Origin of the sequence: Microbacterium hominis, assembly GCF_013282805.1 — a bacterium.
GTDB classification, from domain to species: Bacteria; Actinomycetota; Actinomycetes; order Actinomycetales; family Microbacteriaceae; genus Microbacterium; species Microbacterium hominis_B.
On the sequence record NZ_CP054038.1, the window covers coordinates 1,835,227 to 1,949,172 of the forward strand.

100 protein-coding genes, 5 tRNA genes, 1 other RNA gene and 1 pseudogene (2 of these 107 cut by a window edge) are annotated in these 113,946 nt (G+C 70.7%); 68 read left to right on the forward strand and 39 right to left on the reverse strand.

The window, feature by feature from the left end; genetic code table 11:
- Positions 1–92, forward strand: partial view of an MFS transporter gene (locus HQM25_RS08195; protein WP_172989789.1) — the end only. 1,189 nt of this gene lie to the left of the window's left edge; 92 of the gene's 1,281 nt are visible here — the last part of the coding sequence; its start codon lies beyond the left edge, outside the window; its stop codon occupies positions 90–92.
- A gap of 2 nt (positions 93–94) precedes the next feature.
- On the opposite strand, the gene HQM25_RS08200 is transcribed toward HQM25_RS08195, so the two are convergent.
- From HQM25_RS08200 to HQM25_RS08225, 6 genes are all read right to left on the reverse strand, one after another.
- Complete coding sequence (locus tag HQM25_RS08200; RefSeq protein WP_172989790.1) at positions 95–343, reverse strand: hypothetical protein; 249 nt, start codon at positions 341–343, stop codon at positions 95–97.
- A complete protein-coding gene (gene valS / locus HQM25_RS08205) occupies positions 343–2,916 on the reverse strand; it encodes a valine--tRNA ligase (RefSeq protein ID WP_172989791.1) in 2,574 nt (857 codons plus the stop codon). The genes HQM25_RS08200 and valS overlap by 1 nt, the downstream gene beginning before the upstream one ends.
- A 97-nt stretch (positions 2,917–3,013) precedes the next feature.
- On the reverse strand, positions 3,014–3,631 hold the full coding sequence (locus HQM25_RS08210) for a response regulator transcription factor (protein WP_172989792.1): 618 nt from the start codon (positions 3,629–3,631) through the stop codon (positions 3,014–3,016).
- Complete coding sequence (locus HQM25_RS08215; RefSeq protein WP_172989793.1) at positions 3,628–4,872, reverse strand: sensor histidine kinase; 1,245 nt, start codon at positions 4,870–4,872, stop codon at positions 3,628–3,630. Before HQM25_RS08215 ends, HQM25_RS08210 begins: the two co-directional genes overlap by 4 nt.
- A 173-nt stretch (positions 4,873–5,045) precedes the next feature.
- Positions 5,046–5,636, reverse strand: a complete 591-nt coding sequence (locus HQM25_RS08220) for a hypothetical protein (RefSeq protein WP_172989794.1) — start codon at positions 5,634–5,636, stop codon at positions 5,046–5,048.
- A 142-nt stretch (positions 5,637–5,778) separates the two neighbouring features.
- Positions 5,779–7,113, reverse strand: a complete 1,335-nt coding sequence (locus HQM25_RS08225; protein WP_254359622.1) for an MFS transporter — start codon at positions 7,111–7,113, stop codon at positions 5,779–5,781.
- 300 nt (positions 7,114–7,413) lie between these two features.
- Here HQM25_RS08225 and ileS point away from each other — a divergent pair, with 300 nt between their 5' ends.
- The 4 genes from ileS to ndk are packed head-to-tail and all read left to right on the forward strand — an operon-like array spanning position 7,414 to position 12,992.
- Complete coding sequence (ileS, locus tag HQM25_RS08230; RefSeq protein ID WP_172989795.1) at positions 7,414–10,794, forward strand: isoleucine--tRNA ligase; 3,381 nt, start codon at positions 7,414–7,416, stop codon at positions 10,792–10,794.
- Positions 10,791–12,149 (forward strand): bifunctional folylpolyglutamate synthase/dihydrofolate synthase, encoded by a 1,359-nt coding sequence (locus HQM25_RS08235; protein WP_172989796.1) that lies wholly within the window; start codon positions 10,791–10,793, stop codon positions 12,147–12,149. Before ileS ends, HQM25_RS08235 begins: the two co-directional genes overlap by 4 nt.
- Entirely contained in the window at positions 12,146–12,553 is a 408-nt protein-coding gene (locus HQM25_RS08240; RefSeq protein WP_172989797.1) for a DUF4233 domain-containing protein, read from the forward strand. The genes HQM25_RS08235 and HQM25_RS08240 overlap by 4 nt, the downstream gene beginning before the upstream one ends.
- A gap of 22 nt (positions 12,554–12,575) precedes the next feature.
- Complete coding sequence (ndk, locus tag HQM25_RS08245) at positions 12,576–12,992, forward strand: nucleoside-diphosphate kinase (RefSeq protein WP_172989798.1); 417 nt, start codon at positions 12,576–12,578, stop codon at positions 12,990–12,992.
- Positions 12,993–13,051: 59 nt separating this feature from the next.
- On the opposite strand, the gene HQM25_RS08250 is transcribed toward ndk, so the two are convergent.
- A complete protein-coding gene (locus HQM25_RS08250; RefSeq protein ID WP_172989799.1) occupies positions 13,052–13,654 on the reverse strand; it encodes a vitamin K epoxide reductase family protein in 603 nt (200 codons plus the stop codon).
- A 278-nt stretch (positions 13,655–13,932) separates the two neighbouring features.
- Here HQM25_RS08250 and HQM25_RS08255 point away from each other — a divergent pair, with 278 nt between their 5' ends.
- Positions 13,933–16,473, forward strand: coding sequence for an Rne/Rng family ribonuclease (locus HQM25_RS08255; protein ID WP_172989800.1), 2,541 nt, complete (start codon positions 13,933–13,935; stop codon positions 16,471–16,473).
- Positions 16,474–16,491: 18 nt separating this feature from the next.
- On the opposite strand, the gene HQM25_RS08260 is transcribed toward HQM25_RS08255, so the two are convergent.
- Entirely contained in the window at positions 16,492–16,764 is a 273-nt protein-coding gene (locus HQM25_RS08260) for a DUF4031 domain-containing protein (RefSeq protein WP_172989801.1), read from the reverse strand.
- Positions 16,765–17,007: 243 nt separating this feature from the next.
- Here HQM25_RS08260 and rplU point away from each other — a divergent pair, with 243 nt between their 5' ends.
- From rplU to HQM25_RS08310, 10 genes are all read left to right on the forward strand, one after another.
- Positions 17,008–17,316, forward strand: coding sequence for a 50S ribosomal protein L21 (gene rplU / locus HQM25_RS08265; protein WP_168914039.1), 309 nt, complete (start codon positions 17,008–17,010; stop codon positions 17,314–17,316).
- Between the two features lie 19 nt (positions 17,317–17,335).
- Positions 17,336–17,593: a 50S ribosomal protein L27 gene (gene rpmA, locus HQM25_RS08270; RefSeq protein WP_172989802.1), complete on the forward strand. Its 258-nt coding sequence runs from the start codon at positions 17,336–17,338 to the stop codon at positions 17,591–17,593.
- Positions 17,594–17,686: 93 nt separating this feature from the next.
- Positions 17,687–19,192, forward strand: coding sequence for a GTPase ObgE (gene obgE, locus HQM25_RS08275; RefSeq protein ID WP_172989803.1), 1,506 nt, complete (start codon positions 17,687–17,689; stop codon positions 19,190–19,192).
- Positions 19,189–20,031: a glutamate 5-kinase gene (gene proB / locus HQM25_RS08280; protein ID WP_172989804.1), complete on the forward strand. Its 843-nt coding sequence runs from the start codon at positions 19,189–19,191 to the stop codon at positions 20,029–20,031. The genes obgE and proB overlap by 4 nt, the downstream gene beginning before the upstream one ends.
- Positions 20,028–21,287, forward strand: a complete 1,260-nt coding sequence (locus HQM25_RS08285) for a glutamate-5-semialdehyde dehydrogenase (protein WP_172989805.1) — start codon at positions 20,028–20,030, stop codon at positions 21,285–21,287. Before proB ends, HQM25_RS08285 begins: the two co-directional genes overlap by 4 nt.
- 91 nt (positions 21,288–21,378) lie before the next feature.
- The gene (locus tag HQM25_RS08290) at positions 21,379–21,603 is read left to right on the forward strand and encodes a hypothetical protein (protein ID WP_172989806.1); all 225 of its coding nucleotides are present in this window, start codon (positions 21,379–21,381) and stop codon (positions 21,601–21,603) included.
- A gap of 13 nt (positions 21,604–21,616) precedes the next feature.
- Positions 21,617–22,213, forward strand: coding sequence for a nicotinate-nucleotide adenylyltransferase (gene nadD, locus HQM25_RS08295; protein WP_172989807.1), 597 nt, complete (start codon positions 21,617–21,619; stop codon positions 22,211–22,213).
- Positions 22,210–23,394, forward strand: coding sequence for a hypothetical protein (locus tag HQM25_RS08300; protein ID WP_172989808.1), 1,185 nt, complete (start codon positions 22,210–22,212; stop codon positions 23,392–23,394). Before nadD ends, HQM25_RS08300 begins: the two co-directional genes overlap by 4 nt.
- A gap of 23 nt (positions 23,395–23,417) precedes the next feature.
- Complete coding sequence (rsfS, locus tag HQM25_RS08305) at positions 23,418–23,780, forward strand: ribosome silencing factor (protein WP_172991581.1); 363 nt, start codon at positions 23,418–23,420, stop codon at positions 23,778–23,780.
- 93 nt (positions 23,781–23,873) lie between these two features.
- Positions 23,874–23,949, forward strand: a tRNA-Ala gene (locus HQM25_RS08310).
- Positions 23,950–24,052: 103 nt separating this feature from the next.
- On the opposite strand, the gene HQM25_RS08315 is transcribed toward HQM25_RS08310, so the two are convergent.
- Complete coding sequence (locus HQM25_RS08315) at positions 24,053–24,382, reverse strand: AsnC family transcriptional regulator (RefSeq protein WP_172989809.1); 330 nt, start codon at positions 24,380–24,382, stop codon at positions 24,053–24,055.
- A 232-nt stretch (positions 24,383–24,614) separates the two neighbouring features.
- Here HQM25_RS08315 and HQM25_RS08320 point away from each other — a divergent pair, with 232 nt between their 5' ends.
- Together HQM25_RS08320 and HQM25_RS08325 are read left to right on the forward strand one after the other, a co-directional pair.
- Entirely contained in the window at positions 24,615–29,324 is a 4,710-nt protein-coding gene (locus HQM25_RS08320; RefSeq protein ID WP_172989810.1) for a multicopper oxidase domain-containing protein, read from the forward strand.
- 179 nt (positions 29,325–29,503) lie between these two features.
- Positions 29,504–29,579 (forward strand) — tRNA-Ala (locus HQM25_RS08325).
- A gap of 10 nt (positions 29,580–29,589) precedes the next feature.
- Here HQM25_RS08325 and HQM25_RS08330 read toward each other — a convergent pair.
- The 3 genes from HQM25_RS08330 to HQM25_RS08340 form a co-directional block, all read right to left on the reverse strand.
- Complete coding sequence (locus HQM25_RS08330) at positions 29,590–30,465, reverse strand: SDR family NAD(P)-dependent oxidoreductase (protein ID WP_172989811.1); 876 nt, start codon at positions 30,463–30,465, stop codon at positions 29,590–29,592.
- Entirely contained in the window at positions 30,462–31,856 is a 1,395-nt protein-coding gene (locus HQM25_RS08335) for a flavin-containing monooxygenase (RefSeq protein WP_172989812.1), read from the reverse strand. Before HQM25_RS08335 ends, HQM25_RS08330 begins: the two co-directional genes overlap by 4 nt.
- Before the next feature lie 137 nt (positions 31,857–31,993).
- Complete coding sequence (locus HQM25_RS08340; RefSeq protein WP_438803630.1) at positions 31,994–33,037, reverse strand: AraC family transcriptional regulator ligand-binding domain-containing protein; 1,044 nt, start codon at positions 33,035–33,037, stop codon at positions 31,994–31,996.
- Between the two features lie 155 nt (positions 33,038–33,192).
- Here HQM25_RS08340 and HQM25_RS08345 point away from each other — a divergent pair, with 155 nt between their 5' ends.
- From HQM25_RS08345 to HQM25_RS08365, 5 genes are all read left to right on the forward strand, one after another.
- Positions 33,193–34,248, forward strand: a complete 1,056-nt coding sequence (locus HQM25_RS08345) for an alpha/beta hydrolase (RefSeq protein ID WP_172989814.1) — start codon at positions 33,193–33,195, stop codon at positions 34,246–34,248.
- A 93-nt stretch (positions 34,249–34,341) separates the two neighbouring features.
- The gene (locus HQM25_RS08350) at positions 34,342–34,818 is read left to right on the forward strand and encodes a VOC family protein (protein WP_172989815.1); all 477 of its coding nucleotides are present in this window, start codon (positions 34,342–34,344) and stop codon (positions 34,816–34,818) included.
- Positions 34,815–35,966, forward strand: coding sequence for a PQQ-dependent sugar dehydrogenase (locus HQM25_RS08355; protein WP_172989816.1), 1,152 nt, complete (start codon positions 34,815–34,817; stop codon positions 35,964–35,966). Before HQM25_RS08350 ends, HQM25_RS08355 begins: the two co-directional genes overlap by 4 nt.
- A 34-nt stretch (positions 35,967–36,000) precedes the next feature.
- Positions 36,001–37,092, forward strand: coding sequence for a zinc-binding metallopeptidase family protein (locus HQM25_RS08360; RefSeq protein WP_172989817.1), 1,092 nt, complete (start codon positions 36,001–36,003; stop codon positions 37,090–37,092).
- Between the two features lie 9 nt (positions 37,093–37,101).
- A complete protein-coding gene (locus tag HQM25_RS08365; protein WP_254359624.1) occupies positions 37,102–38,319 on the forward strand; it encodes a glycoside hydrolase family 3 N-terminal domain-containing protein in 1,218 nt (405 codons plus the stop codon).
- On the opposite strand, the gene HQM25_RS08370 is transcribed toward HQM25_RS08365, so the two are convergent.
- The 4 genes from HQM25_RS08370 to HQM25_RS08385 are packed head-to-tail and all read right to left on the reverse strand — an operon-like array spanning position 38,278 to position 41,721.
- Positions 38,278–39,201 (reverse strand): 3-methyladenine DNA glycosylase, encoded by a 924-nt coding sequence (locus tag HQM25_RS08370; protein ID WP_172989818.1) that lies wholly within the window; start codon positions 39,199–39,201, stop codon positions 38,278–38,280. The two genes, HQM25_RS08365 and HQM25_RS08370, sit on opposite strands and share 42 nt — an antisense overlap.
- A 37-nt stretch (positions 39,202–39,238) precedes the next feature.
- Complete coding sequence (locus HQM25_RS08375; RefSeq protein WP_172989819.1) at positions 39,239–39,949, reverse strand: SOS response-associated peptidase; 711 nt, start codon at positions 39,947–39,949, stop codon at positions 39,239–39,241.
- A gap of 34 nt (positions 39,950–39,983) precedes the next feature.
- Positions 39,984–41,024: an App1 family protein gene (locus tag HQM25_RS08380; protein WP_172989820.1), complete on the reverse strand. Its 1,041-nt coding sequence runs from the start codon at positions 41,022–41,024 to the stop codon at positions 39,984–39,986.
- A 4-nt stretch (positions 41,025–41,028) separates the two neighbouring features.
- Positions 41,029–41,721, reverse strand: a complete 693-nt coding sequence (locus HQM25_RS08385; RefSeq protein ID WP_172989821.1) for a DedA family protein — start codon at positions 41,719–41,721, stop codon at positions 41,029–41,031.
- Between the two features lie 42 nt (positions 41,722–41,763).
- Between HQM25_RS08385 and HQM25_RS08390 the strand changes: the two genes are divergently transcribed.
- The 5 genes from HQM25_RS08390 (at position 41,764) to holA (ending at position 49,841) form a co-directional block, all read left to right on the forward strand.
- On the forward strand, positions 41,764–43,062 hold the full coding sequence (locus HQM25_RS08390) for an anthranilate synthase component I family protein (protein WP_172989822.1): 1,299 nt from the start codon (positions 41,764–41,766) through the stop codon (positions 43,060–43,062).
- 70 nt (positions 43,063–43,132) lie between these two features.
- The gene (leuS, locus tag HQM25_RS08395; protein WP_172989823.1) at positions 43,133–45,721 is read left to right on the forward strand and encodes a leucine--tRNA ligase; all 2,589 of its coding nucleotides are present in this window, start codon (positions 43,133–43,135) and stop codon (positions 45,719–45,721) included.
- 90 nt (positions 45,722–45,811) lie between these two features.
- Complete coding sequence (locus HQM25_RS08400; protein ID WP_254359626.1) at positions 45,812–46,423, forward strand: ComEA family DNA-binding protein; 612 nt, start codon at positions 45,812–45,814, stop codon at positions 46,421–46,423.
- A gap of 25 nt (positions 46,424–46,448) precedes the next feature.
- Positions 46,449–48,794, forward strand: a complete 2,346-nt coding sequence (locus HQM25_RS08405) for a ComEC/Rec2 family competence protein (RefSeq protein WP_254359628.1) — start codon at positions 46,449–46,451, stop codon at positions 48,792–48,794.
- A gap of 9 nt (positions 48,795–48,803) precedes the next feature.
- Complete coding sequence (gene holA / locus HQM25_RS08410) at positions 48,804–49,841, forward strand: DNA polymerase III subunit delta (protein ID WP_172989825.1); 1,038 nt, start codon at positions 48,804–48,806, stop codon at positions 49,839–49,841.
- A 90-nt stretch (positions 49,842–49,931) separates the two neighbouring features.
- Here holA and rpsT read toward each other — a convergent pair whose 3' ends face one another.
- Both rpsT and HQM25_RS08420 read right to left on the reverse strand, forming a co-directional pair.
- Positions 49,932–50,192 carry a 30S ribosomal protein S20 gene (gene rpsT / locus HQM25_RS08415; protein WP_172989826.1) on the reverse strand — a complete coding sequence of 87 codons (261 nt, stop codon included), beginning with the start codon at positions 50,190–50,192 and terminating at the stop codon, positions 49,932–49,934.
- Between the two features lie 114 nt (positions 50,193–50,306).
- Complete coding sequence (locus HQM25_RS08420) at positions 50,307–51,026, reverse strand: alpha/beta fold hydrolase (protein WP_172989827.1); 720 nt, start codon at positions 51,024–51,026, stop codon at positions 50,307–50,309.
- A gap of 43 nt (positions 51,027–51,069) precedes the next feature.
- On the opposite strand from HQM25_RS08420, the gene HQM25_RS08425 reads away from it, so the two are divergent.
- The 12 genes from HQM25_RS08425 to era all read left to right on the forward strand — a co-directional run bounded on the left by HQM25_RS08425 (position 51,070) and on the right by era (position 63,288).
- A complete protein-coding gene (locus HQM25_RS08425; protein WP_172989828.1) occupies positions 51,070–52,254 on the forward strand; it encodes a pyridoxal phosphate-dependent aminotransferase in 1,185 nt (394 codons plus the stop codon).
- Positions 52,255–52,266: 12 nt separating this feature from the next.
- Positions 52,267–54,117, forward strand: a complete 1,851-nt coding sequence (gene lepA, locus HQM25_RS08430) for a translation elongation factor 4 (RefSeq protein WP_172989829.1) — start codon at positions 52,267–52,269, stop codon at positions 54,115–54,117.
- Between the two features lie 47 nt (positions 54,118–54,164).
- Positions 54,165–54,815 carry a DUF1990 family protein gene (locus HQM25_RS08435; RefSeq protein ID WP_172989830.1) on the forward strand — a complete coding sequence of 217 codons (651 nt, stop codon included), beginning with the start codon at positions 54,165–54,167 and terminating at the stop codon, positions 54,813–54,815.
- 7 nt (positions 54,816–54,822) lie between these two features.
- Positions 54,823–56,040, forward strand: a complete 1,218-nt coding sequence (gene hemW / locus HQM25_RS08440) for a radical SAM family heme chaperone HemW (RefSeq protein ID WP_172989831.1) — start codon at positions 54,823–54,825, stop codon at positions 56,038–56,040.
- Between the two features lie 102 nt (positions 56,041–56,142).
- A complete protein-coding gene (hrcA, locus tag HQM25_RS08445) occupies positions 56,143–57,183 on the forward strand; it encodes a heat-inducible transcriptional repressor HrcA (protein WP_172989832.1) in 1,041 nt (346 codons plus the stop codon).
- Positions 57,184–57,231: 48 nt separating this feature from the next.
- On the forward strand, positions 57,232–58,347 hold the full coding sequence (gene dnaJ, locus HQM25_RS08450; protein WP_172989833.1) for a molecular chaperone DnaJ: 1,116 nt from the start codon (positions 57,232–57,234) through the stop codon (positions 58,345–58,347).
- A gap of 1 nt (position 58,348) precedes the next feature.
- Positions 58,349–59,086: a 16S rRNA (uracil(1498)-N(3))-methyltransferase gene (locus HQM25_RS08455; RefSeq protein ID WP_172989834.1), complete on the forward strand. Its 738-nt coding sequence runs from the start codon at positions 58,349–58,351 to the stop codon at positions 59,084–59,086.
- 40 nt (positions 59,087–59,126) lie between these two features.
- Positions 59,127–59,474, forward strand: a complete 348-nt coding sequence (locus tag HQM25_RS08460) for an HIT domain-containing protein (RefSeq protein WP_172989835.1) — start codon at positions 59,127–59,129, stop codon at positions 59,472–59,474.
- A 40-nt stretch (positions 59,475–59,514) separates the two neighbouring features.
- Positions 59,515–60,543, forward strand: coding sequence for a PhoH family protein (locus HQM25_RS08465; protein ID WP_254359658.1), 1,029 nt, complete (start codon positions 59,515–59,517; stop codon positions 60,541–60,543).
- A complete protein-coding gene (gene ybeY / locus HQM25_RS08470; RefSeq protein WP_172989837.1) occupies positions 60,540–61,007 on the forward strand; it encodes an rRNA maturation RNase YbeY in 468 nt (155 codons plus the stop codon). Before HQM25_RS08465 ends, ybeY begins: the two co-directional genes overlap by 4 nt.
- Positions 61,004–62,392: a hemolysin family protein gene (locus tag HQM25_RS08475; RefSeq protein WP_172989838.1), complete on the forward strand. Its 1,389-nt coding sequence runs from the start codon at positions 61,004–61,006 to the stop codon at positions 62,390–62,392. The genes ybeY and HQM25_RS08475 overlap by 4 nt, the downstream gene beginning before the upstream one ends.
- Positions 62,389–63,288 (forward strand): GTPase Era, encoded by a 900-nt coding sequence (gene era, locus HQM25_RS08480; protein WP_172989839.1) that lies wholly within the window; start codon positions 62,389–62,391, stop codon positions 63,286–63,288. Before HQM25_RS08475 ends, era begins: the two co-directional genes overlap by 4 nt.
- A 3-nt stretch (positions 63,289–63,291) precedes the next feature.
- Here the strand turns inward: era and HQM25_RS08485 are convergent, their stop codons facing one another.
- Positions 63,292–63,933, reverse strand: a complete 642-nt coding sequence (locus HQM25_RS08485; protein ID WP_172989840.1) for a hypothetical protein — start codon at positions 63,931–63,933, stop codon at positions 63,292–63,294.
- 195 nt (positions 63,934–64,128) lie between these two features.
- Here HQM25_RS08485 and leuA point away from each other — a divergent pair, with 195 nt between their 5' ends.
- The gene (leuA, locus tag HQM25_RS08490; RefSeq protein WP_172989841.1) at positions 64,129–65,889 is read left to right on the forward strand and encodes a 2-isopropylmalate synthase; all 1,761 of its coding nucleotides are present in this window, start codon (positions 64,129–64,131) and stop codon (positions 65,887–65,889) included.
- Positions 65,890–65,918: 29 nt separating this feature from the next.
- On the opposite strand, the gene HQM25_RS08495 is transcribed toward leuA, so the two are convergent.
- Positions 65,919–66,605 carry a trimeric intracellular cation channel family protein gene (locus tag HQM25_RS08495; RefSeq protein ID WP_172989842.1) on the reverse strand — a complete coding sequence of 229 codons (687 nt, stop codon included), beginning with the start codon at positions 66,603–66,605 and terminating at the stop codon, positions 65,919–65,921.
- A gap of 117 nt (positions 66,606–66,722) precedes the next feature.
- Here HQM25_RS08495 and HQM25_RS08500 point away from each other — a divergent pair, with 117 nt between their 5' ends.
- Together HQM25_RS08500 and HQM25_RS08505 are read left to right on the forward strand one after the other, a co-directional pair.
- Positions 66,723–67,571 carry an MTAP family purine nucleoside phosphorylase gene (locus HQM25_RS08500; protein WP_172989843.1) on the forward strand — a complete coding sequence of 283 codons (849 nt, stop codon included), beginning with the start codon at positions 66,723–66,725 and terminating at the stop codon, positions 67,569–67,571.
- A complete protein-coding gene (locus HQM25_RS08505) occupies positions 67,568–68,620 on the forward strand; it encodes an SDR family NAD(P)-dependent oxidoreductase (RefSeq protein ID WP_172989844.1) in 1,053 nt (350 codons plus the stop codon). The genes HQM25_RS08500 and HQM25_RS08505 overlap by 4 nt, the downstream gene beginning before the upstream one ends.
- 28 nt (positions 68,621–68,648) lie before the next feature.
- On the opposite strand, the gene HQM25_RS08510 is transcribed toward HQM25_RS08505, so the two are convergent.
- Positions 68,649–69,794 (reverse strand): sensor histidine kinase, encoded by a 1,146-nt coding sequence (locus tag HQM25_RS08510; protein WP_172989845.1) that lies wholly within the window; start codon positions 69,792–69,794, stop codon positions 68,649–68,651.
- Complete coding sequence (locus HQM25_RS08515; protein ID WP_254359629.1) at positions 69,791–70,537, reverse strand: response regulator transcription factor; 747 nt, start codon at positions 70,535–70,537, stop codon at positions 69,791–69,793. The genes HQM25_RS08510 and HQM25_RS08515 overlap by 4 nt, the downstream gene beginning before the upstream one ends.
- Before the next feature lie 111 nt (positions 70,538–70,648).
- Here HQM25_RS08515 and HQM25_RS08520 point away from each other — a divergent pair, with 111 nt between their 5' ends.
- From HQM25_RS08520 to HQM25_RS08530, 3 genes are read left to right on the forward strand one after another with little or no spacing between them, the layout of a single operon-like run.
- On the forward strand, positions 70,649–71,308 hold the full coding sequence (locus tag HQM25_RS08520; RefSeq protein ID WP_172989847.1) for a glycosyltransferase family 2 protein: 660 nt from the start codon (positions 70,649–70,651) through the stop codon (positions 71,306–71,308).
- The gene (locus HQM25_RS08525; RefSeq protein ID WP_172989848.1) at positions 71,305–71,940 is read left to right on the forward strand and encodes a TIGR04282 family arsenosugar biosynthesis glycosyltransferase; all 636 of its coding nucleotides are present in this window, start codon (positions 71,305–71,307) and stop codon (positions 71,938–71,940) included. The genes HQM25_RS08520 and HQM25_RS08525 overlap by 4 nt, the downstream gene beginning before the upstream one ends.
- Positions 71,940–72,620: a class I SAM-dependent methyltransferase gene (locus HQM25_RS08530; protein WP_172989849.1), complete on the forward strand. Its 681-nt coding sequence runs from the start codon at positions 71,940–71,942 to the stop codon at positions 72,618–72,620. The genes HQM25_RS08525 and HQM25_RS08530 overlap by 1 nt, the downstream gene beginning before the upstream one ends.
- On the opposite strand, the gene HQM25_RS08535 is transcribed toward HQM25_RS08530, so the two are convergent.
- A complete protein-coding gene (locus HQM25_RS08535) occupies positions 72,587–73,057 on the reverse strand; it encodes a hypothetical protein (RefSeq protein ID WP_172989850.1) in 471 nt (156 codons plus the stop codon). The two genes, HQM25_RS08530 and HQM25_RS08535, sit on opposite strands and share 34 nt — an antisense overlap.
- Before the next feature lie 13 nt (positions 73,058–73,070).
- Entirely contained in the window at positions 73,071–74,324 is a 1,254-nt protein-coding gene (locus tag HQM25_RS08540) for a molybdopterin-dependent oxidoreductase (RefSeq protein ID WP_172989851.1), read from the reverse strand.
- A gap of 101 nt (positions 74,325–74,425) precedes the next feature.
- Here HQM25_RS08540 and HQM25_RS08545 point away from each other — a divergent pair, with 101 nt between their 5' ends.
- From HQM25_RS08545 to HQM25_RS08560, 4 genes are read left to right on the forward strand one after another with little or no spacing between them, the layout of a single operon-like run.
- The gene (locus tag HQM25_RS08545; RefSeq protein ID WP_172989852.1) at positions 74,426–75,805 is read left to right on the forward strand and encodes a hypothetical protein; all 1,380 of its coding nucleotides are present in this window, start codon (positions 74,426–74,428) and stop codon (positions 75,803–75,805) included.
- 52 nt (positions 75,806–75,857) lie between these two features.
- Entirely contained in the window at positions 75,858–76,592 is a 735-nt protein-coding gene (gene recO, locus HQM25_RS08550) for a DNA repair protein RecO (RefSeq protein WP_172989853.1), read from the forward strand.
- Positions 76,589–77,392, forward strand: coding sequence for an isoprenyl transferase (locus tag HQM25_RS08555; protein ID WP_172989854.1), 804 nt, complete (start codon positions 76,589–76,591; stop codon positions 77,390–77,392). The genes recO and HQM25_RS08555 overlap by 4 nt, the downstream gene beginning before the upstream one ends.
- Before the next feature lie 49 nt (positions 77,393–77,441).
- Positions 77,442–78,122: a DsbA family oxidoreductase gene (locus tag HQM25_RS08560; RefSeq protein ID WP_172989855.1), complete on the forward strand. Its 681-nt coding sequence runs from the start codon at positions 77,442–77,444 to the stop codon at positions 78,120–78,122.
- On the opposite strand, the gene HQM25_RS08565 is transcribed toward HQM25_RS08560, so the two are convergent.
- Positions 78,123–78,626, reverse strand: coding sequence for a glutathione peroxidase (locus HQM25_RS08565; RefSeq protein WP_172989856.1), 504 nt, complete (start codon positions 78,624–78,626; stop codon positions 78,123–78,125).
- A gap of 61 nt (positions 78,627–78,687) precedes the next feature.
- Here HQM25_RS08565 and dusB point away from each other — a divergent pair, with 61 nt between their 5' ends.
- From dusB to HQM25_RS08590, 5 genes are all read left to right on the forward strand, one after another.
- A complete protein-coding gene (gene dusB / locus HQM25_RS08570) occupies positions 78,688–79,860 on the forward strand; it encodes a tRNA dihydrouridine synthase DusB (protein WP_254359631.1) in 1,173 nt (390 codons plus the stop codon).
- Positions 79,850–81,187 carry a deoxyguanosinetriphosphate triphosphohydrolase gene (locus HQM25_RS08575; RefSeq protein ID WP_172989858.1) on the forward strand — a complete coding sequence of 446 codons (1,338 nt, stop codon included), beginning with the start codon at positions 79,850–79,852 and terminating at the stop codon, positions 81,185–81,187. Before dusB ends, HQM25_RS08575 begins: the two co-directional genes overlap by 11 nt.
- Complete coding sequence (gene dnaG / locus HQM25_RS08580; protein WP_172989859.1) at positions 81,187–83,046, forward strand: DNA primase; 1,860 nt, start codon at positions 81,187–81,189, stop codon at positions 83,044–83,046. Before HQM25_RS08575 ends, dnaG begins: the two co-directional genes overlap by 1 nt.
- A 48-nt stretch (positions 83,047–83,094) precedes the next feature.
- Positions 83,095–83,883, forward strand: coding sequence for an ATP-binding cassette domain-containing protein (locus HQM25_RS08585; RefSeq protein WP_172989860.1), 789 nt, complete (start codon positions 83,095–83,097; stop codon positions 83,881–83,883).
- Between the two features lie 77 nt (positions 83,884–83,960).
- Positions 83,961–84,033, forward strand: a tRNA-Asn gene (locus HQM25_RS08590).
- Positions 84,034–84,112: 79 nt separating this feature from the next.
- Here HQM25_RS08590 and def read toward each other — a convergent pair.
- Entirely contained in the window at positions 84,113–84,679 is a 567-nt protein-coding gene (gene def, locus HQM25_RS08595) for a peptide deformylase (RefSeq protein ID WP_172989861.1), read from the reverse strand.
- Positions 84,680–84,722: 43 nt separating this feature from the next.
- Between def and HQM25_RS08600 the strand changes: the two genes are divergently transcribed.
- Complete coding sequence (locus HQM25_RS08600; RefSeq protein WP_172989862.1) at positions 84,723–85,802, forward strand: DMT family transporter; 1,080 nt, start codon at positions 84,723–84,725, stop codon at positions 85,800–85,802.
- A 41-nt stretch (positions 85,803–85,843) separates the two neighbouring features.
- Positions 85,844–85,917: transfer RNA gene (locus HQM25_RS08605), tRNA-Ile, on the forward strand.
- Positions 85,918–85,949: 32 nt separating this feature from the next.
- Here the strand turns inward: HQM25_RS08605 and HQM25_RS08610 are convergent.
- The gene (locus HQM25_RS08610; RefSeq protein WP_172989863.1) at positions 85,950–87,956 is read right to left on the reverse strand and encodes a DUF262 domain-containing protein; all 2,007 of its coding nucleotides are present in this window, start codon (positions 87,954–87,956) and stop codon (positions 85,950–85,952) included.
- A 234-nt stretch (positions 87,957–88,190) separates the two neighbouring features.
- On the opposite strand from HQM25_RS08610, the gene HQM25_RS08615 reads away from it, so the two are divergent.
- Both HQM25_RS08615 and HQM25_RS08620 read left to right on the forward strand, forming a co-directional pair.
- The gene (locus HQM25_RS08615) at positions 88,191–88,964 is read left to right on the forward strand and encodes a hypothetical protein (protein ID WP_172989864.1); all 774 of its coding nucleotides are present in this window, start codon (positions 88,191–88,193) and stop codon (positions 88,962–88,964) included.
- A gap of 173 nt (positions 88,965–89,137) precedes the next feature.
- A complete protein-coding gene (locus HQM25_RS08620) occupies positions 89,138–89,641 on the forward strand; it encodes a DUF3145 domain-containing protein (RefSeq protein ID WP_172989865.1) in 504 nt (167 codons plus the stop codon).
- Positions 89,642–89,782: 141 nt separating this feature from the next.
- Here HQM25_RS08620 and HQM25_RS08625 read toward each other — a convergent pair whose 3' ends face one another.
- The 6 genes from HQM25_RS08625 to aceE form a co-directional block, all read right to left on the reverse strand.
- Positions 89,783–91,021 (reverse strand): beta-ketoacyl-[acyl-carrier-protein] synthase family protein, encoded by a 1,239-nt coding sequence (locus HQM25_RS08625; RefSeq protein WP_172989866.1) that lies wholly within the window; start codon positions 91,019–91,021, stop codon positions 89,783–89,785.
- Positions 91,022–91,079: 58 nt separating this feature from the next.
- On the reverse strand, positions 91,080–91,328 hold the full coding sequence (locus HQM25_RS08630; protein ID WP_019182110.1) for an acyl carrier protein: 249 nt from the start codon (positions 91,326–91,328) through the stop codon (positions 91,080–91,082).
- A gap of 77 nt (positions 91,329–91,405) precedes the next feature.
- A complete protein-coding gene (locus HQM25_RS08635; RefSeq protein WP_172989867.1) occupies positions 91,406–92,407 on the reverse strand; it encodes a beta-ketoacyl-ACP synthase III in 1,002 nt (333 codons plus the stop codon).
- The gene (locus HQM25_RS08640; RefSeq protein WP_172989868.1) at positions 92,404–93,333 is read right to left on the reverse strand and encodes an ACP S-malonyltransferase; all 930 of its coding nucleotides are present in this window, start codon (positions 93,331–93,333) and stop codon (positions 92,404–92,406) included. Before HQM25_RS08640 ends, HQM25_RS08635 begins: the two co-directional genes overlap by 4 nt.
- Before the next feature lie 94 nt (positions 93,334–93,427).
- Positions 93,428–94,627 (reverse strand): PucR family transcriptional regulator, encoded by a 1,200-nt coding sequence (locus tag HQM25_RS08645; protein WP_172991584.1) that lies wholly within the window; start codon positions 94,625–94,627, stop codon positions 93,428–93,430.
- Positions 94,628–94,653: 26 nt separating this feature from the next.
- Positions 94,654–97,383, reverse strand: coding sequence for a pyruvate dehydrogenase (acetyl-transferring), homodimeric type (gene aceE, locus HQM25_RS08650; protein WP_172989869.1), 2,730 nt, complete (start codon positions 97,381–97,383; stop codon positions 94,654–94,656).
- A gap of 153 nt (positions 97,384–97,536) precedes the next feature.
- Between aceE and HQM25_RS08655 the strand changes: the two genes are divergently transcribed.
- From HQM25_RS08655 to rnpB, 4 genes are all read left to right on the forward strand, one after another.
- Positions 97,537–97,609 (forward strand) — tRNA-Val (locus HQM25_RS08655).
- A gap of 36 nt (positions 97,610–97,645) precedes the next feature.
- Positions 97,646–98,377 carry a zinc ribbon domain-containing protein gene (locus tag HQM25_RS08660; RefSeq protein ID WP_172989870.1) on the forward strand — a complete coding sequence of 244 codons (732 nt, stop codon included), beginning with the start codon at positions 97,646–97,648 and terminating at the stop codon, positions 98,375–98,377.
- Between the two features lie 48 nt (positions 98,378–98,425).
- Positions 98,426–100,153, forward strand: a complete 1,728-nt coding sequence (locus tag HQM25_RS08665; protein WP_254359632.1) for a bifunctional 3'-5' exonuclease/DNA polymerase — start codon at positions 98,426–98,428, stop codon at positions 100,151–100,153.
- Positions 100,154–100,198: 45 nt separating this feature from the next.
- An RNA gene (gene rnpB, locus HQM25_RS08670) (RNase P RNA component class A) lies at positions 100,199–100,568 on the forward strand.
- 19 nt (positions 100,569–100,587) lie between these two features.
- Here rnpB and ppgK read toward each other — a convergent pair.
- Positions 100,588–101,349: a polyphosphate--glucose phosphotransferase gene (ppgK, locus tag HQM25_RS08675; RefSeq protein WP_172989871.1), complete on the reverse strand. Its 762-nt coding sequence runs from the start codon at positions 101,347–101,349 to the stop codon at positions 100,588–100,590.
- 84 nt (positions 101,350–101,433) lie between these two features.
- On the opposite strand from ppgK, the gene HQM25_RS08680 reads away from it, so the two are divergent.
- The 3 genes and pseudogenes from HQM25_RS08680 (at position 101,434) to HQM25_RS08690 (ending at position 106,055) form a co-directional block, all read left to right on the forward strand.
- Positions 101,434–101,667 carry an SPOR domain-containing protein gene (locus HQM25_RS08680; RefSeq protein ID WP_172989872.1) on the forward strand — a complete coding sequence of 78 codons (234 nt, stop codon included), beginning with the start codon at positions 101,434–101,436 and terminating at the stop codon, positions 101,665–101,667.
- Between the two features lie 31 nt (positions 101,668–101,698).
- Positions 101,699–103,036, forward strand: a complete 1,338-nt coding sequence (gene glnA / locus HQM25_RS08685; RefSeq protein ID WP_172989873.1) for a type I glutamate--ammonia ligase — start codon at positions 101,699–101,701, stop codon at positions 103,034–103,036.
- 14 nt (positions 103,037–103,050) lie between these two features.
- A pseudogene (locus tag HQM25_RS08690) lies at positions 103,051–106,055 on the forward strand (bifunctional [glutamine synthetase] adenylyltransferase/[glutamine synthetase]-adenylyl-L-tyrosine phosphorylase).
- An 84-nt stretch (positions 106,056–106,139) separates the two neighbouring features.
- On the opposite strand, the gene glnA (HQM25_RS08695) reads toward HQM25_RS08690, so the two are convergent.
- Positions 106,140–107,564, reverse strand: coding sequence for a type I glutamate--ammonia ligase (gene glnA / locus HQM25_RS08695; protein ID WP_172989874.1), 1,425 nt, complete (start codon positions 107,562–107,564; stop codon positions 106,140–106,142).
- A 132-nt stretch (positions 107,565–107,696) separates the two neighbouring features.
- Here glnA (HQM25_RS08695) and HQM25_RS08700 point away from each other — a divergent pair, with 132 nt between their 5' ends.
- Positions 107,697–108,089: an RDD family protein gene (locus tag HQM25_RS08700; RefSeq protein WP_254359633.1), complete on the forward strand. Its 393-nt coding sequence runs from the start codon at positions 107,697–107,699 to the stop codon at positions 108,087–108,089.
- Positions 108,090–108,115: 26 nt separating this feature from the next.
- Here HQM25_RS08700 and HQM25_RS08705 read toward each other — a convergent pair whose 3' ends face one another.
- Entirely contained in the window at positions 108,116–108,826 is a 711-nt protein-coding gene (locus HQM25_RS08705; protein ID WP_172989875.1) for a DUF4191 domain-containing protein, read from the reverse strand.
- A 122-nt stretch (positions 108,827–108,948) separates the two neighbouring features.
- Here HQM25_RS08705 and HQM25_RS08710 point away from each other — a divergent pair, with 122 nt between their 5' ends.
- Positions 108,949–110,271 (forward strand): hypothetical protein, encoded by a 1,323-nt coding sequence (locus HQM25_RS08710; protein ID WP_172989876.1) that lies wholly within the window; start codon positions 108,949–108,951, stop codon positions 110,269–110,271.
- 10 nt (positions 110,272–110,281) lie between these two features.
- Here HQM25_RS08710 and sucB read toward each other — a convergent pair whose 3' ends face one another.
- From sucB to HQM25_RS08725, 3 genes are all read right to left on the reverse strand, one after another.
- Positions 110,282–112,030 (reverse strand): 2-oxoglutarate dehydrogenase, E2 component, dihydrolipoamide succinyltransferase, encoded by a 1,749-nt coding sequence (sucB, locus tag HQM25_RS08715; RefSeq protein ID WP_172989877.1) that lies wholly within the window; start codon positions 112,028–112,030, stop codon positions 110,282–110,284.
- Between the two features lie 63 nt (positions 112,031–112,093).
- On the reverse strand, positions 112,094–113,467 hold the full coding sequence (gene lpdA, locus HQM25_RS08720) for a dihydrolipoyl dehydrogenase (RefSeq protein ID WP_172989878.1): 1,374 nt from the start codon (positions 113,465–113,467) through the stop codon (positions 112,094–112,096).
- A protein-coding gene (locus HQM25_RS08725; protein ID WP_172989879.1) for a leucyl aminopeptidase crosses the window boundary here: on the reverse strand, positions 113,464–113,946 show its 3' portion. Its footprint extends 999 nt past the window's final position; only the last 483 of its 1,482 coding nucleotides appear in the window; the start codon falls outside the window, past its right edge; its stop codon occupies positions 113,464–113,466. Before HQM25_RS08725 ends, lpdA begins: the two co-directional genes overlap by 4 nt.

Genomic DNA, 113,946 nt, shown 5'->3' on the forward strand with positions numbered 1-113,946 from the left:
TCCTCATCGCCGGCGCGGTCACGATCATCGCGGCGACCGTGGCCGCGCGGCTCCTCCTCGAGGCGTCGCAGCACGACCGCCCCGAGGAGTGAGCTCAGGCGAACTCGTCGTCGACGTCGTGCGTGACGACGGGTTCGTCATCGTCATCGAGCCGGACGATCACGCCCGTGTCGAGCTCGGCGATCGGTCGGCCCTCGAGCCAGGTCAGCGTCCACCGCGGACGCGGCTGACCGAGCCCGTCGCCGGGGACCGCGGCATCCACCGATCGGATGCCGCGGACGAGCGCCTCCGGGACCGCGCGGGGCGGTTCGTCGCCCGAGGTCCAGCGGGTGCCGAGTTGCATCATGCCTCCTGTTCCGCGAAGACCACGCGGTCGATCCCGAGTTCGTCCGCACCGCCGACGAGCTCGAGCGTCTCGATGCGGCCGACAGCGCGGAGGTCTCCCTCGGCGAGCCGGAGCCGCTCGGCCGTGGCGTCATCAGCGCGCAGGGTGAGGGTCTCGACGGGGGTCTTCTGCGACGCCTTGGCCTCGGTCTTGGCTCGACGGATGCCGATCAGTGCCGCGCTCACCGCGGTGAGCACCTCGGGATCGCCGTCTGAGCCGAGGGGCTCCGGCCAGGCGGCGACGTGGATCGAGCCATCCTCGAACCACGACCACGCCTCCTCGGTGGCGAAGGAGACGACCGGTGCGAACAGTCGGAGGAGGGTCGACAGAGCCGTTCGCAGCGCGAGCGCAGCCGAAGCCTGTCCGACGTCGGTGCGATCGTAGGCGCGCTCCTTCACAAGTTCGAGGTAGTCGTCGCAGAACGTCCAGAAGAACGACTCCGTCACCTCGAGCGCCCGCGCGTGGTCGTACGCGGCGAGCGCCTTGGTGGCCTGGCGCACGACCTCGTCGAGGGTCGCCAGCATCGAGGCGTCGAGCGCGTGGGTGACCTCGGCCCCTTCGGGGACGGGGAACGAGAGCACGAACTTCGCGGCGTTGAGGATCTTGATCGCCAATCGACGGCCGATCTTGATCTGAGTGGGGTTCTGGGGATCGAAGGCCGCGTCGGTGCCCAGCCGGCTGGAGGCGGCCCAGTACCGCACCGCGTCGGAGCCGTGCTGCGAGAGGATGTCGGCCGGAGTGACGACGTTGCCCTTGGACTTCGACATCTTCTTGCGGTCGGGGTCGACGATGAACCCCGAGATCGCGGCATCCGACCAGGGCGCGCGGTCGTCCTCCGCGGCGCTGCGCAGCATCGTGGAGAAGAGCCAGGTGCGGATGATGTCCTGGCCCTGCGGACGCACGTCGAACGGCGCGACGAGATCCCACAGCTCGGGGTCGCGCTCCCAGCCACCGGCCAGCTGCGGAGTCAGGGACGAGGTCGCCCACGTGTCGAAGATGTCCTTCTCGCCCTCGAATCCGCCGGGCGCGCCGCGCTGGGCCTCCGTGAATCCCGGCGGGACGTCGGTGGTCGGGTCGACCGGCAGGCTCGCGAGGTCCGGCGTGATCACGCGGTCGTAGTCGCGCTCGCCGTTCTCGTCGAGGCCGTACCAGACGGGGATCGGAACCCCGAAGAACCGCTGACGCGACACGAGCCAGTCTCCGGTGAGCCCGCCGACCCAGTTCTCGTATCGCACGCGCATGAACTCGGGATGCCACGACATGCCGTGTCCGAGGGCGATGAGCTTCTCACGCAGCACCTCGTCGCGGGCACCGTTGCGGATGTACCACTGGCGGGTCGAGACGATTTCGAGCGGGCGGTCGCCCTTCTCGTAGAACTTCACGGGGTGGTGGAAGGGCTTGGAGACCTCGAGCAGCTCGCCCGACTCCTCCAGCAGCTCCACCATCCGCTTCTTGGCGCTGAATACGGTCTTCCCGCCCAGCTCCGCGTACGCGCTGATGCCCGCCTCCGAGGTGATCGCCTCGGGGGCATCGGCCAGCACGCGGCCGTCGGCACCGAGGATCGTGCGGTTGGGCAGATCGAGTTCTCGCCACCACACGATGTCGGTCACGTCGCCGAAGGTGCAGATCATCGCGATGCCGGTGCCCTTGTCCTTCTGGGCGAGGTGGTGCGCCAGCACGGGCACCTCGACGTCGAAGATCGGGGTGCGCACCGTGGAGCCGAAGGAGGGCTGGTAGCGCTCGTCGTCGGGGTTGGCCACGAGCGCGACGCAGGCAGCGAGCAGCTCCGGTCGGGTCGTCTCGATCACGATGTCGCCGGTGCCGTCAGTCTTGTGGAAGGCGACCTTGTGGAACGACGCCGGCTGCTCGCGGTCCTCGAGTTCGGCCTGGGCGACCGCCGTGCGGAAGTCGATGTCCCACAGGGTGGGGGCGAGGTCCTGGTAGGTCTCGCCGCGCTCGACGCCGCGCAGGAAGGCGAGCTGGCTCGTGCGGATCGTGTCCTCGGAGATCGTGCGGTAGGTCTGCGTCCAGTCGACGGACAGTCCCAGCTGGCGGAACAGGTCCTCGAAGTGCTTCTCGTCTTCGAGGGTCAGCTCCTCGCACAGCTCGATGAAGTTGCGGCGGCTGATCGGCACCTGGTCGGCGGGCTTGAGGCTCTTGGCGTCACCATGGAAGGGCGGCGTGAAGCCGGCGTCGTAGGGCAGCGACGGGTCGCAGCGCACCCCGTAGTAGTTCTGCACCCGACGTTCCGTCGGAAGACCGTTGTCGTCCCAGCCCATCGGGTAGAACACCGTCTTGCCGCGCATGCGCTCGAAGCGCACCTTGACGTCGGTGTGCGTGTAGCTGAAGACGTGCCCGATGTGGAGACTTCCCGACGCGGTGGGCGGCGGGGTATCGACGGAGTAGACCCCCTGGCGACCCGCTTCGGCGGCACGGATGCGGTCGAACAGGTAGGTCCCGTTCGCCGACCACGCGGCATCCCACTTGGATTCGAGACCCTCGAGGGCGGGCTTGTCGGGAATGGCGGCCATAGGGATCTCCTTGCGCGATATGTGCGGCACTGTGTGAGCGTGCCTGAGTGTGGGATGCGTCCAGCAGTCTACCGCCCGGTCGCGCGGGCGCCGGCGTTCAGACGAGGTGCTCGCGCGCCCAGAGGGCGGCGCTGGTGCGATCGGCGACATCGAGCTGCCGGTAGACGTTGCCGAGGTGGGCCTTGACCGTGCGCTCGGTGATCCCCAGCCGTCGGGCGATCTGCTTGTTCGCCATGCCCTCGGCCGCCAGCAGCAGCACTTCGCGCTCGCGTGCGCTGAGTCGATCGACGCGGCGTGTGCGGTCGGGCAGGAGGGCGCCCGCGACCCGGGGGTCCAGCGGCGCGCCGCCGTCGTAGGCTGCGCGCACCGCCGCTCGCAGTGCCGCCGGATCGGCGTCCTTGAGCTGGAAGCCGATCGCGCCCGCCGCGACGGCCTGGCGAACGCGCTCGCGGTCGGAGAACGAGGTGAGCACGACGACCCTTGCGCGGGGGGCCACCGTCAGGACCGCCGACGTGGCGGCCACTCCGTCATCGCCGGGCATGGACAAGTCCATGAGCACCACGTCGATCCGGTCGCCCTCGCTGCGCATCGCTCGCAGTGCGCCCGCCGCATCCGCGGCCTGTGCGACGACGTCGATGTCTCCGTCCGCGGTGAGCACGGAGGTGAGGCCGGCCCGCACCATGGCGTGGTCGTCCACGACGAGAACACGGATCATGTCGCCGCCTCGACGCCCGCCGGGATGACCAGTCGCCACGCGACGCCCTCGCCCGGTGCGGTGCGCAGCGACAGCTGCGCGCCCGCCTCCTCGGCGAGATCCCGGATCACCCGCGTTCCGAGGTGACCATCGGCGGGCCGCGCAAGCGCCTCGGGGTCGAAGCCGGGCCCGTCGTCGGCGATGTCCAGCGTCGTCGCCTCGGCGGTTCTGGACAGGTGGACGGTGACGCGGCATGGCGCCGCATGGGCGGCGGCGTTGCGCAGACACTCCTGAGCGATGCGGTGCACCAGGCGCTCCCCGTCGATGCTCAACTCGCCGATGCCCGGATCGATCGTGAGGTCGACCGTGACTCCGCGCCCGCGGAATCCGTCGCACAGGTCGGACAACGCCGCCGGAAGCCCTGCCTGCGTGAGCCCGGGCGGGTGGATCTCGATGAGCAGGGTCCGCAGGACCCGCACGTTCCCGCGGATCGACTCCGCAACCTGGCGGAATCGGGCTCCGAGCGCCGGCTGCCCCGCCGCGTCGGCCTCGGCCGCCGCGGTCTCGGCGGAGAACGAACTGGCCACGAGCTCCTGCACGGGACCGTCGTGAAGAGTTCCCGCGATTCGACGACGCTCGGCATCCGAGGAGTCGACCGCGCGCTCGAGAAGATGGGTGTGCTGCGTGTCGTAGGCCCGCAGCCGGCGCAGCAGTCCCCATACGATCGGCACCGTCAGGAACACGAGCAGGAGCAGACTGCTGACCATGACGCCCGCGAAGCCCCGCCACAGCTCCCAGGAGCGCAGTTCGACGGGAGCGTAGGGGGAGTACATCTCGAACAGCAGCTCGGTGCCGTCCGGCGTCCACAGCGGGCGGTAGACCTCGAGGAGCCGGCCCCCCGTCTCGAACTCGTTCTCGACATCGGTGAGGTCCGAGACCTCCGCACGGGTCTGCGGCTCGGCGAGGGCGATGCGCTGGTCGTCGCCGAGGGCGAACGTGCGGCCGATGAGCTGTGGCTCGTCGGCGTACAGCACCGTGCCCTGCGGGCTCCAGATCTTCACGCGCACGACGTCGCTTCCGAGGACGCGTTCCCGCACGATCTCGTCCAGTGCATCGATGGCCGCCCGATCACCCGTGAGAAGGTCATCCGACAGACTGGGCTGGATGACCGCCTCGGCGAGGACATCGGCCGTATTGGCCGCGTCGTTGAGAGCTTCCCGCTCGGCCAGCAGCTGGGCGGCGAAGGCGCCGAGAAGCCCCACCGCGAGGAAGGCTGCGGCGATTCCCAGCGCGAGTCGAAGGATGATCCGCCGTGGACGCACCGTCGGCGAGACGTGCGACGGCGCGTCGCGGGCCTCGACGATGACCTTCCAGGGCGTGCCTGAAGCCCCGACCGGCTGGGGATCGGTCGGGGCTTCAGTGATGGGCTCGGTCGTCAGTCGTCGCTCCCGTGTCCGCCGTGCTTCTCGGAAGCGCGGTCGTCACCGCCTGATCCACTGCCGCCCGAACCGGACCCGCTGCGGTCGTCCGAACCGCCGTTGTCGTCGCCGACCTCTGCTTCGCCGCCGCCGCCGTTGTCGTCGCCGACCTCGGTTTCGCCGCCGCCGCCGTTGTCGTCGCCGACCTCGACTTCGTCGACTCCGCGGTCATCGCCGACCTCCACGCGCTGGTCGCGCGGGACCTCGCCGCCGTTGTCGTCGCCGACCTCGACTTCGTCGACTCCCCGGTCATCGCCGACCTCCACGCGCTGGTCGCGCGGGACGTCGCCGCCGTTGTCGTCGCCGGCCTCGGCTTCGTCGACTCCGCGGTCATCGCCGTCTTCCACGCGCTGGTCGCGCGGGACGTCGCCGCCGTCGTCGTCGCCGATGTCGAACAGGTCGTCCGTCGAGGTCAGATCGACGACCTGTCCCGACGCCGGCGCGCGGACGGGCACCGTCTGCGCGAACGACGAATTGCCCGCGAGGCCGATCACGGCCGGCACGGCAACCACGACGACCGCTGCGGCGCCGATGATGAGTCGCTTCATGATGCTCCTTGGTCGATTGTGCCGGTTCCGCCGGATTCCTGGGGGGAATCCTTTCGATCCGTCGACTCAAGGATCCGTCCGGCGCGACAGCGGCGCCATTGTCCGATGGTCCTAGTACCCGGTCGCGCCGCAGTCCGTCCCGTCAGACCGACACCTCCTGGGGGGCCGCCTCCGCGGCGGACTCGGGTTCGATCGTGCGCCTCGACGCCGCCCAGGCCGACACGAGGGTGATCGCCGACAGCAGCGCGAGGACGATGCCGGGATGCCACCAGGCGAAACCGGTCGCCCCTCCCAGGGCCAGGGTGACCAGAGGCACGAACCCGCTCACGGTCGCGGCGATGGCATACGACACCGACAGCGCCGAGTACCGGAAGTGATCCGGGAACAGATCGTTCATGAGGCCGCCCAGTGCCGCCCAGGACATCGTCGGGAGCACGCCGCCGATGATCATGGTCGCCACCAGCACCCCGAAGTTCGCGTACTGGAGGAGGAAGTACATGGGGAAGGCGATCAGGAGCGTTCCCAGCGCTCCCCACATGACGATCCGCGCGGAACCCGCGCGGGTCGCCCACGCTCCGAACAGGGGGATGGTCACCAGCTGGAGCAGACCGCCGATCGTGGTGGCCACCAGCAGATCCTGGAAGCTGAAGCCCAGCTGCGAGACGCCGTAGTTCACGGTGTAGGTGTTCATGAGCGAGTACGAGCCGATGCCCAGCAGCGCCGAGCCGATCGCGATCGCGATCGCCGCCGGACGGGCGCGGAACATCGCCACGAACGGAAGGCGGTCGCGGCGCCGCTCGGAGACGACTCCTTCGAACACCGGCGTCTCGGTGATCGACCATCGCAGGTACAGCGACACCGCCAGCAGCGGCAGGGCGATCAGGAACGGGATGCGCCAGCCCCATGCGGCGAGCTCCTCCGCGGGGAGCGCGAGCGTCATGACGATGAACAGCCCGGCGGAGAGGATGGAGCCCACGGGCGAGCCGAGCTGGGGGATCGCGGCGTAGAAGGCGCGCTTGACCGGGCCGGAGTGCTCGGTCGCGATGAGGATCGATCCGCCCCACTCGCCGCCCAGCGAAAGCCCCTGCGCGATGCGCAGCAGCACCAGCAGGAGCGCGCCGACCCATCCCGCCTGGGCGTAGGTGGGGAGCAGGCCGATCAGACCCGTCGCGATGCCCATGATCGCGATCGTCCACAGCAGCGTGGTGCGGCGGCCGAGCCGATCGCCCATGTGGCCGAACAGGACGGCGCCGATCGGGCGCACGACGAAGGCGAGCGCCACCGTCGAGAAGCCCAGCAGAGCGCCGCCGAACTGGCCGAGCGGCTCGAAGAACAGCGGGCCGATGAAGTAGGCGGAGAAGTAGGCGAAGACGTAGAAGTCGAAGGACTCCAGCGAGGTGCCGACCATCGACGCCCAGGCGACACGGGGGGCGAGGGAACCGGGGGCGGGGCGCTGCGCGGGGGCGGGGGAATTCACGGACACTGATTCTGGCACGAGTCCAGAAACCGCGGATGCCGCGCGGGCATTCCCGCCGCATCCCGTCTGCGGCATCCCCTTGCCCGAGCCCGGTAGAATCGTGCGCAGAAAGCATCGATCCGGCCATCACCGGGGAGCTCTCGGAAGAAACCGCCGCGAGGTGGGACTAGAACCGAGCGGGGCAGGCCCGTCACAGCCGCAGTGAGAGAGGTCCCCGTGCGCGGGGGCACGCAGGGTGGTACCGCGGTCCGCGAGGATCGTCCCGGCAGGCTGAGTCCCTTCGAGCACCTGCGAGCAGAGATGACCTACCCACGACCTTCCGCATTCGGCCCCGCGGCCGATGCTCCGGCATCCGTCGTCCCCAGCCCCCGGTTCCCCGAGATCGAGCGGGAGACGCTCGCCTTCTGGGAGGCCGACCAGACCTTCCGCGCCTCGATCGCGAACCGCGACGGCGCCGACGAGTGGGTGTTCTACGACGGCCCCCCGTTCGCGAACGGCCTGCCCCACTACGGGCACCTCCTGACGGGCTACGCCAAGGACGTCTTCCCCCGCTTCCAGACGATGCGCGGCAAGAAGGTCGACCGCGTGTTCGGATGGGACACCCACGGACTGCCCGCCGAGCTCGAGGCGATGAAGCAGCTCGGCATCACCGAGAAGAGCCAGATCGAGGAGATGGGCCTCGGCGCCTTCAACGCGAAGGCCCGCGAGTCCGTGCTCGCCTACACGCGCGAGTGGGAGGACTACGTCACCCGCCAGGCGCGCTGGGTCGATTTCGAGAACGGCTACAAGACGCTCGACACGGGCTTCATGGAGTCCGTGCTGTGGGCCTTCACGGAGCTGTACGAGAAGGACCTCGCGTACGAGGGTCACCGCGTGCTCCCGTACTGCTGGCGCGATGAGACGCCGCTGTCCAACCACGAGCTGCGCATGGACGACGACGTGTACAAGATGCGACAGGACCCGTCGGTGACGGTGACCTTCCCGCTCACGGGTGCGAAGGCCGAGGCGCTGGGCCTCACGGGCGTCCGCGCGCTCGCGTGGACGACGACCCCGTGGACCCTGCCGACCAACCTGGCCCTGGCGGTCGGTCCCGACATCGAGTACGTCGTCGTCCCCGGCGGCCCGGCCGGTGCCGCCGACGTGCACGCCGGCGACGACCCGGTCGAGGCGACCGCCCACCGCTATCTGCTGGCCGCCGACCTGCTCGGCGGATACGCGAAGGATCTCGGCTACGAGTCCGCCGAGGCCGCCCGGGATGCCGTCGAGCAGACGGTCCTCGGCGCCCAGCTGCAGGATGTGACCTACGACCGGCTCTTCGACTACTACGCCGACGCGCAGACGTGGGGCACCGGTCGGGCGTGGCGCATCCTCGTCGACGACTACGTCACGGTCTCGGACGGCACCGGAATCGTCCACCAGGCGCCCGCCTACGGTGAGGACGACCAGCGGGTGACCGAGGCCGCCGGCATCCCGCTGATCATGAGCCTCGACGACGGCGGGCGCTTCCTGCCGCAGGTCACCGATGTGGCCGGCGAGCTGTGGATGGATGCCAACACCCCCCTGGTGCGGGTGATGCGGTCTGCGGGGCGTCTGCTCCGACTCGCCAGCTACGAGCACTCCTACCCGCACTGCTGGCGATGCCGGAACCCGCTCATCTACAAGGCGGTGTCGAGCTGGTTCGTGCGGGTGACCGCGATCAAGGACCGCATGCTCGCGAACAACGAGCAGATCACATGGGTCCCCGACAACGTCAAGCACGGCCAGTTCGGCAAGTGGCTGGAGGGGGCGCGCGACTGGTCGATCAGTCGCAACCGGTACTGGGGGTCGCCGATCCCCGTCTGGAAGAGCGACGACCCCGAGCACCCGCGGGTGGACGTCTACGGTTCGCTGGCCGACCTCGAGCGCGATTTCGGACGGTTGCCGCGCAACGAGGCCGGAGAGGTGGACCTCCACCGCCCGTTCATCGACGATCTCACCCGCCCGAACCCCGACGACCCGACCGGGCGCTCCACGATGCGCCGCATCGAGGACGTCTTCGACGTGTGGTTCGACTCGGGCTCGATGCCGTACGCGCAGGTGCACTACCCCTTCGAGAACCAGGAGTGGTTCGACGCGCACGCCCCGGCCGACTTCATCGTCGAGTACATCGGGCAGACGCGCGGGTGGTTCTACGTGATGCACGTGCTCTCGACGGCGCTGTTCGACCGGCCGGCCTTCACCGGCGTCTCCTGCCACGGCATCGTGCTCGGCTCCGACGGGCTGAAGATGTCGAAGTCGCTGCGCAACTACCCCGACGTGAGCGAGGTGTTCGACCGGGACGGCTCGGACGCGATGCGCTGGTTCCTGATGTCGTCGTCGGTGCTGCGCGGCGGCAACCTCATCGTCACCGAGGAGGGCATCCGCGCCGGGGTGCGGGAGTTCCTGCTGCCGCTGTGGAACGCGTGGTACTTCTTCGCGACCTACGCCAACGCCGCCTCCGGGCCCGATGGGTCCGGCTACGAGGCCACGTGGCGCACCGACTCGACCCATGTGCTCGACCGGTACATCCTCGCCCTCCTCGGCGATCTCGTGCGCGAGGTCGCGGAGGATCTGGAGGGCCTGGACTCCACCCTCGCGGCGGCCAAGCTCCGCGACTTCGCCGAGGCGCTCACGAACTGGTACATCCGGCGCTCGCGCGACCGGTTCTGGACGGGCGTCACCGACGACCCGGCCAGCCGCGAGGCGTTCGACACGCTCTACACCGTGCTCGAGACGCTCACCCGCGTCGCCGCCCCGCTGATCCCGCTCGTTTCCGAGAAGGTGTGGCAGGGCCTGACCGGCGGTCGCAGCGTGCACCTCCAGGACTGGCCGGATGCGGCGGCGTTCCCCGCCGCCGACGACATCCGTTCGGCGATGGATGCCGTGCGCGAGGCATCCAGCGTCGCCAACGCCCTGCGCAAGCGGGAAGGCAAGCGCGTGCGCCTGCCGCTGCCGCTGCTGACGGTCGCGGTTGCCGACGCCGCCGCGCTCGCGCAGTTCGACGGGATCCTCCGGGACGAACTGAACGTGAAGGCGGTCGACCTGGTCGAGCTCTCCGACGACGTCGCCGAGCGCTTCGGCATCAGCAAGCGGCTCACCGTCAACGCACGGGCCGCGGGACCGCGCCTGGGCAAGCAGGTCCAGCACGTGATCGCGGGTGCGCGCTCCGGCGTCTGGGAGGAGCGCGAGGGGGTCGTCGTCGTCGACGGGATCGCGCTGCAGGAGGGGGAGTACGAGCTCACCCTGGAGGCGGGCGGCGTCGGCGACGGCACCGCGATCGCCCTCCTGAGCGAGGGCGGATTCGTGCTCCTGGACACCGCGACGACTCCCGAACTCGAGGCCGAGGGCCTGGCCCGCGACGTCATCCGCGCAGTGCAGGACACGCGCAAGGCGGCGGGATTCGAGGTGAGCGACCGCATCCGGCTGGGTCTGCACTTCTTCGACGGGGAGGATGCCGCCGCGGTCGAGTCGGCATTCGACGCCGCCGACATCGCGGGGGAGACCCTCGCGGTCGAGCACACCCTGTCGCACGGCGGCGAGCTCGTCTGGACGGCGGAGCGCCCCGTCGGCGCGCCGGACCATCTGGCCGAGTTCGGCGCCGGGACCTTCGCGAACGCCGGCGTGTTCACCGTGGCCGTGACCCGGGTGGAGGTGCCCGCATGACCGATCGTGATCGCACCCGCGCCGACGCCGTGTACGCGGCGCTGCTCGAGCGCGCCGGCGAGCGCTGGGTGCAGCCCCGCAAGGAGCGCACCGCGCGACTGCTGGAGTACCTCGACGACCCGCAGAAGACCTACCGCGTCGTGCACGTGACCGGGACGAACGGGAAGACGTCGACCAGCCGCATCATCGAGAGCCTCGTGCGCGCCCACGGGCTGCGCACCGGTCTGTTCACCAGCCCCCACCTGGAGCGCTTCACCGAGCGCATCACCGTCGACGGCGAGCCGATCGGCGATGCGGCCGTCGCCGACGCGTGGGACGAGATCGTCCCCTTCGTCGAGATCGTGGATGCCGAACTCGACGCCCAGGGCGAAGAGCCGCTCACCTTCTTCGAGCTGCTCACCGCTCTCGCCTTCGTCGCCTTCGCCGATGCGCCGATCGACGTGCTCGTGCTGGAGGTCGGCATGGGCGGGGCATGGGATTCCACCAACACCGCCGACGGCGACGTCGCGGTCTTCGCCCCGATCGACCTGGACCACGCGGAACGGCTGGGGGAGACCATCGCCGAGATCGCCGAGGTGAAGTCCGGCATCATCAAGGACGGCGCGGCCGTCGTCTCGGCCCGCCAGCACCCGGCGGCCGCCGAGGTGCTGCGCGCCGCCGCAGCCGCACGCGGCGCCTCGATCGCGTTCGAGGGGGAGGGCTTCGCCGTCGCCGAGCAGCGACTGGCGGTGGGTGGCCAGCAGGTCACCGTCCGTGGCCTCGCCGGCACCTACTCCGACGAGTACCTGCCGCTGTACGGTGCCCACCAGGGCTTCAACGCCGCCCTCGCGATCGCCGCCGTCGAGTCGCTGGTCGGCGGCGGCGCACAGCCGATCGCGGGTGACGTGCTCGCGGAAGGGCTCGGCCAGGCCACCTCGCCCGGACGGCTCCAGCTGGTCGGCGTCGACCCGACGGTGCTGGTGGATGCCGCGCACAACCCGCACGGCGCGCGTGCACTCTCCGCTGCCCTGCGCGAATCGTTCGACTTCGACGAGTGGGGCGTCGTGCTCGGCATCCTCGGAGACAAGGACGCGGCGGGCATCGTCGAGGAGCTGGCGCCGATCGCCGCCCACGTGTTCGCCACGGCACCGGCCTCCGACCGCGCCGCCCACCCTGATGCGATCGCCGACCTCGCGGAGGCGCGCGGGGCAGGCGTCACCGTGCACGGCGATCTCGCCGAGGCGGTCGAGGCGGCGCGCGCGTGGGCGGTGTCCGCGGATCGACGCGCGGTCGTGATCGCCGGATCGGTGGTGCTGGCCGGTGAGGCCGTCATGCTCGGGCAGAGCGAGGACTGGAAGGCGGGGTGGAGCCGATGAGCGCGCCCGCCGCGTCCTCCCCGCGCCGTCGCCGCCCCCGGGGGGCCGCAGAGTCGTTGGCCTCGGTGGTGCTCGTGTTCGAATCGATTCTCGCGTTCCTCGGCGGTCTGGCGATCTACGGTCTGCGCGCACTGCCCGAGAGCATCGACCCGTGGTGGGGCATCGTCGCCGGCGCGATCGTCGCGGTGCTGATGCTCGCGACCACCGCCGTCGTGCGCCACCGCTGGGGAATCGCCCTCGGGTGGGCTCTGCAGGTGCTCGTCGCGCTGGGGGCGATCCTCGTTCCCGCGCTCCTGCTCGTCGCCCTCATTTTCGGCGGCATGTACGGATATGCCACCATCAAGGGGAGCGCCCTCGATCGGCGCAACGCCGAACTCGCGGCGAACAACCTCGACCAAGACTGAACCGTCGAACGGAGACTGTGCCATGGCCACCGAAGAGACCCTCGTCCTCGTCAAGCCCGACGGCGTCGCACGCGGACTGACCGGCGCGATCCTCGCCCGCATCGAGGCGAAGGGGTATGCCCTCGTCGACATCCGCCTGGTCGAGCCGGACCGCGAGACGCTCGAGAAGCACTACGCCGAGCACGCCGGCAAGCCCTTCTACGAGCCGCTGCTCGAGTTCATGATGTCGGGTCCATCGGTCGCGATCCGACTCGCCGGCAACCGTGTGATCGAGGGGTTCCGCTCGCTGGCGGGAACGACCGATCCCACCACCGCCGCACCGGGCACCATCCGGGGCGACCTCGGGCGCGACTGGGGTCTCAAGGTCCAGCAGAATCTCGTGCACGGGTCGGACAGCCCCGAGTCCGCCGCGCGCGAACTCGGCATCTGGTTCGGCTGACCCGCGTCGGTCCGGGCGGGCGGTGATCTCCCCGATCGCGGAATCCTCGCGAGCGGTCGTCAGAACAGCGAGCCCAGCACGTCCAGGCGGATCTGGGCGAGCACCGCGATGACCGCGTAGGAGAGGATCGCGAGGAGCGGGGTCCAGCTCATGAGCGCGTCAGCGCCCTTGCGCAGGCCGGCCGGGGCGGGAACCAGACCGGCCCGGAGCAGGTGGAGGACGACCGCGTAGAACGTCGGGATCGTCACGGCCCACGTGACCATGCACCACGGGCACAGCGTGCCGAGGACGAAGATCGACTGGCCGATCAACCAGACGACGAAGGTGAACGCCCCCGCGATCCCGAGCGCGAACAGCCACCAGAACCAGCGCGCGAACCGCGCGTGGGCGAGGATGGCGAACCCCACGACGATGGGGGCGACCCAGCCGGTGAGCCCCAGGATGGGGTTGGGGAAACCGAACACGCTGCCTTGCGGCGACTCCAGGTTGGCGGTGCACTGCACCAGCACGCTGAAGTCGCAGGACGCGCTCGCCTGCGGGTCCATCAGCAGGTGGAACCGCTCCATCGTGAGCGAGAACGCGGCCCACCATCCCACCGCGCCGGCGACGATCAGCCAGAGAGCCAGCGCAGTCGGTCGGGTGTGGGTCTGGGGTGAGGCCATGCCTCGATTCTGGCATCGCGTATCGCCGGCTTCCGCGGGACCAAAGTCCTGGCGCGTCGTCCGCGAGCAAATGCCCGGCAGAAGTGCGATAATGGTCCGCGATGCACCGCGGCCGCGCCGCCAGCGCATCACATGAAGACTTCAGGGCGATGAACGCCCTTCGCAGCCTGAGCCTCGGGCCGGCTGCAGACCGAGTGAGTTCGCGGCACCGCAGGTGCGGCGCCGCACGAGATTTCGCCGGGCGACGCGCGGTGCCGCCCGCAGGGAGTACGCCAGTGATGGCTGAAGAGCACAATGACCACCCTGACCACACCTCCGATGCCGACGCGGCCTCCCCTGCCTTCGAGGTGACGGCTTCCTCCGAGTCCGCCGGCGCCGAGGGCGGCGACCAGTCCACGCCGGCCGCCGCTGCGGAGCCCGGTGCGCCGGACGCTCCTGCCGAAGCGGAGACGCCCGGAGAGACGCCGGCCGAGCCGGAGGCTTCGGTCGAGGTCGAGCTCGAGGCGGCAGCCGAGGCCGAGGCCGAGGCCGACGTGTCGGTTACGGCCGACGCACCGGCAGAGGCCGACGCCGACGCACCGGCCGACGCCGACGCGCACGCGCCGGTCGCTACGGATACCGGTGCCGAGCCGTCGGCCGAGACGACGCAGGGCTCCGCGCCCGAGGCCGAGGCCGAGCCCGACGCCGAGAACGTCGAGACCGAGCCCGTCGAGGCTGAGTCCGTTGAGACCGAGGAACCCGGCCCTGTCACCGCAGTGAGCCTCGGGCTCCTGCCGGAGACCTTCATCTCCTCGGTTTCCACACAGCTCCACTTCTACGCCCCCGAGATCGTCGCGCTCCCCGCCCGCCCGGGCCGGGCCGCGGAGCCGGAGGAGGCGCCCGCCTCCACGAGCGGCTCGTCGTCGCGGCGGCGCAGCCGCCGTCGCGGCGGTGCGGCCGCCGAGGACGCCGGCGAGGCGCCGGAGCCGCGCGAGCGCGAGCGCGAGCCGCGCAAGCGCGCCGTCGAGCTCATCACCGAGCCCCAGCGCATCAAGGGCTCCACGCGGCTGGAGGCCAAGAAGCAGCGCCGTCGCGACGGCCGGGAGGCCGGACGTCGACGCGCCGTCGTCACGGAGGCCGAGTTCCTCGCTCGACGCGAGGCCGTCGACCGGGTGATGGTCGTGCGCTCGAAGAACGGGCGTGTGCAGATCGCGGTGCTCGAGGACAACGTGCTCGTCGAGCACTACGTCGCGCGGAGCCAGGATGCGTCGCTGATCGGGAACGTGTACCTCGGCCGCGTGCAGAACGTCCTTCCGAGCATGGAGGCGGCCTTCGTCGACATCGGGCGCGGCCGCAACGCCGTGCTCTACTCGGGCGAGGTCGACTGGGACGCCGTCGAGACGGGCAACCAGCCGCGCCGCATCGAGCTGGCACTCAAGACCGGCGACAAGGTGCTCGTGCAGGTCACGAAGGATCCGGTGGGCCACAAGGGCGCGCGCCTGACGAGCCAGATCTCCCTCCCCGGCCGCTACCTCGTCTACGTGCCCGGCGGCGCGATGAACGGCATCTCGCGCAAGCTCCCCGACACGGAGCGGGCGCGACTGAAGAAGATCCTCAAGGAGGTGCTCCCCGAGTCCTCGGGAGTGATCGTGCGGACCGCCGCCGAGGGCGCCACCGAGGATCAGCTCACGCGCGACGTGCAGCGACTGACCAACCAGTGGGAGCACATCTCAAAGCAGGTCGAGACGATCCAGGCGCCCGCTCTGCTGCACTCCGAGCCGGACCTGCTCGTCAAGATCGTGCGCGACGTCTTCAACGAAGACTTCTCGAAGATGCTCATCCAGGGCGATGACGCGCACCACACGATCTCGAAGTACCTCGAGGGCGTCGCGCCCGATCTCCTCGATCGCGTCGAGGCGTACGAGGGCGAACACGACCCGTTCGATGTGTTCCGCATCACCGAGCAGATCGAGAAGGCGCTCGACCGCAAGGTGTGGCTCCCCTCGGGCGGCTCGCTGGTCATCGACCGCACTGAGGCGATGACGGTCATCGATGTCAACACGGGCAAGTTCGTCGGCTCCGGCGGAAACCTCGAGGAGACGGTCACCAAGAACAACCTCGAGGCGGCGGAGGAGATCGTCCGCCAGCTGCGCCTGCGCGACATCGGCGGCATCATCGTCGTGGACTTCATCGACATGGTGCTCGAGTCCAACCGCGACCTGGTCCTGCGCCGACTCGTCGAATGCCTGAGCCGCGATCGGACCAAGCACCAGGTGGCCGAGGTCACGTCGCTCGGCCTCGTGCAGATGACGCGGAAGAAGCTGGGTCTCGGGCTGCTGGAGACCTTCAGCGAGCCGTGCGAGGTCTGTGCCGGCCGCGGCGTGATCGTCCACCACGACCCGGTCGTCAAGCATCGTCCGGTCGCATCGGCCGGCGCATCGTCCTCATCGCGGCGCGGGCGCGGCGCCGCGAACGCGACTCCGCCTGCACCCTCGGGCGGCACCCACACCATCACCGAGGGCGTGAAGTCGGCGCTCGCGCAGATCGCGGCATCCACCATCCACCACCACGATGAGGCTCCGGCCGCGGATGCGACGCCGATCGAGCCTGCCGCTGTGGTCGACGAGACCCCCCGCACCGAGCGGCCCGAGCGCAAGAAGCGCAAGAAGCGCTCCGAGTCGGCGCCTGCCCCCGCCAAGACGGAGAAGGATCTGCTGCTGGACTCGGTGCTCAGCGCGCTGCCCGAGCCGAAGGCTCCGGGGCAGGGCCGTTCGCGCCGTCGCGTGACGACCGCCGCTCTCACGGGCACGCCGGTGCCCCCGGCTCCCGCCGGCGAGTAGTCGAGGGGCGGCGGGGTGTCAGCGCCCCCGCCGCTGCCGAGCGGTCACGCGCAGGCCGGACGCGATGAGCCGGCGCACGAGGTCGTGGCCGCTCACATGCTCGGCGCCCGCGGCGATCAGACGCGCGTGCGCCTCCTCGGGGACGTCGTAGTGGTCGAGATCGAATCCGCGCGCCGGGATGCCCTGGGCGGCGGCGAAGGCGTGGAGCTCGTCGAGGTCGGAATCGCTCACGAGATGGGCCCACATCCGCCCGTGCGCGGGCCAGCGCGGATCATCGATCAGGATCGCCATACCTGGGATCCTAAGCGGCGCCGTGTGCGACACACCCCGGTGCGCTTTTGCGGCTGGGGGCGGCATCCGGTAAACTCGTCCTTTGGTGCGTCACGTGTCGCAGACCTGATGGTGTGTTGCGGCAACCCGGCAGCCGTTCGTGCGGTCCGCCCGCTCGCACCAAGACTTCCTCGTCTCGCAAGAGCAGAGTCTCGCAAAGACAACCGGAGCCGAGCGCTCCTCCCCAGAAGAAACAGGTGTGAAGTGGTTTACGCAGTTGTGCGCGCCGGCGGCCGTCAGGAAAAGGTCGAGGTCGGCACGATCGTCGTCCTGGACCGCCAGGCTGCGAAGATCGGCGACAAGATCGAGTTGCCCGCCGTCCTGCTCGTTGACGGCGACGCCGTCACGACCGACGCCGACAAGCTCGCCAAGGTGACCGTGACGGCCGAGGTGCTCGGCGAGGAGCGCGGCCCGAAGATCGTGATCCAGAAGTTCAAGAACAAGACCGGCTACAAGAAGCGCCAGGGCCACCGTCAGGACCTCACGCGCGTCAAGGTCACCGGCATCAAGTAAGCCAGGAAGAGACGCAGAGATGGCACACAAAAAGGGCGCAAGCTCCACCCGCAACGGTCGTGACTCCAACGCACAGCGCCTCGGCGTGAAGCGCTTCGGCGGCCAGGTCGTCAACGCCGGCGAGATCATCGTCCGCCAGCGCGGCACGCACTTCCACCCGGGCGCGAACGTCGGCCGCGGTGGCGACGACACGCTGTTCGCACTCGCTGCGGGCTCGGTCGAGTTCGGTCAGAAGGGCGGCCGCAAGGTCGTCAACATCGTGGCGGCCGCGGAGTAATTCCACGGACTCACACAGTCTTCGAGGAAGGGGCGGGCTTCGGCTCGCCCCTTCCCTTTACTCTGGGGAGCACCCAGACCTGAGGGGGACGGCATGGTCACGTTCGTCGATCGCGTCACACTGCATCTGCGCGCCGGCAAGGGCGGCAACGGCTGCGTGTCGGTGCGCCGCGAGAAGTTCAAGCCGCTCGCCGGCCCCGACGGCGGCAACGGCGGCCACGGCGGTGACGTCGTGCTGGTCGCCGACCCGCAGGTGACGACCCTGCTGTCCTACCATCACTCGCCGCACCGCACCGCCGGCAACGGCGGGTTCGGCATGGGCGACAACCGCTCCGGCGCAGCGGGGGAGGGGCTCGATCTCGCCGTCCCGGTCGGCACGGTGGTCAAGGATGCCGACGGCGAGACGCTGGTCGACATGATCGAGCCGGGGATGCGGTTCGTCGTCGCCCCTGGTGGCCTGGGCGGACTCGGCAACGCGGCCCTCGCCAACCCCAAGCGCAAGGCCCCCGGTTTCGCGCTGCTGGGCACGCCCGGCTGGGAGGGCGATGTCCTCCTCGAGCTGAAGACGGTCGCCGATGTGGCGCTCGTCGGCTATCCGTCGGCGGGCAAGTCGAGCCTCATCGCCGCGATCTCCGCGGCGCGACCGAAGATCGCCGACTACCCGTTCACGACCCTCCACCCGAACCTCGGCGTCGTGCAGGCCGGAGACGTGCGCTTCACCGTCGCCGACGTCCCGGGGCTCATCGAGGGCGCGAGCGAGGGCAAGGGGCTCGGCCTCGAGTTCCTCCGCCACGTCGAGCGCTGCACCGCACTCGTGCACGTTCTCGACTGCGCGACCCTGGAGCCCGGGCGCGACCCGCTCAGCGACCTCGACGTGATCCTCGCGGAGCTCGCGGCCTACCCCGTGCCCGAGGGGCAGGTGCCGTTGCGGGAGCGTCCGCAGCTCGTTGCGCTCAACAAGGTGGATGTTCCCGAGGCGAAGGACCTCGCCGATCTCGTGCGCCCCGACCTCGAAGCGCGGGGATTCCGTGTCTTCGAGATCTCGACGGTCAGCCACGAGGGACTTCGCCCGCTCACCTTCGCGCTGGGCGACGTGGTCGCCCAGCACCGCACCGCTCGGGCTGCGGAACCGGCGCCCGAGCGCATCGTCATCCGTCCCAAGGGCGCGCAGAAGGACTTCACGGTGCGCGTCGAGGGCGGAACGTACGGCAACATCTATCGGATCCTGGGGGAGAAGCCGGTGCGCTGGGTGCACCAGACCGACTTCCAGAACGAAGAGGCCGTCGGCTATCTCGCGGATCGCCTCGAGAAGCTCGGTGTCGAAGACGAACTCTTCCGCTCCGGGGCGACGCCCGGCGCGACGGTGGTCATCGGCGAAGGCGATGGCATCGTGTTCGACTGGCAGCCCTCGATCGCCTCGGCGGCCGAGCTCATGACGGCGCCGCGAGGCACCGACCCGCGTCTGCTCCAGCGCACCCGTCGAACGACCTCGGAGCGTCGCGAGAAGTACCACGAGTCGATGGATGCCAAGGCCGAGGCACGCGCGCAGCTCGAGGCCGAGCGGCTCGCGGGGAGCGGGTGGGAAGAGGACGAGGCGTGAGCGCACGTCGTCGCGCTGACATCCCCGGCGCACGTCGGGTCGTCGTGAAGGTGGGCTCGTCGTCGATCAGCGGCGACAACGCCCAGAAGATCCGACCGATCATCGAGGCGCTGGCTGCCGCTCACGCCCGCGGCACCGAAGTGGTGCTCGTCTCATCCGGCGCGATCGCCACCGGCATGCCGTACCTGCTGCTGGACGAGCGACCGAGCGACCTCGCCACTCAGCAGGCCGCGGCCGCGGTGGGGCAGAACGTCTTGATCTACCGCTACCAGGAGGGGCTGCGTCCGTTCCGCATCGTCGCCGGCCAGGTGCTGCTGACCGCGGGCGACCTCGAGAACACGACGCACCGGTCGAACGCGCGGCGTGCCATGGAGCGACTCCTCGGGCTTCGCATCCTCCCGATCGTCAACGAGAACGACACGGTCGCGACCCACGAGATCCGCTTCGGCGACAACGACCGGCTCGCCGCTCTGGTCGCCCAGCTGATCGGCGCCGATGCGCTGGTGCTGCTGAGCGACATCGAGTCCCTGTACACGCGGCCCCCGGGCGAGCCCGGTGCACGACCGATCGCCCGCGTCGAGTACGGCGATGACCTGCACGGGTTCGAGTTCGGCTCCGTCGTGGTCAACAGCGTCGGCACCGGCGGCGCGGCGACGAAGGTGTCGGCCGCGCGCTTGGCGGCCGCGGCCGGCATCGGCGTGCTCGTGACCAGCGCCGACCTCGTGTCTGCGGCTCTGGACGGCGAGGACATCGGCACCTGGTTCGACCCGAATCCGGAACCGGCGGCGCCCGCCGCCACCGGGCCGGTGCGCACCGCCGTCGGTAGACTGGGCGGATGACCACAACGGCCACCACCGCCCGCGAACGCATGCTCCGTGCCAAGGATGCCGCCCGCGCGGTGGGCCTGCTCGACGATGCCGAGAAGTCCGCGCTGCTGCGCGCGGTCGCCGACGCGATCGAGGCGGATGCCGCGGCCATCGTCGCCGCGAACGCCGACGACCTCGAGCGCGGTCGCGCCACGGGGCTGTCGGAGGCGCTCCAGGACCGCCTGCGCCTCGACGAGCCGCGCGTGGCTGCGCTGGCCGCGGCAGTGCGCGAGGTCGCCGACCTGCCCGACCCGGTGGGTCGCGTGCTCGACGAGCGGACACTGCCGGGCGGCATCCGGCTCACCAAGGTCTCGGTCCCGTTCGGCGTGGTGGGATCCATCTACGAGGCTCGTCCCAATGTGACCGTCGACATCGCCTCCCTGGCGCTGCGCTCGGGGAACGCGGTGGTGCTGCGCGGAGGGTCCGCCGCCGAGCTGACCAATGCCGCGCTGGTTCGGGCGATGCGCGGCGCCCTGGCCGATCGGGGAGTGGACCCCGAGGCCATCCAGACCGTCGACGACTTCGGCCGTGAGGGCGCGCGGGAGCTGATGCAGGCGCGCGGCCTCATCGACGTGCTCGTGCCCCGGGGGAGCGCGCAGCTCATCGAGACCGTCGTCACCGAATCCACGGTGCCGGTGATCGAGACCGGCGCCGGCGTCGTGCACATCGTGCTCGACGAGACGGCGCCCATCGAGTGGGCCCGTGACATCGTGGTCAACGCGAAGGTTCAGCGCCCCAGTGTCTGCAACTCCGTCGAGACCGTGCTCGTGCACCGCGGCGGCGCCGACCGACTCGTTCCGGAGGTGGTTCGCGCCCTGCAGGCCGAGGGGGTCACCGTGCACGGCGACGCGCAGGTCGCGCGCCTGGCCGACGGCATCGTGGCTGCGGACGACTCCGACTGGGAGCGGGAGTACCTCAGCCTCGACGTCGCGATGCGAGTCGTGGACGACCTCGACGACGCCCTGGCCCACATCCGCCGGTACTCGACCCACCACACCGAGTCGATCATCACGAACGACGACGCCAACGCCGCGCGGTTCCTCGCGGAGGTCGATTCCGCGGTCGTGATGGTCAACGCCTCGACGCGATTCACCGACGGCGGCGAATTCGGATTCGGCGCCGAGGTGGGGATCTCCACCCAGAAGCTCCACGCCCGCGGTCCGATGGGGCTGGCGGAGCTGACGAGCACCAAGTGGCTGGCGCGGGGCGCCGGGCACGTCCGCGCCTGACCGCCTAGACTGAGACAGCCCCGTGACCCGGGGCACATCCTCGAAACGGAGCACGAATGACTTTCGCCTCGATCCTCGAAACGGAGCACGAATGACTTTCGCCTCGATCCTCGCGTTCGCCGCCGAAGAGTCCGAGCACCACGGCAACGTGGCCCTCGAGACCGTGGGCTACGGAATCATCGCCGTGGTGGTCTTCGCGGCGCTCGCCTTCGTGACGCTCTCCTACCGGAACGTGGCGAACCGTCACGCGCACAAGGCGGAGGCGTACGCGAAGGCCCACGCCAACGACGTCCAGCACGTGGGGCACGGCCACTGAGGCCTCTTTCTGCATGACGGTGACGCGCACCCCGAGGATCGGGGTCATGGGTGGGACATTCGATCCCATCCATCATGGTCACCTCGTGGCCGCCAGCGAGGTCGCCCAGTCCTTCGACCTCGACGAGGTCGTGTTCGTGCCGACAGGCCGGCCATGGCAGAAGTCGGACGTCTCTCCCAGCGAGCACCGGTATCTGATGACCGTGATCGCGACCGCATCCAATCCGCGGTTCACCGTGAGCCGTGTCGACATCGACCGCGACGGCCCGACCTACACACGGGACACGCTGCGCGAGCTGCAGCAGCAGCGTCCGGACGCGGAGCTCTTCTTCATCACCGGGGCAGACGCCATAGCGCAAATTCTCAGTTGGAGAGACCATGATGAACTGTGGGACCTCGCGCATTTCGTCGCGGTCTCACGACCCGGTCACGACCTGAGCACGGTCGGACTGCCGACGGGTGGCGTCAGCCAGCTGGAGATTCCGGCGCTCGCCATCTCGTCGACGGACTGCCGCGACCGCGTACACCGAGGACACCCGGTGTGGTACCTCGTTCCCGACGGGGTCGTCCAATACATTGCGAAGCACCACCTCTACCGGAGCAAGGAATGAGCACACCCGAGCACCCGGCTTCACCCCCGCTGACCCGAAAGCAGCTGCGCGAGATCCGCAACACGGGCGCGACGCCGGTCATCCCCGACGGCACCGCCGACGCCGCCGACATCCCGTCGGCGCCACCCGCGACCCCTGCGCCCCCGACGCCCGTCGAGCAATCGACGCCGATCGCGCCGCCGCCGGCGATCGTTCCCCCTCCGGCGCCGCTTCCACGCGCCGCCGAGCCGACCATCGTCTCCGAGCGCCCCATCGCGGATTCGGCCGTCGACCTGGGCGTGTCCCCGCTGACGCGGCGGCAGGCCCGCCAGCAGGAGCGGATCCGCACGGCGTCGGTCCCGGTGATCACGCCGGAGGTCGCGGCGGCCGCGTCGTCTCCCGCGACCTCGCCGTTCGCCCCTGCCGGACCGGTGAACGCGGAGTCCGAGTCTCCCGCTCCGCGGCCCGCCGAAGACGCCGACCCGTTCGCCGCCCTGTTCGCCCCCGGTCCGGTCGCCACTGCTCCGGTCGCCACCGCCGTGGCGACCGAGCAGACCGCGGCGGCGACGCCGGAGGTCCGCGCCGCAGTCGCCACCGAGGAGGCCGCGGTCGACCGGTCGGCTCTCGAGGAGACCGCGGGAATCTTCGGGCTGGCTACGCCGACGGAGTCATCGCGCGCCACCCCCGAGCAGGCGCCGACCCGCGAGCGGGTCGTCAACCCGCTTCTGGGCGCGAGCCTGCTCACGAGCGACCCCGCCGAGGCGGCGGTACCGAACTCGTTCGACCAGCTCATCTCGGAGTCTTCGGGCTCGGCCAGCGCGCCCAGCGCCCTCATCATCTCGCAGGCGCCCGCGATGTCGCCGATCGTCGCGCCGGTCACCTCGACCGGCGAGCTGCTGATCACCGGCACTCTGAACCTGCCCGAAGGGCTCGGTTCGACGGGGCACGCGCCTGGCACCGCCGACGGCAAGGAGGTGGACGCCGTGCTCGTGGACGGTGAGCTTCCCGCGCACTCGTCGCCGACCCCGATCGCGGCCAGCGCCGCGGTGAGCACGTCGAAAACCGCCGGTGAGGTCATCCAGCCGCCGACTCCGGAGAAGGGCGGCCGCCTGATGATGTCCCTCGCCATCACCGCCGGCGTCCTCGCGCTGGCGCTGGTCGGCGTGCTGATCCTCGCATTCGCGACGGGGGTGTTCTCGTGACCGCGCGAACGCAGTCTCGGGAGATGGTCGCCGTCGCGGCGGCCGCCGCCGAGGCCAAGGGTGGCGCAGACCTCGTCGCTCTCGATGTGAGCGAGCCGCTGCCGCTGGTCGACATCTTCCTGCTGGTCACCGGGGGCAGCGAGCGCAACGTGGCGGCTATCGCCGACGAGGTGGAGGAGAAGCTTCTCGAGGCCGGGCACAAGCGGCTTCGTCGTGAAGGACGACAGGAGGCCCGATGGATCCTGCTGGACTTCGGCGATCTCGTCGTGCACGTCTTCCACGAGCAGGAGCGCGTCTACTACGGCCTCGAGCGCCTGTGGAAGGACTGTCCCGTGGTGCCGATCGTGTCGACGGCACCCGCCGCGTCCGGCTCGGAGACGGTCTGACCTCCCAGCGGATGCCGCGGATGGTCATGACCACTCGTCGGCATGTAGTAAGCTAGAGGAGTTGCCCCGGGAACGCCCGGGAAGACAAAAAATGGGCCTGTGGCGCAGCTGGTAGCGCACCTGCATGGCATGCAGGGGGTCAGGGGTTCGAGTCCCCTCAGGTCCACCAAAACTCCCGGTAGAGCGTCATATCATGCTCCCGATTCACGCCTCGGCCTGATCGCCGCGTCGATCCGCCAGGGCCATCCCCGATCGATCGTGTCGTCCGATCATCACGCCGCGCTCGGAGGCGCGTCGGTGGACGCCTCGTCGGCGCTCGACCGTGCGGTGCTCACCAGGTCGATGAACTCGCCCACGGTCAGATGGGACTCCAGCGGGTGGCGGAATCGAGCATGACGGTGCACGACATACGTGTTCCGTCGTCCGGTCCGCGTGCGCTGGATGACGCCGCTGGCCTCCAGTTCGCTCACGATCTGCTGCGCACAGCGCTCGGTGACCCGAAGCTGCGCAGCGACGTCGCGCAGGCGGACATGCGGATCCGCGGCGACACAGACCAGTGCATGTCCATGGTTGGAAAGGAAGGTCCAATCATCGCGAACCATGGTCTCAGCGTAGGGGTGACGGCACGGGCCGGTAGGGCCCTTCGTCCCTTCGGCCGAAGCCCCGGGACCACGGGGGAGCACATGCCTGCATCGACGCCGCCAGGGAGATCGCTCGCCTGAGACAGGAGTTCGGTTTCCGGAAAAAAGTATCTCTCGACCAGGTATTTCCTCCCGCCTACGATTCGACAGTATTCGGACTCTCCGAGGCCGATGATGCGTGGGGGAGCGCGAAATGTCATACCGCAGCAGTCGGAAGTCGTTCCAGATCGTCGTCGCAGCGGCCACCGTGGCGGTGGCGACGCTTGTGATCCAGTCGGCGGTGATACCCGGGCCGGTCGCCAGTGCCGCCCCGAGCGGACCCACCGACGAGACGACGGTCCCGCACTACTTCGGGCCCTGGCCCAATTGGGCGAACAGCCCCCTGACGCTTTCGACCGCGGTCGTCCATATCGACGGGACCGGCACCGATGCGGCAGCCGTCGCCCAGGTCGACCCGGTCACCGGCGGGATCGCGAGCATCGATGTCACAGCTCCCGGCCACGACTACCTCGCAGGCAGCACGACGGTGACCGTCGACGGAAGCACGGGAGCATCCGCAACAGCGACGGCGACGGTCAGCACCTCGGGCGTGGTGATCGGCTTCACCGATGTCGTCGCCGGCTCGGGGTACACATCCTTCGACGTACAGCTGTCCGGTGGGGGAGGATCGGGAGCCACGGCGATCGGATCGGGCGGGGTCGATGTCATCGCGATCGAAGACGGCGGCAGCGCCTACACCATGCCGACGGTCGACTTCGATCTTCCCGAGAGTCCTGACGGCACGGTCCCCAGGGCGCACGCGGAGATCGACGCCGATGGAGTGGTCACGGCCGTCGTGGTGGATTCGCCCGGGTCCGGGTACACCTCGGCGCCGGCCGTCACGATCCGAAACGGAACGCAGTTCGCGCCGATGAACTTCCCCGAGGGCGGCGGTCCGGCGACGGTCACCGCGACTCTCGCACTGTCTGCCGTCAACGTCGTCGACTTCGGCTCGGGCTACACCGGCACTCCCGATGTCACGATCACAGACCCGTCGGGCACGGGCACGGGCGCGGACGCCACCGCCGTGACCGATATCGGAGCGGTGACGGCGATCACCGTCGACACCGCCGGCGACGGCTATCTCGACAAGGGCATGCGGAAGTTCGTCGACGACCTTCCGCTCACGTGCGCGCCGCCGGCGTGTCCCGCCGGCCCCGGGGCCAAGTTCATTCCCACGGCGGTTCCCGCCGAGAAGGACTACGCGGGCGTGAAGGCGGACGAATACGTCATCGGACTCGTCCAGTACCGCACGATGTTCTCCTCGGATCTGCCTAGCGGCACGCTCGTGCGCGGGTACGTGCAGCTCGAGACGCCCGACAACGCGGCTGTGAGCCAGCACGTGCCCCTCGAGAACGAGCTGCTCGACGGGACGAAGGTTCCCATCCTCGACGACGCCGGCAACCCGTACCTCGCCGTGACGGCACCGCAGTACCTCGGTCCGTTCATCGGCGCGACCAAGGACAAGCCGGTCCGGATCGTCTTCCGGAATCTCCTTCCGACCGATGTCGACGGCGACCTGTTCCTGCCGACCGACAGCTCCATGATGGGCTCCGGCATGGGCCCTGCGGCGATGACGGAGCCGACGAACAGCTCCGAGGTCACGGATGAGGTGCGCAACCCCATGTGCACCGAGGCGTCCAAAGCCGACCACTGCTTCAAGGACAACCGGGCCACCCTGCACCTGCACGGGGGCATCACGCCATGGATCAGCGACGGCACGCCTCACCAGTGGATCACCCCGGCGAACCAGAACACGCCGTGGCCTCAGGGTGTGAGCGTGCAGAACGTCCCCGACATGACCGAGGCCGATGGATCGGTCACCTGCGCCGCTGCGGACGACGGATGCTCGACCTTCTACTACACCAACCAGCAGAGCGCGCGGCTGATGTTCTACCACGATCACTCGTGGGGGATCACGCGGCTGAACGTCTACGCGGGCGAGGCCGCCGGGTACACGATCACCGATGACACCGAGAAGAAGCTCATCGTGGACGGGGTGATCCCCGGCCCGGAGGCGACGATCCCGCTCGTCATCCAGGATCGGACATTCGTTCCGGGCGACCGGCAGCTCTACGACACGAAGGACGCCGACGGGAACATCACCCGGTACGGCCAGGACCCGACGTGGGACAAGACACGCTGGGGCCGCGAGGGGGACTTCTGGTACCACCACGTGTACATGCCGGCGCAGAACCCCGGCGATCCGTCGGGCATGAGCGCCTATGGACGGTGGATGTACGGCCCCTGGTTCTGGCCACCGGCCACCGGGACCACGTATGGACCGATTCCCAACCCGTACTTCGACGCGGGTTGCGCGCTCGACGACCCGTCGACCTGGCAATACCAGACGGACCCCTTCTGCGAACCCGAGCTCATTCCGGGCACGCCGAACATCTCAGCGGGAATGGAGCAGTTCAACGACACGCCGATCGTCAACGGCGTCGCGTACCCGAAGGTGACCCTCGAAGCCAAGCCCTATCGGCTGAGTCTCCTGAACGCGGCCAATGACCGCTTCTTCAACCTCCAGTGGTACATCGCCGACCCGACGCAAGGCGACGGCCTCACGGAGGTGGCTCTGGACCCGGCGGAGTTGGCGGCGGCGCAGACCGACCCGACGGTGTCGCCGAACCCGGTGGATGCCAACAACGACGCGGCAGGTCCCGACTGGGTCCAGTTCGCGAGCGAGGGCGGCTTCCTGCCGAAGCCGGCCGTCATCGACGGCCAGCAGCCGACGACCTGGATCACGGATCCCACCCGATTCGATGTCGGAAACGTCGATAAGCACGCAATGCTGCTCGCACCCGCCGAGCGCGCCGACGCCGTCGTGGACTTCTCGAAGTTCGCGGGCAAGACGCTGATCCTGTACAACGACGCGCCGGCCGCCTTCCCCGCCCGAGTGCCGCAGTACGACTACTACACCGGCGCGCCGGATCTCAGCCCCGCGGGGGCTCCGGCGATCCTGCCCAGCTATGGTCCCAACACGCGCACCGTCATGCAGGTGACGATCGCAGGTCCCGCCGCGCCGGCGTACGACGTCGCGAAGCTCACGTCCGCCTTCGCCCACAAGGCCAACGGCACCGGCGTGTTCGAGGCGGGTCAGAACCCCATCATCGTGGGGCAGGCGGCATACAACTCCGCGTACGGCACGAGCTTCGCGGCCAGCAGCGACTGCAACGCCCCGGGCAGCGCCAGGACGGAATGCGACGGAGTGGTCCGGATCAACAACACCGGCTCGTTCAGCTTCAACACGCTCGCCGACCCGACATCGAAGATGACCATGGACATGCAGCCCAAGGCGATCCACGACGAGATGAACGCGTCGACATTCGATGAGTTCGGCCGGATGACGGCCAACCTCGGTGTCGAGGCCCAGCCGCCCAGCCCCGGCCAGCAGAACGTCACGCTCTACCCTTACGTGAATCCGCCGACGGAGCTGATCGATGCGACGAACCTGCCCGTGGCGGCGGTGAACCTCGGCACCGACGGTCTTCCGGCCGGCGACATCCAGGTGACGCCCATCAGCAGCGCGGCGGACGGCACGCAGATCTGGCGGTTCACGCACAACGGCGTCGACAGCCATCCGATTCACTTCCACCTCTACGACGTCCAGGTGCTCAACCGCGTGGCATGGGACAACGCCGTGAGCCCGACCGAGCCCAATGAGCTCGGATGGAAGGACACGGTGCGGATGAATCCGCTCCAGGACACCATCGTGGCGCTGCGCCCGATCATCCCGGATGTGCCGTTCGAGGTTCCCAATGCCGTGCGGCCGCTCAATCCGATGATGCCCCTCGGCGCGACCCTCGGCTTCAACAACCTGGATGCGCAGGGCAATCCGACGACACCCATCACCAACGAGCTCATCAACTTCGGCTGGGAGTACGTCTTCCACTGCCACATCCTCAGCCACGAGGAGATGGACATGATGCGCCCCGAGTCGGTCGCCCTGCCGCCCGTGACGCCCGAGTTGCTCACGGCATCGCTGCCTGCGACGGGCAGGAAGCTCGTGACGGTCACCTGGAACGACAATTCCATCACCGAGACGGCATTCCTGGTGCAGCGTTCGACGACCGGTGCCTCCTGGACGACCGTCGGGACGATCCCGTCGCCGCTCGACCAGGCGAATGGGAAAGGCCAGCGGAGCTTCACCGACGAGTCCTCCAACGGCAACACCGCCTACCTCTACCGGGTCGTCGCCGAGAACAAGGTCGGCTACGGCGGGGAGTTCCCGAGCCTGACGGTCACGTCGGTCTCGAACACCCGATCCGTGAGCGCGCCGGCGACGGTGCCGGCAGCGCCGACCTCTCTGACGGCGACAGCGCAGCCCGGCCCCGCTGTGAGTCTCACGTGGCGCGACAACGCCACCAATGAGAGCGGGTTCGAGGTGCAGCGTTCGTCCGACAACGGAGCGACGTTCAGCCAGGTCGGGGTTGCTCCCGCCCGCACGAGCACGGGCAGCGTCACGTTCGTGGACACCACACCGGCGGGTTCGACGAGCTACGTCTACCGGGTGCGCGCGGTCAACGTGACAGGCGCCTCCGCCTTCTCGAACACCTCGGCGACAGTATCCATCGGCGCCCTGGCACCCGCGCCGGCCATCCGGTCGGCCGTCGCCACCCGCCAGGGTCGCAATGAGCAGGTCACGGTCTCGTGGAGCAACGTCACGGGAGAGACCGGCTACCGGATCCAGTGGAGTGCAACGAGCGACTTCGCGACCGTCGAGGGCTCGGGGACGACGGCGGTCGACGTCCTGACCTTCCGGACCGGAAACCTCGCCCGCCAGGCGTGGTACTTCCGCGTAGGCTCGGTGAACTCCGTCGGCACGTCGTGGTCGACGCCGACGCTGGTGCCGGCGGCGTAGTGTCCTCACGCCCCCTCACCGGGGCCCTTGCGAACGCAGGGGGCCCGGTGAGGGGCCCCGACGATCGGCGCCTCCGTGTGCACGCCTCCGCACCGGCCGTCGGCTAGACTTGGGCGTCCGAAACCAGCGGGAGCGCACGTTCGCGCGTCCGAGGATTCGGGTTTCCGATGCACTCGCATGGGCCTGTGGCGCAGCTGGTAGCGCACCTGCATGGCATGCAGGGGGTCAGGGGTTCGAGTCCCCTCAGGTCCACCAGAACTCCCGGTTACGCAGTCTCCTTCAGGACGAGTGCGTCCCCTTCGCGCACGACGTGACCGTCGCGCTCGAGTTCGGCGAGGTAGCGGGCCATGCCGCGCTCGCCGCGGCGGCGGAATCCGCGCATCACCTGCGGGAGCGCGTTGGGCACGAGCATCGCGAGGCGGATGAGGACGGATTCGGACGGCTTCGGGTAGATCTCCAGGCGCGGCCGGTCCAGCATGCGCATCATCGCGCGAGCCACCATACGGGGCTGTTGCGGCGGATCCAGGAACTGCAGCGAGTTGCCGCCGTCGATCGCCTCCTGCCGCAGCATCCGGGTGTCCGTCGCCGACGGGAGCACGGACCCGGCGGTGATGCCCTTGTGCCGCAGGTCGAGTCCGATCGAGAGCATCGCACCGCGCAGGCCGAACTTCGACGCTGTGTAGATCGGCGCCTCGCCGAGAGGGAAGATCCCGCCGAGCGACACCGTCGTGATCACCCGCGGGTCCCGTGCGCGACCCAGCAGCGGCAGCGCCAGACGGGTCAGCACGAGCGGTGATAGCAGGTTCACTTCGGTCTCGAGCCGGATGCTCTCCACCGACCGCACATCGAAGCGTTCCGCGCTCGCCATGCCGACATTGTTGATGAGCACATCGATGCGACCGTAAGCCGCATCGATCTCGCCGAGGATGCGCTCGACCTCGTCATCGTCGGTGAGATCGCCGGCGAACCCGCGGTGTCCGTTGCCGGACAGCGCGGCAGCGGCGCGCGCGGCGGCCTCGGCGCGGATGTCGACGAGCGCGAGCCGCGCGCCGCGTTCTGCGGCTTCGAAGGCGAAGGCCCCCGCGATCCCGCCTGCGCCGCCGGTGATGACGATGACCTTGTCGCGGTAGTCGAAGTTCACGCGGCGACCTCGGTCCGCTCGAGCACACGGGTGGCGTCGACATGCGGTGCGCGTCCCGTGAGGGGCCAGCCGAGGCGTCGAGCCAGCTTCTTCATGTACTTCGCATAGGCGTCGGAGTCGACGTAGCCGCGATGCCGCGGCGATGAATCGAAGTGCAGCCCGCCCGAGAGATCGGGCGTATCGCTCGTGCGCATCTGCTCGAACTCGGCTGCGGCCGGTGCGCCATCGCGGATGCCGGCGATGAACGACGCGAGCAGGTGCGCCTGCTGGTCGAACAGCCCGTACGCGCCGCTGTTGGTCTCGATGAATCCGATTCCATACAGCCCTGCGTGCTCACGGGAGACGCAGTTGAGGTAGAGGTCCGGATGCTGCTCATCGCCGAAGTAGCGCTGACCTACCGGCACGCGGTGGCGGTAGCCGGTCGCCATGACGATCAGATCGAACTCCTCGGTGGTCCCGTCGGTGAACTGCACGGCGAGTCCGTCCGCTCGGCGGATGCCGCGGCGCGCGGCGATGTCACCGTGCTGCAGGTAGTGGAACAATTGCGAGTTCAGCACCGGGTGGACCTCGAAGAGCTTGTGGTCGGGCTTCTGCAGACCGAGGCGCGTCGGGTCGCCGGTGAGCAGCGTCAACATCGGCTGCAAGATGGCCCGTTCGAGGGGCTTGGGCAGGAACGATCCCTTGCCTCCGACGATGTCCGACGGCACACCGAACACGTGCTTCGGGATGAACCAGTAGCCGCGCCGCATGCTGATCGCCGCCCGTTCCGCCGTGCGGGCCGCGTCGCACGCGATGTCGCACGCGGAGTTTCCGCCGCCGACGATCAGCACGCGCCGTCCCGTGAACTCGGATGGCGAGCGGTAGTCACGGCTGTGCCGGATCTCGCCGGTGTAGTCGCCCGGAATGTCGGGGGTGGACGGATGCCACTGGGTGCCGGTGCACACGATGACGCGCTCGTGGTCAGTGGTGGTGCCGTCCTCGAGTGTGACGCGCCAGCGCGGGGTTCCTGGCGTCGATGACGGCACGGCGTCGATGGTGGCGACTGCGGCGCCGAACCGGATGCGCGCCGTGAGGCCGTAGGCATCTGCGAACGATCGCAGGTACGCCAGAATCTGCTCGTGACCCGGGTAGTCCGGATAGTCGTCGGGCATCGGGAATCCGGTGAAGCCCGACACCGTCCTGCTGGAGATGAAGTGGGCGGACTCGTACATGGGTGTGCCCGGATTGTCGATGTCCCAGACTCCACCCACCTGCGAGTGGCGCTCGAGGTGCGTGTAGTCGATGCCCCTCTCGCTCAGAGCGCGCGCCACCGCGAGTCCGGCCGGGCCGGCTCCGATAACGCAGACCGTCGATTCGAGCGGGTGCACGGCGGCAGGGGGTGAGGTGTTCATCGGCAATCCTTTGTGCGGGGAGAAGCCCTCACGGTAGTGCGCGCGCGTTGACGGTCGGCGGACCTGTGGCACCCAGGAATCGGACAGCGGCGGCCACGGCCGGTGACCGGCTGAAACCGCTCCTCGTTCTCTCGGCCTCAGCGGGCAGGGCTCGGGCGCCGCGCCTCGGCGTGCAGTGCCGCGGGAGACGAGCCGAACCAACGCTGGGTGCTGCGGCGCAGCGAGCGGTCTTCTTGGTAGCCCAAGCGGAATGCGATCTCCGCCGTCGTGAGCTGCGGAGAGGCGAACAGCTCCGCGGTGAGGCGCTTGCGCACGTCGTCGAGCACACCGGAGTAGCTCGCGCCCACCTCGATCAGCCTGCGGCGCAGGGTGCGCTCACTGGTCGCGAGCGCACGCGCGTGCACCGCCAGCGGCAACACCTCCGGCAGGGCCTCCTCGATCTGCGCGGCGAGCACGGCGACGAGCTCCTGGCGCTCGACGAGGCTCTCGGTCTGCGCCTCCAGCATGGTGACGGTGTCGCGATGCGTCCATGCGTCGGCGCTCGGCAGGCGCGCGTGCGCGGCCGCGAGCGGGATGTGCCACGCGTTGCGCGTCGAGGAGAACCGCACCGCGCTGCCGAAATGCTCGCGGTAGACGCTGGAGTCGGCACCGGCGGCGTGGGACAGTTCGACAAGTCTCGGCCCCACCCCTCCCGCGACGTCGCGGGCCATCCGGGTGATGGTGGCGAAGCCCTCGTCCACCAGGAACCTGCCCACGGCGGACGACGGCTCCTGCAGCGCGGCGGTCACCACGAGCGCGCTGGCTTCCTCTGTCGAACTCCAGCGCACCATCGACCCGGCGAGGTTCTGAAAGCGAAGCCCGACCATCACGGCCTCGCGCAGGGTGGCGCTCGACATCATCGCGAGTCCGAGAAGTCCCGAGGCGGTGATCGGCTGCCGGCCACCGACCTCCAGTCCCAGGGCCGGCACCGGCAGCATCGTCAAGGCCTGTTCGATGATCACCCGCCCCTGACGGTACGAGACCCGAAGCGCCGGAGACTCGATCGCGGCGCGGGTGAGGGATGCCGCGCGCAGAGCTCGGTCCAACGAGACGCCGTGCTCGTCTGCCACCTGCAGCAGGTAACGGAGGATGTTCGGCGTGATCACCGCCGATGAGGGGGTGAGGGCGAAGGTCTCGGGCACGGAGGTCATCATACGTGGCCGTTCGTGTCCGCTGTGTGGCGAGGGCGGACCGTGACCGCGCGGGGTCTCTCGCTAGCATCAACGGCAACCCGTCCCGACCGGCCCGCCGGTCGTCCCCCCCGAATCGTCGATGACGCTGAACTCGAGGAACTGCTATGCCCACCTCTTTCGTCCCCTCGGAACGCCTGATGCGCGGTGTCATCCGCACGCTGGGCGCCCTCCCCGAACCGGTCCAGCGCATCATCGCAGGCCGGCCCGTCGTCGTCGACGGCCAACGCCTGTACACCGAAGTGCAGATGGCCCTGCGGCTGCTCAATGCCCTTCCCGGCTCAGATTTCTCCGACCACCCACTCGACCGCGCCCGTGCGCAGATCGATTCCGAGGCGCGAATCTTCGGCGGATCGATGCCCGTCACCACGGTCGAGGACATCGAGATCCCGACGCGAGCGGGTTCCGTCCCCGGCCGTCGATATCTCAACGGCCGGGAGGCCGAGGGCACCGTCGTCTACTTCCACGGCGGCGGGTGGGTGCTCGGCAGCCTCGACTCCGCGGACTCGGTGTGCCGCTTCATCGCCGCCACCAGCGGGCTCGAGGTGATCTCGGTCGACTACCGCCTCGCGCCGGAGCATCCTTTCCCCGCGGGGGTCGAAGATGCGATCGACAGCTACCTCTGGGTGCGGGAGAACCGACCGAACAGCAGGGTCGCGGTCGCGGGGGACAGCGCCGGAGGCAACCTGAGCGCGGTCGTGAGCCTTGCGACTGTCGATGACCCTGCCGGCGCCCCCGACTTTCAGCTGCTCTTCTTCCCGGTGACCGACCTCGCCGACAAGCAGCCTTCGTATCGCCTGTTCTCAGACGGGTATTTCCTCACCGAGAAGCAGATGGACTGGTATCGCGCGCACTACCTCACGAAGCCGGCCGATGCACTCGACCCGTCTGCATCGCCCCTGCGCGCCGAAGCAGCGGCGCTCACGCAGCTGCCTCCGGCTCACGTCGCCGTCTCCGGCTTCGACGTGCTGCGTGACGAGGGCATCGCATACGCCGAACGTCTGAAGGACGCCGGGGTCCCCACGACCCTGCAGGTCGTCGAGGGACACATCCACGCGTTCGTCAACGCGACCGGCGTCGGCCGTCTGAGTTCGCAGGCGCTCGCCGAGGCGATCGGCTACCTCGTCCGCGGACTCGGCCAGCGCGACCTCACCCGTCCTTGACCACGCGCGCGGCGCTGCAGGTCTGAGGGTTTCGAGGCGCTTCACCGCTCCGCGGGCATTGCGGATCACGCCGCCGTGGGCGATGGTGTGGACATGGGCGATGTCACCCCGTTCCTCTGGTTCGACGCCGATGCCGAGGCCGCGATCGCGTTCTACACCTCGCTGGTGCCGGACTCCGAGGTCGTCACGATCGGGCGCTACCCGGTCGAGATCCCCGGGATGGGCGGCAAGGTGATGCACGCGCACTTCCGGCTGGGTGGACGCGACTTCCTGGCGATGGATGCCGGGCCGCAGTTCCCGTTCACCGAAGCCGTCTCGATGTACGTGGCCTGTGCCGACCAGGCCGAGGTCGATCGCTACTGGGACGCCCTCGTGGGCGCCGGCGGCCAGGAGCAGCCCTGCGGCTGGGTCAAGGACAGGTGGGGGCTCTCGTGGCAGATCATCCCGGACCGCCTCATCGAGCTGATCCGTGACGAGGATCCCGGCCGGTCGCATCGAGCCGTGCAGGCGATGCTCACGATGCACCGGATCGACATCGCCGCGGTCGAGGCGGCCGCGGACGGGTCGTGACCGGCGGGACGCGGGCCGCGGCGCTCGCCGCGGCGGCGGCGGTCGCGTTGCTCATCACGGGGTGCGCGGGGTCCGGTCCCGGCCCGGCGCCCACCGTCTCCGGACGGCCGACGGCGGCATCCTCGCCGTCCGTCGCACCGGGCAAGGAGGCCTCGTCGTTCTGGCGCCCCGCGAGCGACCCGATCGCCCTCGCGAGCGGACTCGACACCCCGTGGAGCGTCGTCGCGCTCGCGGGTGGCGGTGCTCTCATCTCCGAGCGTGACACAGGCGTGATCGTCGAGCTCACCGCGGAAGGCGAGTCGCGGGAGGCGGGCGTGGTCCCGGGCGTGGTCTCGGGCGGCGAGTCGGGCCTTCACGGGATCGCCCTCCGCGCAGCGGGCGGCACGGACTGGCTCTACGCCTATCACGGTGCGGCGGGAGACAATCGCGTGGTGCGGGCGCCGCTGAACGGTGCACGCGGTGCGCTCGCCCTGGGCGGGTTCGAGCCGGTGATCACCGGGATACCGCGGGCATCGACGCACAACGGCGGCAGGATCGCGTTCGGGCCGGACGACTGCCTGTACGTGACCACCGGCGACGCTCAGGACCGCGACGCTCCGCAGGACCCGGATTCCCTCGGCGGCAAGATCCTGCGGGCGACACCCGAGGGAGAGCCTGCTCCGGGAAACCCCTTCGGGTCGCTCGTGTACTCGCGGGGACATCGAAACGTCCAAGGCATAGCCTGGACCGACGACGGGCGGATGTGGGCGAGCGAGTTCGGCCAGAACACGTGGGACGAGCTCAACCTCATCACGCCGGGCGGCGACTACGGATGGCCGACGGTCGAGGGGCCCTCCGAAGACCCGCGGTTCATCGCTCCCGTCGCCGCGTGGCCCACGGACCAGGCGAGTCCGAGCGGGATCGCGGCGGTGGGCGGCACGGTCTTCGTGGCGGGCCTGCGCGGCGAGCGACTGTGGGCGGTCGACACCGCGGAGGGACGAATGGTCGGCGAACCGGCACCCGCCCTGGCCGGACAGGGGCGTCTGCGCGACGTGATCCGCGTCGGCGAGGGGGAGATCTGGGTGCTGACCGGCAACACCGACGGCCGAGGCAGTCCCCGCGCGGAGGACGACCTGCTGCTGCGCGTCTCGCTCGCTCCCGAGCCGTGAGCCGCCTCCGTCGGCACCCCGCTACGGTGAGATCGTGAGCACTCAGCCGCGGTGTCCGTACTGCCGCCACTTCGCCTACCTCGACGCGCTCGTCTGCACCTCCTGCGGGGCAGACCTCGGCTACCACGTGCTCTCCCGCCAGTTCGTCGGACTGCGCGACGGCCGCGCCGAGATCGACGGGCAGACCTGGTACACGTGCTCGAACCGCGAGTGGGACTGCAACTGGCTGGTCTGGGAGAGCGCACCCGCCGGCCGGTGCTTCTCCTGTCGGCTGACTCGCACGCACCCTCCCGCCGATGACACGATCGCGCTGGAGAAGCTGGCGAAGGTCGAAGAAGCCAAGCGCCGGCTCATCCTGCAGCTCGCCGACTTCGGTCTTCCGATCGCGCCCTGGGACCTGCAGGCGGGCGGGCTCGGGTTCGACCTGCTCTCCAGTCTGTCGGAGGGGCGCCGGATCACCATCGGCCATGCGAACGGCATCATCACGATCGACCTGGCCGAGAGTCTGGACGATCGACGTGAGGCCGTCCGGGTGCGGCTGGGGGAGCCGTATCGCACGGTCCTCGGCCACCTCCGCCACGAGGTCGGTCACTACCTGCAGAACATCGTCGTAGTCGGTGACGCGCAGTGGGCGCGCTGCCGCGAGCTGTTCGGCGACGAGCGCGCGTCTTATCAGGACGCGTTGAAGCGGCACTACTCGGTGGGGGCGCCCGCGGACTGGCAGACGGCCTTCATCTCCGAGTACGCGACGATGCACCCGTGGGAGGACTTCGCGGAGACGTTCGCGCACTATCTCCACATCACGGGCACGCTCCAGACCGCCGCGGCGATCGGCATCCGCCTCGATGCGCGGGTCACGAATCTGCGCGACACCGACATCGTTCCGCGCAGCGAGTACGAGGATGAACCTGTCCAGCGCCTCCTGAACGACTGGGAGTGGATGACGCAGGCCTTCAACAGGATCAACCGTTCGATGGGGTTCGGCGACCTGTACCCCTTCGAGATCTCACCCCCGGTGCGCACGAAGCTCGCCTTCATCCACGAGGTCGTCACGGCCGCGCGGGTCAGCCCGCCGGAGCAGCTCCTCCTCGCTGTCCCCGGCATCGGACATCCCGCGGGTGCGTAGGCTTGTGGCGTGATCCGTCGCTGTTCCGCCTCCGCGCTGCTGGTCGCCTGCGGCCTGGTGCTGTCGGGGACCGTGGTCCCCTCCGCGGCGGCGCGTGCAGCCGAGGCTGTGGCGGCGGGAGCGGACGAATCGACATCGGGCGGTATCGTCGTCGTCGCCGCCGAGGACGACGCGCGTGAGCGCGCCACGGCCCTGATCTCGGCGATGGATCTGCGGGACATCGCGGCCTCCGTGGTGATGGGACACGTCCCCACGACCGATCCCGCGACCCTGCGCGACTACATGGATTCCACGCGGATCGGCGGATTCATCCTCATGGGGGCGAACATCCCCGCGGACGAGGATGCTCTTCGTGCTGTCACGGCCGCGCTCACGCCGGATCCGACCCTTCCGCCGCTGCTGGCGATCGACCAGGAAGGCGGCGACGTGTCGCGTCTGCCATGGGATCGGTTCCCCTCGTCGGTGGACCTCAAATCCGCGGACCCGGACCAGGTGCGAGCGGCGTTCGCGGGGCGGGCCGCACTCGTGCAGCGCGCGGGCATCGAGGTCAACTTCGGGGTCGTCGCCGACGTCGCGGCCGACCCGTCGTCGTTCATCTTCCGTCGCGCGCTCGGGACGAGCGGGCCGGAATCGGCGCGACGCGTCGAGGCCGCGGTCGAGGGGGAGGCGCCCTGGGCGCTGTCGACCCTCAAGCACTTCCCCGGACACGGTGCCGCCCCCGGAGACTCGCATCAGAGCATCCCGAGCACCTCCCTCACCCGTGCGGAGTGGGACGAGTCCGACGGGATGCCGTTCCGGGCCGGCATCGACGCGGGCGCCCCGCTGCTCATGTTCGGCCACCTCGCCTACACGCAGGTCGATGAGCGGCCTGCCTCGCTGTCCTCGGAATGGCATCGCATCGCGCGCGACGACCTCGGATTCACCGGCGTCGCGATCACGGACGACCTCGGGATGCTGCAGGCCTCCGGGGTCGCGGGCTACTCCGATCCCGTCGCGAACGCCGTGGCCGCAGTCGCCGCGGGCAACGACATGGTGCTGGCGGTCATGTTCACCGATGCGGGGTCGGCAGGGCGCCTCGTCGAGGGGATCGTGGCCGCGGTGGAGTCCGGCGTGCTCCCGCAGGAACGGCTCATCGAGGCGGCGGAGCGGGTCATGACGCTGCGCGTCGAGCAGGCGGATGCCGGATCAGTCCTGCTCCCGTGCGAGGGCTGCACGAGCGCCGGCTGAGCCGGTCGCGTCGATGATCTCCAGCAGGCGTGTGCGAAGGATCTGTCCTCGCGCGGCGAGCGCTCGCTGGCGTCGCACGTACTCCGCCTTGCCTTCGGGCGTCTCGATGGCCACAGGCAGGACACCCCACTCCCGCAGATCGTAGGGCGAGGCCTCCATGTCGAGGTCGCGGATCGCGCGGGCGTGCACGAACGCATCGAGCAGCAGGTCGCCGGGGACGAGTGGGCCGAGCTTGACGGCCCACTTGTACAGGTCCATTCCGGCGTGCAGGCATCCCGGCTGCTCTCGGGAGGACTGCGTCTGGCGTGTCAATGGGGATCGGTTGCGCGGCGCCGCGTCGGCGGTGAAGAAGCGGTAGGCGTCGAAGTGGGTGCAGCGCAGGTCGTGCGCCTCGACGACGTCGTCGGTGCCGCGCTGCCCCAGGCGGAGGGGAATGTCGTGCCGATGCGCCGGCGCGCGATACACCATCGCCCACTCGTGCAGACCGAAGCAGTCGAATCCGGGCGCGCGTCGCGCGGTCGCACGGACGATGCCGCCGATGTTGGCCAGAAGGGCGCGCTTCTCGCTCGCGAAGGCGGCGGCATCGACGACCAGCGAGCCGTCGGCCACGCCGGGGGAGTACCAGCGCCAGGTGGCGCGGGGCGTGGCCGCGGCGTCTGCGAGGGCGACGCCGGGTCCTGGATGCCACCGCCGCAGCACGGCGGGCTTGTACGAGTAGTAGGTGAACAGGAAGTCGTCGACGGGATGCGTGCGGCCGTGGGAGGCGCGCGCGCGGCGCGCGGCGGTCAGGGCATCGGCCCGCTCGATGTGCGCCTGCTCGCACTCCTGCCACTCTCGGGCCCCGAGAAGCGCCGGAAGACGCGGAGCGGGGTCGGGAGTCATCATTCGAGGATAGGTGCGCGCGATGGGAGGACCCTGTTCACTCCTCCGGGAGGATGAGGCCGGGGGCATTGTTGCGCACATTGCCGACCGCCTTCGAGACGACGTGGTCGGCGAGCGTCTCAGCCACCGCGGGCGCGGCATCGATGGCGGCATCGAGGACGTCTCGCACGTTGTCGGTGGAGGTGTCGAGCCACGCGTCAGCGTGATCGGGATCCATGAAGACCGGCATGCGGTCGTGGATGGAACCGAGGTGACCGATCGCGTCGCGGGTGAGGATTGTGAAGCTGAGCAGCCACTTCGCCGGATCGTCATCTGCCTTCGCGGGGTCGCGCCACCATTCGTAGAGCCCGGCCATGAACAGCGGGCCGTCATCGGCGGGATGGATGTAATGCGGGGTCTTGGCCCCGTCGACGTTCTTCCATTCGTAGTAGCCGGAGGTCGGGACGATCGCCCGGCGCTTGGCCAGGGCTCCTCGGAACATCGGCTTGTCCTCGAGCTCCTCGGAGCGCGCGTTGAAGGCGCGCGCGCCGATCTTGGGATCCTTCGCCCAGGACGGCACCAGTCCCCATCGGGCGCGCTCGAGGCGTCGGGTCGGGGGGTCGGTCTTCGCCGAGTCGAGCACGACGGCGACCGCGTCGGTCGGCGCGACGTTGAACGAGGCGGCGGGCAGGTCGTCGCCTTCCACGTCTACGCGCAGCACGCCGACGAGTTCCGAACCGACTTCCGCTACGACGAATCGACCGCACATGGCGCCAGCCTACGCGCGGGGTGGGACACGAGGATCAGGAGCGCAGGATGCCGACGCTCGCGAGCCGTTCCAGCAGGCCGGCACCGTCGTTCTCGGTGACCCAGGGCACATCGGCGGCGGAGTCGTGGTCGACCGTGGTGCGACCGCCCGCGAGCACAGCCTCGGCGGGGGAGAGGCGGCGGATCGCGACCGCTGCGACGTTGTCGGGATGCTCCACGGCGAACCGCGTGTACAGCTCGTCGTCGTGCTGACCGTCATCGCCGATGAGGAGCCATTTCACGCCGGGGAACTCCTGGGCGAGCCGGCGGAGGTTCGTCAGCTTGTGCTCCTTGCCGCTGCGGAACCACCGGTCGTGGGTGGGACCCCAATCGGTGAGCAGGAACGCGCCGGGCGGGAACAGGTGCCGTTGCAGGAATCTGCTCAGGGTGGGGGCGATGTTCCAGGCGCCGGTGGACAGATAGATGAGGGGGGACCCGGGGTTCTCCCGCACGAGCCGCTCCGTCAGCACGGCCATTCCGGGGACCGGCTGCCGCGCGTGCTCGTCAACGACGAAGGAGTTCCACGCCGCGATGAGGGGTCGGGGGAGTGCGGTGACCATGACCGTGTCGTCGACATCGGAGATCACCCCGAAGCGGGTGTCGGGCGCGACGGAGAAGGCGCGGGTGCGCACCGGCTGCCCGCCCTCGACCGACATCTCGAACTCGTTCCATCCCGGCTCCAGCTGCGCCGGGAGTACGGCGTCGATGACCCCGCCGCGGTCGGCGACCACCTCGTGGGTGGTGCCGCCGATCGTGACCGAGACCTGCGCGTAGCCGACCGGAACGGCCGCGAAGCTGCGCCACCCCCGCACGCTCGCATAGGCGCCGGAGGACCGTTTGGCCGGACGTGGGGGAACGATCAGCACCCGCCCCAGCACGCGCACCCATTCGCGTCCGGCGTACCCGGGGAAGGGCGTCACGGTCGGCGTCAGTCCGCGGGCTCGGGCGCGTCGCTCCCGCCAGGAGTGGAAGCGGTATTCCAGGCGCGCGAGCCATAGCACATCGGCTCCCGGTGAGGCGGCGTCGGCGGCGGGCATTGCCTCAGTCTTTCACGTCACCGCCGGCCGCAACGTCCGCACCGGGTTCGATCGCGTCCTCGTGGTGCATGTGCTTGTGCTCGATGCGCTGGATCAGCTTCTTGGCGGCGAGTGCGAGCACCAGGAAGGCCACGATCACGCCGACGAAGAGGTACCCGGCGGAGTGGAGCGTGTCGGCGAGCTCCCGATACCCGGTGGCGGCGGCAGCGGCGACCGACACGTAGGCGGTCGACCACAGGATGCACGCGGGCAGTGTCCACGCGAGGAATCGGCGATAGGGGTAGTGGCTCATGCCGACGGTGAGGGGCACCAGGGAGTGGAAGACCGGCAGGAAGCGCGACAGGAAGATCGCGGGACCGCCGCGGCGCGCGAGGTAGCGCTCCGACCGCGCCCAGTTCGCCTCGCCGATCCTGCGACCGAGCCGTGATGCCCGGATGTGCGGGCCGAGGATGCGGCCGAGCCAGAATCCGATGCTCTCCCCGAGCAGTGCGCCGATCACGACCACCACCCCCAGCACGACGCCCTCCAGCGGCGAGGCGACGGCCGTGCCCGCCACGATGACGATGGTGTCGCCCGGGACGATGAGGCCGATCAGCACGCTCGTCTCCAGCATGATCGCGAGCCCGGCGAGCAGGGTCCGCAACACGGGATCGACGGCCTGCACCGCGTCGAGCAGCCAGGTGAGCACCTCGTTCACGCCGGAAAGCCTAGAGGGTCGGCCGGGCTCTAGCCTGGGAGCATGTCGGAACCCCTCGTCGCCGTTCGGCTCGAGTCGTTCCCCGACCCCGAAGCCGTCTTCCTCGCGCTCTTCGCCGATGCCCGCCATGCCTTCTGGCTGGATGCCGGACCGGCAGCGGCGCAGGGGTGGAGCTGGACGGGCGCCGGGACGCGGGCCGATCGTCGGGACGTGACCAGGACGGAGCTCGATCCCACCACACGCGAGCTCCCCGCGCAGGCGGGGCCGTTCGCGGGCGGCTGGGTCGGATGGACCGGATACGACGCCGCAGCGGAACGCGCCGGCGCTCCTGCGGTGCACGATGCAGCGGCGCCGGCCGACGCCTGGATGCGCGTGGACCTGTTCATCGCGTTCGACCACGGCAGCCGTGCCGCCTGGGCGATCGGACCGCGCACGGCCGCGGATGAGCTCGCGCGGGCGGCATCCCGCGTGACGGCGCCGGGAGTGCTCGCGCCGCCCGATCCGCTCGTCGCGAACTGCCGGCACGCGCCGGCGGAGTATGCGGCGCTGATCGAACGGTGCCGTGACGCGATCCGCGAGGGCGACGCCTATCAGCTCTGTCTCACGACCCGGTTCGAGGTCTCGGGGGCCGTCGACGTCGTCGCCGCGTACCGGCGGCTGCGCGCCGCGACCCCCGCCCATCACGGCGGCCTCATCGTCGCCGCGGGTGTCGCGCTGGCCAGCGCGAGTCCGGAGCGGTTCCTGGAGGCGCGGGAGGGCGTCGTCCGCACCCGACCGATCAAAGGCACGCGTCCGCGTGGCATCGACCCGGCCCACGATGCCGCCCTGGCGGAGCAGCTCCGTGCGAGCGACAAGGAGCGAGCCGAGAACGTGATGATCGTCGATCTCATGCGCAACGACCTCTCGCGCGTGTGCGAGACGGGCTCGGTCGCGGTGGAGCGCCTGCTCGAGATCGAGTCGTACCCCGCCGTGCACCAGCTGGTCAGCACCGTGTCCGGCCGTCTGCGCGACGGCGTGCGCGTCGCCGATCTGCTCGCTGCGGCATTCCCCGCCGGCAGCATGAGCGGTGCTCCCAAGCTGTCGGCCATGACGATCCTGCGGCGCCTCGAGGACGCGCCGCGCGGCGTCTTCGCCGGATGCTTCGGGTGGGTCGGAGGCGATGGGACGCTCGATCTGGCCATGGTCATCCGGTCGATCGTCGTCCACGACGCCGGCGCCTACGTCGGGGCGGGAGGAGGAATCACCTGGCTCTCCGACGCCGACGAGGAGGTGGCGGAGGTGGGGATCAAGGCGCGCGGTCCGCTCGCGGCGCTCGGCGCCGTCCTCCCACCCGGTTGGTGAGCGCACCGGTCGGGTAACCTGGACTTTCGCGCTCTGCGCTCCCCCCGGCTTCCGTTCGATTGGTTCTCCCGTGTCACAGACCTCGCCCTCCGACACCGCCGCACCCGCCGAAGGCGGCTACGACGCCTACGCCATCCAGCAGAAGTGGCAGTCGCGGTGGGCTCAGGCCGACCCGTTCCGCGCCGGCGGTGCGGACGACACGCGCCCGCGCAAGTTCGTGCTCGGCATGTTCCCGTACCCCTCGGGCGACCTCCACATGGGGCACGCGGAGAGCTACGCGTACGTCGACATCGTGGCGCGGTTCTGGCGCCATCGCGGGTACAACGTGCTCAACCCCATCGGCTGGGACTCGTTCGGGCTGCCCGCCGAGAACGCCGCCATCCAGCGCGGCGCGGACCCTCGCGCCTGGACATACGCGAACATCGACCAGCACAAGAAGAGCTTCCGGGAGTACGGCTCGTCGTACGACTGGTCGCGGATCCTCCACACCAGCGACCCGGAGTACTACCGCTGGAACCAGTGGCTGTTCCAGCGTCTCTACGAGCGCGACCTGGCCTACCGCAAGGAGAGCCCGGTCAACTGGTGCCCGAACGACCAGACGGTGCTGGCCAACGAGCAGGTCGTCGACGGCCGCTGCGAGCGCTGCGGCGCCGAGGTGATCAAGAAGAAGCTGACGCAGTGGTACTTCAAGATCACGCAGTACGCCGACCGGCTGCTCGATGACCTGAACCAGCTCGAAGGCTTCTGGCCGCAGAAGGTCATCCGCATGCAGCGGAACTGGATCGGCCGCTCGGTCGGCGCGGACATCGACTTCGAGATCGAGGGGCACCCCGAGAAGGTGACCGTCTTCTCGACGCGGCCCGATACGCTGCACGGTGCGACCTTCTTCGTGGTCGCCCCCGACAGCGACCTGGCCGCCGAACTGGCCGCGGGCTCGTCGGCCGAGGTGCGCATGCGCTTCCAGGACTATCTGGATGCCGTCGGCCGCGAGACGGAGATCGAGCGTCAGAGCACCGACCGTCCCAAGACCGGCGTGTTCCTCGAGCGCTACGCGGTCAACCCGGTCAACGGCGAGCGGCTGCCGATCTGGGCGGCCGACTACGTTCTCGCCGACTACGGGCACGGCGCCGTCATGGCCGTTCCGGCGCACGACCAGCGCGACCTCGACTTCGCCCGTGCATTCGACCTCCCGGTGAAGGTGGTCGTCGACACGACCGCCCCGATCACCGGCGCCATCCCCGTGATCGAGCTCGATGCCGAGGGCGTGCCGATCGATCCGGGCGTCGACGATGTCTCCATCGCTGAACTCGATCCCGCCAAGACGGGGATCGCGCTGACCGACGATGGGCGCATGATCAACTCCGGCCCGCTCGACGGGCTCTCCAAGCGCAACGCGATCGCCCGCATGATCGAGATCCTGGAGGCTGCGGGAACCGGCCGTGCGGCCAAGTCGTACCGCCTGCGGGACTGGCTCATCTCCCGTCAGCGCTTCTGGGGCACGCCCATCCCGATGATCCACACGGCCGATGGTGGAATCGTCCCCGTCCCCGAGGACCAGCTGCCCCTCACCCTCCCGGATGCCGCGGGCCTGGACCTGGCGCCGAAGGGCACGTCGCCTCTGGGGGGCGCGACCGAGTGGATGCAGACCACCGACCCCGCCACCGGCGAGCCGGCGCTGCGGGACCCCGACACGATGGACACGTTCGTCGACAGCTCGTGGTACTTCCTGCGCTTCCTCGCCCCGACCAGCGCCGACGAGGCCTTCCCGCCCCGCGAAGCGGACCGGTGGGCACCCGTCGACTCCTATATCGGCGGCGTCGAGCACGCGATCCTGCACCTGCTGTACGCGCGCTTCATCACCAAGGTGCTCTTCGACATGGGGCTCATCGATTTCACCGAGCCCTTCTCGAGCCTCATCAACCAGGGCATGGTGCTCCTCGACGGCTCGAAGATGTCCAAGTCGAAGGGTAACCTCGTCGAGTTCGCCAGCAGCATGCTCGACCCCGGCGCCGATGCGGTGCGCACCGCGATCGCCTTCGCCGGCCCGGTCGAGGACGACATCAACTGGGAGGATGTCTCGACCACGGGCGCCCAGAAGTTCCTCGCCCGCGCCTGGCGCGTCGCCTCCGACGTGACCAGTGCGCCGGATGTGATCTGGAAGGACGGCGACGGCGCCCTGCGCCGGGTGACCCACCGTCTCCTCGCCGATGCGCCGGGCCTGGTCGAGCAGACGAAGTTCAACGTGGTCGTCGCCCGTCTGATGGAGCTCGTCAACGCGACCCGCAAGGTCATCGACACCGGCGCCGGTCCCGCCGATCCCGCAGTCCGCGAGGCGGCCGAGGCCACCGCGATGGTGCTCGACCTGTTCGCTCCGCACACCGCGGAGGAGATGTGGGAGATCCTCGGCTACGACGAGTTCGTCGGGCTGTTCCCCTGGCGCTCGGCCGACCCCACCCTCCTCGTCGAGGAGTCGGTGACCGCGGTCGTGCAGATCGACGGAAAGGTGCGGGCCACGCTCGAGGTTCCGGCCCGCATCGACGGCGACGCGCTCGAGGCGCTCGCCCGCGCCGATGCGCGCGTGCTGCGTTCCCTCGGCGACCGCGAGATCGTCCGCGCGGTGGTGCGTCCCCCGAAGGTGGTCAGCTTCAGCACGCGCTGAGCCTCCTCCCCAGATCCGATCGGGGCACGATCCGTCCACGGGCGTGCCCTGACGACGGATGGGCACGTGCGATCCCCCTAGCGTGACCGTGTGACCGCCGCCGCCGAATCGGGTGCTGCGCGCCGGCTCGGCCTGGGCGCCGCCGTCGTGCTCGCCCTCGGCGCGCTGGCGATCACGATCGGCATCGGCGTGATCCGCGGCGCGACCGCCCCCGTCGAAGAGGTCGTGCTCGCGACCCCGGCCACCACCGCGGCTGCGGCACCGGAGGCGCCCGCAGCGATGTACGTCCATGTCTCGGGCGCGGTGCGCGAGCCGGGTCTGTACGTCGTGGCCGCGGGGGCCCGCGTGGTCGATGCCATCGCGGCGGCGGGCGGATTCGCCGACGACGCCGATGAAGCGGCGGTCAACCTCGCTCGAGCCGTGGCCGACGGCGAGCAGCTGCACGTGCCCGTCCCCGGCGAGATCGTGCGGACCGCGCCGGATGGGGCCGGTGGAGGCGCGGCCGGCTCGGGCCTCGTGAACCTCAACACGGCGGACGCGGCGGCCCTCGACACGCTGCCGCGGATCGGCCCCGCCCTCGCCGCGCGCATCATCGCATGGCGCGACCAGAACGGGCCGTTCGCGAGCGTCGACGACCTGCTGGCCGTGCCGGGGATCGGGGAGCAGATCGTCGAGGGCCTCCGCCCAGCCGTGACGGTGTGAGGTGGGGCTCCGGCGTCGACTGCGCATGACTCCGGTGGCGGCAGCCGCCTGGCTTTCGGCCGGGGTGGCTACGGCCCTGCCGCACGCGGCGCCGATCATCGCGGTGGCGACATGGCTGGCCGCTGCCGCGTGTCTGCTGGTGGTGGCGCTGCGCACCCCGACCCGCGCCGGCGCTCGGAGCGGCATGCTCGCGGGGGTCGTCGTGATGGTCTCCCTGGCCGCCGCCGCGGCGGCCGCCTCCCACGTCGCGCTCGCGTCGCCCGTGCGGGAGGCCCTCGCTCTTCACGCCGGTGAGGGCGCACGTGCGGTCACGGTCGTCGCCACCGTGGTGGGCAAGGTCGAGCGGCGCGCCGACGGATCCCTCGCGTTCGACGCGCGCGCCGAGTCGGTCACGGTGGGTGCGGCGAGCCGCGCCGTGGGCGCGGAGATCGTGGTGCGCGTCGACCCGGACGACGTCGTGGGCGGGGCGGATCTCGAGGTCGGAGCGGTCGTGGAGGCGGCCGGCACCGCGCGCACCGGGTCGCCGGGGGAGCGCGCGGTGATCGTCGTCTGGGCCTCCCGCGGGGTGAGCGTGATCCGCGTACCCCAGGGTGCGGTGGCGACGGCGGCCGCGCTGCGGGCGGGGCTGCGCGCCTCCGCCGCCGGACTCCCGCAGCCGGGCGCAGGGTTGCTGGCCGGGCTCGCGGTAGGGGACACCGCCGACGTCGACCCGGCGCTCGACGAGGCGATGAAGGCGTCCTCCCTCTCGCACCTCACCGCTGTCTCCGGTGCGAACTGCGCGCTCGTGGTCGCTCTCGCGTTCCTGGCGACGGCGGCGTGCGGCGCCGGCAGGACCGTACGGGTCGTCGTGGCATCGGCCGCCCTCGCAGGCTTCGTGGTGCTCGTCACACCCGAGCCGAGTGTCGTCCGTGCCGCAGCCATGGCCGCGACGGGGATGATCGGCGTGCTCATCGGCCGCACCGGGGCGGGGATGTCGCTGCTGACGACGGCGGTCGCCGTCCTCCTGATCGCGGATCCGTGGTTGGCGGGGTCGCTGGGATTCGCGCTGTCGGTCGCGGCGACCGCCTCGCTGCTGCTGTTCGCGAGGCCGCTCGCCGAAGGCCTCGGAAGACTCCTGCCTCGGGCGCTGGCCCTGGCGATCTCGGTGCCCTTGGCGGCTCAGCTCGCGTGCGGACCCCTGCTGGTGCTGATCGCCCCCACCGTGCCTGTCTACGGGGTGGCGGCGAATATGATCGCCGCCCCGGCCGCGCCGGTGGTCACGGTCGTGGGGCTGCTCGCGTGTCTGAGTGGTCCGTTCGCGTGGCTGCAGGACGGCCTGACGGCCCTCGCCTGGGTGCCTGCGGCGTGGATCGCGGCCACGGCGACGGTGACCGCGGATCTTCCCGGCGGCACGCTGCCGTGGCTGGAGGGCTGGGGTGGGGCTGTGTTCCTGGGCGCGGTGGGCGCCGGCATCGGCGTGCTCGTGGGTCTGCGTGCGACGACCCGCGGTCGACGCGCCGCACGTGGTGTGCTCGGCGCGGTTCTCGCCGGCGTGCTCGGGGTGGCTCTCGGCGCGGGTGCGCTGCACGGGTGGGCGGGGCGGCTGGCGCTGCCTCGGGACTGGGTCGTCCTGGCGTGCGACGTCGGTCAGGGCGACGCGGTCCTGGTGCGCTCGGAGGACGCGATCATGCTCGTCGATACCGGTCCCGATCCCGCCGCCCTCGACGCCTGCCTCGCGAGGGCAGGGATCGCCCGGATCGATCTGCTCGTCCTCACCCACTTCGATCTCGATCACATCGGGGGAGTGGATGCCGCGCACGGCCGTGTGCGGGAGGTGATCCACGGCCCGCCCGATGAGGCGGGGGCGCAGACGCTGGCGCGGCTGCGCGAGGCCGGTGCGCACACGACCGAGGTGTCCGCGGGGGCGCAGGGCGGGCTGGCCGGCGCGCGGTGGCGGGTGCTCTGGCCCCGCGCGGGCGACCGCGCGTTCCCGCCGGGCAACGACGCGAGTCTGGTGCTGGATGTGCGCGGCGGCGAACTTCCGCCGATCCTTCTGCTGGGCGATCTGTCGGCATCACCGCAGCGTGCCCTTGCAGCGACGGCAGCGGGAATCGCTCCGCCGTACGCGCTGGTCAAGGTCGCCCATCATGGCAGCGCCGACCAGGCGGCTGCGCTGTACGAGGAGGCCGCGCCCGCCGCGGCTCTGGTGACGGTGGGAGCGGACAACCGGTACGGCCATCCCCGGGCCGAGGCGCTTGCGATCCTGCAGCAGGCGGGCGCATCGATCGCGCGCACCGATCGCGACGGCGCAGTCGCCTACTCCCGGGACGGCGGGGTTCTCCGCGTCTGGCGCGAGCACGCCGCCGCCGACGGCGTCGGCGGCGCTGGGTAGGGTGGATGCATGCCTTCCGCGCCACGTCGATCCTCGCCGGCCGCGCCGAAGAGCACGATCCCGCAGCTGTCCTGGCGTCGCCCCGAGCCCGCGCCGATCGTGCTCGTCTCGGGCCCGGAGGAGGTCTGCGCGGAGCGCGCGATCGGCGGGGTGCGCGATCGGCTGCGGGCCGAGGACGCCAGTCTGGAGGTCACCGATCTGCGCGCCGACGACTATGCCCCGGGCACTCTTCTGGCGGTGACATCGCCGTCGCTGTTCGGCGAACCCCGCCTGGTGCGGGTGTCGGGCGTGGAGAAGTGCTCGGATGCCTTCCTCGCCGAGGCGCTCGGCTACCTCGCCGCCCCTCAGGACGGCGCCACCGTGGTGCTGCGGCATACGGGTGCATCGGTGCGGGGAAAGAAGCTGCTCGATGCGATCCGGGCAGGACAGGGCAGCGGAGTGGAGATCGCCTGCCCCGCCGTCAAGCGCGATTCGGATCGCTTCGACTTCGCGGCCGGAGAGTTCCAGTCGGCCGGCAAGCGCATCGCGCCGGCCGCGCTGCGTGCGCTCGTCTCCGCCTTCGCCGACGACCTGACCGAACTCGCCGCGGCGTGTCAGCAGCTGATCGCGGATGTGCCGGCCGACATCACCGGAGAAGTGGTGGATCGGTACTACGGAGGTCGGGTCGAGACATCCGCGTTCACGGTCGCCGACATCGCGATCGCGGGCCGGTACGGCGAGGCGCTGGTCTCGTTGCGCCACGCGCTGGCTTCCGGGGCAGACCCCGTCCCGCTCGTCGCGGCCATCGCCTCCAAGCTGCGGACCATGGCACGGGTCGCGGGCACGCGTGAGCCCTCGCGAGCGCTGGCGTCGCGCCTGGGCCTGAAGGATTGGCAGGTCGATCGGGCACGTCGTGATCTGTCCGGATGGTCCGAGACCTCGCTCGGCCTGGCCATCCAGGCCGCCGCGCAGGCAGACGCCGAGGTCAAGGGCGGCTCGCGCGACGCGGTGTTCTCCCTCGAGAAGCTCATCACGGTGATCGCGACCCGGCAGCCGTACGGCTCCTGACGCGCAGCGGACGACGCCGCAGATGGGCCTCGGTGAGACGAAGAAGGTCCGCCCCGAGGGGACGGACCTTCTTCGATGTGCGGGCTCAGCTCAGAGAGCGGCGACCTGCTTCGCGATGGCCGACTTGCGGTTCGCGGCCTGGTTCTTGTGGATGACGCCCTTGCTGACGGCCTTGTCGAGCTTCTTCGACGCCTTGGTCAGTGCCTTCTCGGCAGCGGCCTTGTCACCGGCGGCGATGGCCTCGCGGGTGCGGCGCACCTCGGTCTTCAGCTCGCTCTTGACGGCCTTGTTGCGCTCGCGCGCCTTCTCGTTGGTCTTGTTGCGCTTGATCTGCGACTTGATGTTCGCCACGTGTCGACGTTCTTTCGTTCGGTGTGAATCGGATTGAGTTGCCGGTCGGCGAGAGAGGGGCGCGTTCCGGCGGTCGTGAGGGCGAACCCACACGCAAGCCAAACAAGGATTCTATCAGGTCCGCTCGCATGTCGTGATCGCGACGTCGAGCAGCGCGTTGAAGACCGCCGGCCGCATGGCCGACACGAGGTGGCTGGTACGCGGCACCACGATGAGCTCCGCGTGCGGTGCGACGCGCTGGAACAGCCGCTCGTTGACGCGCAGCTGATCGTACTGGCCGTTGATGAACCACAGCGGCACCTCGATCCGACCGAGCGCCGCGAGCAGGTCCAGGACCGACAGGCTCCGCAGCGCCTCGTCCTGGATGTCGAACGCGTATCCGCCGGCTCCGAAGTCTGATCGGGTCTCCGCGGGGAGGGTGCGGTCGAGCACGAAGTCCGTCAGCCACATGCCGCGGTCGGGCAGGGCGTCGAAGCCTCGGGCGAGGGCGCGGTAGGCCGCCAGTCCGAGACCGCGGGGGACCGCGGTGCACGATGCCGCGATGAAGCCGGCGATCGGGGGCGGATCCTCGCGTCCCACGAAGGCGATCGAGAGCAGGCCGCCCATCGAATGCCCTGCCAGCACGACGGGGCCGCGGGTGGCGGCATCCTGCACCGCACGGTCGATGGTGGCGAACGCCTCGTCGAGGGTGAACGGCTCTCCCCGGCGCGTACCGTGCCCGGGGAGGTCCACGGCCACCGCGGGGGTGCCGCGCGCCGAAAGGTGCGCGAGCTGGGCGCGCCACATGGTCGCGGACGTGCGGATCCCGTGCACGAGGACGACCTGGACGACCACGATGTCAGGGTAACGGGCGCCGGGCGGACCGTACGATGACGCCATGCCCGCTCTTGCGCCCCACGTCGCGCGGATGCCGGGTTCGGGAGTGCGGCGCATTCTCGAACTCGCCCTCCAGCGCCCCGGAACGATCATCCTCGCCGTGGGCGAGCCGGGTGAGATCGCAGAGCCCGCGGTGCGCGGTGCCGCCGCCGCCGCGTGGCGCGCCGGAGAGGTGCGCTACACGCCCAACGGCGGCATCCGGCCCCTGCGCGAGGCCATCGTCGCGAAGCTCGCCGCCGAGAACGCGCTCCACGTCGATCTCGAGCAGGTGTGGGTGACGGTCGGCGCGACGCAGGCGCTGCACATGGCCATGGCCCTCACGCTCGCGCGCGGCGACGAGGTGCTCGTCCCCGACCCGGGCTACACGACGTTCACCATGAACGCGCATCTGCTGCAGGCGGTGCCGGTTCCGTACGCGCTGCATGCCGAGCACGGATTCCGCCCCGACATCGCGGAGCTCGACGGGCTCGTCACCGAGCGCACGCGTGCGCTGATCGTGAATTCGCCGTCGAACCCGCTGGGTGCGACCTTCGACGCCGCGACCATGCGCGCGCTGCTGGAGCTGTGCGCGCGGCACGATCTGTGGCTCATCAGCGATGAGGTGTACGAGCGGTTCGCGTACGGCACCCCGCACGTGAGCCCCGCTGCGCTCGACGGCGACGGCCGCGTGCTGTCGGTGTTCTCGCTTTCGAAGTCGCACGGCCTCACGGGAGCGCGCGTGGGATGGCTGGTCACCCCGCCCGGGTGGCGACCGACGATGCTGCGGGTGCAGGAGTCGCTCGTCTCGTGTGTCGACGCGCCCGCTCAGCGGGCGGCGGTGGCCGCGCTCACGGAGGGGCAGTCGGCCGTGGAGCGCGCCGCGGAGCACTACCGGCGCAATCTCGAGGCGGCCTCGGCGGCGCTGACGGCGAGGGGGCTGCGCCACCACGTGCCCAGCGGCGCGTTCTACCTGTGGATCGACGTGTCGCACGTATCGGGGGACGACGTCGCGGCGTGGTGTGAGCGCTTCCTCGACGAGAGCGGCGTGGCGGTGGCGCCGGGATCGGCCTTCGGCGCGAGCGGTGAGGGCTGGATCCGCGTGTGCGCGGCGAGCGATCGGGCGGACCTGCTGGAGGGGATCGGACGACTCCCGGCGCCCGCGCCGACCGCGGCCGGGCGCACCGAGCACACAGGCGCGCACCCGTAGAATCGACGGGACATGTCACCGCGCGCCCTCCAGCCCCTGCAGCCGTCCGCGACCCCGCCCGAGCTGATCCGCAACTTCTGCATCATCGCCCACATCGACCACGGAAAGTCGACGCTGGCCGATCGCATGCTGCAGATCACCGGCGTCGTCGCCGACCGCGACATGCGTGCGCAGTATCTCGACCGCATGGACATCGAGCGCGAGCGCGGCATCACCATCAAATCGCAGGCCGTCCGCATGCCGTGGTCCACGGCCGAGGGCACGTACGCGCTCAACATGATCGACACCCCTGGGCACGTCGACTTCACGTACGAGGTGAGCCGGTCGCTCGCTGCCTGCGAGGGCGCGATCCTCCTGGTCGACGCCGCGCAGGGCATCGAGGCGCAGACCCTGGCGAACCTGTACCTGGCCCTCGAGAACGACCTGCAGATCATCCCGGTCCTCAACAAGATCGACCTCCCCGCCGCGGATCCCGAGAAGTACGCCGCCGAACTCGCCAATCTCATCGGCGGGTCACCGGACGACGTTCTCCGTGTGAGCGGGAAGACCGGCATGGGCGTCGAGGAGCTCCTCGACCGCATCGTGGAGCGCATCCCCGCGCCGACCGGCAACGCCGACGCGCCCGCCCGCGCGATGATCTTCGACTCGGTGTACGACTCGTACCGCGGTGTCGTCACCTACGTCCGCATGATCGACGGCAAGCTCGAGCCGCGCGAGCGCATCCAGATGATGTCGACGCGCGCGACGCACGACCTGCTCGAGATCGGCGTGTCGAGCCCTGAGCCGATCCCCACCAAGGGTCTGGGCGTGGGCGAGGTGGGATACCTCATCACGGGTGTGAAGGACGTGCGGCAGTCCAAGGTCGGCGACACCATCACCACCCACCGCAAGCCCGCGTCGGAGGCGCTCCCGGGCTACACCGATCCCAAGCCCATGGTCTTCTCGGGGATCTACCCGATCGACGGCAGCGACTACGCCGATCTGCGCGAGGCGCTGGACAAGCTGAAGCTGTCGGACGCGTCGCTGCAGTACGAGCCGGAGACCTCGGTCGCCCTCGGATTCGGCTTCCGGTGCGGGTTCCTGGGACTGCTGCACCTGGAGATCATCACCGAGCGCCTGGCGCGCGAGTTCGACCTCGACCTCATCACGACCGCGCCGTCGGTGACCTACGAGGTGAACACCGACACCGGGGAGACGGTCACCGTGACCAATCCGAGCGAGTACCCCGACGGGCGCGTCGCCGAGGTCTCGGAACCCGTCGTGAAGGTCGGCATCCTCCTGCCCAAGGACTACGTCGGCACCGTCATGGAGCTGTGTCAGTCCCGTCGCGGCTCGCTGCTGGGAATGGACTACCTGAGCGAGGACCGCGTCGAGCTGCGCTACAACATGCCGCTCGGCGAAATCGTGTTCGACTTCTTCGACCAGCTCAAGTCCAAGACGCAGGGCTACGCGAGCCTGGACTACGAGCCGGCCGGCTCCCAGACGGCTGATCTCGTGAAGGTCGACATCCTCCTGCAGGGCGAGAAGGTGGATGCCTTCAGCTCGATCGTGCACCGGGACAAGGCCTACTCGTACGGCACCATGATGACCGAGCGTCTGCGCAAGCTCATCCCTCGCCAGCAGTTCGAGGTGCCCATCCAGGCCGCGATCGGCGCTCGCATCATCGCGCGCGAGAACATCCGGGCGATCCGCAAGGACGTGCTGGCGAAGTGCTACGGCGGTGACATCACGCGCAAGCGCAAGCTCCTCGAGAAGCAGAAAGAGGGCAAGAAGCGCATGAAGATGGTCGGCCGCGTCGAGGTCCCCCAGGAGGCGTTCATCGCGGCTCTCTCGGGCGATGTCGAGGGCAAGGACAAGAAGTAGGCGGGCGCTCTGATCGAGCACCCAGGCGACGTCGTTAGGCTGGAGAGATGCGCCGCGGGACCTTCAAGGATGAGACGGTCGACTATGCCGCGGTCGGGGCGACACAGGCACCCGACCTCATGCAGTATCCGCCGGAGCGCAGCCTCCCGGCCCAGGACTCCTGGCGGATCGGCAGCGGCGAGTCCCGCTTCCACAGCGCCGGGGAGGCGCTGCTGTCGTGGGGTGCCCAGCGTGGCGCCGGTCTGCAGCTGACCGATGTCCGGCCTGCGTCCGGTCCGATGTACTCCGGCGTCAGCTTCGACGAGGAGGGCAAGCCGGTCGCCCCGAGTCGCAACGACGCCGACCTCCGCTACGACGCCGACGGCACGCCGTTCGTCGGCGCGGGTACCACTGTCGAGGTCGAGGGCCGGGTCAAGGGCATGAAGGCGGATGCCCAGCTGCGCGTCATCTTCGCCGTCGAGGAGCCTCGCCGCATCGGGTTCGCGCTCGGCACCGTCGGCGGATCGGTCGTCTCCGGCGAGGAGTCCTTCATGATCGAGTGGTACGAGAACGACGAGGTCTGGTTCACCGTGCGCGCGTTCGACGCCCCCGCCGCCTTCCTCTACCGGCTCCTTCCCGCCCTGGTCCGCCGGCGCCGTCGGGAGCTGTTCACGCGGTACCTGCGCGCGATCTCTCCGCTGTACGCGACGCCCGCGTGAGCCTCTGATGGGTGCGTCCCTGCCCCTGGGCGAACCGGCGCCGTCCGACGGCGCCCTGCCGGGCGACGCGTCGATCGATCCCGCCACCCCGTTCAGCGCCTATCTGCACGTGCCCTTCTGCCGGGTGCGCTGCGGCTACTGCGACTTCAACACCTACACGTCGGGTGAGCTGCGCGGCGCGCGGCAGGACGAGTACGCCGCCACGCTGCTGCGCGAGGTCGAGCTGGCCGCCGGGGTGCTCGGGGACGCCGGCGGGCTGCGCGCGGCATCCACCGTGTTCTTCGGCGGAGGTACGCCGACGCTCCTGCCGGCGGGAGATCTCGCGCGCATGCTCGGCGGAGTCCGGGAGGCGTTTGGCGTCGCGGCGGGGGCCGAGGTCACCGTCGAGGCCAACCCCGACACGGTCACCGACGCGGTCGCCGACGAACTCGCCGCGGCGGGGGTGACCCGCCTGTCGATCGGGATGCAGTCCGCGGTTCCGCATGTGCTGGCGGCGCTGGACCGCACGCACGATCCGGCGGCCGTCGCGGTTGCGGTAGCCGCGGCACGCCGCGCGGGTCTGGACGTGAGCCTGGACCTCATCTACGGCGCCCCGGGCGAGTCGCTGGTCGACTGGGAGCGTTCGCTGGAGGTCGCCCTGGGGCTGGAACCCGACCATGTGTCCGCCTACGCGCTCATCATCGAGGACGGCACCAAGCTCGCCCGGCAGATCCGACGGGGGGAGGTGCCGGCACCCGACGACGACCTGCAGGCGGACATGTACGAAGCGGCGGATGCCGCCCTCGCGGCGCACGGCTACGAATGGTACGAGGTCTCGAACTGGGCGCGCTCCGCCGGGCAGCGCTCGCGCCACAACCTCGCGTACTGGCAGGGCGCCGATTGGTGGGGATTCGGTCCCGGCGCCCACAGCCACGTGGCGGGCACCCGATTCTGGAACGTCAAGCATCCTGCGGCCTATGCGCAGCGGCTCCGGGCGGGAGAATCGCCGGCGGCGGGCCGGGAGCGGCCGGATGCCGCCAGTCGGCGCCTGGAGGCCGTGCTGCTGCGTTCGCGCATCCGGGAGGGCCTCGCGATCTCGGACCTGGGCGACGACCGCCGTGCCGCCGTCGCCGGGCTCATCGCCGACGGGCTCGTGGACGGGCCGTCAGCGGTGGCGGGGAGGATCGTGCTGACGCTGCGAGGCCGACTGCTGGCGGATGCCGTCGTGCGGGCCCTGACGGACTGATGAGGGGCCGACACGCACCGCCTCCGGGCGCAGCGTCCCACGGCCGGCGGTAATATTGGCACTCGACCGACATGAGTGCCAGTATGCGAACGAGGAGGGACGATGGTCAGCGAACGAGGACTGCAGGTGCTGCGGGCGATCGTCCAGGACTACGTCGACACCCGTGAGCCGGTGGGCAGCAAGGCGATCGTCGAACGCCACGCCTTCGGCGTGTCGGCCGCCACGATCCGCAACGACATGGCGCTGCTCGAAGACGAGGAGCTCATCGCCGCTCCGCACACCTCGTCGGGCCGGGTTCCCACCGACAAGGGCTACCGGGTCTTCGTCGACCACCTCGCACAGCTGCGGCCGCTGACACCTGCGCAGCGGCAGGCCATCGCGGCGTTCCTGGAGGGGCCGGGGGACCTCGACGACGCGCTGGCGCGCACCGTCCGCGTCCTCTCCCAGCTGACCGGCCAGGTGGCGCTGGTCCAGTACCCTTCCTTCGCCCGCGCGAACGTCACCCACGTCGAGCTCGTGCCGCTGGGCGGCGGGCGGATGATCGTCATCGTCGTCACCGACACCGGCCGCGTCTCGCAGCGGGTCGTGTGGGTGCGCGCGGAGCTCGATGAGTCCGACACCGCGCGGATGCGCGCCGAGATCGGCACCGTTCTGGTCGGCCGATCGGTGCGCGAGGGCCTGCACCGCATCGCCGAGCACCAGGCGGCCTCGCCCGCCTCGCCGGGCGAGCTGCGCCTGGCCACCGAGGCCGTGCTGCGGGTGGTGGCCGAGGAGCTCGAGGACTTCCGGCAGGACCGGCTGGTCATGGCGGGCAGCGCCAACCTCGCCCGACGCGAGGCCGACTTCCGCGGCAGCATCTATCCGCTCCTCGAGGCGATCGAGGAGCAGGTGACCCTCCTGCGCCTCATGGGCGAGATGGTCGCCGACGAGCAGGGGCTCGCCGCCAGCATCGGACGCGAGAACGAGCAGTTCGGCCTGTCCGAGGCATCCATCGTCACCAGCGACTACGACGCGCCCGGGGCGCATGCGCGGGTCGGGGTCCTGGGGCCCACCCGCATGGACTATTCGAGCAACCTCGCAGCGGTGCGCGCCGTCGCCCGCTACCTCACGCGGCTGCTCGACGAAGACGACCAGGGTCGCTGAGGCGACTCGAGGACATGATCCGCGCGGGGCGCGGACAGGAAGGCGAAAGTGGCTGACCACTACGAGGTGCTGGGAGTCTCGCGCGACGCATCGCTCGACGAGATCAAGAAGGCCTATCGGCGACTGGCGCGCCAGCTCCACCCGGACGTCAATCCCGGCGAGGAGGCTGCGGAGCGCTTCAAGCTCGTCACCCACGCCTACGACGTTCTGAGCGACACCGAGCAGCGCGCCCGCTATGACATGGGCGGCGGCGACTCGCCGTTCGGCGGCGCGGGCGGATTCGGCGGATTCGGCGACATCTTCGAGACCTTCTTCGGGGCCGCCGGCGGCGGCGGTCGCGGCGCGCGGCCTCGTTCGCGGCGCGAGCGCGGGCAGGATGCGCTGGTGCGCGTGACGCTCGACCTCGGCGACGTCGTGTTCGGAGCCCATCGCGACATCGAGGTCGACACCGCCGTGCTGTGCGAGACGTGCGACGGCTCGTGCTGCCAGCCCGGAACCTCTCCGGTCACGTGCGACATCTGCCACGGAACCGGTCACGTGCAGCGCCAGGTGCGCAGCCTCCTCGGCAACGTGGTGACCTCCCAGCCGTGCAACGTGTGCCAGGGGTACGGCACGACGATCCCTTACCCGTGCGCGACCTGCCAGGGCCAGGGACGGGTCCGGGCGCGCCGCACGGTCTCCCTCGACATCCCCGCCGGCGTCGAGACGGGTCTGCGCCTGCAACTGCCCGGCTCGGGCGAGGTCGGTCCCGCCGGCGGACCGAACGGCGACCTCTACGTCGAGGTGTCGGTCACCCCGCACGACGTGTTCAGCCGCGACGGCGACGATCTCCTCGCGACGATCGACGTGTCCATGCCCGATGCGATCCTCGGCACCACCACGACGATCGAATCCCTCGACGGGCCGGTGGAGCTGGAGCTTCGCCCCGGCGTGCAGGCCGGCGACGTGCTCACGATCAAGGGCCGCGGCATCACGCCGCTGCGCGGATCCCAGCGCGGCGACCTGAGGGTCGGGGTGCACGTGGTGACGCCCACCCGCCTGGATGCCAAGGAGCGCGCGCTGATCGAGGAGTTCGCGCGACGCACCAAGGCTCCCGCCCCTCGGCTGGCCGAGTTCCACCAGGGTCTGTTCGCCAAGCTCCGCGACCGGTTCCGCAGCAGCTGAGATGGCCCTCCACTTCGTCGACGCGGGCATCGCAGGGGCAGGGCCCGGTGATGTCGTGACCCTCACCGGCGCGGAGGCCCACCACGCCGCCGCGGTGCGCCGGGTGCGCGTCGGGGAAGCGGTCACCGTGGGCGACGGCCGCGGCATCTGGCTCACGGGCGAGATCGAACGGGTGGAGCCGCGCGAGGTGCTCATCCGGGTGACCGCGCGCGAGGAGGTGCCGCCGCGGACGCCCCGGCTGGTTCTCGTGCAGGCGCTCGCCAAGGGCGATCGCGATGAGCTCGCCATCCAGGCCGCGACCGAGCTCGGCGTCGACGAGATCGTGCCGTGGCAGGCGGCTCGCAGCGTGTCGCGGTGGGACGCCGCGAAGGCGCGCAAGGGTCGCGAGCGGTGGGCGACGATCGTGCGGGAGGCCGCGAAGCAGGCCCACCGGTCGTGGACGCCGGAGGTCGCGGAGCCGCTCGGCACGGCGGACATCGCCGCGCGTGCCGGACGCAGCCGGGTCATCGTGCTCGAGCCCACCGCGGAGGCACGCCTGTCGGAGATCGATCTCGCCGCCGACGACCCGCGCGACATCGTGCTCGTCGTCGGGCCGGAGGGCGGGATCGCGCCCGAGGAGCTCGCCCGACTGTCCGAGGCCGGGGCGGAGGCGGCGCGTCTCGGCGACGAGGTGCTGCGCACCTCGACCGCCGGCCCCGTGGCGCTGGCGGTCGTCAACGTCGCGCTCGGGCGCTGGTGAGGCCCGGCCGCGGCGCCGGGCCGCTGGCTAGACTGAGACCATGAGCGAGCCCAGCGTGTTCACACGCATCCTGAACGGCGAGATCCCCGCGGAGATCGTCGCGGAGACCGAGAACGTCGTCGCGATCACGGACATCGCGCCGCAGGCGCCCGTTCACGTCGTCGTCTTCCCGCGCTCGGCGGACTATCGCGATGTGGTGGAGCTGGCGGCAGGAGACCCGGCGCTGCTCACCGAGATCGTCGGGCTGGCGGAGTCCGTCGCCGAAGATCTCGCCGACGGCGATTTCCGGCTGGTCTTCAACCGCGGCGCGGGTGCCGGTCAGACGGTCTTCCACGTGCACGCGCACGTCCTCGCCGGCGGACTGAAGGAGTCGAGCGTCGGTGCCTGACGAACCCGCAGTGGAGCGCGTCTTCGCAGACGGCGTGGCCATGGTCCAGCTGCTCGGACCGCAGGACCGCCTGTTGCGCGTCGTCGAGAAGGAACATCCGGGTGTCGACGTGCACGTGCGCGGGAATGAGATCACCCTCACCGGTGAGGCGGCGGCGGTGGCAGCGGCGCGCGCGCTGGTCGACGAGCTTCTGGCGATGACGAAGGCGGGCCACGCCCTCGGCGAGTCGGATGTGTCCTCCTCGAGCCGCATCCTGCGATCGGAAGGCGGACCGCGACCGTCCGAGGTGCTCGGCGAGGCGATCCTCTCCTCGCGCGGGAAGGTGATCCGCCCGAAGACCCTCGGCCAGAAGGCGTACGTCGACGCGATCGAGGAGAACACGATCGTGTTCGGGATCGGCCCGGCCGGTACCGGCAAGACCTACCTCGCTATGGCCAAGGCGGTGCAGGCGCTGCAGCGCAAGGAGGTCAGCCGGATCATTCTCACGCGGCCGGCCGTCGAGGCGGGGGAGCGGCTCGGATTCCTCCCGGGCACCCTGACCGACAAGATCGACCCGTACCTCCGGCCGCTGTACGACGCGCTCAACGAGATGATGGACCCGGAGCTCGTTCCCAAGCTCATGGCGACCGGCACGATCGAGGTCGCGCCGCTCGCGTACATGCGCGGCCGCACTCTCAACGACTCCTTCGTCGTGCTGGACGAGGCCCAGAACACCACGCCCGAGCAGATGAAGATGTTCCTCACGCGCCTCGGCTTCGGCACGCGCATGGTCGTCACCGGCGACATCACGCAGATCGACCTGCCGCAGGGAGCATCGGGCCTGCGCCTGGTGACGCGTGTGCTGGGCGAGATCGACGACATCCACTTCTCGTACCTCACCAGTGACGACGTGGTGCGCCACACGCTGGTCGGGCGCATCGTCGACGCGTACAGCGAGTTCGACGAGCGGAGACTGACCGCCCGTCGGGAGCGCGACGAGGCCACCGAATTCGCCAATCGCGCCGAGCGGCGCGCCGCCTCGCGGCCGGCGGGCCCGCGCGATCACCTTCCCAAGCGAGGACGCTCATGACCATCGAGATCAGCAACGAGTCCGGCATCGCGGTCGACGAACCCACCCTGCTGCGCCTCACCGAGAACAACTTCGCCGAGCTGCACGTCAGCCCGGACGCCGACGTCGCGATCCTGCTGGTCGACGAGGGCGCGATGGAGGCGCTCCACGTGCAGTGGATGGACGAGCCCGGCCCCACCGACGTTCTGAGCTTCCCGATGGATGAGCTGCGCCCGGGCACCGAGGACCAGCCGACCCCGCCGGGGCTCCTCGGAGACATCGTGCTGTGCCCGCAGGTGGCCGAGACCCAGGCCGTCGCCGCCAAGCACTCCACCATGGACGAGCTCATCCTCCTCACCACGCACGGACTGCTGCACCTGCTCGGCTTCGATCACGCCGAGCCCGAGGAGGAGCGCGAGATGTTCGGACTGCAGAAGGAGCTCATCGCCTCCTTCCACGCGTCCGAGCGACGTCGACGCGCATGACCGCGGCCTTCCTCCTGATCGCCGCCGGCCTGCTGCTGGCCTTCGGCGCCCTGATGGTGGCCGTCGACGCCGCACTCGCGGTGACCTCGCGCGCCGACCTCGCGGAGCTCGCCGACGGCGCGCGCAGCGAGACCTCCCTCGATCGCATCGCCGACGACCCGGAGGCGCACGCGAATGCGGTCGTCTTCATCCGGGTCCTGGCCGAGACGACCGCAGCGGTGCTCGTGACGGTCGCGGCGACGATGATCCTCGACAACATCTGGTGGGCGATGCTCGCCGCCGCCGTGTTCATGACCGGCATCTCCTACGTCGTGGTCGGCGCGAGTCCGCGCAACGTCGGCCGTCAGCACGCGAAGGGCCTGCTGCGGGCCACGGCGCCGGTCGTGCGCGGCGTGCGCATCCTCCTCGGTCCTCTCGCGCACGGCCTCGTCGTGCTGGGCGGGCGGCTGACCCCCGGAGTGTCGCGTGGCTCCTCATTCGCCTCGGAGGAGCAGCTGCTCAGCATCATCGACGAGGCCGCCGAGAACGAGCTCATCGAGCAGGACGACCGGGAGCTGATCCACTCGGTGTTCGAGTTCACCGACGCATACGTGCGCGAGGTCATGGTTCCCCGCACCGACATGGTCACAGTGGATGCCTCGGCGACGACCCGCGATGCGATGGCGATCTTCCTCGAGAAGGGCGTGTCGCGCATGCCGATCGTCGACGATGACGCCGACGACGTCGTGGGTCTGCTCTATCTCAAGGACCTCGTGCAGTTCGGCTTCCGCGACGAGCACGGCTGGCGGGATGCCCCGATCACGCGGATCGCTCGTCCGGCGGCCTTCGTGCCCGAGTCGATGAAAGCGGAGACCCTGCTCCAGCAGATGAAGCGCGAAGCCGTGCACGTCTGCATGGTCGTCGACGAGTACGGCGGGGTCTCCGGCCTCGTCACCCTCGAGGACCTCATCGAGGAGCTCGTCGGCGAGATCGTGGACGAGTACGACCCCCGCGGAGACGAAGTGGTCGAGATCGAGTCCGGGCGATTCCGCGTGAGCGCGCGGATGGGCCTGGACGAGGTGGGAGACCTGTTCGGCCTCGAACTCGATGACGAGGACGTCGACTCCGTCGGAGGCCTGCTCGGGAAGGCGCTCGGACGCATCCCGCAGCCCGGGGCGACCGCCGAGTACGCCGGATTGATCATGACCGGGGGCGCTTCGCGCGGTCGCGGTCGCCTGGCGACCGTCATCGTCGAGCGCGCCGCGGTCCCTGAACCGGCGGACGACGTCGATGCGCGTCACCCGCGCACCGGCGAGATCCGCATTCCCCGCCCGCGCAACGGGGAAGGGCGTGCCGCCCGTCCGCGCACCGGCGAGGTGCGCACTGCCAAGAAGGGTTCCGAATGACCACCGATTCCGCCCGTTCCGGGTTCGTGACCTTCGTCGGTCGCCCGAACGTGGGCAAGTCCACCCTGACCAACGCCCTCGTCGGAGAGAAGGTCGCGATCACCAGCGACAAGCCTCAGACGACCCGGCGGGCGATCCGGGGCATCGTGAACCGTCCTACCGGTCAGCTCGTGATCGTCGACACCCCGGGCCTCCACAAGCCCCGGACGCTCCTCGGTCAGCGGCTGAACGATCTCGTCGAGCAGGTTCTCGGCGATGTCGACGTGATCGGCTTCTGCGTTCCGGCTACCGAGAAGGTGGGGCCCGGCGACCGCCGCATCGCCGAATCGCTCGACGGCTACGCTCGCGCGAAGAAGGTCGCCATCGTCACCAAGACCGACGCCGCCGCGCGCGACCAGGTCACCGAGCGCCTTCTCGAGGTCGACGCGCTGCGCGAGGACTGGGCGGCCGTGATCCCGCTGTCCGCGCTCACCCGCGACCAGCTCGACGTGCTCACCGACGAGCTGCTCGCCATGATGCCGGAGGGCCCCGCCCTGTACCCCGAGGGCGTCGTCACCGACGAGTCCGATGAGGATCGGATCGCCGAGATCATCCGCGAGGCCGCGTTGGACGGCGTGCGCGACGAGCTTCCGCATTCCATCGCCGTCACCGTCGACGATGTCGAGGGGCGCGAGGACGGATCGCTCATCGACATCCACGCCAGCATCGTGGTCGAGCGCGACAGCCAGAAGGCGATCATCATCGGGCGCAAGGGTTCGCGCCTGAAGGACGTGGGCATGAGGGCCCGGGCTCAGATCGAGCCCCTGGTGGGGTCGAAGGTGTTCCTCAAGCTCCACGTGCGCGTCGCGAAGGAATGGCAGCGCGATCCGAAACAGCTCGGGCGCCTGGGCTTCTAGGGGTCAGGGGAGTTCGCGCAGGGCCGAACGGACGACCACCGCTCCCGCGCCGAAGTCGGCATCGGCGGCCCGCTGCCAGGTGCCGTCGTCCCACACCACGTCGATCCAGAGCCAGCCGTCGGCGACGGCGGAGCTGAGGAAGTCGTCGCCGAGGAGGTCGGGCACCTCGTCCTGTGCCGCCGCCAGGATGGCCGGGTCCCCGACGCCGGCGACCCCCGCGGTCGGGTCCTCCGCCATCATGGGGTCGTAGAGTGCGAGCATGATCGGCGGGCCGGTCACCGTGAACGTCTCGCCGTCGTAGTCGCCCTGCACCGCGTATGCGCCCCACCTGGTGTCGCCGCTGGTCTCGGCGCCCTCGAGGCCCGCCCACTCCCAGCCCTCCAGCGGAATTCCCGCGCACTGGGGCGGATACGACTCGGCGACCGCGCCCAGGCAGAGCTGGATCCGCCCTCCCGCATCCAGGACCGTGCCCTGCGCGATCACCGCGCCCTCCGGCGGGTTCGGATCCGTCGTGCCCAGCGTGCGCGGCACGTCGGCGGCGGGCGACGATCCGGGCGCCGAGGCGCCGGGTGTCGCGCACGCGACAGCCGCCCAGGTCGTGGCGCCGAGGAGGAGGACGGACAGGAAGGCACGAGAACTCCGCATACCTGTCATGTGTCGGCGCCGCCGGGATCGTCTCGCCCGGCCTGCGCGCGGGCTGGTACCATCGACGCATGCGTGCACGCTCGCTCCTTCTTAGCTGCCGCGACGAGGCCTCGATCTAGGGCCTTCCTCGTCGCGGAGCTCGTCGTCGGCCCGTCCATCCAGGCGTAGACATCCAGACGTGAGAAGAGCGACATCATGAAGAACACCCAGAAGCCCTCGGGCATGCCGATCCGCAAGTATCGGCCGTTCCACGAGCAGATCTCCGTGCATCTGCCCGACCGCACCTGGCCCGCGCAGCGCATCACGACCGCACCCCGCTGGTGCGCAGTCGACCTGCGCGACGGCAACCAGGCGCTCATCGACCCGATGAGCCCCGAGCGCAAGCGCATCATGTTCGAGCTGCTCGTGCAGATGGGCTACAAGGAGATCGAGGTCGGCTTCCCGAGCGCGAGCCAGACCGATTTCGATTTCGTCCGACAGCTCATCGAAGAGAACCTGATCCCCGACGACGTCACCATCCAGGTGCTGACCCAGGCCCGCGAGCATTTGATCGAGCGCACCTACGAGTCGATCGCCGGCGCGAAGCAGGCCATCGTGCATCTCTACAATTCGACGAGCGTCCTGCAGCGGGAGGTCGTCTTCCGCACCGACAAGCAGGGCATCATCGACATCGCGCTGGAGGGCGCGCGGCTGTGCCGCCAGTTCGAGAAGCGCATCCCCGAGACGAAGGTCTTCTACGAGTACTCGCCGGAGAGCTATACGGGGACCGAACTCGAGTTCGCCGTCGACGTGTGCAACCAGGTCATCGAGATCTTCGAGCCGACTCCCGACCGCAAGGTGATCATCAACCTGCCCGCGACCGTCGAGATGGCCACCCCCAACGTCTACGCCGATTCGATCGAGTGGATGAGTCGGCACCTGGCGCACCGTGAGAACGTCATCCTGTCGCTGCACCCGCACAACGACCGCGGCACGGCCATCGCCGCGGCCGAGCTCGGCTACATGGCGGGCGCGGACCGTATCGAGGGATGTCTGTTCGGCAACGGCGAGCGCACCGGCAACGTCGATCTGGTCGCGCTGGGCATCAACCTGTTCACCCAGGGGATCGACCCGCAGATCGACTTCAGCGACATCGACCAGATCAAGCGCACCGCCGAGTACTGCAACCAGCTGCCCGTCCCCGAGCGCAGCCCCTGGGCCGGCGACCTCGTGTTCACCGCGTTCAGCGGCTCCCACCAGGACGCGATCAAGAAGGGCTTCGAGGCCATGGACGCCCGGGCTGCGGCGGCCGGCGTGTCGGTGGACGAGATCGACTGGGCGGTTCCCTACCTGCCGATCGACCCCAAGGACCTGGGGCGCTCCTATGAGGCCGTCATCCGAGTGAACTCCCAGTCCGGCAAGGGCGGGGTCGCCTACCTCCTCAAGACCGACCACGCCATCGACCTGCCCCGCAAGCTCCAGATCGAGTTCTCGGGGGTCGTGCAGGCCAAGACCGACGCCGAGGGCGGCGAGGTGACGAGCGACCAGATCTGGGCGATCTTCACCGACGAGTACCTGCCGTCGCAGGTCGCCGACGAGCGCTGGGGACGGTTCGAGCTGCTGTCGACCCGCACCCAGAGCGACATGTCGGGCGATGTGCTGCTGGAGATCTCGCTGCGCGACGGCGACGACCGCGTCTCGGCCTCGGGGCACGGGAACGGTCCGGTGGCCGCATTCCTGGAGATCGTGCGGGCGCACGGATTCGACGTCGTGCTCTACGACTACGTCGAGCACGCGCTCAGCGCGGGTGGAGACGCCCAGGCGGCCGCCTACGTGGAGCTGCAGGTCGACGGCGAGCGTCTGTGGGGCGTCGGCATCGACGGCGACATCTCGACGGCATCGCTCAAGGCGATCGTGTCCGGCGTCAACCGCGCCATCCGCACCCGCGAGCACGCGGGCGCCCTCGCGGGGGTCTGACACCTTTCCCGAGGTGGTCCCGATCGCGGCTACGGCTTGACGATCGGGATCGCCCTCGTCTCGACGGCGACCTTCCGTCGGTAGAGCGCGCGCTGCTCGGGCAGCGAGATGTCGAAGATCACGGCCAGAAGCCGCAGCAGCGTGGTCACGCCGATGCCGGCGAGGGCGGCGACGACGAGGTCGGCGCCGAAGAAGTGCGCGGTGGCGACCACCACGCATCCTGCGCCGGCGGCGACCGCGTAGAGCGATCCGACGTGCATGATCGCCACGGGCAGACCCATGATCATGTCTCGGAGGATGCCGCCGCCCACCGCGGCGCACACCCCGACGAATACGGCGGGAACGAGCGGCAGTCCCAGCACGAGCGCCTTGCTCGTTCCGAAGGCGCCGAACAGGCCGATGACGACGGCATCCAATCCGACGATCAGGGCGTTGAGCCGCTGGAAGAGGCCGGCCAGCAGCATCCCGATCAGGGCGGCGACCGTCGCGGTCAACAGGTACCAGTTGTCCTGCAGGGTGACCGGGGTGACGTTCAGCAGGAGATCGCGGATCAGTCCGCCGCCCATCCCCATCACGATGCCGATGATCGCCACGCCCAGCAGGTCCAGGCGCCGCTGGCCGCGGAAGCCGGACGCGAACAGGGCACCCTGGATCCCGCCGAGTCCGACCGCGACGAGGTCGGCCCACAGGGGGATCACGAAGATCGGCTCATCCACCTTCCCATTCTCGCCGTGCGGGCGGTGCGCCGCGGGAGCATCGCCGTCGGCGTCTAGGCTGACACTGCCCCCGGGCCCGATCGCACGGGCCGCAGCGATCGGAAAGGGCCTGACCCGATGGACGCAGACGCAGGCGTCGTGCTCGGCATCGTCGGTGGAACAGGGATGGAGGGCGCGTTCGACCAGTGGGAGGAGCGCGTCGAGGTCGCCACCCCGTTCGGCGATCCGTCGGCGCCGGTGGCCATCGGCCGCGTGCGCGGGCGGCGCGTCGCGTTCCTGCCCCGCCACGGCGGCGCGCACTCCCTGCCTCCGGGTCGCGTGCCGTATCGGGCCAATCTGTGGGCGCTGGCGTCGCTGGGGGTGCGCGCGGTGGTGTCGTCCGCGGCGGTCGGCTCGCTCGATCCGCGCTTCCCGCCCGGGAGCCTGGTGCTGCCCGATCAGCTCCTCGATCGCACCCGGCGCCGTGTCGACACCTACTTCGACGGCGAGGCCGGCGACGAGGGGCCGGTGCGCCATCTGCCGCTGGCCGACCCGTTCTGCCCGGTGCTCGCGGCCGTCGCCCGCGAGGCGGTGCCCGCGGCGCGTGCGGGAGCCACGGTCGCCGTCATCGAGGGGCCGCGCTTCTCCACGCGGGCGGAGTCGCGCGCTCTGCGGGCGGCCGGCGCCGACCTCGTGAACATGACCCTCGCCCCGGAGGTTCCCCTCGCCGCCGAACTCGGCATCGGCGTCGCCACGGTGTGCGTGGTGACCGATATGGATGCCGGCGCCGACGCCGCGGATCAGGAGCGGGTCGACGCGGCGAAGGTGTACGAGCGCTTCGCCCGCGCGCTTCCGCGCGTGCTGTCGGCACTCGAATCGGTGATCGAGGCGATCCCGGCCGACTACCCCGGCCGGGAGCTGCTCGATCCCGACGCGCGCGCGCAGGTGCTCGCCCGTCCGACGAGCGCGCGGGGGCTCCGCGGGTGAGCGTCGTGCTCGTCACCGGCGGCGCCGGCTTCATCGGGTCGGCGATCGTGCGTGCGGCGCTCTCCCGCGGCCGGCGCGTGCGCGTGCTCGACACGCTCCGCTCCGACGTGCACACCGGCACCCCCGACCTTCCCGCGGGGGTCGAGCTCCTCCGCGCGGACGTACGGGACCGCGACGCGCTCGAACGGGCGCTCGAGGACGTCGAGGTCGTCTCGCACCAGGCCGCGAAGGTCGGTCTGGGCGTCGACTTCGACGACGCCCCCGACTACGTCGACACCAATGTCGGCGGCACGGCGGCGCTCCTCGCCGCGATGCGGCGAGGGGGCGTCGGTCGGCTGGTGCTCGCCTCATCGATGGTCGTCTACGGTGAGGGCGCGTACGAGGGGGCCGACGGGCGGAGCGTGCGTCCCGCACCGCGCCGCGTGGACGATCTGGCGGCGGGGCGCTTCGATCCGCGCGACCCCGCCACCGGCATCCCGCTGTCGCCGGCACTCGTGGATGAGGACGATGCGCCCGATCCCCGCAACGTCTACGCCACCACCAAGCTCGCCCAGGAGCACCTCGCAGCGAACTGGGCCCGGGAGACGGGCGGGCGGGTCGCGGCCCTGCGCTACCACAACGTCTACGGGCCGGGGATGCCGCGCAACACGCCGTACGCGGGGGTCGCCGCGCTGTTCCGCTCGGCGCTGGAGCGGGGCGAGGCGCCGCGTGTGTTCGAAGACGGCAGGCAGCGCCGCGACTTCGTGCATGTCGACGATGTGGCGGCGGCGGGCCTGGCCGCCGCGGAGTGGACCGCGCGCGCGGCGCCGTCGCAGCATCGCGCGTTCAACGTGGGCAGTGGGCGGATCACGACGGTGGGGGAGATGGCAGCCGCCCTGGCGGCCGCGTTCGGCGGTCCGGCCCCCGTCGTCACCGGGGAGTACCGGGTCGGCGATGTGCGGCACATCACCGCCTCATCGGCCCGGGCATACCGTGAGCTGGGATGGCGGGCGACCGTGCCCTTCACCGAGGGGATGACCTCCTTCGCGCACGCGACGCTGCGCCCCTGACGCCGCGGCGCGGGCGTCGGCCGCAGCGTCACGTCGCCTGCGCGGCCTCCGCGGGCAGGAGGATGTCGAACCGGCACCCGCCCGGGACGTTGCGCACCGCGACCTCACCCCGGTGCGCGTCGACGATGCCTCGCACGATGGCAAGGCCCAGTCCCGCGCCCGGCGCGCCCGCCGCCTCCGTGCGGGGGGTGCGGGCCGCCGAGCCCCGCCACCCCGCCTCGAACAGGCGCGGGAGATCAGCCTCGTCGATCCCCGGGCCAGAGTCGATCACCGAGACGGTCGGCCGATCGTCGACGAGTTCCGCCCGCACGACGATCCGGCCCGGCGCGGGCGTGTGCTGGACCGCGTTCATCACCAGATTGCCGATCGCCCGCGTGAGCTCGCCCGGATCGACGCGCACCACGAGGTCCCGGTCGAGACCGCTCTCGACATCGACCGCGCGGCCGCGGGTGGCGGGGCGGAGATCGGCGACGGCGTCGCTGACGACGTCGAGCAGCGAGACGTCCTGCACCGCGAGCCGATGGGCTCCGGCATCCAAGCGGGAGAGATCGAACAGATCCTCCACCATGCCGGTGAGGAGGTCGACCTGGCCCCTCATCTGGCGCAGGTAGCGCTCGGGGTCATCGGCGAGTCCGTCTTCGAGCGCCTCCGCCATCGCGCGGATGCCCGCGAGGGGCGTGCGCAGGTCGTGGGAGATCCAGGCGACGAGCTCGCGACGGGATGCCTCGATGCGCGCCTCCCGCTCGCGCGACTCGCGCAGCTGGGCGCTGGTCTCGGCGAGGGTGCTCTCGATGCGCGCGAGCTCCGCACTGGCGCTGCGCTCCGAGGCGGTGACCACCTCGCCCTGGGCGATGCGCTCGGCTGCGCGGGAGAGCGCGCGGGAGTTGCGCACCACCCACACGCACAGGGCAGCTGCCACCAGCGCCGAGCTGAGGCCGGCCGAGAGGGCGACGGCGATCGCGACGACCAGATCGTGCGCGGAGAGGTACATGAGGTTCGCGACCGTGATCATGGCCGTCACGACCGATGCGACGCCCGCCAGCAGGGCCACGATCAGCTGCACGTACAGGCGCGTCTGGCGCAGGATCGCGAGCAGCCCCACGCACGCGATTCCGACCGCGACGCTGATCGACAGCGTGATCGCGGTGACGGTGAGCACGTCGGTGAGGGTCATGGTGCGCTCCCCGAGGAGTCGGGGGCGGTGGGCCCCGCCGGATCGAACCGATAGCCGACGCCCCAGACCGTGATGAGATGGCGCGGCGCCGCGGCATCCACCTCGATCTTCTCCCGCAGCCGTCGCACGTGCACCGTCACCGTCGACAGGTCGCCGTAGCTCCAGCCCCACACCGCCTGCAGGAGCGATTCGCGGTCGAAGGCCTGGCCGGGGCGGCGCACGAGGTAGGCGAGGAGATCGAACTCGCGCACCGTGAGGGCGAGATCGGCGCCGTCCATGCGGGCGATGCGCGCAGCCGGGTCGACCCAGAACCTCCCCGCCGACACGGGGCCCGACGGCGCGGGCTCGGCGAACGTGCGACGCAGCACCGACTGCACCCGCAGCACGAGTTCGCGTGGCGAGAACGGCTTGGTGAGGTAGTCGTCGGCGCCCGCTTCCAGCCCGGAGATCCGGTCGTCGGCCGAGGTGCGCGCCGTGAGCATGAGCACGGCCGTGTCGCGGCGCGCGCGGATGCGGCGGCAGGCCTCGATTCCGTCGAGGTCGGGGAGCATGAGGTCGAGCACGACCAGGTCGGGGTCGAGCAGTTCCAGGCGTTCCAGGGCCTCGCCGGCATCGGCCGCGCGGTCGACCACGAAGCCCGCCGCCTGCAGGTAGGCGAGCGCGACCTCGGCCACGGTGTCGTCGTCGTCGACGACCAGCACGCGGCGCCCGACGAGGTCGCCGGACGCGGTCACGGATTCCACAGCATCACGATACGTCGCACCGGTGCGCCCGAGCATCCTGCCGCACGGTGCGGAGGCATCCGTCACCGCTCCGTAAGAGTGCGACCGGTCCCGTGTGCCTACCTTCGAAGAATGGATGTGGACCTCGTCCTCCCGTGCCTCGACGAGGCCGCCGCCCTCCCCACCGTGCTCGCGGGCGTGCCGGACGGGTGGCGTGCGATCGTCGTCGACAACGGCTCCCGCGACGGCTCCGCCGAGGTCGCGCGCAGCTGCGGCGCGCACGTCGTGCACGAGCCGCGCCGGGGGTACGGCGCCGCCGCGCACGCGGGGCTGGAGGCTGCGACCGCCGAGTTCGTCGTGTTCGCCGACGCGGATGCGTCGATCGATCCGGGCCGGCTGCCGGCGCTGCTGCCGCCGCTGGCCGACGGGCGGGCCGACATCGTGCTGGGCCGGCGCCGCCCCGCCGCGCGCGGGGCGTGGCCGGTGCATGCCCGGATCGCGAACGGCGTGCTCGCGGCCCGCGTGCGCGCCGCGACCGGCGCCGCCGTGCACGACATCCCGCCCGTGCGCGCCGCACGGCGCACCGGACTGCTCTCGCTCGATCTGCACGACCGGCGCAGCGGCTACCCGCTGGAGACCGTGCTGGCCGCTGCGGCCGCGGGCTGGCGGTTCGCCGAGGTCGACATCGACTACCACCCCCGCATCGGCCGCTCGAAGGTGACCGGCACGGTGGCGGGCACGGCGACGGCGATCGCCGACATGTCCAGGATGCTCCGGGAGCGCCGTCCATGAGGGCCGCCGACGTCGCGATCGCCGTGGTGGCCAAGCAGTGCCTGCCCGGCCGGGTGAAGACGCGCCTGACGCCGCCGCTGAACGCCGCCGAGGCGGCGGCGGTGGCCTCCGCGTGTCTGGACGACACGCTGGAGACGATCGGCGCGGTGCCGGCCGGCCGGCGCATCCTCTTCTTCGAGGGCGAGGGGCCGCCGGCGGCGGGGGCGGGCTTCGAGATCGTCCCGCAGCCGCCGGGGCTGCTCGACGAGCGGCTCGCGTGGCTGCTGGACCGGCTCCGGCAGCCGTGCGTCATCGTCGGCATGGACACACCGCAGGTGACCGAGGGGCATCTGGAGGAGGTGCTGACGCGCTGGCCGGATGACGTGGACGCCTGGCTCGGCCCCGCGGCGGATGGCGGGTTCTGGGCGCTCGCCCTGCGCGAGCCGGTCGGAGCGCTCGTGCGCGGGGTTCCGATGTCCCGCGACGACACCGGCGCACGCCAGCGCGCGCGTCTGGAGTCGGCGGCGCTGCGGGTGGGGACGCTCGCCACGCTCACCGACGTCGACACGGAGGCCGACGCGGTCGCGGTCGCCGCGCTCATTCCGCACTCCCGGTTCGCGCGGCGCTGGCACGCGGCGACGGAGGAGCGCTGATGCACGGCGGATCGCCTCACGTCTGGTTCGCCGCGGGTGGCGATGAGCCTTGGGGCTCGGCGCTGCGCACCCGTCGCACCGGAACGCTGCGCCTTCGGCGGGTCTCCAGCGGTGAGGTCGCGCAGGAGTGGGAGGTCGGCGCCCTCTGCGGGCCGGCCGGCACCGAGGACCTCGCCGTACTCGGCGCGGTGCGCTCGCCGGTGCTCGATGTCGGGTGCGGTCCCGGCCGGATGGTCCGCGCCGCCGCGGCGGGCGCCGCTGCCGCACTCGGCATCGACGTCTCGGCCGAGGCGGTGCGGCTGGCCCGTCTCGCCGGCACCCCGGCGCTGGAGCGATCGGTGTTCGATCGACTCCCTCTCGAAGGCCGATGGGGGACGATCCTGCTGCTCGACGGCAACATCGGCATCGGCGGGAACCCGACGCAGCTGCTGGAGCGCTGCGCGGCGCTGCTCGACGACGGCGGAACGGTGGTCGTCGAGAGCGCCTCGACCCCTGACCTGGACGAGACGGATGTGTTCACCGTCATCGACGACACCGACGGGGAGAGCGAGCCGTTCGCGTGGGCGCGCGCGGGCTGGCGCGCGGTCGCCGCGCATGCATCGCGTGCCGGCTTCTTCTCACCCGTCCATGAAGTGGTCGGGGAGCGTCACGTCGTGCGGGCGACCTTCCGACGACGCTGAGCGGCCGCTCCGGCGATCGCCGCGACAGCCGCCGTCGAGACGGCGACGGACCAGAGCACGGCCAGGACGACCAGGTAATCGGTCGGGTGCACCGACGGGTTGCGCGGTCCCATCGCCTGGACCACGATGCCGGGGATGGCGATCAGCGCCGCGCACCCGGCGATCACGAGAGAGCAGCGCGCCACCGCGGCAGCGCCGGGGCCGATGCGCGTCGCCACGGGCGCGGCCCGCAGCGCCACGGCGAGCACGAGCGGGGCGAGCACCGCGTCGTGGGCGATGACCACGCCGGCCATCCAGCCCACGAGGGCGATCAGCTGTCCCGGGGCCAGTGACACGAACAGCATGACGGTCCCGGCCGCGACGGCGATGACGCCGAGCCCGCCGACGATCAGACGCGCGACGTCGGTGCGGCTGAGCGCGGGGTCCACGATGATCATCGGTCCGCGCCCCTCACGTGTCGACCTCGATGCGGCGCAGCCACTTGGTCTGCATCACGCCCGGGCGGCCGGGTGCGATGACCCGGGCGGGGTAGCCGTGGTCGAGGTGCAGGGGCTCGCCGCCGAGCCGCAGGGCGATGAGCGTGTCCGGGTGCCGCGCATACACGCCCGGCATCGCGGTGACCGAGAATGCGCCGCGCGTCTGCATGCTGGAGAGGGTCAGGTCGGGACCGTCTTGCTCATCGATGAGTCGGAGAAGGTCGCGCAGGCGCACGCCGCCCCACTGCGCCTGCTGGCTCCACCCTTCCACGCACGCGATCGGCAGAGCGATCTCGGCCTGGGGGAGCGTCTCCAGCTGTCGGCGCGACAGTTCGAGTGTGCGCTGACGGCCGACGAGGCTCAGGCGCCAGTCCGCGGAGGCATCCGTCGCGCTCACCTCCGCCTCGGCCGCGGTGCGATTGACCGGCAGGCCCTGCGGCCCGATGCCGGGGCGACGCGGCGCGAGCACCGCCAGCGGGCCCAGCGGGGTGAAGGACTGGCCCACCGTGGCGAGGGTGAGCGCGCCGGCTGCCGCACCGACCGCGAGGAGCGCCCCTCGCCGGGAGAGCGTCTCCTCCGGCGCGGTCGGGCGCGAAGGGTCGGGCGGAGACTGCTCGGGCCAGGTCGCCGCCGGCGCCCGTGCCGGCGCGGGGGACGCCTCCGCCCCCTGAGCACGGCGGGGTGAGCGCCGCCAGAAGCCCGCGATGACCGGGAGCTTGACCGCCACGTGCAGCAGCGTCGCACCGATGAGCACCCAGGCCAGCGCCAGGTGCACGCGGCGGAACGAGAACGGGAAGGCGTACCACTGCGCCACGTTCATGAGTCCGAGGACGACCTCCAGGAGCACGGTCGCCACCAGCAGGGCGATCGTCGCGCGCTCGAGCAGACTGCCCAAGCCGGTGATCGGCGGCCATGCGAACAGTCGCGGGAAGACGGACCACAGCTTTCCGAGCAGCACCGGAACGAGCGCGATCCCCGCCGCGACATGGGTGCCCTGCGTCACGCGGTAGAGCCAGGCGGGGTCGGGGGAGAGGGTGAGCCACGAGGGCGGGGTCTGCAGGACGTGGCTGTACAGTCCGGTCGCGAAGCAGACGAGCAGGAGCACGGCCAGCACCCGCCCCAGCACGACCGTCGTGCGGGTGCGCCGGCCCGGCGTCGAGCTGCGCGCGCGCAGCCCGTCCGCGACCCCTTCGAAGCGGTCGCCGAGTCGAGCCGTGAACCCTGCCATCTCTCCAGCCAACACCGGTCGCCCCCGGCAGATCCTTACGGTCCGCGGATGCCGTGCCCGTCCCTCGGCGGGCTCCGCGGCCGGCCCGTACGCTGGCCGACATGGTCACCCCGACCGATTCGCAGCACGCGCGCCGCCGACCCCCCGGGGCCGCAGGGTCGCGCGCGCCGCTGATCGGACTGCTGGTCGCCGTGGCGCTGATCGCGGCGGCGATCGCGGTGCCGCTCGCGACCGGATGGGACGTCGCCAGTCGCGCGCCGCGCTCCGCCGACCCCCGGGCGGTGCCCCCGTTGCACGGAGTGTGGGTGCCGCATGTGGGCCTCGCGACGATCGTCGTGTCGGCGGTGGCGGTGGCGGCCTGGGTGTGGGCGCCCGGCCTGGCGCAGCGCCTGCGCTGGCCCTGGCTCATCGCGGCATCCTGCGCCGCGTCCGCGGTCTGGCTGGTCGCCCTCGCGCTGGTCGACGGCCCGACGGGCCTGTCGCGCGTGCTCGGCAACCCCTTCGAGTATCTGCAGACCGCGCGGCGGATCGACGATATCGGGGCGTTCCTCGGCGGATTCCTCGAGCGGGTGCCGATCGATGCGCCCGACAACTGGGTCACGCACGTCGCCGGCCACCCGCCGGGCATGCTCCTGTTCTTCGTCGCGCTGGTGCGCCTGGGCCTCGGCGCGGACCTCGTCGCGGGCCTCGTGGTGGCCCTCATCGCCGCGACGATCCCCGCCGGCGTGCTCATCGCCCTGCGCGCTCTCGGCGCCGAGCGCGCGGCGCGGCCGGCGGCGCCGTTCCTCGTCTTCACCCCCGCCGCGGTCTTCCTCGCGGTCTCGGCCGACGCCGTCATCGCGACCGTCGGGGTCTGGGCCGTGGCGCTGGTGGCGCTGGCGGCCACGGCCGTGCGCGCGGGCGCCGCGATCGCGTGGAGCCTCGCCGCCGGCATCCTGTTCGGGATCCTGGTGATGATGTCGTACGGGATGCCGCTGTACGGCGTGATCGCGCTCGCGGTGCTGCTCGGCGCGCGGCGGTGGCGGCCGCTGCCCTCCGTCGCGGCGGCCGCCGCGCTGGTGGTGGTGGTCTTCGCACTCGGCGGATTCGCGCTCTGGGAGGCGTATCCGATCCTCGTGGAGCGCTACCGCGCCGGGATCGCCGCATCGCGTCCGGCCGAGTACTGGGTCTGGGCCAACATCGCCGCGCTGCTCATCAGCGCCGGCCCCTTCGTCGCCGCGGGGCTCGGCGAGACCGTCGTCCGCCGACGCCGCGATCCGGATCGCACCGTGATCCTGCTCGTCGCGGCGGCGATGGTCGCGATCGCCCTCGCGACGGCCTCGGGGATGAGCAAGGCGGAGGTGGAGCGCATCTGGCTGCCGTTCATCCCGTGGCTCACCCTCTCGCTGTCGCTCCTCGACGGGCGGTGGCGCCGCGCGGCGCTGGCGGGCCAGCTCATGTGGGCGATCCTCGTCCAGCACCTGCTCTACACCGTGTGGTGATCCGGCCACGTCGCACCGCCGCGGCGTCGCAGGCGGCCCCGATAATGGAACCGTGCCCACCTACCGTGACGAGGTCGTCGTCCTTCGCACCCACAAGCTGGGCGAGGCCGACCGCATCGTGACGATGCTCAGCCGTCGCCACGGCAAGGTGCGCGCGGTGGCCAAGGGCGTGCGGCGCACGACCTCGCGCTTCGGCGCGCGGCTGGAGCCGTTCATGGTCGCCGACGTGCAGCTGTTCGAAGGGCGCTCTCTCGACATCGTGCAGCAGGCCGAATCCCTCGGGGCCTACGGCGCCGACATCGCCGTGCATTACGACCGCTATACGGCGGCCAGCGCCATGGTCGAGGCCGCCGACCGGCTGAATGAGGCGGAGGCGACCCCGTCGCAGTATCTCCTCCTCGTCGGCGGGCTCCGGGCGCTGTCCCGCGGCGACCACGCGGCGCGCAGCATCCTCGATTCCTACCTCCTGCGCGCGATGGCCCTGTCGGGCTGGGCGCCCTCCCTCAGCGGGTGCGCGCGCTGCGGTGCAGAGGGCCCGCACGCGTCGTTCGTGGCTCAGCTGGGCGGCATGGTCTGCGGCGACTGCGCCCCCGCGGGCTCCGCCCGCGTCGATTCCGCCACCGCGGCCCTGCTGACGGCGCTCATGGCGGGTGAATGGGAGGATGTGGATGCCGCGCCCGGCGCCGCGACGTCGGCGGCGTCGGGTCTCATCGCCGCGTACGCGCAATGGCACCTCGAGCGCGGCATCCGCTCGCTCGCCCACGTCTCGTCGGAGTCCGCACCGTGACACCCAAGCCCTACACGCATCGCGACGCGGTGCCGTATCGACCGCTGGACTGGACGGGGGTGCACCCGCCCGACTTCCCGAAGGGCCGGGTCCCGCACCACGTCGCGATCGTGATGGACGGCAACGGCCGCTGGGCGAACCGTCGGGGCCTCACGCGCGTCGAGGGGCACAAGGCGGGGGAGGAGGTGCTGCTCGACGTGGTCGCCGGCGCCATCCAGGCCGGCGTCACCCACCTGAGCGTCTACGCCTTCTCGACCGAGAACTGGGCGCGATCGCCCGAGGAGGTGCGTTTCCTCATGGGCTACAACCGCGACGTGCTGCACCGCCGCCGGGATCAGCTCAACGAGTGGGGCGTGCGCGTGCGCTGGTCGGGGCGCAAGCCACGCCTCTGGGGCTCGGTCATCAAGGAGCTCCAGTTCGCCGAGCAGCTCACCCGCGACAACGATGTGCTCACGCTCACGATGTGCATCAACTACGGCGGTCGGGTCGAGCTCGTCGACGCGATGCGCGCGATCGGCGATCAGATCGCGGCAGGGCGGGTGAAGCCCTCCGCGATCAGCGAGAAGCTCATCCGCCGTCACCTCTATCAGCCCGATATGCCCGACGTGGACCTGTTCATCCGCTCCAGCGGCGAGCAGCGCACCTCCAACTTCCTGCTCTGGGAGTCGGCGTACGCCGAGTTCGTCTTCCTCGACACGCTGTGGCCGGACTTCTCGCGCACCGACCTCTGGCAAGCGATCGGGCTGTATCTCGATCGCGACCGTCGGTTCGGCGGTGCCGTCGACGCGCCCTCCGCCTGAAGTGCCGCCTCGGGAATATCCCGCACGGCCCACGACGTTGGCATACCCCGTGACGGATGCCATCAAGATCGACGTGTGGTCGGATATCGCGTGCCCCTGGTGCTACATCGGCAAGCGCAACCTCGAGAACGGGCTGGCGGCGACCGCCGCCGATGACGACGCCCCCCAGGTGGAGGTGACCTACCACTCGTTCGAGCTGTCCCCGGACACGCCCGTCGACTTCGAAGGCGGTGAGGCCGACTACCTCGCGCGCCACAAGGGCGTCAGCGCCGCGCAGGCGCAGCAGATGCTCGATCGCGTCACCGGCGTCGCCGCCGACGCCGGGCTCGAGTACCGCTTCGACATCCTGAAGCACACCAACACGGTCAAGGCGCATGAGCTGCTGCACTACGCGAAGGCGCAGGGGCGCCAGCTCGAACTCGCCGAGCGCCTGATGTCGGCCTACTTCACCGAGGGCCGCCACCTCGGCGACGACGAGGAGCTGGCCGCGCTCGCCGCGGACGCCGGACTGGACCCGATCGCCGCTCGCGCCGCACTCACGTCGCGCGCATTCCTTCCCGCTGTGCGCGCCGACCAGGAGCAGGCGCGCGAATACGGCATCAACGGGGTGCCGTTCTTCGTGATCGACGGCCGGTACGGCGTCTCCGGTGCGCAGCCGGCCGAGGCGTTCGCGCAGATCGCCCGCCAGGTGTGGGCCGAGCACCGCGAAGCGGTGACGGCCCAGGCCTGATCAGCCGGGCAGGTTCGCCTCGATGAGCGACACGATCGCCGGGTCGTTCGGCAGCGTCTGCGGGCGGAACCGGTGCACGGTGCCATCGGGCGTCACGAGGAATTTCTCGAAGTTCCACTGGACGCGCCCGGCCTTGCCCTGGGCATCCGGCGACTCCCGCAGGGCCTTGTAGAGCTCGGCCGCCTTCGCACCGTTCACCTTCACCTTGTCGGCGATGGGGAACGAGACGCCCCAGGTGACCGCGCAGTAGTCGAGGATCTCCTCCATCGAGCCGGGCTCCTGGCCCATGAACTGGTTGCACGGGAAGCCGACGACGGTGAAGCCGCGCTCGGCGTAGGCGCGCTGCAGCTGCTCCAGCTGCTCGTACTGCGGGGTGAGGCCGCACTTGGAGGCGACGTTCACGACGAGGGTCACCGGGCCGCCCACCTCGTCGAGGGTCGCGGCTTCGCCGTCAGCGGTCTGGAAGGGGATCTGTCGCACGTCGGTCGTGGTGATCTCAGGCATGCGACAAGGCTACGCGTGCGGCATCCAGCCAAGGGTCGGATTCCAATGGAAGAATGGGGCGGTGTCTTCCGTCCTCGCCCCCGCGCGCTCCCTGCGCATCGGCTCCATCGAGCTCGATGCCCCCGTCGTGCTCGCGCCGATGGCGGGCATCACGAACACGGCCTTCCGTCGCCTGTGCCGTGAGTACGGGGCAGGGCTCTACGTCAGCGAGATGATCACCACGCGCGCGCTGGTGGAGCGGAATGCGACCACCATGCGTCTGATCACGCACCACGAGTCGGAGACGCCCCGCTCGATCCAGCTCTACGGCGTCGATCCGGCGACCACCGAGGCCGCCGTGCGGCTCCTGGTCGCCGAGGATCGCGCCGACCACATCGACCTGAACTTCGGCTGCCCGGTTCCCAAGGTCACCCGCAAGGGCGGCGGATCCGCGCTCCCGTGGAAGCTCGGCCTCTTCCGGGAGATCGTCAGCCGGGCCGCGGCGGCGGCCGCTGAGGGCGGCATCCCGCTCACGGTGAAGATGCGCAAGGGCATCGACGACGACCACCTCACCTACCTCGACGCCGGCCGGATCGCCGAAGACGCCGGGGTGGCCGCGGTCGCCCTGCACGCCCGCACCGCGGCGGAGTTCTACAGCGGCCACGCCGACTGGTCGGCCATCGCCAAGCTCAAGGAGGCGGTGACCTCGGTGCCGGTCCTCGGAAACGGCGACATCTGGTCGGCCGACGACGCGGCCCGCATGATGGAGGAGACCGGCTGCGACGGCGTGGTGGTCGGCCGTGGGTGCCTCGGCCGCCCCTGGCTGTTCGGCGATCTCGCGCGCGCGCTCGGGGGGCCGGATGCCGCGCCCGGCGCGCCGGTGGACGCCGGCCTCGGATTCGTGGCGCAGGCGTTCCGGCGGCACGCGGAGCTGCTCGTCGAATTCTTCGAGGACGAGGGCCGCGGCTGCCGCGACATCCGCAAGCACGTGGCCTGGTACTTCAAGGGCTATCCCGTGGGCGGCGAGACGCGCGCGAAACTGGCGACCGTCTCGAGCCTGGCGGAGATCGACGATCTGATCGCGACGCTCGAGCTGGACGCGCCCTATCCTGGCGCGGCCGCCGAAGGCCAGCGCGGACGGGCCGGCACGCCCAAGCGGCCCGCTCTCCCGGAGGGCTGGCTCGACTCGCGCGAGCTCGGCCGCGACGCCACCGCCGCCCTCGCCGACGCGGAACTCGACCACAGTGGCGGCTGAGCGCGTGCCGGGTGCCGCCTCCGAACGCCCCGACGGCTACGACGAGCCCGACGCGGCACGATTCCACGCGGAGACCCACCGCTCGCAGCGCGACGGGTTCGCCCGGGACCGCGCGCGCGTGCTGCACTCCGCGGCGCTGCGCCGGCTCGCGGCCAAGACCCAGGTGCTCAGCCCCGCCAGTCCCGCCGACTTCGCCCGCAACAGACTGACCCACTCCCTCGAGGTGGCGCAGGTCGGTCGCGAGCTCGCGACCGCGCTGCGGCTGGCTCCCGACGTGGTCGACACCGCGTGCCTGAGCCACGACCTCGGCCACCCGCCCTTCGGCCACAACGGCGAACGGGCCCTCAACGACTGGGCCGAGCAGATCGGCGGCTTCGAGGGGAATGCCCAGACGCTGCGCATCCTCGCGCGACTCGAGCCCAAGGTGGTCGACGACACCGGCCGCAGCTTCGGCCTCAACCTCACGCGGGCGAGCCTGGACGCCACGTGCAAATACCCGTGGACGGCCGAGCACCCCGTGCCCGATCCCGGCGGGCGATTGAAGTTCGGGGTGTACCCCGACGATGAGGACGTGTTCCGGTGGATGCGCGAGGGAGCCCCCGGACGCGTCCGCTGCATCGAGGCCGAGGTGATGGACCTGTCCGACGACATCGCCTACTCGGTGCACGACTTCGAGGACGCGATCGTCAACGGCTATCTCGACCCGGCCCGTCTCACCGACGGGGCCGAGCACGAGGCGCTGCTGACCGCCATCCAGGCCTGGGTGGGCTTCGACTTCGCCCGCGACGAACTCGCCGACGCCCTGTTCCGGCTCATGCGCATGCCCGAGTGGATCGACGCCTTCGACGGGTCGCGCGCCGCTCTCGCCCGGCTGAAGAACCTCACGAGCGATCTCATCGGCCGCTTCGCCCGCGCGGCGACCACCGCCACGCGCGATGCCTACGAGGGCCCGGTCCTCACGCGCTATCGTGCCCACGTGGTGGTTCCGCGTGTGATCGAGGCCGAGATGGCCGTGCTCAAGGGCATCATCGGGGCGTTCGTGGTCTCGATCGACGGGCGCAAGAGCCTCTACAAGGAGCAGCGCGGCGTGCTCAAGCGGCTCGCGAGCGCGCTGTGGGAGCATCCGGAGCACCTCGATCCGCTCCACGCGCAGGACTTCGCCGCAGCGAGCGACGACATCGCGCGCCGGCGGGTGGTCGTCGACCAGGTCGCGAGCCTCACCGACCAGGTTGCGATCTCGTGGCATGGGAGGCTCGTCGGCGAGATCGACGCCGCGTCGCTGGGGGTGTGGATGCCGCTCGCGGCTCCGTCGGCCGGGACGCGCTGATGCCCGGGCGCATCCGCCAGGCCGACATCGACGAGGTCAAGGCGCGCACGAACATCGCCGACGTGATCGGCGAGCGCGTGGCGCTCAAGTCGGCCGGCGTCGGGTCGCTCAAGGGACTGTGCCCCTTCCACGACGAGCGCAGCCCGAGTTTCAACGTGCGGCCGCAGGCCGGCTTCTACCACTGCTTCGGCTGCGGCGAGTCCGGCGACGTGTACTCGTTCCTGCGCCGCATGGACCACGTCACCTTCGCGGAGGCCGTCGAACGCCTCGCCGGGCGCATCGGCTACACGCTCCACTACGAGGAGGGCGGAGCCGCGGCGCCCGAGGGCACCGGGCGCGCGCGGCTGTACGCGGCGAACACAGCGGCCGCGGAGTTCTTCCGCGGGCAGCTGGCCTCGCCCGAGGCAGAAGCGGCGCGCCGCTTCCTCGGCGAGCGCGGCTTCGACGCCGGGGCCGCCGCCCACTTCGGCGTCGGCTACGCCCCCAAGGGCTGGTCGGCCCTGCACACCGCGCTGCGCGGTCGCGGCTTCTCCGACGAGGAGCTCAGCGCGGCGGGGCTCGTCTCCCAGGGGCAGCGAGGCGTCTACGACCGCTTCCGCGGCCGGGTGATCTGGCCCATCCGCGACGTCACCGGGCAGGTGATCGGCTTCGGCGCGCGGCGGCTGTACGACGACGACCAGGGGCCCAAGTACCTCAACACCCCCGAGACCACGATCTACAAGAAGGCCCAGGTGCTCTACGGGCTCGACCTCGCCAAGCGCGACGTCTCGCGGGAGCATCGTGTCGTTGTCGTCGAGGGCTACACCGACGTCATGGCGTGCCATCTCGCGGGGATCACGACCGCGATCGCGACCTGCGGCACCGCCTTCGGTTCCGATCACATCTCCGTGCTCCGTCGCGTGATGGGCGACGACACGACGGCAGGGGAGGTCGTGTTCACCTTCGATCCGGATGCCGCCGGCCAGAAGGCGGCGCTGCGCGCCTTCGCCGATGCGAAGAGGTTCAACGCGCAGACCTATGTCGCGACCGGTCCGGAAGGGCTCGACCCCTGCGACCTGCGCCTGCGTCGCGGCGACGGGGCGGTGCGGGCCCTGGTGGAGACGAAGGTGCCGATGGTGGAGTTCGTGCTCGACCAGCGGATCTCGGGATTCGACCTCGCCGCGGTGGAGGGTCGCGTGGGCGCGCTCCGGGCGGCGGCACCCGTCGTGGCGGAGCTGCGGGACCCGCTGCTCCAGCCCGAGTACGTCCGGGTGCTCGCGCGGCGTCTCGGCATGGACACGGAGGATGTGCGTCGGGAGGTGGAACGTGTGGGGCGCGCCGCCGCGCGGCGCGCCGAACCGGAGCCTGCGGCCGCGGAGCGCGCGCCCGCGGACCAGGCGGCACCGCGGGCGACGCTCGCCTCCCTCGCCCGTACGGCCGACGTGGCCCTGGAACGCGATTTCCTCATGGGGGCGCTCCAGTTCGGTCATCGTCTCGACGTCGACGAGCTCGCCCGCGCTCTCGCCCAGCCGTTCGGTCACCCCGCGCTCGATGCCGTGCGGGAAGCGGTGCGCGATGCGATCGCCGACCTCGACCGGGCGGGGTGGGCCGCCGACGCGGTCGGCCGGGTGCGCGAGCCGCATCGCTTCCTGGCCGCGCAGCTGCTCGCCGCCGATTTCCCCGCCCTCACCGACGACGACGCCGTCTCGTCGACCGCCGACCTCGCCCGCCGCATCCTCCTGCGCGGGCTCGCGCGCGAGAAATCCGAGCTCCTCGGCGCCATCCAGCGTGTCGCTGCGGTCTCCGAGGAGGGGCGGGCGATCCGTCTCCGCCTGCGCGAGCTCGATCTCGAGCGCGCGCGGCTGCAGGCGGCCTCCTGAGCGATCCGACGCTTGGCGCCGGGCCGACCTTCAGGGCAGGATGAGCAGATGACCCGCCGTCGCGACACCGACGTCTCCATCCGTGCGCTCGACCTCTCGCTCGCCCGCACCGGGCGCGGCGGCGCGCCCCAGCGGGTCGTGGAGGGTGTCTCGTTCGAGCTTCCCCACGCCGGCACGCTGGCCGTGATGGGACCGACCGGCTCGGGGAAGTCGAGCCTCGCCGCCGCGATCGCCGGCGACGTCGCAGCCGGTGTCACCGTGGTCGGCGGGGAGGCCGAGGTCGAGGGCATCTCCCTGCGCCGGCCCGGGCGCAGCCGACGCCTGCACACCTACCTCGCCGGCTACCTGGCTCAGGGTGCCGGCGCGACGCTCCCGGCGCGGATGACCGTCGCCGAGGTCATCGGCGAGCCCATCACCAGTCGCGACCGCCGTGTGAACCAGCGGGCGCTCGCGGTGCGCGTCGCCTCGCTCCTCGATGAGGTGATGCTGCCGCTGGGCAGCGCCGCCAAGTATCCGTACGAGCTCAGCGCCGGCATGCGCCAGCGGGTCGCCTTCGCGCGCGCCCTGGTGCTGCAGCCGATGATCCTGGTCGCCGACGAGCCGTTCGCGAACATGGACGTCGAGGTGCGACAGGCCGCGCGCGACGCCATCATCCGGCGCCGGTCCTCGTTCGGCATGTCGGTGCTCGTCGTCACGAACGATCGCGACGTGGTGACCGAGCTCGGCGCGGACGTTCTCGTGCTCCGCAACGGCCATCCTGTCGCCTACGGCCACGGGGGCGGCGAGCTGCTGTGGACCCCCTCCGGCGAGGCCGATCGACGGCTCGTCGGGTCGTGACGTGGTCACGACCACCCTCCGACGTTTGCTAATATAGACGGGTTGCCCCGGGCCCCGGACCGGCGGCGAACAGATATTCCTCCATAGCTCAATTGGCAGAGCAATCGGCTGTTAACCGATAGGTTCTTGGTTCGAGTCCAAGTGGGGGAGCGGATAGGCCCCGAGCTCCACCTCGGGGCCTATCTTCATGTCTGCGGCACCGCCGCGCGCCCCACTGCGGCGGCGCGGCTCAGGCGTCGAGATCGTCGACACCCGGCATCCACGAGCTGCCGGGACGCCCCCAGCCGCGCTTGCGCGCGATCTTCTGCACCGTCTTCCAGTCGCCATCGCCGAGGCGATCGACGTAGAGCACGCCGTCGAGGTGATCGAACTCGTGCTGCATGATCCGGGCGCGCCAGCCGTCCACCTCGATCCGCACCGGCGCACCCTCCAGATCGATGCCGGTCACCAGCACGGCCTCGGAGCGGCGGAGGGGGAATCGCTCTCCGGGGAAGGACAGGCATCCCTCGGACTCCTCGTCGGGGTCGGGCGCGCCGGGCTCGAGCGGGCGCATCCACAGTTCCGGGTTGATGACGACGCCGCGCCACGGAAGGCCCTCGTCGTCCTCGTACGTGTATGTGTAGATGCGCAGGCCCACACCCACCTGCGGTGCGGCGAGGCCGACGCCGGGCGCGGCATCCATCGTCTCGAACATGTCGGCGACGAGGGCGCGGATCTCGTCGGTGATCTCGGCGACGGGGGAGGCGGGCGCGTGCAGGACGGGATCGCCCATGATGCGAATCGGGAGAACAGCCACGCCTTGAGCCTATCGAGCGACCCGTGCGGCTAGTGTCGATGTCGTGGTCTGGACGGGGAACGAACTCGAAGAGGTGGGCGACACCCTCGTCGGCGCGTTCCAGAATCCCGACATCCTCATCGGCATCCCGCTCGCGCTGCTCGGGGCCGTGTTCATGTCGTTCGGTGCGCAGTACCAGCACCGCGGCGTCGCCAAGGTGGAGCACCTCGCGGGCGCTGCAGGCACGCAGGGGCTGGGCTTGTCCCACCTCTCGCGCCTGCTCGCCCGCCCGTCGTGGGTGATCGGCACCGCGATGCTCGGGCTGGCCATCATCTGCCAACTGGCCGCCCTGTCGTTCGCACCGCTCATCGTCGTGCAGCCGCTCGGAGCGATTGCCCTGGTGATCACGACCCTCCTCAACGCGCGCATCAGCGGTCATCGTCCGACGCGACGTTCGCTCACGGCGATCGCCGCGTGCGTAGGGGGCATCTTCGTCTTCGTGACGGTGGCGGCCGCCTTCGCCACCGACATGCCCGTCTCCGACCAGCAGCTGATCACGATCCTCGTTCTGCTGGGCGTGGTCACGGTCGTGTTCGCGGGGCTGTGGGTCTGGCTGCGCGCACGCATGGGCGCGCTCTTCTACATCATGGCGGCGGGCATCATCTACGGGTTCGTTGCAACCCTCGCGAAGGTCGTCATCAGCCGGATCCAGGCCGGCGACTTCGAATGGCTCACCCTGACATGCGTCGCCGCGCTCATCGCGGGCGCCGTGGTCGGCGCGTACTTCGTTCAGAACGCGTACGCCTCGGGGCCGCCCGATCTCGTCATCGCCGGGCTCACGGTGGTCGATCCGATCGTCGCCATCCTCATCGGACTGTTCGTGCTCGGCGAGGCGTCGGGTGCGCCGCTGTGGGCCTACATCGCGTTCGGGGCGATGGGCGCGGTCGCCGTGTGGGGCGTCTTCCAGCTCGCCCGCCATCACCCGCAGATCGTGAGCGACAGCCAGGAGCTGCCGATTCAGAGGGGGAGCGGCGGAGCCGACATCGCCCACCCGAGCACCGGGTCGATCCGGGTCACCGAGGCCGTATCGAAGGTGTGGCCGGAACCACCCGTGCACGACAAGGCCGACGACGACGCCCGATGAGGGCGCGGCGGCGGTCCGGTCACCTTGTAGGCTCGATGAGCGGGGCGGTGGCCAAGCTGGTCAAGGCAGCGGGCTCATAACCCGACGATCGTGGGTTCAAGTCCCACCCGCCCTACTCGCGGGGCCGTCCGAAAGGACGGCCCCGCGTCACATCGCCTCGCCGATGTACGAGTACTTCACGAAGACCTCGGCGGCGATTCCCGCCTCTTCGAGCACACCCTGCACGGCGGTGAGCATGTAGCTGGAGTCCCAGCCCATGTACAGCCAGGTCTCGTCGTCGAGGCGGTCCCACTGGCCGTTCCACGCCTGGGCCGGGTACACCGGCCCGCCGCGGCGCGCACTGTAGGCGACGACATGTGTGCGCGAGTCCGCCCAGAGGCGCTTGAAGACGCGGTTGAAGAGGTACTTCACGTCGGGCACCTCCCAATGTTCGCCGCGATACTCCACGTACGACCATTCGCGCTGCCAGCCGCGGGGCCAGCCGCGGCGTCGCACCGCGTCGAGGATCGGCGTCAGGCCGTCGTCGTCGATCGCGGTGACCGCCGGCCGCGGCCACACCGCGACGAACCGCTCGGTGAGGGCCGCGGAGCGGGCGGCGATCGCGGCGGTGCTCCAGGTGTCCGCCGTCGCGATATCGCGGGTGAGCTCGATCCCGCTGCGCGCATACTCTTGGCACTTTCGCGCGAAGGAGGCGTCGAACGCCCGCATCGCGAGGTCCTCTTCGAGCAGCGCGAGGTTTCCCAGGGTCTTCGCGAGCGCGCGATGGCTGTTCTGCTCATCGTCGGAGTACTCGGCCCACGGCCGCACCCCGTCGCCCGACCAGTCGTCGCCCGGGGCGATCGGCACGACGTGGTCGACATCCAGCGCCCTGCCCGGCTGCACGCCGGCGAGGCGGCCGAGCACATAGTGCGGGTGGGGGAGCTCCGAGAACTTCAGGGCGACGCGCACGCGCTCGTCGGAGGGCGTCACCCGTGCGATGGCGTGCAGGAGGGCGTCGCGGCCGTCCTCTCGCGCACGGCACAAGCGGGCGACCAGTCGATCGCTCGCGATGCCGACGACGTCTCGACGCAGCAGGAGCGACTGGATCCGCTCGAGCGTGGCGATCAGGTCGTCGTGGGTGATCTCGCCGTCCTGCCAGGCGCGATACTCGCGCATGATGAGCGGATGCATCGCGGCACCGAAGGTGAGCAGGTGTGTGAACGCGGCGCGCACCTCGGGGTCGGGAGTGAGTGCGGGCTCGAGCAGGAGCCGGTAGACCGCCGCGTGTTCGCGCCACTGCGCGGCCTGGCGTCGCAGGTCGTCGAGTTCGAGGCGGGGGAACTCCTGCCGGAACGCGTCGTACACGCCGCGCGCGGCTGCCGCGGGCAGATCGCGGCCCGTCTTCATCACGAGGAACTGACGCCAGAACGTCGCGATCGCGTCGCCGGTGTTCTCCTCGATCGGGAGCCAGTACTCGGACTCGATCTCGCGCTGCTCGGCGTGCGAGAGCCCCATCAGCACGTAATTGTGGATGAGCTCGTGGTCGCGCAGAGGCTCGCCGGTCGAATTGAGGCTCTCGAAGATCTGCTGCGCGTTGGCGCCGGCGCCCAGGGTGATCGCGACGTGTTCGAGCTTCTGCAGCCCGCGCCAGATGCGCGGCGCCTCGTCCGCCGTGATCTGGCTGCGGAAGAACGCGTAGTTGTCGTCGAAGCGCGAGGCGCGCAGCTCCTCGCCCGGTCCGCGGCGGTCGAGCACGACGCTCTCGAAGACGTCGGCCCACGCGCGGTGAGGGCGCAGCTTCGTGCGACCGGGGTCGGCCGGCAGGTGCAGCACCCTCGAGAGCTCCGCAGCCAGCACCGGGTCGCTCTCGCGCACGGTGTGGTGGAGCGCGGCGGCGAGGAGCATCAGCGTGGTGATGCGCTGCTGTCCGTCGATCAGCACGAGCTCGCCGCCGCCATCGCCCGCACTCAGCGAAGACAGCACCGACCCGATGAAGTGCATGTGCCGGTCGTCGAGATCTGCGACGGCGCGGATGTCGGAGAGCAGCTGCTCGCACCCGCCGATGTCCCAGCGGTACTGGCGCTGGTAGACCGGCACGACGATCGTCCAGTCACCGGCGGACAGCCAGCCGATCGTGTTGACCGCGGTCGCGTCGACATTCGTGGCAGTGACCATCGCGGGAAATCGCCCTTCGGAGTGCGTCGTCGGCGTCGGGGGCGCCCGTCGGGGCACGCCCCGAAGAGTTTAGACGACGGGTTCGGGATGCCGCGGGCGGGGCTCCGGAGTGTCCACGGCGCCGCCCGGGGGAGCCCGGTGCGCCCCCGGGCTCACGCAGGGAGCCAGGGTAGGCTGGCCTCAGTCGGGCCTGTTAAAACGTGCTGGCCCGCTGACCGAAAGGCATGATCCGTCATGGGTTACATCAAGTCCGCTGCTCTGGAGGAGACCGGCTTCGTCGTGCTCGACTCCTACAACGAGCCCGTCGACCCGAAGGAGTGGCTCGACCTCGAGTACGTCGACTGGAAGTCCTCCGGCGACACCCGGTTCGCCCCGCTCGCCTCGGCGAAGGGCGAGATCGAGTGCAACGGTTTCTGGAACCACACGCCCCCGCGCACCGACAAGGACGGTGTCTGGATCGACTCGCAGACCGCGATCGCCCCGACGCTGACCGCTCGCGCCAAGGAGCCGGGCGCCAACGTCGGCCGGTGCCGCATCATCGAGCTGCAGCCGAACTCCTACGCCGACGCCCTCTACAACCTGCACCAGGACGACAACAACCGTCTGAACCCCGATGGCACGGGCTGGATCGTGCGTGGGTTCTTCAACCTCACCGACGACAAGGACACGTACTTCGTCCTGCGTGACAACCGCACCGACCCGAGCGTCGAGTACCGCGTCGCCCTGCCCGCCGGCGCGCAGCTGATCGTCGACACGCAGCGCCTGTGGCACGCCGTGCACCACACCGGCGACGAGCCGCGCTACTGCCTCATCACCTCGTGGGAGTCGGGTCCCGAGCTCGACGCCTACATGGAGAAGTACCACGCCAAGCCCACGACCGAGTACGTGGACGTCCCGCAGGACGTGCTCGAAGCCGGTCAGGCCGAGCAGGCGCGCCGCGACGCCGCGCGTGCCGCCTACTACGCAGCCAAGGGCAAGGCCGAGGTCCTCGCCATGAGCGAAGCCTGACCCAACGCGTCACCGCGGGGCCCTCGGATGCATGCATCCGGGGGCCTCACGCGTGAGAATCACAGGGTTGTGATTCCTGCGCTGACTGGGCCATAATGGCCGCACAACCGAATCATCGCCGGCTCTCGAGTTCAGGTCGTAGGGGAAGACGCACCTGACGAAACGGAGAGATCATGGCGACACAGATGGCGCGTGGGGTGATCTACATTCACTCCGCGCCGCGGGCGTTGTGCCCTCACCTCGAATGGGCGGTGGGGCGCGCGATCGGGCGTGCCGTCAATTTCGACTGGGCGGACCAGCCCGTGCTGTCGGGGAGCCGCCGGGCGGAGTTCTACTGGGACGGCCCGGCCGGCACCGGCGCTGCCCTCGCCACGGCGATCCGCGGGTGGGAGCACCTGCGCTTCGAGGTCACGGAGGATCCCACGCCACGCAGCGATGGCGGGCGCTGGATGCACACCCCCGGGCTCGGCATCCACTATGCCCAGACCGACACCGCGGGCAACGTCGTCATCGGGGAGGACCGCATCCGCTACGCGATGGAGGTCGCCGCAGGTGATCCGATGGAGCTGCACCACGAACTGCAGATCGCGCTCGGAGCGGCGTGGGATGAAGAGCTGGAGCCCTTCCGGCACGCGGGCGACGACGCCCCGGTCGTCTGGCTCCACAAGGTCGGCTGACCGGCCTTCGCAGACTCGGGCGGTGCAGGCGTGATTACCGAAGCTCGGCGCAGGTGTTCCCGGGCCGCGGGAAAGCGAATCGCCGCCTGACACGACAGACGCCCCGGATCAGCTCGATCCGGGGCGTCTTCGCGTGTCGGGTCAGACCGTGGCGAAGGCGGCGACGGCGTTGTGGCCGCCGAAACCGAACGAGTTGCTGATCGCCAGCTGCGGTCCCTCGCCCAGGGGCGTGGGGGCGCCGGAGATGCGGAACGGCACCTCGGGGTCCTGAGTCGAGATGTTGATCGTGGGCGGGGCCACGCGGTCGCGCAGCGCGAGCACCGTGAACACCGCCTCGAGCGCGCCGGTGCCGCCGAGGAGGTGACCCGTGGAGGCCTTCGTGGCCGAGACCGGGATGTCGTGGATGCGGTCGCCGAACACGGCTTTCAGCGCCTGGTACTCGTTCGGGTCGCCGACCGGCGTCGAGGTCGAGTGGGCGTTGATGTGCGTGACGTCGTCGGGCGAGGCATCCGCCATCTCGAGCGCCATCTCGACCGCGCGCGCGGCGCCCAGGCCCTCGGGGTCGTTCGCGGTGATGTGGTACGAGTCCGCGGTGACGCCGCCGCCGACGATGGCGGCGTAGATCTTCGCCCCGCGGGCGCGGGCGTGCTCCTCGGTCTCCAGGATGAGCACGGCGGCGCCCTCGCCCATGACGAAGCCGTCGCGGTCGATGCTGCAGGGTCGCGATGCCGTGGCGGGATCGTCGTTGCGCTTGGAGAGCGCCTGCATGGACGAGAACGCGGCGATCGTCACCGGGTGGATGACCGATTCGGTGCCGCCCGCGATCACGACATCGGCGAGGCCGGCGCGGATGTGCTCGACGGCGTTCACGAGCGACTCGGTGCTGGAAGCGCACGCGCTCGCGACCGTGCGCGCATACGCACGCGCGTTGAAGTGCAGCGACAGGTTGCCGGCCGCCGCGTTGGGCATGAGCATCGGCACCGTCATGGGCAGAACCCGGCGGGGCCCCTTCTCGCGCAGGGTGTCCCATCCGTCGAGGAGCGTCCAGAGGCCGCCGATCCCCGTCGCGAAGTCGACGCCGAGGCGCTCGGGGGCGATGTCGGGGCTGCCGGCGTCCGCCCAGGCCTCGAGTGCGGCGACCATCGCGAACTGCGACGACGGGTCGAGCCGCTTGGCGATCGGACGCTCGAGCACGGTGTCCGGCCGCACTTTGGCCTCCGCGGCGAACGTCACCGGAAGCTGATACTTCTCGACCCAGTCGTACTCGAGCGTGCGGGTGCCCGAGACGCCGTCGAGCAGTGCCTGCCAGCTCTCAGGCGCGGTTCCTCCGAGGGGGGAGGATGCGCCGATGCCGGTGACGACGATGCGGGGACTGCTCATGCTGTGTGCTCCTCGTGGGGACGTGCCGGTGGGGGCCGAAGCCCCCACCGGAAGGACGTCACGCCTGGTTCGACGTGATGTAGGTGACGGCGTCGCCGACGGTCTTGAGGTTCTTGACCTCGTCGTCGGGGATCGTGACGCCGAACTTCTCCTCCGCGTTGACGACGATCGTCATCATCGAGATCGAGTCGATGTCGAGGTCGTCGGTGAACGACTTCTCGAGGGCGACCTCATCGGCCGAGATGCCCGTCTCGTCGGTGATCAGCTCGGCGAGTCCGGCGAGGACCTCGTCGGTGGTGAATGCCATGGGTTTCTCCTGTTTTTCTTCGGGGAATCGCGGGCCCGGGCGGGCCGGGTCTCAGTCTAGGGTCGATCGATTCGCGCTCAGGGGAGCACGACCACCTGGGCGCCGAACACCAGTCCGGCGCCGAAGCCGATCTGCAGCGCCAGTCCGCCGCTGAGCTCGGGGTGCTCCTCGAGCAGGCGGTGCGTGGCGAGCGGGATGGATGCCGCGGAGGTGTTGCCGGTCGTCTCGATGTCGCGGCCGACCGCCACCGTCTCGGGCAGTCCGAGCTGCTTGGCGAACTCGTCGATGATGCGCATGTTCGCCTGGTGGGGCACGAACGCCGCCAGGTCGGAGGGCTGCACGCCGGCGGCTTCGAGGGCCTTGCGGGCGACCTTCACCATCTCCCAGACCGCCCATCGGAACACCGTCGGGCCTTCCTGACGCAGAGTCGGCCAGGGGGCGGTGCCATCGCGGAACGCGGTGAGGGTGTGGTTCATGCCCACGGCCTCGGCCTTCGATCCGTCGGAGCCCCACACCGTCGGGCCGATGCCGGGCGTATCGCTCGGGCCGACGACCGCCGCGCCCGCCCCGTCGCCGAGGAGGAACGATATGCTGCGATCGGCGGGGTCGACGATGTCGCTGAGCTTCTCGGTGCCGATCACGACGGCGTACCGGGCGCTTCCGGCGCGGATGAGGGCGTCGGCCTGCGCGATGCCGTACGCGAACCCGGCGCACGCGGCGTTGAGATCGTAGGCCGCGGCGGGGTTCGACCCCACGCGGTCGGCCACGATCGCCGACACCGACGGGGTCTGCTTCGGGTTGCTGATCGTGGCGACGATGACCGCGTCGATCTCGCTCGCCGGGATGCCCGATCGCTCGATCGCCTCCCGTGCCGCGTCGGTGGCGAGGTCGATGGCGTCGGTGTCGGCGACCGCCCGCGTGCGCGTGACGATGCCGGTGCGCTGGCGGATCCACTCGTCGCTCGAGTCGATCGGACCGATGAGGTCGTCGTTGGGCACCGCGATCTCGCCGCGCGCCGCCCCGTACGCGTAGATGCGCGTGTGGGCGGGCCCGGTGGGCTGGGTCAGGGTGATGGTCATGCGTCCTCCGGTCGGGCATCGGCGGGGCGGAGCATCGCGGCGGCTGCGCCGAGGTCGTCGGGTGTCTTGACGGCGACCGCGGGCACGCCCCGCAGTGCGCGCTTCGCGAGCCCGACGAGAGTTCCGGCCGGGCTCAGCTCCACGATGCCCGATACTCCGGCATCCGCGAAACCGGCCATGCACAGATCCCAGCGCACCGGCGAGGCGACCTGCGCCACGAGCGCGTCGACGAAGGCGCGGCCCTCTGCGACCCGCGATCCGTCGCGGTTCGTCCACAGCGCAACGGTCGGGTCGCTGATCGCGAGGTCCGCGGTCGCGCTGCGCAGCGTCTCGACCGCGGGAGCCATGTACGACGTGTGGAAGGCGCCGGCGACCTGAAGCGGGATCACCCGCGTGGCCGCAGGAGGCTCGGCGGCGAGGGCTGCCAGAGCATCCTTCGCGCCGGCGGCGACGATTTGGCCGCCGCCGTTGTAGTTTGCCGGGGTGAGCCCGAGCGCGCCCAGGCGCGCCACGACGGCGTCCTGGTCGCCGCCGATCACCGCGCTCATGCCGGTGTCGGCCGCGGCGGCGGCTTCGGCCATCGCGCGGCCGCGGATTCCCACGAGACGAAGCGCGTCCTCCTCGGTGATGACGCCGGCCGCCGCGGCGGCGGCGAGCTCGCCCACCGAGTGTCCGGCGACGCCTTCGATCGCGTCACGATCGGCCAGCGCCCGCCACGACAGCAGCGAGGCGGCGACGATGAGGGGCTGCGCCACCTGGGTGTCGCGGATGCGGTCCGCGTCCCACTCGGTGCCGGCGGCGACGAGGTCGACTCCCGACCACTCCGAGTAGTCGGCGAGCAACTCGGGAGCGCCGTCGACGGCGAGCCACGGGGCGAGGAATCCGGGCGACTGGGACCCCTGACCGGGGAAGACCGCGATGATCACCCATCCATCCTGTCAAGGATCAGGGCGGGGCCTCTGGCGATCCTGTCACAAGAATCGACGAGGCCTTTGTGCACGGCGCACAGTGCCCTGACGCTCAGGCGGACGTTCTGCGCGCCGACGGGGCGCGCCGCCGCGCGGCATCCGTCCCGATCGAGCCGAGGATGAGCGCGGTCTGCAGGATCAGCGCCTCACGGGGACCGGTCGCATCCCAGCCGATCACCTCGGAGACGCGCTTGAGCCGGTAGCGCACCGTGTTCGGGTGCACGAACAGCTCGCGCGCCGTCGCCTCCAGCGACCGCCCGTTGTCGAGATAGCTCCACAGCGTGGCGACGAGGTCGGCGCTGTGCGCGCTCAGGGGGCGATAGATGCGCTCGACCAGGGTGCTCTTGGCCAGGGGATCGCCGGCGAGTGCGCGCTCGGGCAGCAGGTCGTCCGCTTCGACCGGACGCGGGGCGTCCCGCCACGCGCGCGCGACCGCGAACCCGGCCAGCGCGGCACGTGCGCTCTGGCCTGCCTCCACGAGGGCAGGCACGGCCGGGCCGAGCACGAGATGCCCCGCGCCGAAGCCGGGCTCCAGTCGCCGCGCGATCTCGGTGAACGGCAGGTCCGCCGGCACATCGTCGGCGCGACCCGGCGCGTCGGCCCGGCCGACCACGATCACCAGTCGCGACCCCTGTACGCCGATGAGCACATCGGCACCGAGCTTTCGCGCCGTGCGGCGCAGCTGATCGACGTCGAAGTGCGGGGGAGTGGTGCCCACGAGCACCGACACCTCGCCGTGGCCGTGCCAGCCGAGGGCGGCGATGCGGCTGGGCAGCTCCTCGTCGGCTTCCCCGGTGAGGATCGAATCCACCACGAGCGCCTCGAGCCGGGCATCCCACAGTCCTCGCGCCTCGGCGGCGCGTGCGTAGACGTCCGCAGCGGCGAACGCGACCTCGCGCGAGTAGAGGAGGATCCCCTCCCGCAGGTGCTCGCCCTTGCCCGCCACGCGCTCCTCGGTCACCTCGACGGTGACGCGGATCAGCTGGAGCGTCTGGGTGAGGCTCACGCTGCGCAGGAGCTCACGCGGCGCCGCGGCGAAGATGTCCGCGGCGATCCAGGGTGTCGACGTCGGATCGTCGTACCACTGGATGAAGGAGCTGATGCCCGCCTGGGCGACCAGCCCCACCGCCGAGCGACGGGCCGGCGGCATCTCGGCGTACCACGGCAGCGAATCCTCGAGCCGCTTGATGGTCGCCGTCGCGAGGTCGCCCGAGATGCGGCGCAGCCACGCCAGCGTCTCGGCCTTGTCCATCGCGGCCGCCGTGCCCGTCACGCGGCTCAGCTCTCGCCGCCGGCGTTCCCGCTCGTGCCCGCGGTCACGTCGTGGAGGCGGTACCGCTCGATGGCCTGTGCGGACAGCGACGGGTCGACCACGCCGTCGGCGGCGAGCGCCTGGAGCGTGCGCACGACCACCGAGGGGCCGTCGATCTTGAAGAAGCGACGAGCGGCTGCGCGGGTGTCGGAGAATCCGAAGCCGTCGGCGCCGAGGGTGACGAAGCGGTTCGGCACCCACGGGCGGATCTGGTCCTGCACCGCGTGCATGTAGTCGCTCACCGCCACCACCGGCCCCGAGGCGTCCTTCAGCTTGTCGGCGAGGTACGCGGTGCGCGGCTCCTGCTGGGGGTGCAGGAAGTTGTGCTCGTCGGCGGCGAGGCCGTCGCGGCGCAGCTCCGACCACGAGGTGACCGACCAGACATCGGCCTGCACGCCCCAGTCGTCGCGCAGCAGCTGCTGGGCTTCGAGAGCCCACGGCACGCCCACGCCCGACGCGAGGATCTGGGCCCGCGGGCCCTCGCCCTCGGGCGCCGAGATGCGGTGGATGCCGCGCACGATGCCCTCGACATCGACGCCTTCGGGCTCGGCCGGCTGCACGAGCGGCTCGTTGTAGACCGTCATGTAGTACATGACGTTCGGGTCGGGGTGGTGGCCGCCGTACATGCGCTCGATGCCCGCGCGCACGATGTGGGCGATCTCGTACCCGTACGCGGGGTCGTACGACACCGTGGCCGGGTTCGTCGACGCCAGCAGCGGCGAGTGGCCGTCGGCGTGCTGGAGGCCCTCACCGGTGAGCGTGGTGCGTCCGGCGGTGGCGCCGATGATGAAGCCGCGCGCCATCTGGTCGCCCGCTGCCCACTGGGCGTCGCCGGTGCGCTGGAATCCGAACATCGAGTAGAAGATGTAGACCGGGATCAGCGGTTCGCCGTGCGTCGAATACGAGGTGCCGGTCGCCGTGAAGGCGGCGAGAGCGCCGGCCTCGTTGATGCCGACGTGCATGATCTGGCCCTGCGGGCTCTCCTTGTAGGCCAGAAGCAGCTCGCGGTCCACCGACGTGTAGTTCTGCCCGTGCGGGTTGTAGATCTTCGCGGTGGGGAAGTACGCGTCCATGCCGAACGTGCGCGCCTCGTCGGGGATGATCGGCACGATCCGGTGGCCGAAGTCCTTGGCGCGCAGCAGGTCCTTGAGCAGGCGCACGAAGGCCATGGTCGTGGCGATCTCCTGCGTGCCCGACCCCTTCTTCGGAAGGGCGTAGGCGGCGTCGCCGGGAAGCTCCAGACCGACGTGGTGGGTGCGGCGCTCGGGGAGGAAGCCGCCGAGGGTGCGACGGCGCTCGAGCATGTACTGGATGGTCTCGTCCTGCGGACCCGGGTTGAAGTACGGGGGCAGGTACGGGTTCTCCTCGAGCTGCGCGTCCGTGATGGGGATGCGCATCGAGTCGCGGAAGTGCTTGAGGTCCTCCAGCGTCATCTTCTTCATCTGGTGCGTCGCGTTGCGCCCCTCGAAGTGATGACCCAGGCCGTACCCCTTGATGGTCTTGGCGAGGATGACCGTGGGCTGGCCCTTGTGCTCGACCGCCGACTTGTAGGCGGCGTAGACCTTGCGGTAGTCCAGGCCGCCGCGGCGCAGCTTGCCCCAGATGTCGTCGTCGGACCAGTTCTCGACCAGGGCCGCCGTGCGCTCATCGCGGCCGAAGAAGTGCTCGCGGATGAAGCCGCCGTCCTCGGCGCGATAGGTCTGGAAGTCGCCGTCGGGGGTCGTGTTCATGAGTCGGACCAGCGCGCCGTCGGCATCCTGCGACAGCAGCTCATCCCACCCGGAGCCCCACACGACCTTGATCACGTTCCAGCCCGCACCGCGGAAGAAGCTCTCCAGCTCCTGGATGATCTTGCCGTTGCCGCGCACCGGGCCGTCGAGGCGCTGCAGGTTGCAGTTGACCACGAAGGTGAGGTTGTCCAGGCCCTCGTTCGCGGCGACCTGGAGCTGACCGCGGCTTTCGACCTCGTCCATCTCGCCATCGCCCAGGAAGGCCCACACGCGCGAACCGGAGAGGTCCTTGATGCCGCGGTTGGTCAGGTACTTGTTGGTCATCGCCTGATAGATGGCGTTGATCGGGCCGAGGCCCATCGAGACCGTCGGGAACTGCCAGTACTCCGGCATGAGCCGGGGGTGCGGGTACGATGAGAGGGCGTGGGGGGCCTTCGACTTCTCCTGGCGGAACCCGTCGAGCTGCGTCTCGTCGAGGCGGCCCTCGAGGAACGAGCGGGCGTAGATTCCCGGCGAGGCGTGGCCCTGGATGAAGATCTGGTCGCCGCCGGTCGGATCGTCGAGACCCTTGAAGAAGTGGTTGAAGCCCACTTCGTACAGGGAGGCCGACGACGCGTACGTCGAGATGTGGCCGCCGACGCCGATCCCGGGGCGCTGCGCGCGGTGGACCGTGAGCGCGGCGTTCCAGCGGATCCAGCGGCGGTAGCGCCGCTCCAGCTCCTCGTCGCCGGGGAAGTCGGGCTCGTTCTCCGGCGAGATGGTGTTGATGTAGTCGGTGGTGGGAACCTGCGGGACGTTCAGCTGCAGCTCGTGGGAGGTCTGCAGCATGCTGAGCATGATCTCCCGGCCGCGGCCGCGTCCCTTCGCCTGGACCAGCTGCTGGAGCGACTCCTGCCACTCCGCGGTCTCGTCGGGATCGCTGTCGAGCGGCTCCTGGGAGTACGGGTCCTGATCGTTGACAGTCACGGAAGACCTTTCGTCGTCTGGCAGATCGTGCCAGGGAATCGCAACAGGAGCGGGCCGCCTTTGTTCGACGGGCACAACGCACCGTGCATCAGCCTAGCGAGTCGCCGGAGTGTTCGAGGTCGCACCCCGTCGTGCTCGTAGACTGGCAGGCGAGGGCCTTTAGCTCAGCTGGTAGAGCGCCACGTTTACACCGTGGATGTCGTCGGTTCGATCCCGGCAGGGCCCACCGCCTCCGCCGGCGACGCCGCGATAGGTTTGTCACGTGAACGCCCTCCCCGCAGACCAGCGCCGCCTTCTGGACGTCGCCGACCTCGACGCCCGCATCCGCCAGGCCGAGCACGCCCGCAGCAATCCACCGCAGGCCGGCCGCGTGCAGGAGCTGCTCGCGCAGCGACAGACGCAGTCGCAGGAGCTCACCGTGCGCCTGGGCACGCGCGACGATCTGCGCACCGAGCTGTCGCGCATCGAGTCCGATGTCGCCGTGGTCGATGCGCGCAGCGCCCGCGACTCCCAGCGCCTGGCCGCATCGAGCAACCTCAAGGAGGTGCAGGGGCTGGAGAGCGAGCTGGCCGCCCTCGCACGGCGCAAGAGCGATCTCGAGGACGGAGAGCTGGTGGTCATGGAGCAGCTCGAGGCGGCCGAGGCGGCCGTCGCGAGCCAGGAGGAGCTGATCGCGGCGACCAATGCCGAGGGCGCTGAGCTCAGCGCGGCCGGGAAGCGCGCCGTCGCCGAAGCCACCGCGGCCATCGAGACGGCGCAGCGAGACCGCGAGGCGGTGGCCGCCGAGGTCCCCGCCGACCTGCTCGCGATGTACACCCGGCTCGCATCCCGCAGCGCCGGCGCGGCGATGCTGCGTCGACGCACGTGCGAGGGATGCAACATCGTTCTGTCCGGGACGGACCTGGGCGCCATCCGCCAAGCCCAGACCGACGAGGTCGTGACATGCCCCGAATGCGGCTGCATTCTCGTGCGCACCGAGGAATCCGGTCTCTGAGGGATCCGCGCCGCGACGGCGGCGCGGCCGGACGGCGACGGCGCAGGGGTGAGCGGGGGCGCTGAGACGCGCTGGATCGTCGTCGGCCGCGAGGGCGCGGCTTTCGTCGCGGTCCGGCTGCGCGCCGACCGCTCGGAGATCGCCCGCACCTCGATCGAGCCGTCGGCGTGGGGGCGGTGGGTCGCCGCCCGCGAAGCTGCCGATGCCCCCCGATGGGTCTGGCACGACACGTCGGTGCGTTACGCGGAGTTGCTCGCGGAGGGCGTGCGGGTGGGGCGTTGCCACGATCTGCGCCTGGCGCACGCGATCCTGCGACACGCCGCGGCCGTGCCGGACGACACCCACGTGCGAGGCGATGCGCGATGGGATGCCGCGCCCGGCCCCGCCGAGTCGGCGGCCGCGCCGGCGCTGTTCGACCTCGACGACGAGCGCCTCCGGGCCGAGGGCGCTCCGCCCTCGATCGCGGACGCGCTCGCGGAGTTCGCGGCACAGCACGAGGCGCTGGCGCGAGCGGCCTCGGGTCGGCTGGAGCTGCTCGTCGCCGCCGAGTCGGCGGGTGCGCTCGTCGCAGCGGAGATGCGCACGGCGGGCCTGCCGTGGGACGCCTCCGCGCACGAGCGGATCCTGGCCGAGGTGCTCGGCGAACGCGTACCCGGCGCGCTGCCGCGCCATCTCGAGGCGGCGGCCCGGCGGGTCAGGGAGGCCCTCGGCGATCCGTCGCTCAGCCTGGATTCGCCGGCCAAGCTCCTGCGGGGGCTGCGGCGCGCCGGGATCCTGGTCGAATCGACGAGCAGATGGGAGCTCGCCTCCCAGCGGCATCCGGCCATCGAACCGCTGCTGGAGTACAAGAAGCTCGCGCGCCTGCAGTCCGCCAATGGGTGGACGTGGCTGCGGGAGTGGGTGGTCGACGGGCGCTTCCGCCCCGTCTACATCCCGGGCGGCGTGGTCACGGGGCGGTGGGCGTCCGCCGGCGGGGGAGCGCTGCAGCTGCCGCGCCAGCTGCGCGCGGCAGTGCGGGCAGACCCCGGCTGGACGCTGGTGGTCGCCGACGTCGCGCAGCTCGAGCCGCGGGTGCTCGCGGCGATGTCGCGCGACCTCGCGCTGGCCGAGGCCGCACGCGGGCGGGATCTGTACGAGGGCATCGTCGCCTCGGGCGCGGTGGCCACGCGTGCGGACGCGAAGCTCGCGCTCCTGGGCGCGATGTACGGCGCGACCACCGGGGAGTCCGGGCGTCTCCTGCCGCGCCTGCGCCGCACGTACCCCCGTGCGATGGGGCTCGTCGACGCGGCGGCGCGCGATGGCGAGGACGGGGCGCTCGTGTCGACCTGGCTCGGCCGCACCTCCCCGGCGCCCACGCCCGACTGGCAGCGCCTGCAGGCGCGGGCCACGGAGCTGGAGGCCACATCCGCCGAGCAGTCCCGCGCGCGGTCCTGGGCGCGCGAGAGAGGGCGCTTCACGCGAAACTTCGTCGTGCAGGGCACTGCGGCGGAGTGGGCGCTGGCGTGGCTGGCCGACCTGCGCGGTCGTCTCGCCACCTTCGAGCAGGTGGATGCCGCGGCCGGCGCGCCGCGCTCGGGTGCGCTCTTCTCCCGGCGCGCCCACATCGCGTTCTTCCTGCACGACGAGGTCATCGTTCACGCCCCGGCCGCACAGGCCGAGCGCGCCGCCGAGGCGCTGCGGCAATCGGCGCAGGCGGCGGGGGAGCTGCTGTTCGGCTCCTTCCCGGTCGACTTCCGCCTCGACGTGCGCATCGGGCAGACCGCGGCCAAGGACTGACGCACACGAGCTCCCCGGGTGGGCGGACTAGAATCGACGCGCGAATGGGTCGGCTGGACGGTCGCGTCGCGGGCGGTTCGCCGCCGCGCGCCGAGGAACGTCCGGGCTCCACAGGGCAGGGCGGTGGGTAACACCCACCCGGAGCGATCCGCGAGACAGTGCCACAGAGAGCAGACCGCCTCGGCACCCGCCGAGGTAAGGGTGAAAGGGCGGTGTAAGAGACCACCGGGGTCGTGGTGACACGACCCGCACGGCAAACCTCGCCCGGAGCAAGGCCAGACAGGGGATGACGACGCGGCCCGCCGAGTCCCCGGGTAGGCCGCTGGAGCGGCACGGCAACGTGTCGCCGAGAGAGATGACCGTCCACGGGGCGCGAGCCCCCGGACAGAACCCGGCGTACAGGCCGGCCCATTCGCCTCAGCCGCGCGAGCCCCTCACCCGAGGGAGAGCGCGGCGGCGCCGATGATGCCCGCGTTGTTGCGATGCACGGCGGGCACGATCGGGGTCTTCAGATCCAACAGCGGCAGGAACTTCGCCGCGTGCTTGGACACCCCGCCGCCGACGATCAGCAGGTCGGGGCTGAAGAGGAACTCGATGTAGCTGTAGTACCACTGCAGGCGCTCGGCCCATTCCTCCCAGCCGAGGTCGTGGCGCTCCATGGCCGAGTAGGCGGCGTACGCCTCGGCATCCTTCCCATGCTTGGCCCGCTGCACGTGCCCGAGCTCGGAATTCGGGATCAGGACGCCCTCGTACAGCAGGGCCGAACCGATGCCGGTGCCGAGTGTGGTGAGGATCGTGAGGCCCCCCTGACCCTTCGCCGCGCCGTACCGGAGTTCGGCCACGCCTGCCACATCGGCGTCGTTGGCGAAGTGGATGTCGCGACCGAGGCCCTTTTCGAAGAACTTCTCCGCCTCGAAGTCGATCCATTTGTCCGAGACGTTGGCCGCCGACAGCGTGCGGCCGTGCTTGACGATCGCGGGAAAGGCCACGCCCAGCGGCATCGCGGAATCCGCCACGCCGAGTGTGGTGAGCACCTCGGTGACGGCGACGAGCACGTCCTTGGGCTGCGCCCCGGCGGGGGTGGCCACCTTCACCCGGTCGCTGACGAGCTCGCCCCTGTCGAGGTCGACGATGCCCGCCTTGATGCCGGTTCCCCCGATGTCCACGCCCACGGCGCGCGTCGCGTCAGCTGCCATGCGCTCAGCCTATCCAGCGGCGCGGCGACGGTCAGTAGGATCGAACCGACCCGGGCGCACCGGACGGGCAGCGAAGGAGCCACGATGAGCGGCGACAGCGAGAAGTACTGGTACAACCTCACCACGGGCGAGGTGGAGAAGGGCTACGCGTCGCCGTCGGTCGACCGTGCGGGACCGTTCGAGACCCCTGAGGAGGCGGCCAAGGCGCCGCAGATCCTCCGAGAGCGGTCGCGGGCCTGGGCGGAGGAGGACCGACGAGAGGACTCGTGGGGCACGGGGTCCGACGCGTCGTCCGAAGCGGACAGCGGCGACCAGTAGTCTGGCTGAGGCCGGCACGGGAGAGGATGCGATGGACAAGCAGCGGGACTTCGTTCTCCGGACGATCGAGGAGCGGGGCGTCAAGTTCGTCCGACTGTGGTTCACCGACGTGATCGGTACCCTCAAGTCGGTCGCGATCGCCCCGGCGGAAGTCGAGGGGGCATTCAACGAGGGCCTCGGGTTCGACGGTTCCGCGATCGAGGGGCTCACCCGCTCCTACGAGTCGGATCTGCTCGCCCACCCCGATCCGACCACGTTCCAGACTCTGCCCTGGCGTGGCGAGATCGACCCCACCGCGCGTATGTTCTGCGACGTCACGACGCCCGACGGCCAGCCCGCGGTCGCCGACCCCCGCCACGTCCTCAAGCGCTCGCTCGCGAAGGCGGCCGACGCCGGGTTCACGTTCTACACGCACCCCGAGATCGAGTTCTACCTGCTGAAGTCCTCCTCGTACGGGCCTGACGGCCCCGAGCCGGTGGACTCGGCCGGCTACTTCGACAACGTCCCCGGCGGCACGGCGCACGACTTCCGCCGGCGCTCGGTGCGGATGCTGGAGGACCTCGGCATCTCCGTCGAGTACAGCCACCACGAGGGCGGCCCGGGCCAGAACGAGATCGACCTGCGCTACGCCGACGCGCTGGCGACCGCCGACAACATCATGACGTTCCGCACAGTCATCAAAGAGGTGGCGATCGAGCAGGGCGTGTACGCGACGTTCATGCCGAAGCCGCTCGGCGGTCAGCCCGGCAGCGGCATGCACACGCACATGTCCCTGTTCGAGGGGGACGTCAACGCCTTCTACGAAGAGGGCGCCCAGTACCAGCTGTCGAAGATCGGCCGCCAGTTCATCGCTGGCCTGCTCCGCCACGCGAACGAGATCTCCGCGGTCACGAACCAGTTCGTCAACTCGTACAAGCGCCTGTGGGGCGGTGACGAGGCACCGAGCTTCATCTGCTGGGGTCACAACAACCGCTCCGCCCTGGTGCGCGTTCCGCTCTACAAGCCGAACAAGGGGCAGTCCTCCCGCGTCGAGTACCGGGCGCTCGACTCGGCCGCGAACCCCTATCTCGCATACGCGCTGCTGCTGGCCGCGGGTCTGAAGGGCATCGAGGAGGAGTACGAGCTCCCCGCCGAGGCCGAGGACAACGTCTGGACGCTCACCGACTCCGAGCGTCGAGCCCTCGGCTATGCGCCGCTGCCTGCCAGCCTCGACCACGCCCTCGAATACATGGAGGAATCCGAGCTGGTCGCCGAGACCCTCGGGGAGCAGGTCTTCAACTACGTGCTCCTGAACAAGCGGCGCGAATGGCAGCAGTACCGCGCGCAGGTGACGCCGTTCGAGCTCAAGAGCAACCTCGAGATGCTCTGACCGCACGCCCACGCATGTCTGCGGCCGAGCGTTCCACCTCCCTGACCCATCTCGCGCGCCTGGGGTTCAGCGACCTCGGCGACGCCGATGCGCTGCTCGACGAGATCGAGCGCGACACCGGCGTGCCGCGCGCCGAGATCGCCGCAGACGCGACAGCGGCCGCCGATCCGGATGCCGCGCTCGAGGCGATCGCGCGGATCATCCGACGTGACGCGTCCGTGCTGTCGGCGGTGCGCGACGACCCCGACGCGCGCCGGTCGCTCTGGGCGCTCACGGGGGCGTCGAGCGGGTTCGCCGACTTCTTCCTGCGGCACCCCGAGGAACTCGCCCACCTTGTCGGGGTGGGGCGCGAGCTGCCGAGCGCGCACGAGATGCGCACCGCGCTGCTCGACGCCGTCGGCGCCGACGACGCCGGCTTCGCCGCCGACGGCACGGAGGTCGCGTGGGTGGCGCTTCGGGTGCGCTACCGTCGCCTTCTGGCCCGCATCGCGGCCTACGACCTGCTCAGCCCGTCGCCGGCGGACATCGTGCCGGCCGTCGCCGCGCGGCTGGCCGACGCCGCCGGCGCCGCCCTCGAGGCCTCGCTGTGCGTCGCGCGCACGCGGGTCTCCAGCGGTGCCGCTGGGGCGGGGCTCTTTCCCCGCGACCAGGTCGCCCGCACGCGACTCGCCGTGATCGGGATGGGAAAGACCGGTGCCCGCGAGCTCAACTACGTCAGCGACGTCGATGTGATCTTCGTCGCCGGTGCCGCCGACGACGATGTGGAGGACCTCGGCGAGAGTCGCGTCGTCGACATCGCCACCCGACTCGCCGTGCAGACCACGCGCGGCATCTCCGGAGTCGAGGTCGAGCCGCCCCTGTGGGAGGTGGACGCGAATCTCCGCCCCGAGGGCAAGCAGGGCGCCCTGGTCCGCACACTCGATTCGCACCTGTCGTATTACGACCGCTGGGCCAAGAGCTGGGAGTTCCAGGCGCTGCTGAAGGCGCGTCCGATCGCCGGCGACGCCGAGCTCGGCGCGGCGTACGTCGAGGCCGTCCAGCCGAAGGTGTGGACCAGTGCGGCGCGGGAGAACTTCGTGGACTCCGTCCAGCGCATGCGCGAGCGGGTCACCGAGCACATTGCGCCGGCCGACGTCCCGCTGCAGATCAAGCTCGGCCCCGGCGGCATCCGCGACATCGAGTTCACGGTGCAGCTGCTGCAGCTGGTCCACGGACTGACCGACGACAGGATCCGCCAGCGCGGCACCCTCGACGCCCTCGACGCGCTCGTGGCCGAGGGATACATCGGGCGAGCAGACGCCGCAGCGTTCTCGACCGACTACCGCATCCTGCGCCTCCTCGAGCATCGGGCGCAGCTGCGGCAGCTGCGCCGCACCCATCTCATGCCGGAGCGCCCCGAGGAGCTGCGCATCCTCGCCCGGTCCACGCGGATCGCCGACTCCGGCCCGGGCGTGTGGGAGCGCTGGGAGGCCGTCAAGCGCGAAGTGCGCGACATCCACGTCCGCCTGTTCTACCGGCCGCTGCTCTCGGCGGTGGCGGCCCTGCCCGCCGACGAGCAGTCGCTCTCGCCCGAGCAGGCCCACGCCCGGCTCGGCGCGATCGGGTTCGCAGACCCTGCCGGAGCCCTCCGCCACATCGCGGCGCTCACGAGCGGACTGAGCCGCAAGGCCTCGATCCAGCGTCACCTCATGCCGGTGATGATCCGGTGGTTCGGCGACGGCGCGGATCCCGACTACGGCCTCCTCGCCTTCCGCCGGCTCAGCGAGCGGCTCGGCGACACGCCGTGGTTCCTGCGCATGCTCCGCGACTCCTCGGGCGCGGCCGAGCGCTTGACCCGGGTGCTCTCCGGCAGCCGCTACGTCGGCGAGCTCATGGAGTGGATCCCGGAGTCGGCGGCCTGGCTCGACGAGCCGGAGCTGCTCAGACCGCGCTCGGGCGTCGCCCTGCAGCAGGAGGCGCGTGCGATCCAGACCCGTCACGCGACGATCACCGATGCCATGCGGGCCGTCCGGTCGCTGCGGCGCCGTGAGCTGCTGCGCACCGCGATGTCGGCGATCGTGGGCGACGCGACGATCGAGGCGGTCGCCGGCGCGCTCACCACGATCACCGAGGTCACCATCCAGGCCACGCTCCGTGCGGTGCGGCGCGAGATCGTGCCGCCCGAAGACGATGCACTGGATTTCTCCGTCATCGCCATGGGCCGATTCGGCGGGGCGGAACTCGGGTTCGGCTCGGATGCCGATGTGATGTACGTCTACCGGGCGAACGGGGTCGATCCCCAGCGCGCCCACGAGCTCGCCTCCCAGCTGGTGGCGGCCCTCCGACGGCACTCGGAGGATCATCGCGTGCCGCTGGATCTCGACGCGGATCTTCGCCCGGAGGGCCGGAGCGGGCCGATCGTGCGATCGCTGGATTCGTACGCGGAGTACTACCGGCGCTGGTCGGTGTCGTGGGAGGCGCAGGCGCTCCTGCGTGCGCGCGGCGTCGCGGGCAGCGTGAAGCTGATCCGCGCGTTCATGGAGATCGCCGATGAGGTGCGGTACCCGGCGGCGGTGGATCCCCACGGACTCCGGGAGATCAAGCGCATCAAGGCGCGCGTCGAGAGCGAGCGGCTGCCGCAGGGCGTCGATCCCGCGCGTCACCTCAAACTCGGGCCGGGATCTCTGAGCGATGTGGAGTGGCTGGTTCAGCTCATCCAGCTCGAGCACGCCCATGCCGTACCGGGCCTGCGGACGACATCGACACTGGGCGCGCTGACGGCAGCCGCGTCCGCGGGGCTGATCCCGGCGAGCGCGGCGGAACGATTGGGAGAGGCGTGGCGTCTCGCGAGCCGCCTCCGTTCGGCCAATACGCTCCTTTCCGGTCAGACCAGCGATGTCCTTCCGACGGACCGCCAGCGCCTGGACGGGATCGGGCGCGTCCTCGAATACCCCCGCGATCGGCCACGCGGGTCGAGGAGGACTACTTCGGGGCGACCCGTCGCGCCCGGCGGATGTTCGAGAAGCTGTTCTACGGCTGAGGTCCGCGGCTGCCGTCGCGGTCGGCGGTGGAGACAGCGATGGGCCCCGGACGAATCCGGGGCCCATCGCTGTGCTCGTCGGGATCAGACGCCGAAGTACAGCTCGTACTCGAAGGGGTGAGGACGGGCGTTGAGCGGCTGGATCTCGTTCTCGATCTTGTACTCGATCCAGGTCTCGATCAGCTCGGGCGTGAACACGCCGCCCTTCAGCAGGAACTCGTGGTCGGCACGCAGCGCCTCGAGCGAGTCGAGGAGCGAGTTCGGCACCTGCGGGATGTTCTTGGCCTCCTCGGGCGGCAGCTCGTAAAGATCCTTGTCGACCGGCTCGTGCGGCTCGATGCGGTTCTGGATGCCGTCCAGGCCCGCCATCATCTGCGCGGCGAACGCCAGGTAGGGGTTGCCCGAGGCGTCGGGCGCACGGAACTCGATGCGCTTGGCCTTGGGGTTGCTGCCCGTGATCGGGATGCGGATGGCCGCCGAGCGGTTGCCCGCCGAGTAGACCAGGTTGACCGGAGCCTCGTAGCCCTTGACCAGACGCTTGTAGGAGTTCAGCGTCGGGTTCGTGAACGCGAGGATCGCCGGGGCGTGGGCGAGGATGCCGCCGATGTACCAGCGGGCGAGGTCGGACAGACCGCCGTAGCCCTTCTCGTCGTAGAAGAGGGGCTTGCCCTCGAGCCACAGCGACTGGTGCGTGTGCATGCCCGAGCCATTGTCGCCGAAGAGCGGCTTCGGCATGAAGGTCGCGACCTTGCCCCACTCGTTCGCCACGTTCTTCACGATGTACTTGAACTTCAGGATGTCGTCCGCCGCGTGCACCATCGTGTCGAAGCGGTAGTTGATCTCCTGCTGACCGCCCGTGCCCACCTCGTGGTGTGCGCGCTCGAGGTGCAGACCGGACTCGATGAGCTTGAGGCTGATGTCGTCGCGGAGGTCTGCCGTCTTGTCAACGGGCGAGACCGGGAAGTATCCGCCCTTGTACGGGGTCTTGTTGGCGAGGTTGCCGCCCTCCTCCTGGCGGCCGGAGTTCCAGGCGCCCTCCTCGGAGTCGACGGAGTAGAAGCTGGAGTTCTGCTTCACCTCGTAGCGCACGTCGTCGAAGATGTAGAACTCCGCCTCGGGGGCGAAGAACGCCGTGTCGGCGATCCCGGTGGACGCGAGGTACTTCTCCGCCTTCTTGGCGACCTGGCGCGGGTCCTTCGCGTAGATCTCCCCGGTGCGCGGGTTGTAGATGTCGAAGACCATGATCAGCGTCTTGGCCTCGCGGAAGGGGTCGAGGTACGCCGTCGAGACGTCCGGGATGAGCTGCATGTCCGACTCGTGGATGTTCGCGAATCCACGGATGGAGGATCCGTCGAACAGCTGGCCGACCGTGAAGAACTCCTCATCGACGGTCGAGGCCGGAATGTTGAAGTGCTGCTGCACGCCAGGGAGATCCGTGAAACGGATGTCGAGGAACTTGACGTCCTCGTCCTTGATGAACTTCAGCACCTCGGATGAATCACTGAACATGAAATCTCCAGAGGTAGGGCATCGGGAACTGCCACCCTAGTAGGGCTTGCCTCGCAACGTACCGGCGAGGGATTGCCCGGCAGTGACATGATTGTTTCCGGCATGTTACAGGGGTCTGGATACCCTTGTGTGGTGACGCAGCAGGCACAGGACTATCCCGGCGAACGACTCGGCCTTCCGCGTGAAGGTCAGGGCTCGATCGGCCGGCTCGGCCGACGCGTGGGCGCGCTGTTCATCGACTACGGTGCGGCGTACATCATCTCGGGGTTCTTCGCCTGGGACCCGCTCGCGATCCTCGCGATCTTCGGGGCGATTCAGATCGTGTTCCTCCCCACTCTCCAGGGGAGCCCGGGGCACCGGGTGTTCGGTCTCCGGCTGGTGCGCGCCGACGGCGCGTGGGTAGGGCTGTGGCGCCCGGTGGTGCGCACCCTGCTGCTGCTCGTGGTCATCCCGGCCGTCATCTGGGACGCCGACCAGCGCGGACTGCACGACAAAGCGGCCGGGACCGTGCTCGTTCGCACCTGATCCCGACCGCTCCGACGCGCCCGCCCCTATCGGGGCCGGGGCGCGCGCACCTTGGTGGGGTCGATCCCCTTGGGGATCGGCATGGATGCCAGCGACTGCGAGACCGAGTCGACGCGCTTGATCACGGCGGCCATGGTGGCGCGGTCGATCTTCTTTGGCAGTGCCTTGATCGTCGGGGCGAGCTTGCCGATGGGGACCTCGTCCTCACCGTGGCCCACGTACAGCACCGTGACGGGGACGCCCGATGCGACGCGCTGCACCTTCATGCGCTCGTCGTTGACGAGGCGGGTGAGCCGGCCGCGCGTGCCTTCGCCGACGATGACGACGCCACCGCGGCCGATGGCGCGGTAGACCGCCTCCTGCGTCTTGGGGTTGATGCCGACGGGCATGTCGCTGGACGCCCACCGTCGGCCCAGCGAGGTCGACAGCACGTGGCCCGTCGCGCCCGGCATGCCGTCGATCCTGCGGTACATGGCCACAGTCGACAGGCGGGTCATCGTCATGAGGGAGGCGAGCACACCGACCATCAGGCCCGTGATGCCCCAGAGGATGACGCTCCAGATCGCGAGCGGCGGGATGAGGAAACCGACTCCGACGCCGGCGGCGATGCCCAGGATGAGGATGCCCGCCAGCAGGAAGGGCAGCCAGGGGAATGCCTTCTGCGTGAACGTGTAGAGCGTGCGGAGCTGTGAGAAGAAGCCGGGACGCTTCTCGGCGGAGGTACTGCGGGCTGCCATGCCTTCCAGACTACCGTCCAGACGGCAGACGTCCGATCCTCCCCAAGCGCCGCGACGCCGGGATTCCTCCACAGCCCGCAGGATCTGGCCCGTGCCGCGCGCCCTGCCACGATGCTCGGAGGATGTCCGCAGCTGCGAAGCCGCTTCCGACCCCGTACCGGGTGATCCGTCGTCTCGGCGCCGGCGACGCCCCCTGGGTGGGCCAGGTCGTCGGTGACGACGATGCCCGCACCTTCCACTGCGTCGACGCGGCGGTGCTCGGCGATGCGTGGCCGGGGTGGGGTGGCGAAGGCGAGCATCTTCTCGGCGTGGTCGACGTGGTGCGTCGACCGGACGGCCACGACGCGATCCTGCCGCTGTGCACCGAGCGCCTGGGTGGGTTCCTCGACCGACGCGCGAGCGGTCGCAGTCCGCTCACTCCCGGCGAAGCGGTCACCGTCGCGGTGAGCATCGTGCGCGGATTCTTCGACCTCCGCTCGACGGGGCTCCCGGACGCGATCGGCGAGTGGTGGCTGGGCGTCGACGGTCGGCCGCTGCTGGCCGTGGGGTCCGGATCGGCGACGGCCCGCGGTCGCACGCTCGCGCTGCTGGGCCAGGTCGCCGCTGCGGTGCCGTCCGACGTGTGGGAGATCGCGGTCGAAGCCGTGACCACCGTGCGGCCTGCGCCCCGCACGCTCGAGGTCGTCGAGGAGCGCCTGTTCGGCCACGCCGTCCCGACGGCGCTCGCGACGACAGCCCTCGCACCGCGCGGTGCGCGCGAGATATCGGTGACGGGCCGGGCCGAACACGTCGGGCCTCTGCCCGGACCGGAGCCGGTGGGATGGCTGTCGCGTGCCGTGCGTCTCGTGGACGCCGACCTCGGCGATGCCCTCTCTCGCGCGATGACCTCGGTGTGGCGCCGCCTGAACCGCCCGGATCGATCGACGCGGAAGCGACCATGGCTGCTCGCGGCGAGCGCCGCCGGGGGAGTGCTCGCGATCGGGATGCTGTGGCCGCAGCCGGCGGGCCCGGCCTCCGCCGACGGCTCCCCGCCGGCAGTGCAGACCACCCCGGCAGAGGATGCCGCTGCGGAGAGCACGGCCCCGGCGGAGGCCGGCGGCACCCAGGCCGACGGCACCCCGGCGGAGGCCGCGGCGGAGGCCGCGGCGGAGGCCGCGGCGGAACCGGCCGAAGCGGCGGCGCGCGTGCTCGATGCCCGTGCGGCGTGTCGCGATGACGCCTGCCGCCGGGCCACCCAGCAGGACGACAGGAGCGTGCCTCAGGGAGGCGCCGTGGATGCTCCAGCCGACGCGCGTGCGATCACGGTGCTCGAGGACTTCGGCGACGTCATCGTCGTGCGCGTCGATCCGATCGGATCCATGGTGGCCGCTCAGCTCGTCGTGATCGTGCGAGAGGACGGAAAATGGCTGCTGCGCGACGTGCATGACGTCGCGCAGCAGCCATGATTCGGGTGGTTCAGGCTCCCAGCTGGCCCTCGAAGGCGGCATCCTCGAGGCGGGCCTTGACCGCGCCGAGGAAGCGCGCAGCATCGGCGCCGTCGATGATGCGGTGATCGTACGAAAGCGCGAGGTACACGTAGGAACGCACCGAGATCGCCTCGACCCCATCGACCTTCACGATGCCCGGCCGCTTCACCACGGTGCCGGTCCCGAGGATCGCGGACTGCGGCAGGAAGACGACGGGAGTGTCGAAGAGCGCGCCGCGCGACCCGGTGTTGGTGAGGGTGAACGTGCCGCCGGCGAGCTCGTCGGGCTTGAGCTTGTTCTGACGCGTCCGCGACGCGAGATCGGCGATCTCGTGAGCGATCTGCGCGATGTTCTTGCTCGCGGCGTCACGCAGAACCGGCGTCAGCAGTCCGCGCTCGGTGTCGACGGCGATCGAGAGGTTCTCGGTGGCGGGGTAGACGATCTGATCGCCGTCGACCGTGGCGTTGACCACCGGGTGGGCCTGCAGGGCCTCGGCGGCCGCCAGCGCGAAGAACGGCAGGAACGAGAGCTTGTCGCCGGTCTTGCCGAGGAAGTCGGCCTTCACCTTGTCGCGGTAGGCCGCGAGCTTGGTGACGTCGACCTCGACGACGGTGGTGAGCTGGGCGGTGGCCTGCATCGAGGCCACGGCGCGCTCGGCCAGCACCTTGCGCAGACGCGACATCGGCTGCGTCGTGCCGCGCAGCGGCGAGACCTCGACCGGCGCGGGCGCCGCGGGGGCGGCCTCCGCCGATGCCGGAGCCGACGCGGCGGCGGCGGCCTTGAGCACGTCCTCCTTGCGGATGCGGCCACCCACACCCGTGCCGGTCACGGATGCGAGGTCCACGCCCTGCTGCTGGGCGAGCCGACGCACCAGCGGGGTGACGTAGGTGAGCTGGTCGCCGTCGTCTTCTGCGGCAGCGGGCGCCGGAGCGGCAGCGGGCGCCGGAGCGGCAGCAGGGGCCGGAGCGGCAGCAGGGGCCGGAGCGGCAGCAGGGGCCGGAGCGGCAACGGGCGCCGGAGCGGCAGCAGGGGCCGGTGCAGCCGCGGGCGCGGGCGCAGCCGCGGCAGGCTCCGGAGCCGCTTCAGGGGCCGACTCGGGAGCGGCGGCCTCGGCGGGCGCGGCTCCGGGCTCGCCGATGCGTCCCAGCGGAGAGCCCACCGTGACCGTCTCGTCCTCGGCAACGAGGATCTCGGTCAGCACACCCGCGAACGGCGACGGGATCTCGGTGTCGACCTTGTCGGTCGAGATCTCCAGCAGCGGCTCATCGACGGCCACCTCTTCGCCGACCTGCTTGAGCCAGCGGGTCACGGTGCCCTCGGTGACGCTCTCGCCGAGTTCGGGCAGCACGACGTCCTTGCCGCCGGCAGCGGGCTGCGCAGCGGCCGGGGCCGCGGCGGGGGCCTCCTGGGCGGGGGCGGGGGCCTCCGGCTCCGCGGGGGCGGCGGGTTCGGGCTCGGTCGCCTCTGCGGGCGCGGGTGCTGCGGTCTCGCCTGCTGCGGAGCCGTCGCCGATCTTGGCGAGCACGGCGCCCACCTCGACGGTCTCGTCTTCCTGGACGAGGATCTCCTCGATGACGCCGCTCACGGGCGACGGGATCTCGGTGTCGACCTTGTCGGTCGAGATCTCGAGCAGACCTTCGTCGGCCGCGACGGTGTCGCCGACCTGCTTCAGCCAGCGGGTGACCGTTCCCTCTGTGACGCTCTCTCCGAGCGCGGGAAGGACCACGGAAGTGCTCATGGGCTTGTCTCCTTCAGGATGCCGATGTCTTGTCTAGCTTAGTGATGAGGGGGAGGGGGTTCGTCAGAGCGCGTGCAGCGGCTTGCCCGACAGGGCCAGGAACGCCTCGCCCAGCGCCTCGCTCTGCGTCGGATGCGCGTGGATGTAAGGCGCGATGTCCTCGGGATGCGCCTCCCATCCGACGGCGAGTTGACCTTCAGTGATGAGCTCCCCGACGCGGTCTCCGGCGAGGTGGACCCCCACGATCGCTCCATCCGTGCGCCGGACGACCTTGACCAGGCCACCCGTCCCGATGATCTCGCTCTTGCCGTTGCCCGCCAGATTGTACTCGTACGCGCGGACCCCGTCGGCGCCGTACTCTTCCACGGCCTGCGCCTCGGTGAGCCCGACGGATGCGACCTCGGGGCTGCAGTAGGTCACTCGCGGGATATGTGCCTCGGGGATGAGCACGGGCGAGAGCCCCGCGATCTCCTCGGCGACGAAGATGCCCTGCTGGAAGCCGCGGTGGGCGAGCTGCAGACCGGGCACGATGTCGCCGACGGCCCACACATGGGGCACTCCGGTCCGCAGCCGCTCGTCGGTGGTGACGAAGCCGCGGTCGATCGTGACCCCCGCCTCCTCGTAGCCGAGCCCCGCGGTCGCCGGTCCGCGTCCGACGGCCACGAGGAGATACTCGGCCTCCACCGTGGTGCCGTTCTCCAAGGTGACCGTCACCGAGTCGGCGGTCTGGGTGGCCGAAGCGAACCGCACGCCGAGCGACGAGGCGATGCCGCGACGACGGAAGGCGCGCTCGAGCGCCTTGCTCAAGGCGATGTCCTCATTGGGCACCAGGTGGTCCAAAGCCTCGACGATCGTGACGTCGACGCCGAAGGAGCGCCATACGCTCGCGAACTCGACCCCGATGACCCCGCCGCCGAGGATGATCGCGCGGGCCGGGATCTCGTCGAGTTCGAGGGCGTGCTCACTCGTGAGGATGCGTCCGCCGATCTCCAGGCCTGGCAGCGTGCGACTGTACGAGCCGGTCGCGAGCACCACGTCGGTGCCTCGATAGAGATCGTCGCCGACGCGCACCGCCGGGCCCGCCTCCAGGCGTCCCTCGCCGGCGACGACGGTGATCCCACGCGCCTTGACGAGGCCCTCCAGCCCCTTGAACTTCTTCGCGACGATGCCCTCGCGGTAGGCGCGCACCCCGGCGGGGTCGACGCCGTCGAACGTGGCGCGGATACCGATGGTGGATGCCTCGCGCGCCGACTCCGCGACTTCGGCGGCGTGCAGGAGGGCCTTGGTCGGGATGCATCCCCGGTGGAGGCACGTGCCGCCGACCTTGTCCTTCTCGATGATGGCGACGGTGCGGCCGAGTTCGGCGGCACGCAGCGCGGCCGCGTACCCGCCGCTGCCGCCGCCGAGCACGACGAGGTCGAAGGTGTGATCGGTCATGATGCGGCCTCCCCGGTCACGAATCGCACGAGACTGCGCACGGTCGCCCCGGTCGGCCCCTTGTCGGTGAAGCCGTAGGCGCCGCCCTTGTGGGTGCCGCTTCCGGCGATGTCGAGGTGCACCCAGGGAATGCGCGGCGCGTCGTCGGCGTCGCCGGTGCGCCCGATGAAACGGCTGAGGAACAGTCCGGCGAAAAGCGATCCGCCGGCGGGATCGCCGATCTTGGCGTTCTGCAGATCCGCGATCGGCGAGTCGAGTTCTTCGACCATGTGCGCGGGCAGCGGAAGCTGCCAGGCGGGCTCGGCGGCAGCCTCGGCAGCCGCGAGGTATCCGGCCACGGCGTCGTCGTCGCCCATGACACCGGTGTGACGGGTGCCGAGTGCGACCAGGATCGCTCCGGTGAGGGTCGCGACGTCGACGATCACGTCGGGTCGGAGGCGGCTGGCGGCGACCAGGCCGTCGGCGAGCACGAGACGGCC

Bases quoted from the DNA above. Each gene is read 5' to 3' on its own strand.
- HQM25_RS08210 (WP_172989792.1), bottom strand. From the start codon at position 3,631: ATGATCCGTGTTCTCGTCGTGGACGACCACGCCATGGTGCGGGCCGGC.
- HQM25_RS08540 (WP_172989851.1), bottom strand. From the start codon at position 74,324: ATGGCAGGGTTCACGGCTCGACTCGGCGACCGCTTCGAAGGGGTCGCG.
- HQM25_RS08380 (WP_172989820.1), bottom strand. From the start codon at position 41,024: ATGCCCGCCGCCGACGCCGCCTCACCGGGAGCCGATGTGCTATGGCTC.
- HQM25_RS08260 (WP_172989801.1), bottom strand. From the start codon at position 16,764: ATGGCGATCCTGATCGATGATCCGCGCTGGCCCGCGCACGGGCGGATG.
- HQM25_RS08370 (WP_172989818.1), bottom strand. From the start codon at position 39,201: ATGACTCCCGACCCCGCTCCGCGTCTTCCGGCGCTTCTCGGGGCCCGA.
- HQM25_RS08520 (WP_172989847.1), top strand. From the start codon at position 70,649: ATGGATGTGGACCTCGTCCTCCCGTGCCTCGACGAGGCCGCCGCCCTC.
- HQM25_RS08315 (WP_172989809.1), bottom strand. From the start codon at position 24,382: ATGGTTCGCGATGATTGGACCTTCCTTTCCAACCATGGACATGCACTG.
- HQM25_RS08625 (WP_172989866.1), bottom strand. From the start codon at position 91,021: ATGAGCAGTCCCCGCATCGTCGTCACCGGCATCGGCGCATCCTCCCCC.
- HQM25_RS08235 (WP_172989796.1), top strand. From the start codon at position 10,791: ATGACCGATCGTGATCGCACCCGCGCCGACGCCGTGTACGCGGCGCTG.
- HQM25_RS08630 (WP_019182110.1), bottom strand. From the start codon at position 91,328: ATGGCATTCACCACCGACGAGGTCCTCGCCGGACTCGCCGAGCTGATC.
- HQM25_RS08475 (WP_172989838.1), top strand. From the start codon at position 61,004: ATGACCGCGGCCTTCCTCCTGATCGCCGCCGGCCTGCTGCTGGCCTTC.
- HQM25_RS08525 (WP_172989848.1), top strand. From the start codon at position 71,305: ATGAGGGCCGCCGACGTCGCGATCGCCGTGGTGGCCAAGCAGTGCCTG.
- HQM25_RS08320 (WP_172989810.1), top strand. From the start codon at position 24,615: ATGTCATACCGCAGCAGTCGGAAGTCGTTCCAGATCGTCGTCGCAGCG.
- lpdA (WP_172989878.1), bottom strand. From the start codon at position 113,467: ATGACCGATCACACCTTCGACCTCGTCGTGCTCGGCGGCGGCAGCGGC.
- HQM25_RS08620 (WP_172989865.1), top strand. From the start codon at position 89,138: ATGGCGACACAGATGGCGCGTGGGGTGATCTACATTCACTCCGCGCCG.
- era (WP_172989839.1), top strand. From the start codon at position 62,389: ATGACCACCGATTCCGCCCGTTCCGGGTTCGTGACCTTCGTCGGTCGC.
- HQM25_RS08425 (WP_172989828.1), top strand. From the start codon at position 51,070: ATGCCCGCTCTTGCGCCCCACGTCGCGCGGATGCCGGGTTCGGGAGTG.
- HQM25_RS08350 (WP_172989815.1), top strand. From the start codon at position 34,342: ATGGGCGATGTCACCCCGTTCCTCTGGTTCGACGCCGATGCCGAGGCC.
- HQM25_RS08565 (WP_172989856.1), bottom strand. From the start codon at position 78,626: ATGCCTGAGATCACCACGACCGACGTGCGACAGATCCCCTTCCAGACC.
- valS (WP_172989791.1), bottom strand. From the start codon at position 2,916: ATGGCCGCCATTCCCGACAAGCCCGCCCTCGAGGGTCTCGAATCCAAG.
- obgE (WP_172989803.1), top strand. From the start codon at position 17,687: ATGGTCACGTTCGTCGATCGCGTCACACTGCATCTGCGCGCCGGCAAG.
- hemW (WP_172989831.1), top strand. From the start codon at position 54,823: ATGGGTGCGTCCCTGCCCCTGGGCGAACCGGCGCCGTCCGACGGCGCC.
- HQM25_RS08635 (WP_172989867.1), bottom strand. From the start codon at position 92,407: ATGACCATCACCCTGACCCAGCCCACCGGGCCCGCCCACACGCGCATC.
- HQM25_RS08335 (WP_172989812.1), bottom strand. From the start codon at position 31,856: ATGAACACCTCACCCCCTGCCGCCGTGCACCCGCTCGAATCGACGGTC.
- nadD (WP_172989807.1), top strand. From the start codon at position 21,617: ATGACGGTGACGCGCACCCCGAGGATCGGGGTCATGGGTGGGACATTC.
- HQM25_RS08300 (WP_172989808.1), top strand. From the start codon at position 22,210: ATGAGCACACCCGAGCACCCGGCTTCACCCCCGCTGACCCGAAAGCAG.
- sucB (WP_172989877.1), bottom strand. From the start codon at position 112,030: ATGAGCACTTCCGTGGTCCTTCCCGCGCTCGGAGAGAGCGTCACAGAG.
- HQM25_RS08535 (WP_172989850.1), bottom strand. From the start codon at position 73,057: ATGATCATCGTGGACCCCGCGCTCAGCCGCACCGACGTCGCGCGTCTG.
- HQM25_RS08250 (WP_172989799.1), bottom strand. From the start codon at position 13,654: ATGGCCTCACCCCAGACCCACACCCGACCGACTGCGCTGGCTCTCTGG.
- HQM25_RS08705 (WP_172989875.1), bottom strand. From the start codon at position 108,826: ATGGCAGCCCGCAGTACCTCCGCCGAGAAGCGTCCCGGCTTCTTCTCA.
- HQM25_RS08615 (WP_172989864.1), top strand. From the start codon at position 88,191: ATGGGTTACATCAAGTCCGCTGCTCTGGAGGAGACCGGCTTCGTCGTG.
- glnA (WP_172989874.1), bottom strand. From the start codon at position 107,564: ATGTTCAGTGATTCATCCGAGGTGCTGAAGTTCATCAAGGACGAGGAC.
- leuA (WP_172989841.1), top strand. From the start codon at position 64,129: ATGAAGAACACCCAGAAGCCCTCGGGCATGCCGATCCGCAAGTATCGG.
- glnA (WP_172989873.1), top strand. From the start codon at position 101,699: ATGGACAAGCAGCGGGACTTCGTTCTCCGGACGATCGAGGAGCGGGGC.
- HQM25_RS08710 (WP_172989876.1), top strand. From the start codon at position 108,949: ATGTCCGCAGCTGCGAAGCCGCTTCCGACCCCGTACCGGGTGATCCGT.
- holA (WP_172989825.1), top strand. From the start codon at position 48,804: ATGCCTTCCGCGCCACGTCGATCCTCGCCGGCCGCGCCGAAGAGCACG.
- HQM25_RS08510 (WP_172989845.1), bottom strand. From the start codon at position 69,794: ATGACCCTCACCGACGTGCTCACCGTCACCGCGATCACGCTGTCGATC.
- HQM25_RS08290 (WP_172989806.1), top strand. From the start codon at position 21,379: ATGACTTTCGCCTCGATCCTCGCGTTCGCCGCCGAAGAGTCCGAGCAC.
- HQM25_RS08530 (WP_172989849.1), top strand. From the start codon at position 71,940: ATGCACGGCGGATCGCCTCACGTCTGGTTCGCCGCGGGTGGCGATGAG.
- HQM25_RS08680 (WP_172989872.1), top strand. From the start codon at position 101,434: ATGAGCGGCGACAGCGAGAAGTACTGGTACAACCTCACCACGGGCGAG.
- HQM25_RS08405 (WP_254359628.1), top strand. From the start codon at position 46,449: ATGACTCCGGTGGCGGCAGCCGCCTGGCTTTCGGCCGGGGTGGCTACG.
- HQM25_RS08200 (WP_172989790.1), bottom strand. From the start codon at position 343: ATGCAACTCGGCACCCGCTGGACCTCGGGCGACGAACCGCCCCGCGCG.
- HQM25_RS08485 (WP_172989840.1), bottom strand. From the start codon at position 63,933: ATGCGGAGTTCTCGTGCCTTCCTGTCCGTCCTCCTCCTCGGCGCCACG.
- HQM25_RS08345 (WP_172989814.1), top strand. From the start codon at position 33,193: ATGCCCACCTCTTTCGTCCCCTCGGAACGCCTGATGCGCGGTGTCATC.
- dnaG (WP_172989859.1), top strand. From the start codon at position 81,187: ATGCCCGGGCGCATCCGCCAGGCCGACATCGACGAGGTCAAGGCGCGC.
- HQM25_RS08460 (WP_172989835.1), top strand. From the start codon at position 59,127: ATGAGCGAGCCCAGCGTGTTCACACGCATCCTGAACGGCGAGATCCCC.
- rsfS (WP_172991581.1), top strand. From the start codon at position 23,418: ATGGTCGCCGTCGCGGCGGCCGCCGCCGAGGCCAAGGGTGGCGCAGAC.
- HQM25_RS08240 (WP_172989797.1), top strand. From the start codon at position 12,146: ATGAGCGCGCCCGCCGCGTCCTCCCCGCGCCGTCGCCGCCCCCGGGGG.
- HQM25_RS08375 (WP_172989819.1), bottom strand. From the start codon at position 39,949: ATGTGCGGTCGATTCGTCGTAGCGGAAGTCGGTTCGGAACTCGTCGGC.
- HQM25_RS08610 (WP_172989863.1), bottom strand. From the start codon at position 87,956: ATGGTCACTGCCACGAATGTCGACGCGACCGCGGTCAACACGATCGGC.
- ybeY (WP_172989837.1), top strand. From the start codon at position 60,540: ATGACCATCGAGATCAGCAACGAGTCCGGCATCGCGGTCGACGAACCC.
- HQM25_RS08455 (WP_172989834.1), top strand. From the start codon at position 58,349: ATGGCCCTCCACTTCGTCGACGCGGGCATCGCAGGGGCAGGGCCCGGT.
- ileS (WP_172989795.1), top strand. From the start codon at position 7,414: ATGACCTACCCACGACCTTCCGCATTCGGCCCCGCGGCCGATGCTCCG.
- ppgK (WP_172989871.1), bottom strand. From the start codon at position 101,349: ATGGCAGCTGACGCGACGCGCGCCGTGGGCGTGGACATCGGGGGAACC.
- rpmA (WP_172989802.1), top strand. From the start codon at position 17,336: ATGGCACACAAAAAGGGCGCAAGCTCCACCCGCAACGGTCGTGACTCC.
- ndk (WP_172989798.1), top strand. From the start codon at position 12,576: ATGGCCACCGAAGAGACCCTCGTCCTCGTCAAGCCCGACGGCGTCGCA.
- HQM25_RS08500 (WP_172989843.1), top strand. From the start codon at position 66,723: ATGGACGCAGACGCAGGCGTCGTGCTCGGCATCGTCGGTGGAACAGGG.
- HQM25_RS08465 (WP_254359658.1), top strand. From the start codon at position 59,515: ATGGTCCAGCTGCTCGGACCGCAGGACCGCCTGTTGCGCGTCGTCGAG.
- HQM25_RS08645 (WP_172991584.1), bottom strand. From the start codon at position 94,627: ATGGACAAGGCCGAGACGCTGGCGTGGCTGCGCCGCATCTCGGGCGAC.
- HQM25_RS08585 (WP_172989860.1), top strand. From the start codon at position 83,095: ATGACCCGCCGTCGCGACACCGACGTCTCCATCCGTGCGCTCGACCTC.
- lepA (WP_172989829.1), top strand. From the start codon at position 52,267: ATGTCACCGCGCGCCCTCCAGCCCCTGCAGCCGTCCGCGACCCCGCCC.
- HQM25_RS08390 (WP_172989822.1), top strand. From the start codon at position 41,764: ATGTCGGAACCCCTCGTCGCCGTTCGGCTCGAGTCGTTCCCCGACCCC.
- hrcA (WP_172989832.1), top strand. From the start codon at position 56,143: ATGGTCAGCGAACGAGGACTGCAGGTGCTGCGGGCGATCGTCCAGGAC.
- HQM25_RS08285 (WP_172989805.1), top strand. From the start codon at position 20,028: ATGACCACAACGGCCACCACCGCCCGCGAACGCATGCTCCGTGCCAAG.
- HQM25_RS08220 (WP_172989794.1), bottom strand. From the start codon at position 5,636: ATGAAGCGACTCATCATCGGCGCCGCAGCGGTCGTCGTGGTTGCCGTG.
- HQM25_RS08255 (WP_172989800.1), top strand. From the start codon at position 13,933: ATGGCTGAAGAGCACAATGACCACCCTGACCACACCTCCGATGCCGAC.
- HQM25_RS08545 (WP_172989852.1), top strand. From the start codon at position 74,426: ATGGTCACCCCGACCGATTCGCAGCACGCGCGCCGCCGACCCCCCGGG.
- HQM25_RS08435 (WP_172989830.1), top strand. From the start codon at position 54,165: ATGCGCCGCGGGACCTTCAAGGATGAGACGGTCGACTATGCCGCGGTC.